The sequence below is a fragment of the Acidimicrobiales bacterium genome, from assembly GCA_033344915.1.
Lineage (GTDB): Bacteria > Actinomycetota > Acidimicrobiia > Acidimicrobiales > Aldehydirespiratoraceae > JAJRXC01.
Map to the genome: position 1 here is coordinate 283,497 of JAWPML010000001.1, position 115,343 is coordinate 398,839.

At 68.7% G+C, this 115,343-nt stretch carries 112 protein-coding genes (2 of these 112 cut by a window edge); 70 read left to right on the top strand and 42 right to left on the bottom strand.

Annotated features, from left to right (window positions below; genetic code table 11):
* The 6 genes in view from menD to R8F63_01320 are tightly spaced (at most 9 nt apart) and all read left to right on the top strand, a layout consistent with a single transcriptional unit that may run on beyond the window.
* Positions 1 to 1,070 carry the 3' portion of a 2-succinyl-5-enolpyruvyl-6-hydroxy-3-cyclohexene-1-carboxylic-acid synthase gene (menD, locus tag R8F63_01295; protein MDW3217220.1) on the top strand. The gene continues 733 nt to the left of window position 1, outside the view, so 1,070 of the gene's 1,803 nt are visible here — the last part of the coding sequence; the start codon falls outside the window, past its left edge; the stop codon is at positions 1,068 to 1,070.
* Positions 1,067 to 2,950 (top strand): 2-succinyl-6-hydroxy-2,4-cyclohexadiene-1-carboxylate synthase, encoded by a 1,884-nt coding sequence (menH, locus tag R8F63_01300; protein MDW3217221.1) that lies wholly within the window; start codon positions 1,067 to 1,069, stop codon positions 2,948 to 2,950. The genes menD and menH overlap by 4 nt, the downstream gene beginning before the upstream one ends.
* A gap of 9 nt (positions 2,951 to 2,959) precedes the next feature.
* Positions 2,960 to 3,565: a histidine phosphatase family protein gene (locus R8F63_01305; protein ID MDW3217222.1), complete on the top strand. Its 606-nt coding sequence runs from the start codon at positions 2,960 to 2,962 to the stop codon at positions 3,563 to 3,565.
* Between the two features lie 4 nt (positions 3,566 to 3,569).
* A complete protein-coding gene (locus R8F63_01310) occupies positions 3,570 to 4,535 on the top strand; it encodes an alcohol dehydrogenase catalytic domain-containing protein (GenBank protein ID MDW3217223.1) in 966 nt (321 codons plus the stop codon).
* A 2-nt stretch (positions 4,536 to 4,537) separates the two neighbouring features.
* Complete coding sequence (locus tag R8F63_01315; GenBank protein MDW3217224.1) at positions 4,538 to 5,212, top strand: pentapeptide repeat-containing protein; 675 nt, start codon at positions 4,538 to 4,540, stop codon at positions 5,210 to 5,212.
* Complete coding sequence (locus R8F63_01320; protein MDW3217225.1) at positions 5,205 to 5,693, top strand: VOC family protein; 489 nt, start codon at positions 5,205 to 5,207, stop codon at positions 5,691 to 5,693. The genes R8F63_01315 and R8F63_01320 overlap by 8 nt, the downstream gene beginning before the upstream one ends.
* 15 nt (positions 5,694 to 5,708) lie before the next feature.
* Here the strand turns inward: R8F63_01320 and R8F63_01325 are convergent, their stop codons facing one another.
* A complete protein-coding gene (locus tag R8F63_01325; GenBank protein MDW3217226.1) occupies positions 5,709 to 6,599 on the bottom strand; it encodes an MBL fold metallo-hydrolase in 891 nt (296 codons plus the stop codon).
* 53 nt (positions 6,600 to 6,652) lie between these two features.
* Between R8F63_01325 and R8F63_01330 the strand changes: the two genes are divergently transcribed.
* Both R8F63_01330 and R8F63_01335 read left to right on the top strand, forming a co-directional pair.
* The gene (locus R8F63_01330; protein ID MDW3217227.1) at positions 6,653 to 7,486 is read left to right on the top strand and encodes an NTP transferase domain-containing protein; all 834 of its coding nucleotides are present in this window, start codon (positions 6,653 to 6,655) and stop codon (positions 7,484 to 7,486) included.
* A gap of 49 nt (positions 7,487 to 7,535) precedes the next feature.
* On the top strand, positions 7,536 to 8,981 hold the full coding sequence (locus tag R8F63_01335) for a VWA domain-containing protein (GenBank protein MDW3217228.1): 1,446 nt from the start codon (positions 7,536 to 7,538) through the stop codon (positions 8,979 to 8,981).
* Between the two features lie 6 nt (positions 8,982 to 8,987).
* On the opposite strand, the gene R8F63_01340 is transcribed toward R8F63_01335, so the two are convergent.
* A complete protein-coding gene (locus tag R8F63_01340) occupies positions 8,988 to 9,626 on the bottom strand; it encodes a DUF427 domain-containing protein (protein MDW3217229.1) in 639 nt (212 codons plus the stop codon).
* A 59-nt stretch (positions 9,627 to 9,685) separates the two neighbouring features.
* Here R8F63_01340 and R8F63_01345 point away from each other — a divergent pair, with 59 nt between their 5' ends.
* Positions 9,686 to 11,248, top strand: coding sequence for a gamma-glutamyltransferase (locus R8F63_01345; protein ID MDW3217230.1), 1,563 nt, complete (start codon positions 9,686 to 9,688; stop codon positions 11,246 to 11,248).
* A 7-nt stretch (positions 11,249 to 11,255) separates the two neighbouring features.
* Here R8F63_01345 and R8F63_01350 read toward each other — a convergent pair whose 3' ends face one another.
* Positions 11,256 to 11,891, bottom strand: a complete 636-nt coding sequence (locus R8F63_01350; GenBank protein ID MDW3217231.1) for a winged helix-turn-helix transcriptional regulator — start codon at positions 11,889 to 11,891, stop codon at positions 11,256 to 11,258.
* Positions 11,892 to 12,002: 111 nt separating this feature from the next.
* Between R8F63_01350 and R8F63_01355 the strand changes: the two genes are divergently transcribed.
* The 3 genes from R8F63_01355 to R8F63_01365 all read left to right on the top strand — a co-directional run bounded on the left by R8F63_01355 (position 12,003) and on the right by R8F63_01365 (position 16,876).
* A complete protein-coding gene (locus tag R8F63_01355; protein MDW3217232.1) occupies positions 12,003 to 13,415 on the top strand; it encodes an OB-fold domain-containing protein in 1,413 nt (470 codons plus the stop codon).
* A gap of 1 nt (position 13,416) precedes the next feature.
* Complete coding sequence (locus tag R8F63_01360) at positions 13,417 to 14,610, top strand: acetyl-CoA acetyltransferase (GenBank protein MDW3217233.1); 1,194 nt, start codon at positions 13,417 to 13,419, stop codon at positions 14,608 to 14,610.
* Positions 14,611 to 14,728: 118 nt separating this feature from the next.
* Positions 14,729 to 16,876 carry a hypothetical protein gene (locus R8F63_01365; GenBank protein ID MDW3217234.1) on the top strand — a complete coding sequence of 716 codons (2,148 nt, stop codon included), beginning with the start codon at positions 14,729 to 14,731 and terminating at the stop codon, positions 16,874 to 16,876.
* 316 nt (positions 16,877 to 17,192) lie between these two features.
* Here R8F63_01365 and R8F63_01370 read toward each other — a convergent pair whose 3' ends face one another.
* Complete coding sequence (locus tag R8F63_01370) at positions 17,193 to 17,693, bottom strand: hypothetical protein (GenBank protein ID MDW3217235.1); 501 nt, start codon at positions 17,691 to 17,693, stop codon at positions 17,193 to 17,195.
* Between the two features lie 170 nt (positions 17,694 to 17,863).
* Here R8F63_01370 and R8F63_01375 point away from each other — a divergent pair, with 170 nt between their 5' ends.
* From R8F63_01375 to R8F63_01400, 6 genes are all read left to right on the top strand, one after another.
* Positions 17,864 to 18,319 carry an amidase family protein gene (locus R8F63_01375; protein MDW3217236.1) on the top strand — a complete coding sequence of 152 codons (456 nt, stop codon included), beginning with the start codon at positions 17,864 to 17,866 and terminating at the stop codon, positions 18,317 to 18,319.
* A gap of 40 nt (positions 18,320 to 18,359) precedes the next feature.
* Positions 18,360 to 19,277 carry an ABC transporter ATP-binding protein gene (locus R8F63_01380; GenBank protein MDW3217237.1) on the top strand — a complete coding sequence of 306 codons (918 nt, stop codon included), beginning with the start codon at positions 18,360 to 18,362 and terminating at the stop codon, positions 19,275 to 19,277.
* 23 nt (positions 19,278 to 19,300) lie between these two features.
* Positions 19,301 to 20,077 (top strand): hypothetical protein, encoded by a 777-nt coding sequence (locus tag R8F63_01385; protein ID MDW3217238.1) that lies wholly within the window; start codon positions 19,301 to 19,303, stop codon positions 20,075 to 20,077.
* 181 nt (positions 20,078 to 20,258) lie between these two features.
* A complete protein-coding gene (locus tag R8F63_01390) occupies positions 20,259 to 22,241 on the top strand; it encodes an S-layer homology domain-containing protein (protein MDW3217239.1) in 1,983 nt (660 codons plus the stop codon).
* Positions 22,242 to 22,334: 93 nt separating this feature from the next.
* On the top strand, positions 22,335 to 24,710 hold the full coding sequence (locus R8F63_01395) for a CoA transferase (GenBank protein MDW3217240.1): 2,376 nt from the start codon (positions 22,335 to 22,337) through the stop codon (positions 24,708 to 24,710).
* A 6-nt stretch (positions 24,711 to 24,716) separates the two neighbouring features.
* On the top strand, positions 24,717 to 25,583 hold the full coding sequence (locus R8F63_01400) for an alpha/beta hydrolase (GenBank protein MDW3217241.1): 867 nt from the start codon (positions 24,717 to 24,719) through the stop codon (positions 25,581 to 25,583).
* Between the two features lie 36 nt (positions 25,584 to 25,619).
* Here R8F63_01400 and R8F63_01405 read toward each other — a convergent pair whose 3' ends face one another.
* Positions 25,620 to 26,924 (bottom strand): inositol-3-phosphate synthase, encoded by a 1,305-nt coding sequence (locus R8F63_01405; protein MDW3217242.1) that lies wholly within the window; start codon positions 26,922 to 26,924, stop codon positions 25,620 to 25,622.
* Between the two features lie 70 nt (positions 26,925 to 26,994).
* Here R8F63_01405 and R8F63_01410 point away from each other — a divergent pair, with 70 nt between their 5' ends.
* The 8 genes from R8F63_01410 (at position 26,995) to R8F63_01445 (ending at position 34,253) form a co-directional block, all read left to right on the top strand.
* Positions 26,995 to 27,876 carry a LysR family transcriptional regulator gene (locus R8F63_01410; protein ID MDW3217243.1) on the top strand — a complete coding sequence of 294 codons (882 nt, stop codon included), beginning with the start codon at positions 26,995 to 26,997 and terminating at the stop codon, positions 27,874 to 27,876.
* A gap of 77 nt (positions 27,877 to 27,953) precedes the next feature.
* Positions 27,954 to 28,424 carry a MaoC family dehydratase gene (locus R8F63_01415; protein ID MDW3217244.1) on the top strand — a complete coding sequence of 157 codons (471 nt, stop codon included), beginning with the start codon at positions 27,954 to 27,956 and terminating at the stop codon, positions 28,422 to 28,424.
* A complete protein-coding gene (locus R8F63_01420) occupies positions 28,421 to 29,236 on the top strand; it encodes a hypothetical protein (protein ID MDW3217245.1) in 816 nt (271 codons plus the stop codon). Before R8F63_01415 ends, R8F63_01420 begins: the two co-directional genes overlap by 4 nt.
* The gene (locus R8F63_01425) at positions 29,233 to 30,759 is read left to right on the top strand and encodes an alpha/beta hydrolase (protein MDW3217246.1); all 1,527 of its coding nucleotides are present in this window, start codon (positions 29,233 to 29,235) and stop codon (positions 30,757 to 30,759) included. The genes R8F63_01420 and R8F63_01425 overlap by 4 nt, the downstream gene beginning before the upstream one ends.
* A 20-nt stretch (positions 30,760 to 30,779) precedes the next feature.
* Positions 30,780 to 31,568, top strand: a complete 789-nt coding sequence (locus tag R8F63_01430) for an SDR family oxidoreductase (GenBank protein MDW3217247.1) — start codon at positions 30,780 to 30,782, stop codon at positions 31,566 to 31,568.
* Between the two features lie 4 nt (positions 31,569 to 31,572).
* Positions 31,573 to 32,178 carry an NUDIX hydrolase gene (locus R8F63_01435; protein ID MDW3217248.1) on the top strand — a complete coding sequence of 202 codons (606 nt, stop codon included), beginning with the start codon at positions 31,573 to 31,575 and terminating at the stop codon, positions 32,176 to 32,178.
* 240 nt (positions 32,179 to 32,418) lie between these two features.
* The gene (locus R8F63_01440) at positions 32,419 to 33,072 is read left to right on the top strand and encodes an MIP/aquaporin family protein (protein ID MDW3217249.1); all 654 of its coding nucleotides are present in this window, start codon (positions 32,419 to 32,421) and stop codon (positions 33,070 to 33,072) included.
* A complete protein-coding gene (locus R8F63_01445; protein MDW3217250.1) occupies positions 33,069 to 34,253 on the top strand; it encodes an amidohydrolase family protein in 1,185 nt (394 codons plus the stop codon). The genes R8F63_01440 and R8F63_01445 overlap by 4 nt, the downstream gene beginning before the upstream one ends.
* On the opposite strand, the gene R8F63_01450 is transcribed toward R8F63_01445, so the two are convergent.
* Entirely contained in the window at positions 34,250 to 35,464 is a 1,215-nt protein-coding gene (locus R8F63_01450; GenBank protein ID MDW3217251.1) for a M20 family metallopeptidase, read from the bottom strand. The genes R8F63_01445 and R8F63_01450 overlap by 4 nt on opposite strands.
* Before the next feature lie 91 nt (positions 35,465 to 35,555).
* Between R8F63_01450 and R8F63_01455 the strand changes: the two genes are divergently transcribed.
* Complete coding sequence (locus R8F63_01455; GenBank protein ID MDW3217252.1) at positions 35,556 to 36,209, top strand: histidine phosphatase family protein; 654 nt, start codon at positions 35,556 to 35,558, stop codon at positions 36,207 to 36,209.
* Between the two features lie 12 nt (positions 36,210 to 36,221).
* On the opposite strand, the gene R8F63_01460 is transcribed toward R8F63_01455, so the two are convergent.
* The gene (locus R8F63_01460; protein ID MDW3217253.1) at positions 36,222 to 37,085 is read right to left on the bottom strand and encodes a hypothetical protein; all 864 of its coding nucleotides are present in this window, start codon (positions 37,083 to 37,085) and stop codon (positions 36,222 to 36,224) included.
* 114 nt (positions 37,086 to 37,199) lie between these two features.
* On the opposite strand from R8F63_01460, the gene R8F63_01465 reads away from it, so the two are divergent.
* Genes R8F63_01465 through R8F63_01495 form a run of 7 tightly spaced genes read left to right on the top strand, consistent with a single transcriptional unit; the run spans position 37,200 to position 42,818 of the window.
* On the top strand, positions 37,200 to 38,378 hold the full coding sequence (locus R8F63_01465; protein ID MDW3217254.1) for an amidohydrolase family protein: 1,179 nt from the start codon (positions 37,200 to 37,202) through the stop codon (positions 38,376 to 38,378).
* A 43-nt stretch (positions 38,379 to 38,421) separates the two neighbouring features.
* On the top strand, positions 38,422 to 39,126 hold the full coding sequence (locus tag R8F63_01470; protein MDW3217255.1) for a gamma-glutamyl-gamma-aminobutyrate hydrolase family protein: 705 nt from the start codon (positions 38,422 to 38,424) through the stop codon (positions 39,124 to 39,126).
* Positions 39,123 to 39,530 carry a hypothetical protein gene (locus R8F63_01475; GenBank protein MDW3217256.1) on the top strand — a complete coding sequence of 136 codons (408 nt, stop codon included), beginning with the start codon at positions 39,123 to 39,125 and terminating at the stop codon, positions 39,528 to 39,530. The genes R8F63_01470 and R8F63_01475 overlap by 4 nt, the downstream gene beginning before the upstream one ends.
* Position 39,531: 1 nt before the next feature.
* On the top strand, positions 39,532 to 40,152 hold the full coding sequence (locus R8F63_01480) for a DNA-3-methyladenine glycosylase I (protein MDW3217257.1): 621 nt from the start codon (positions 39,532 to 39,534) through the stop codon (positions 40,150 to 40,152).
* Positions 40,153 to 40,206: 54 nt separating this feature from the next.
* On the top strand, positions 40,207 to 41,184 hold the full coding sequence (locus tag R8F63_01485; protein ID MDW3217258.1) for a hypothetical protein: 978 nt from the start codon (positions 40,207 to 40,209) through the stop codon (positions 41,182 to 41,184).
* Positions 41,177 to 41,878, top strand: coding sequence for a hypothetical protein (locus R8F63_01490; protein ID MDW3217259.1), 702 nt, complete (start codon positions 41,177 to 41,179; stop codon positions 41,876 to 41,878). The genes R8F63_01485 and R8F63_01490 overlap by 8 nt, the downstream gene beginning before the upstream one ends.
* Positions 41,879 to 41,897: 19 nt before the next feature.
* A complete protein-coding gene (locus tag R8F63_01495) occupies positions 41,898 to 42,818 on the top strand; it encodes a DMT family transporter (GenBank protein MDW3217260.1) in 921 nt (306 codons plus the stop codon).
* Here R8F63_01495 and R8F63_01500 read toward each other — a convergent pair.
* The 4 genes from R8F63_01500 to R8F63_01515 all read right to left on the bottom strand — a co-directional run bounded on the left by R8F63_01500 (position 42,791) and on the right by R8F63_01515 (position 46,396).
* On the bottom strand, positions 42,791 to 43,885 hold the full coding sequence (locus R8F63_01500; protein MDW3217261.1) for a hypothetical protein: 1,095 nt from the start codon (positions 43,883 to 43,885) through the stop codon (positions 42,791 to 42,793). The two genes, R8F63_01495 and R8F63_01500, sit on opposite strands and share 28 nt — an antisense overlap.
* A gap of 182 nt (positions 43,886 to 44,067) precedes the next feature.
* Positions 44,068 to 44,853 carry an SDR family oxidoreductase gene (locus R8F63_01505; protein ID MDW3217262.1) on the bottom strand — a complete coding sequence of 262 codons (786 nt, stop codon included), beginning with the start codon at positions 44,851 to 44,853 and terminating at the stop codon, positions 44,068 to 44,070.
* Positions 44,850 to 45,206, bottom strand: a complete 357-nt coding sequence (locus R8F63_01510; protein MDW3217263.1) for a hypothetical protein — start codon at positions 45,204 to 45,206, stop codon at positions 44,850 to 44,852. Before R8F63_01510 ends, R8F63_01505 begins: the two co-directional genes overlap by 4 nt.
* Positions 45,206 to 46,396, bottom strand: a complete 1,191-nt coding sequence (locus R8F63_01515; protein ID MDW3217264.1) for an AMP-binding protein — start codon at positions 46,394 to 46,396, stop codon at positions 45,206 to 45,208. The genes R8F63_01510 and R8F63_01515 overlap by 1 nt, the downstream gene beginning before the upstream one ends.
* Positions 46,397 to 46,464: 68 nt before the next feature.
* Here R8F63_01515 and R8F63_01520 point away from each other — a divergent pair, with 68 nt between their 5' ends.
* From R8F63_01520 to R8F63_01555, 8 genes are all read left to right on the top strand, one after another.
* The gene (locus tag R8F63_01520) at positions 46,465 to 47,088 is read left to right on the top strand and encodes an HAD family phosphatase (GenBank protein ID MDW3217265.1); all 624 of its coding nucleotides are present in this window, start codon (positions 46,465 to 46,467) and stop codon (positions 47,086 to 47,088) included.
* Between the two features lie 11 nt (positions 47,089 to 47,099).
* Positions 47,100 to 47,873 carry an enoyl-CoA hydratase gene (locus R8F63_01525; GenBank protein ID MDW3217266.1) on the top strand — a complete coding sequence of 258 codons (774 nt, stop codon included), beginning with the start codon at positions 47,100 to 47,102 and terminating at the stop codon, positions 47,871 to 47,873.
* 85 nt (positions 47,874 to 47,958) lie between these two features.
* Positions 47,959 to 48,414: a glycine/sarcosine/betaine reductase selenoprotein B family protein gene (locus tag R8F63_01530; GenBank protein MDW3217267.1), complete on the top strand. Its 456-nt coding sequence runs from the start codon at positions 47,959 to 47,961 to the stop codon at positions 48,412 to 48,414.
* A gap of 24 nt (positions 48,415 to 48,438) precedes the next feature.
* Entirely contained in the window at positions 48,439 to 49,113 is a 675-nt protein-coding gene (locus R8F63_01535; protein MDW3217268.1) for a hypothetical protein, read from the top strand.
* The gene (locus R8F63_01540; GenBank protein ID MDW3217269.1) at positions 49,110 to 49,721 is read left to right on the top strand and encodes a TetR/AcrR family transcriptional regulator; all 612 of its coding nucleotides are present in this window, start codon (positions 49,110 to 49,112) and stop codon (positions 49,719 to 49,721) included. The genes R8F63_01535 and R8F63_01540 overlap by 4 nt, the downstream gene beginning before the upstream one ends.
* The gene (locus R8F63_01545; protein MDW3217270.1) at positions 49,714 to 50,166 is read left to right on the top strand and encodes an SRPBCC family protein; all 453 of its coding nucleotides are present in this window, start codon (positions 49,714 to 49,716) and stop codon (positions 50,164 to 50,166) included. Before R8F63_01540 ends, R8F63_01545 begins: the two co-directional genes overlap by 8 nt.
* On the top strand, positions 50,163 to 52,721 hold the full coding sequence (locus R8F63_01550; GenBank protein MDW3217271.1) for a sulfatase-like hydrolase/transferase: 2,559 nt from the start codon (positions 50,163 to 50,165) through the stop codon (positions 52,719 to 52,721). The genes R8F63_01545 and R8F63_01550 overlap by 4 nt, the downstream gene beginning before the upstream one ends.
* 2 nt (positions 52,722 to 52,723) lie before the next feature.
* A complete protein-coding gene (locus tag R8F63_01555) occupies positions 52,724 to 53,554 on the top strand; it encodes an MBL fold metallo-hydrolase (GenBank protein ID MDW3217272.1) in 831 nt (276 codons plus the stop codon).
* Here the strand turns inward: R8F63_01555 and R8F63_01560 are convergent.
* The gene (locus tag R8F63_01560; protein ID MDW3217273.1) at positions 53,551 to 54,684 is read right to left on the bottom strand and encodes an acyl-CoA dehydrogenase family protein; all 1,134 of its coding nucleotides are present in this window, start codon (positions 54,682 to 54,684) and stop codon (positions 53,551 to 53,553) included. The two genes, R8F63_01555 and R8F63_01560, sit on opposite strands and share 4 nt — an antisense overlap.
* 59 nt (positions 54,685 to 54,743) lie before the next feature.
* Between R8F63_01560 and R8F63_01565 the strand changes: the two genes are divergently transcribed.
* Complete coding sequence (locus R8F63_01565; protein MDW3217274.1) at positions 54,744 to 56,210, top strand: hypothetical protein; 1,467 nt, start codon at positions 54,744 to 54,746, stop codon at positions 56,208 to 56,210.
* A 101-nt stretch (positions 56,211 to 56,311) separates the two neighbouring features.
* On the opposite strand, the gene R8F63_01570 is transcribed toward R8F63_01565, so the two are convergent.
* The 5 genes from R8F63_01570 to R8F63_01590 form a co-directional block, all read right to left on the bottom strand.
* The gene (locus tag R8F63_01570; protein ID MDW3217275.1) at positions 56,312 to 56,941 is read right to left on the bottom strand and encodes an MBL fold metallo-hydrolase; all 630 of its coding nucleotides are present in this window, start codon (positions 56,939 to 56,941) and stop codon (positions 56,312 to 56,314) included.
* A gap of 3 nt (positions 56,942 to 56,944) precedes the next feature.
* Entirely contained in the window at positions 56,945 to 58,030 is a 1,086-nt protein-coding gene (locus tag R8F63_01575) for an S-(hydroxymethyl)mycothiol dehydrogenase (protein MDW3217276.1), read from the bottom strand.
* Positions 58,031 to 58,112: 82 nt separating this feature from the next.
* Positions 58,113 to 58,787: a class I SAM-dependent methyltransferase gene (locus tag R8F63_01580; GenBank protein ID MDW3217277.1), complete on the bottom strand. Its 675-nt coding sequence runs from the start codon at positions 58,785 to 58,787 to the stop codon at positions 58,113 to 58,115.
* A 10-nt stretch (positions 58,788 to 58,797) separates the two neighbouring features.
* On the bottom strand, positions 58,798 to 59,622 hold the full coding sequence (locus R8F63_01585) for a TylF/MycF/NovP-related O-methyltransferase (GenBank protein MDW3217278.1): 825 nt from the start codon (positions 59,620 to 59,622) through the stop codon (positions 58,798 to 58,800).
* A 9-nt stretch (positions 59,623 to 59,631) separates the two neighbouring features.
* Positions 59,632 to 60,162, bottom strand: coding sequence for a GNAT family N-acetyltransferase (locus R8F63_01590; protein ID MDW3217279.1), 531 nt, complete (start codon positions 60,160 to 60,162; stop codon positions 59,632 to 59,634).
* Between the two features lie 39 nt (positions 60,163 to 60,201).
* Here R8F63_01590 and R8F63_01595 point away from each other — a divergent pair, with 39 nt between their 5' ends.
* From R8F63_01595 to R8F63_01610, 4 genes are all read left to right on the top strand, one after another.
* Positions 60,202 to 61,863, top strand: coding sequence for a hypothetical protein (locus R8F63_01595; GenBank protein MDW3217280.1), 1,662 nt, complete (start codon positions 60,202 to 60,204; stop codon positions 61,861 to 61,863).
* An 85-nt stretch (positions 61,864 to 61,948) separates the two neighbouring features.
* Positions 61,949 to 62,089, top strand: coding sequence for a hypothetical protein (locus tag R8F63_01600; GenBank protein ID MDW3217281.1), 141 nt, complete (start codon positions 61,949 to 61,951; stop codon positions 62,087 to 62,089).
* 45 nt (positions 62,090 to 62,134) lie between these two features.
* Positions 62,135 to 62,953 (top strand): thioesterase family protein, encoded by an 819-nt coding sequence (locus R8F63_01605; protein MDW3217282.1) that lies wholly within the window; start codon positions 62,135 to 62,137, stop codon positions 62,951 to 62,953.
* A 44-nt stretch (positions 62,954 to 62,997) separates the two neighbouring features.
* Entirely contained in the window at positions 62,998 to 63,858 is an 861-nt protein-coding gene (locus R8F63_01610; protein MDW3217283.1) for an LLM class F420-dependent oxidoreductase, read from the top strand.
* 33 nt (positions 63,859 to 63,891) lie between these two features.
* Here the strand turns inward: R8F63_01610 and R8F63_01615 are convergent, their stop codons facing one another.
* Genes R8F63_01615 through R8F63_01630 form a run of 4 tightly spaced genes read right to left on the bottom strand, consistent with a single transcriptional unit; the run spans position 63,892 to position 67,732 of the window.
* Positions 63,892 to 64,776 carry an alpha/beta hydrolase gene (locus R8F63_01615; GenBank protein MDW3217284.1) on the bottom strand — a complete coding sequence of 295 codons (885 nt, stop codon included), beginning with the start codon at positions 64,774 to 64,776 and terminating at the stop codon, positions 63,892 to 63,894.
* Positions 64,777 to 64,786: 10 nt separating this feature from the next.
* The gene (locus R8F63_01620) at positions 64,787 to 65,968 is read right to left on the bottom strand and encodes an MFS transporter (GenBank protein ID MDW3217285.1); all 1,182 of its coding nucleotides are present in this window, start codon (positions 65,966 to 65,968) and stop codon (positions 64,787 to 64,789) included.
* A gap of 17 nt (positions 65,969 to 65,985) precedes the next feature.
* Entirely contained in the window at positions 65,986 to 66,903 is a 918-nt protein-coding gene (gene gluQRS, locus R8F63_01625) for a tRNA glutamyl-Q(34) synthetase GluQRS (protein MDW3217286.1), read from the bottom strand.
* A 31-nt stretch (positions 66,904 to 66,934) separates the two neighbouring features.
* Complete coding sequence (locus R8F63_01630) at positions 66,935 to 67,732, bottom strand: Cof-type HAD-IIB family hydrolase (protein MDW3217287.1); 798 nt, start codon at positions 67,730 to 67,732, stop codon at positions 66,935 to 66,937.
* A 118-nt stretch (positions 67,733 to 67,850) separates the two neighbouring features.
* On the opposite strand from R8F63_01630, the gene R8F63_01635 reads away from it, so the two are divergent.
* The 4 genes from R8F63_01635 (at position 67,851) to R8F63_01650 (ending at position 74,367) form a co-directional block, all read left to right on the top strand.
* Entirely contained in the window at positions 67,851 to 70,178 is a 2,328-nt protein-coding gene (locus R8F63_01635; protein MDW3217288.1) for a CoA transferase, read from the top strand.
* A 53-nt stretch (positions 70,179 to 70,231) separates the two neighbouring features.
* Positions 70,232 to 70,957: a VIT1/CCC1 transporter family protein gene (locus R8F63_01640; protein ID MDW3217289.1), complete on the top strand. Its 726-nt coding sequence runs from the start codon at positions 70,232 to 70,234 to the stop codon at positions 70,955 to 70,957.
* Positions 70,958 to 71,137: 180 nt separating this feature from the next.
* The gene (locus R8F63_01645) at positions 71,138 to 72,538 is read left to right on the top strand and encodes a DUF1800 family protein (protein MDW3217290.1); all 1,401 of its coding nucleotides are present in this window, start codon (positions 71,138 to 71,140) and stop codon (positions 72,536 to 72,538) included.
* Positions 72,538 to 74,367 (top strand): S-layer homology domain-containing protein, encoded by a 1,830-nt coding sequence (locus R8F63_01650; protein MDW3217291.1) that lies wholly within the window; start codon positions 72,538 to 72,540, stop codon positions 74,365 to 74,367. The genes R8F63_01645 and R8F63_01650 overlap by 1 nt, the downstream gene beginning before the upstream one ends.
* Here R8F63_01650 and R8F63_01655 read toward each other — a convergent pair.
* Positions 74,364 to 75,161 (bottom strand): hypothetical protein, encoded by a 798-nt coding sequence (locus tag R8F63_01655; GenBank protein ID MDW3217292.1) that lies wholly within the window; start codon positions 75,159 to 75,161, stop codon positions 74,364 to 74,366. The two genes, R8F63_01650 and R8F63_01655, sit on opposite strands and share 4 nt — an antisense overlap.
* Positions 75,162 to 75,266: 105 nt before the next feature.
* On the opposite strand from R8F63_01655, the gene R8F63_01660 reads away from it, so the two are divergent.
* The 3 genes from R8F63_01660 (at position 75,267) to R8F63_01670 (ending at position 77,756) form a co-directional block, all read left to right on the top strand.
* The gene (locus tag R8F63_01660; GenBank protein MDW3217293.1) at positions 75,267 to 75,629 is read left to right on the top strand and encodes an Imm53 family immunity protein; all 363 of its coding nucleotides are present in this window, start codon (positions 75,267 to 75,269) and stop codon (positions 75,627 to 75,629) included.
* 62 nt (positions 75,630 to 75,691) lie between these two features.
* Entirely contained in the window at positions 75,692 to 76,834 is a 1,143-nt protein-coding gene (locus tag R8F63_01665; GenBank protein ID MDW3217294.1) for a CaiB/BaiF CoA-transferase family protein, read from the top strand.
* Between the two features lies 1 nt (position 76,835).
* Entirely contained in the window at positions 76,836 to 77,756 is a 921-nt protein-coding gene (locus R8F63_01670) for a PLP-dependent lyase/thiolase (GenBank protein ID MDW3217295.1), read from the top strand.
* Positions 77,757 to 77,758: 2 nt separating this feature from the next.
* Here R8F63_01670 and hrpB read toward each other — a convergent pair whose 3' ends face one another.
* From hrpB to R8F63_01695, 5 genes are all read right to left on the bottom strand, one after another.
* Positions 77,759 to 80,236 (bottom strand): ATP-dependent helicase HrpB, encoded by a 2,478-nt coding sequence (gene hrpB / locus R8F63_01675; GenBank protein MDW3217296.1) that lies wholly within the window; start codon positions 80,234 to 80,236, stop codon positions 77,759 to 77,761.
* A gap of 7 nt (positions 80,237 to 80,243) precedes the next feature.
* A complete protein-coding gene (locus tag R8F63_01680) occupies positions 80,244 to 80,915 on the bottom strand; it encodes an alpha/beta fold hydrolase (GenBank protein ID MDW3217297.1) in 672 nt (223 codons plus the stop codon).
* 19 nt (positions 80,916 to 80,934) lie between these two features.
* The gene (locus tag R8F63_01685) at positions 80,935 to 81,705 is read right to left on the bottom strand and encodes an enoyl-CoA hydratase-related protein (GenBank protein ID MDW3217298.1); all 771 of its coding nucleotides are present in this window, start codon (positions 81,703 to 81,705) and stop codon (positions 80,935 to 80,937) included.
* A gap of 43 nt (positions 81,706 to 81,748) precedes the next feature.
* Positions 81,749 to 85,144: an EAL domain-containing protein gene (locus R8F63_01690; GenBank protein MDW3217299.1), complete on the bottom strand. Its 3,396-nt coding sequence runs from the start codon at positions 85,142 to 85,144 to the stop codon at positions 81,749 to 81,751.
* Positions 85,145 to 85,231: 87 nt separating this feature from the next.
* On the bottom strand, positions 85,232 to 85,903 hold the full coding sequence (locus tag R8F63_01695) for a hypothetical protein (protein ID MDW3217300.1): 672 nt from the start codon (positions 85,901 to 85,903) through the stop codon (positions 85,232 to 85,234).
* A 160-nt stretch (positions 85,904 to 86,063) separates the two neighbouring features.
* On the opposite strand from R8F63_01695, the gene R8F63_01700 reads away from it, so the two are divergent.
* Entirely contained in the window at positions 86,064 to 86,459 is a 396-nt protein-coding gene (locus R8F63_01700; GenBank protein ID MDW3217301.1) for a hypothetical protein, read from the top strand.
* Here the strand turns inward: R8F63_01700 and R8F63_01705 are convergent.
* The gene (locus R8F63_01705; GenBank protein MDW3217302.1) at positions 86,456 to 87,448 is read right to left on the bottom strand and encodes a fatty acid desaturase; all 993 of its coding nucleotides are present in this window, start codon (positions 87,446 to 87,448) and stop codon (positions 86,456 to 86,458) included. The two genes, R8F63_01700 and R8F63_01705, sit on opposite strands and share 4 nt — an antisense overlap.
* Before the next feature lie 161 nt (positions 87,449 to 87,609).
* On the opposite strand from R8F63_01705, the gene R8F63_01710 reads away from it, so the two are divergent.
* The 4 genes from R8F63_01710 (at position 87,610) to R8F63_01725 (ending at position 90,776) form a co-directional block, all read left to right on the top strand.
* Positions 87,610 to 88,821 carry an FIST N-terminal domain-containing protein gene (locus R8F63_01710; protein ID MDW3217303.1) on the top strand — a complete coding sequence of 404 codons (1,212 nt, stop codon included), beginning with the start codon at positions 87,610 to 87,612 and terminating at the stop codon, positions 88,819 to 88,821.
* Between the two features lie 45 nt (positions 88,822 to 88,866).
* Positions 88,867 to 89,322 (top strand): MaoC family dehydratase, encoded by a 456-nt coding sequence (locus R8F63_01715; GenBank protein MDW3217304.1) that lies wholly within the window; start codon positions 88,867 to 88,869, stop codon positions 89,320 to 89,322.
* Positions 89,323 to 89,338: 16 nt separating this feature from the next.
* Complete coding sequence (gene map / locus R8F63_01720) at positions 89,339 to 90,283, top strand: type I methionyl aminopeptidase (GenBank protein ID MDW3217305.1); 945 nt, start codon at positions 89,339 to 89,341, stop codon at positions 90,281 to 90,283.
* Positions 90,284 to 90,365: 82 nt separating this feature from the next.
* Positions 90,366 to 90,776: a DUF4332 domain-containing protein gene (locus R8F63_01725; GenBank protein MDW3217306.1), complete on the top strand. Its 411-nt coding sequence runs from the start codon at positions 90,366 to 90,368 to the stop codon at positions 90,774 to 90,776.
* Here the strand turns inward: R8F63_01725 and R8F63_01730 are convergent.
* Genes R8F63_01730 through R8F63_01740 form a run of 3 tightly spaced genes read right to left on the bottom strand, consistent with a single transcriptional unit; the run spans position 90,766 to position 94,211 of the window.
* On the bottom strand, positions 90,766 to 92,217 hold the full coding sequence (locus R8F63_01730; GenBank protein ID MDW3217307.1) for an RNB domain-containing ribonuclease: 1,452 nt from the start codon (positions 92,215 to 92,217) through the stop codon (positions 90,766 to 90,768). The genes R8F63_01725 and R8F63_01730 overlap by 11 nt on opposite strands.
* Before the next feature lie 10 nt (positions 92,218 to 92,227).
* On the bottom strand, positions 92,228 to 93,736 hold the full coding sequence (locus R8F63_01735) for a DUF3048 domain-containing protein (protein ID MDW3217308.1): 1,509 nt from the start codon (positions 93,734 to 93,736) through the stop codon (positions 92,228 to 92,230).
* Positions 93,737 to 93,752: 16 nt separating this feature from the next.
* Positions 93,753 to 94,211 carry a cupin domain-containing protein gene (locus tag R8F63_01740; GenBank protein ID MDW3217309.1) on the bottom strand — a complete coding sequence of 153 codons (459 nt, stop codon included), beginning with the start codon at positions 94,209 to 94,211 and terminating at the stop codon, positions 93,753 to 93,755.
* 28 nt (positions 94,212 to 94,239) lie between these two features.
* Between R8F63_01740 and R8F63_01745 the strand changes: the two genes are divergently transcribed.
* Positions 94,240 to 94,734, top strand: coding sequence for a hypothetical protein (locus tag R8F63_01745; protein ID MDW3217310.1), 495 nt, complete (start codon positions 94,240 to 94,242; stop codon positions 94,732 to 94,734).
* 26 nt (positions 94,735 to 94,760) lie between these two features.
* On the opposite strand, the gene R8F63_01750 is transcribed toward R8F63_01745, so the two are convergent.
* From R8F63_01750 to R8F63_01785, 8 genes are all read right to left on the bottom strand, one after another.
* Positions 94,761 to 95,165: a hypothetical protein gene (locus R8F63_01750; GenBank protein ID MDW3217311.1), complete on the bottom strand. Its 405-nt coding sequence runs from the start codon at positions 95,163 to 95,165 to the stop codon at positions 94,761 to 94,763.
* Complete coding sequence (locus R8F63_01755) at positions 95,162 to 95,911, bottom strand: hypothetical protein (GenBank protein MDW3217312.1); 750 nt, start codon at positions 95,909 to 95,911, stop codon at positions 95,162 to 95,164. Before R8F63_01755 ends, R8F63_01750 begins: the two co-directional genes overlap by 4 nt.
* Positions 95,881 to 96,816 carry a nucleoside hydrolase gene (locus tag R8F63_01760; GenBank protein ID MDW3217313.1) on the bottom strand — a complete coding sequence of 312 codons (936 nt, stop codon included), beginning with the start codon at positions 96,814 to 96,816 and terminating at the stop codon, positions 95,881 to 95,883. The genes R8F63_01755 and R8F63_01760 overlap by 31 nt, the downstream gene beginning before the upstream one ends.
* A 38-nt stretch (positions 96,817 to 96,854) precedes the next feature.
* Positions 96,855 to 97,754: a ribokinase gene (locus R8F63_01765; protein MDW3217314.1), complete on the bottom strand. Its 900-nt coding sequence runs from the start codon at positions 97,752 to 97,754 to the stop codon at positions 96,855 to 96,857.
* Between the two features lie 21 nt (positions 97,755 to 97,775).
* Positions 97,776 to 98,825 (bottom strand): phosphotransferase family protein, encoded by a 1,050-nt coding sequence (locus R8F63_01770; GenBank protein MDW3217315.1) that lies wholly within the window; start codon positions 98,823 to 98,825, stop codon positions 97,776 to 97,778.
* 3 nt (positions 98,826 to 98,828) lie between these two features.
* The gene (locus R8F63_01775; protein ID MDW3217316.1) at positions 98,829 to 99,242 is read right to left on the bottom strand and encodes a cyclic nucleotide-binding domain-containing protein; all 414 of its coding nucleotides are present in this window, start codon (positions 99,240 to 99,242) and stop codon (positions 98,829 to 98,831) included.
* A gap of 95 nt (positions 99,243 to 99,337) precedes the next feature.
* Entirely contained in the window at positions 99,338 to 100,297 is a 960-nt protein-coding gene (locus R8F63_01780; GenBank protein ID MDW3217317.1) for a cyclase family protein, read from the bottom strand.
* A 31-nt stretch (positions 100,298 to 100,328) separates the two neighbouring features.
* The gene (locus R8F63_01785; GenBank protein MDW3217318.1) at positions 100,329 to 101,276 is read right to left on the bottom strand and encodes an NAD(P)-dependent oxidoreductase; all 948 of its coding nucleotides are present in this window, start codon (positions 101,274 to 101,276) and stop codon (positions 100,329 to 100,331) included.
* A gap of 59 nt (positions 101,277 to 101,335) precedes the next feature.
* Here R8F63_01785 and R8F63_01790 point away from each other — a divergent pair, with 59 nt between their 5' ends.
* Positions 101,336 to 101,869 (top strand): NfeD family protein, encoded by a 534-nt coding sequence (locus tag R8F63_01790; protein MDW3217319.1) that lies wholly within the window; start codon positions 101,336 to 101,338, stop codon positions 101,867 to 101,869.
* A gap of 64 nt (positions 101,870 to 101,933) precedes the next feature.
* Entirely contained in the window at positions 101,934 to 103,253 is a 1,320-nt protein-coding gene (locus R8F63_01795; protein ID MDW3217320.1) for an SPFH domain-containing protein, read from the top strand.
* 16 nt (positions 103,254 to 103,269) lie between these two features.
* Here the strand turns inward: R8F63_01795 and R8F63_01800 are convergent, their stop codons facing one another.
* Positions 103,270 to 103,917: a Crp/Fnr family transcriptional regulator gene (locus R8F63_01800; GenBank protein MDW3217321.1), complete on the bottom strand. Its 648-nt coding sequence runs from the start codon at positions 103,915 to 103,917 to the stop codon at positions 103,270 to 103,272.
* Between the two features lie 72 nt (positions 103,918 to 103,989).
* On the opposite strand from R8F63_01800, the gene R8F63_01805 reads away from it, so the two are divergent.
* On the top strand, positions 103,990 to 104,577 hold the full coding sequence (locus R8F63_01805; GenBank protein MDW3217322.1) for a TetR family transcriptional regulator: 588 nt from the start codon (positions 103,990 to 103,992) through the stop codon (positions 104,575 to 104,577).
* A 9-nt stretch (positions 104,578 to 104,586) separates the two neighbouring features.
* On the opposite strand, the gene R8F63_01810 is transcribed toward R8F63_01805, so the two are convergent.
* The gene (locus R8F63_01810; protein MDW3217323.1) at positions 104,587 to 106,758 is read right to left on the bottom strand and encodes an EAL domain-containing protein; all 2,172 of its coding nucleotides are present in this window, start codon (positions 106,756 to 106,758) and stop codon (positions 104,587 to 104,589) included.
* Between the two features lie 236 nt (positions 106,759 to 106,994).
* On the opposite strand from R8F63_01810, the gene R8F63_01815 reads away from it, so the two are divergent.
* The 7 genes from R8F63_01815 (at position 106,995) to R8F63_01845 (ending at position 114,813) form a co-directional block, all read left to right on the top strand.
* Positions 106,995 to 107,918, top strand: a complete 924-nt coding sequence (locus tag R8F63_01815; GenBank protein ID MDW3217324.1) for an SDR family NAD(P)-dependent oxidoreductase — start codon at positions 106,995 to 106,997, stop codon at positions 107,916 to 107,918.
* A 2-nt stretch (positions 107,919 to 107,920) separates the two neighbouring features.
* Positions 107,921 to 108,703, top strand: coding sequence for an SDR family oxidoreductase (locus R8F63_01820; protein MDW3217325.1), 783 nt, complete (start codon positions 107,921 to 107,923; stop codon positions 108,701 to 108,703).
* 143 nt (positions 108,704 to 108,846) lie between these two features.
* Positions 108,847 to 110,628: an ABC transporter substrate-binding protein gene (locus R8F63_01825; protein ID MDW3217326.1), complete on the top strand. Its 1,782-nt coding sequence runs from the start codon at positions 108,847 to 108,849 to the stop codon at positions 110,626 to 110,628.
* Positions 110,629 to 110,691: 63 nt separating this feature from the next.
* Entirely contained in the window at positions 110,692 to 111,795 is a 1,104-nt protein-coding gene (locus tag R8F63_01830; protein ID MDW3217327.1) for an ABC transporter permease, read from the top strand.
* Entirely contained in the window at positions 111,795 to 112,715 is a 921-nt protein-coding gene (locus R8F63_01835; protein MDW3217328.1) for an ABC transporter permease, read from the top strand. Before R8F63_01830 ends, R8F63_01835 begins: the two co-directional genes overlap by 1 nt.
* Positions 112,712 to 113,821 carry an ABC transporter ATP-binding protein gene (locus R8F63_01840; GenBank protein MDW3217329.1) on the top strand — a complete coding sequence of 370 codons (1,110 nt, stop codon included), beginning with the start codon at positions 112,712 to 112,714 and terminating at the stop codon, positions 113,819 to 113,821. Before R8F63_01835 ends, R8F63_01840 begins: the two co-directional genes overlap by 4 nt.
* On the top strand, positions 113,821 to 114,813 hold the full coding sequence (locus R8F63_01845; protein ID MDW3217330.1) for an ATP-binding cassette domain-containing protein: 993 nt from the start codon (positions 113,821 to 113,823) through the stop codon (positions 114,811 to 114,813). Before R8F63_01840 ends, R8F63_01845 begins: the two co-directional genes overlap by 1 nt.
* Positions 114,814 to 114,824: 11 nt before the next feature.
* Here R8F63_01845 and R8F63_01850 read toward each other — a convergent pair whose 3' ends face one another.
* Positions 114,825 to 115,343, bottom strand: the 3' portion of a protein-coding gene (locus R8F63_01850) for an MBL fold metallo-hydrolase (protein MDW3217331.1). The gene runs 477 nt beyond the window's last position; only the last 519 of its 996 coding nucleotides appear in the window; its start codon lies off the right edge, out of view; the stop codon is at positions 114,825 to 114,827.

Sequence of the window (115,343 nt, forward strand, 5' to 3'; positions counted from 1 at the left end):
GCACTGGGTTCCCCGTCGTCGGTGAGCCGATCTCCGGGGTGCGCCGCGCCGGCGCCACGGACGGCCTGCCCATCGCGACCGCCGACCATCTCCTGAAGGTCGATTCCATCGCGGCCGAATTGGTGCCCGATGTCGTCGTGCGGGTCGGCGGCTCGCCGACCACCAAACCCGTCCGGCTCTGGATGGAGCGACATCGGCCCCGCACCGTCCTCATCGATCCCGCCCGACGCTGGCACGACGCCTCCTTCACCACCGTCGATCATGTCGCGGCCGATCCGGTCGCCGTCCTCGACGCGTTGGCGTCCACGCCGGAGCCCGGCTGGACCGATCGCTGGCGCGAGTTGGACGCCGCGGCGACCGCCACCGTCCGCCGGGAAACGACCGACGACGAGCACGACGGCGGCCCGCTGCTCAGTGCGTCGATCACGGCGATCCTCGCCGATGCCGTCCCCGACGGCGCGCTCGTCATGACCTCGAACTCGATGCCGGTCCGCGATCTCGACGCCTTCGTGCCGCTCGATGGCCCGACGATCGACTTCGTCGGCAACCGCGGCGCCAGTGGCATCGACGGCATCACCTCCACCGCCCTCGGACTCGCCAGTCGACACGACGGGCCCGTCGTGCTCTACACCGGCGACATCGCGCTGCTCCACGACCTCGGTGCGCTCTACAGCGCCCGACGGGCCGGCCTTCGTCTCACCATCGTCTGTGTCGACAACGACGGCGGCGGGATCTTCGCGATGCTGCCCATTGCCTCGTTGCCCCCGGACCAGGGGACAGGTGTGGACTTCGAGACGCTCTTTCGTACCCGCCACGGGCTCGATCTCGCGGCGCTCGGTGGGCTCGGCGGGGTGCACGTCACCGAGGTCACCGATGGGGCGGCGCTTCGGCGAGCGATCTCGTCGTCAGTTTTGCTTGACGGAGGCGACGATGTGTCAACCAAAACTGACGACGGCATCCACCTCATCCTCGTGCGGATCGACCGTGATGCCGATGTCGCCCAACGCCGCGCCGTGACCGCCGCCGTGGGAGGGGACGTGGGAGGGGACATGGGAGGAGACATCGCGTGAGCGACGTGCTCGTGCACGAGCTCGAGTTGATCGGGGATGTCTCGCTGCGCGTGGAGGAGCGGGGTGACGGATTGCCGATCGTCCTCCTCCACGGCTTCACCGGCGATGCCTCGACGATGGGGATGCTGGCCGAACCGCTGGCGAGCAGTCGGCGGGTGTTGGTGCCGGACCTGATCGGCCACGGCGGCTCGACGAGCCCGCACCCGGAGGCGTACGGCGTCGACGAGATCGTCGGGCAGCTCCTGGAGATGCTCGACGAACTCGGAGTCGACGGCGCCGTGGACCTCGTCGGCTACTCGATGGGCGGCCGGGTCGGGTTGACCTTGGCGTGCCGGCATCCGTTGCGGGTGCGGTCGTTGACGCTCATCGGCGCGTCGGCAGGGCTGGCGACGGAGGAGGAACGGCGCGACCGGCGCGACGCGGACGAGGCCCTCGCCCGTTCGATCGAGGTCGACGGACTCGACGCGTTCGTCGACCGATGGATGGCCAACCCGCTGTTCGCGACCCAGGCGCGGCTCGGGGAGGACCGGCTCGCCGAGTTCCGAGCCCAGAGGCTCCGCAACGACGGCGCGGAGCTGGCTCGGAGTCTGCGGGCCGCGGGAACGGGGTCGATGGAACCGCTGCACGACGCGGTCCCGGCGTGTCCGGTGCCGACCACCCTGGTGGTGGGGGCCGACGACCCGAAGTTCCAGGCGATCGCCGAGGACCTGCGTCGCGTCATGCCGGACGCGACGGTCGCGACCGTCGACAACGCCGGTCATGCCGCCCATGTCGAACAACCCGAGGCCGTGCTGGAGATCGTGGAGGACCGGCTGCGACGAGCGGTGACCGTGCAGATCGCCGATGCGCGGCTCCCGCTCGTCGCCCCGCTGACGACGGCCGCCGGCGTCACCGACGTCCGCCACACGTTGTTGTTCGGGCTGACCGACGACGGCGCCACGGGGTGGGGCGAGGCCGCGCCGCTTCCCGGATGGTCGCCCGAATCGCTCCCGGCGTGCCGGGCCGCGCTGCCGACCGCCATGCCGGCGGTGGAGTTGGATCTGGAGCCGGTCCTGTCGGAGCGAACGTTCCCGGCGCGAGCCGCGGTCATCGGGGCGGCCCTGGATCTGCGGGCCCGCCAGGCCGGCCGGTCGCTTCGCGAGCATCTCGCGGCGACATATCGGCGAGCAGAGGCGGCGGACCGCGTCGCGGTGAACGGCGTGGTGTCCGCGACCGATCCGGAGCAGGTGGCGGTGGAGGTCGCGTCCCTGGCGGAGCGGGGCATCGGCGTCGTGAAGCTCAAGGTCGCGGCGCTGGACGTGAAGGCCGACACGGCCCGCATCGCCGCCGCCCGCGCGGCGGCGCCCGGAATGGTGCTGCGGCTCGACGCGAACGGCGGCTGGTCGACCGAGGAGGCGGTCGACGCCCTCCGGACGTTCGCCCCCCATGACATCGCCCTGTGCGAGGAACCCGTGCGCGGCGTCGACGAGATCGCCGCGGTGGGCGCCGCCGTCGAGATCTCCGTCGCGGTCGACGAATCGGTCCGCGGTCTGCCGGACACGCGGCGGGTCTGGGCGCACGCGGGTGCGATCTCCACCGTCGTCATCAAGCCCCAGGCGATCGGCGGCGATGACTTCGCCATGGTCGCGATCGCCGAGGCTCGACGAGCCGGAGTGGACGTCATCGTGACGACGATGATCGACAGCGCGGTCGGCGTCGCCCATGCCGCGCACGTGGCCGCCGCCGCGGCCCTGCCCGGTGCGCACGGCCTCGACACGTCCCGCCTCCTGGCGGTCGATGTCGCGACACCGCTGCCGATCATCGACGGCGAAATCCGCTTTCCCGACGAGGCGGGCCTCGGCATCGGCGCCGTTTCGCCGGGGGGCGGGCACGGGTCCTAGCCTGCGGTCGTGGATCTCTACATCATCCGGCACGGTCGACCCGAGCGACAGGTCGTCGCGGAGGGCGACGCCGCCGATCCGCCCCTCTCCGAGATCGGCCACCAACAGGCCAAGCGCATCGCCGGGTACCTCGAACACGAGGGGATCCACCACGTCGTCTCGTCGACGATGACCCGGGCCCACCAGACCGCCATCCCCACCGCGGAACTGCTCGGCACCGAGATCGAGCTGCTCGCCGACATCGTGGAGTCCGACAATCGCAGCACCGTCTACGTCCCCGCCGAGGAGATGTCGCCCGACGATCCGGACACGGCCCACTTCTTCGAAGGCAACATCCACGACCATGTGTTCAGCGAGGGCATCGACGTCTTCACCGAACGGGTCACCCGGGGGTTCCAGCACATCATCGACACGAACAAGAGCCGCAAGGTCGCGGTGTTCTGTCACGGCATGGTGACGTCGATCTTCCTACGCTCGATCCTCCAGTTCCCGGACCCGCTGTCCCTCTCGGTCGACTACTGCGGACTGACGCGAGTGCGGGCGGCCTCCAACGGCATCCGCACGGTGCGCTCGATCAACGAGACCCACCATGTCCGCGACCTGATCGAGTGGTGACCGCATGAAGGCAGTCCGCGTCCTCGACGGCACCCCGACGCTGGTCGATGCCGACACCCCGGCACCGGGCCGGACCGGGAACCAGGTCCGGGTGAACGTGGCCGCGGTCGGGATCTGCGGGTCGGACCTCCATCTGCTCGACCTCGGGTTCGCCGAGGGTCGGGTGCTCGGGCACGAGATCAGCGGTCACCTCGACGACGGCACTGCCGTGGCGATCGAGCCGTTCCGCTCCTGTGGAGCGTGCGGGCCGTGCGAGAACGGCGACCGGCATCGCTGCGACGAGACGAAGGACATCATCGGGATCGCGAGCGACGGTGGGATGGCCGAGCACCTGCTCGTCCCCGACGACGCGCTGGTCCCGCTCGCCCCCGGGGTCGACATCGGGGATGCGTCGTTGGTCGAGAACCTCGCGGTCGCCGTCCATGCACTCAACCGGGCTCGGCTCGAGCCGCGCGACCGCGTTGCCGTCGTGGGGGCCGGCCCGATCGGGTTGGCGACCGCCGCGGCGCTCCGCCGGAGCGGCTTCGCCGTGTCGATCGCCGCCCGCCACGACCATCAGCGGGCCGCGGCCGGGCGCATCGGGGCCCACGTCATCGACGACGCCGACGGTCAGGAGGGCGACTTCGACGTCGTCTTCGACGCGGTCGGCAACACCGCCTCGCTGGGGGAGTCCGTGCGCCGCGTCGCCTACCAGGGCCGGATCGTGATGGTCGGGTCGTTCTGGGACCAGGTCGGGATCGACGTCGGCATCCTCATGCAGGAGGCCGAACTCATCCCCGCGATGATGTACGGCCGCACCCCGAACGGCCGCGAGATCGACGGCGCGGCCCGACTGCTGGCCGAACTCCCCGAGCTGGGGTCGACGCTCATCACCCACCGGTTCCCGCTCGATGCCGCGCCCGAGGCGTTTGCCGTCGCCGGCGATCGGGCGGCGGGTGCGATCAAGGTCGTCCTCGAACCCGGTCGCTGACCGTGGACGAGCCCTACGCCGACCCGCCCCGCTCGACCGGACCGCTCACCACGCCCGGCGAGGATGCCGTGGTCGACATCGACGACCGCTGGGGATCGATCGAGGACGCCGACCTCGCCGGACCGCTCGACATCGCCGCGTGTGACCGTCTGGAGATCCGCGGGTCGTCGCTCGCGGGTGTCAGCTTCACCGGCGGTGGCGATGTCGAGATCGAGGCCGTGGACTGTGCCTTCACCGACTGCGATCTCAGCGGTCTGCGGTTCACGCAGCTTCAGACCTCCTCGTTCGTCGGATGCAAGCTGTCCGGCGTCGATCTGACATCGGCGCTGTTGCGAGACGTGCGCATCGAACGGACGGTGCTGCGGCTCACGTCCATCCGCATGGCCGAGATGGAGCGGGTGGCGTTCGTCGACAGCACGCTCGAGGAGATCGACTGCTACGAGACCCGGTTCGCCCACGTGGACGTCACGGGTTCGGCCCTACGCGAGGTGGAACTCGACAAGGCCACGTTCTTCCGCGTCGACCTCCGGGGGGCCCTCGAGCTCGACCTGCGGAAGTGTCGTCGGTTCGACGGCTGCCTCATCACCGACGACCAGGTCCTGGCGCTCGCGTACGTGCTCGCGGGGGCGACGGGAATCTCGATCGACCGTTCCGCGTTGGAGACAGACGATGACTGATGCACCTGACCGCAGCGACGAGTGGGAGCGCCTCCGGACGGCCCACCTCGCGCCCGCCGAGAACCGCCCGCGGTCGTCGGCCAGAGGGGTCCACCATGTCGCCCTGCTGTCCCATGACGTCGAACGGACGATCGCGTTCTACCAGGACCTGCTCGGCTTCCCGTTGACCGAGCTGTTCGAGAACCGTGATTACGAGGGATCGACCCACTTCTTCTTCGACATCGGCAACGGCAACGCGCTCGCGTTCTTCGACTTCCCGGGTCTCGGGCTCGAGGACTACGCCGAGGTGCTCGGCGGGCTCCACCATCTCGCGATCTCGATGCCGCCCGACGAGTGGGCCGACAAGAAGGCCCGGCTCGAGGCCGCCGGCGTCGACCTCCACCAGGTCGAGACCTCGCTCTACTTCCGCGACCCCGACGGCGCCCGCATCGAACTCATCAGCGACCCCCTCGGCGAGATGTACGGCACCCCCATCGGCTGAGTTGAGACGCCGGGGTCAGAGTCCCGTCCCACCTTCGGTCGGCTCGTAGCGCCACCCGGCGCCGTCGGTCAGGACCCGGCCGACCGGATCGACGGGGAAGTGGGTGCCGGCGATGACGGCGCCGGACCGGGCGTGTTCCGCGAAGAAGTCCTTGCGGGTGCGCCGGGCCAGGTCGGCATCGTGGTCACCGACCTCGGCGATGTCGGGCGCGGCGAACTGGAACGGATGGTGGAGCAGATCGCCGGTGATGACGAGGGTGTCGGCGGTGGTCGCGACCTCGATCGACACGTGGCCCGGCGTGTGCCCCGGCGTCGACACCAGCCGGAGACCGTCGCCGAGATCGTGATCGGCGGCCACCTCGTCGGCGAGTCCGGCGCGCAGGATCGGCTCGATCGACTCGGCGAAGGGACCGGCATCGCGGGCCCGCACCTCCTCCGACGACGCCCACTCGAGCTCGTCGCCCACGTAGAGATGCCGCGCATTGGGGAACGTCGGCCGCCACTCGCCGTCGACGCAGTGCGTGTCCCACCCGATGTGGTCCTCGTGGAGATGGGTGTGGACGACGAGATCGACGTCGGGCGGCTCCACACCGCACGCCCGCAGCTCATCGAGCCAGGGCAGGTCCAGTCCGTTCCAGAACGGCATGTTGAGGTGCTTGCCGTTGCCGACGCAGGGGTCGACGAGGATGATGCGCCCCGCATGGCGGAGGACGAACGCCTGCACCCGGAACGTGATCGCGGCGCCACCCTCATCCGCCATGCCGGCGGGTAGCCAGGCGAGCGACGGCTGCACATCCGCCGCCGACGCGTCCGGGTAGAAGGCCTCGACGGGGACGTGGCGGGTTTCGGCCTCGACGAGCGAGGTGATCGTCGTGTCGCCGATGTGCCAGGTCGCGGGGGAGGCCATGGGTCACGGTAGCAATCCTCGGCGTGGCGATGGCCGCCCAATACCCTGACCGGATGTCCGTCACCCTCGTCGTCATGGCCGCCGGTCTCGGCTCGCGCTTCGGGGGCACGAAACAGCTCGAGCAGGTGGGCCCCAACGGCGAGGCGTTCCTCGACTTCTCGATCCTCGACGCCACCGCGGCGGGCGCGGAGAAGGTCGTCCTCATCGTCCGCAGCGAGATCGAGGACGACGTGCGCCGCCATGTCGAGCCCCGCCACCCGGACCTCGACATCGCCTACGTCCTCCAGGACCGCCACGGACCGAAGCGGGACAAGCCGTGGGGCACCGGCCATGCCGTGCTCACCGCGGCGCCGGAAGTGGACGGGTCGTTCATCGTGGTCAACGCGGACGACTACTACGGGCGCAGCACGTACGCATCAGCCGTGCCCCTCGTGGCCGAGCTGCCGCCGAACCGGGCGCTGCTCGCCGGCTTCAAGCTGGCCCACACGCTGCCGGCGGACGGCGAGGTCAGCCGCGGGGTGTGCGAGGTCGACGGCGACCGGCTCACGAGCCTGGTGGAGACGCACGGGATCGGGCGCCGGGCCGACGGCACGGTCACGTCCACCGATCCGGTGGCGACGCTGACCGACGACACCGTGATGTCGATGAACTTCTGGGGGTTTCCCCACCGCGTCTTCGACGAGCTCGAGGCCGGCTTCGCCGCATTCCTGCAGGAGCACGGGCGCGAGGAGAAGGCGGAATACCTGCTGCCGAGCGTCGTGCACGAACTGATGGCGAGCGGCGAGTTGACCGTCGGCGTGGTGCCGACCGACGAGCCGTGGGTCGGCGTCACCAACCCGGCCGACCTCGAGGTGGCCCGCACCACGATTGCCCAGCTCAGGGCCTGAATCGCCGCTCCCCGGGAACCCGGGTGGCGGGAGGGTCGTCCGAAGGGACATGACTCGATCCGTGCACCGCCGAACCCCCCTGTTGGCCCTCGCTCTCGTGCTCGCGCTGTTCGCATCGGCCTGCGGCGACGACGCGGACGTCGCCGACCAGGTGATCGGCGACCCCGATGGGGTCGGTGACGGTGGTGGCGACGACGGTACGGACGGCAGCGGCGGGCGCGGCTGGATCGACGGCGCGCCCGACTCGGGCGAGGGTGGCGATGGGGGCGGCGACGGCGACGCCGCGACCGGCGAACGCAGCGCCGAGCTCGACGCTGCCGTGGCGGACGAAGCCGCGCCGGGCGCCCTCGAGCCGCCGATCGACCCGCTCCCGCCGACCGACGAGCCGCTGCGGGCGGGGTCGATCGACGACGCCGACGACGTGACCGGCTATCTCGACTATCGCGATTCGATCGTGTCCGCCGGCGTGCGGGTGCGTCCGCTCGACGTCACCGACTCGACGGTCTTCACCGTGATCGGCGGCAACGGCCTGCCCGTGCTCGGCGCCGAGATCCTCATCCGGGATGCCGTCTCCAGTGACGCCGACGCCCTGGCGACCCTACGCACCCGGGCCGACGGAACGGTGCGCTTCATGCCCGGCATGCTCGACGCGTCACCCGCCGTGATCTTGGTCGAGGTGGTCGTCGACGGCCAGGTCACCCCGGTCGACAATTTCACGATCGGCACTCCGGCTGTCGCGGTCGAGGTCGACCCCGACGGCGGCTACGACGGGTCCGTCCCGCTCGACATCCTGTTCGTGATCGACGCGACCGGTTCGATGGGCGACGAGATCGACCGGCTCCGCGACAACATGTCGAGCGTTGCCGAACAGATCGATGCGCTCCCGAGCGATCCGGACGTCCGCTTCGGCATGACCGTGTACCGCGACGAGGGTGATGCCTACGTCACCCGCACGTTCGATCTGACCGACTCGCTCGCGGACTTCCTCGACGCGCTGGACGACGTCGTCGCCGAGGGCGGCGGCGACTACCCCGAGGCGATGGACGAGGCGCTCGCCGACGCGATGGAGCTGCCCGATTGGCGTCGGCAGGATGCCGTGCAGCTGATGTTCCTCCTCGCCGACGCCCCGCCCCAGGTCCGCCGCGAGGTGCAGACGCCGTACACGCAGACGGCCACGCAGGCGGCCGAGGCCGGCATGAAGATTTTCCCGATCGCGGCGAGCGGCACCGACGATCAGGCCGAGTACGCGATGCGCGAGCTCGCATTCGTCACGGGTGGCCGGTTCGTGTTCCTGGCGTACGGCGGTGGCGACTCGGCAACCGGCAGCGGCACCGACATCACCACGCAGGACTTCGACGAACTCCCGCTCGACCAGCTGGTCGTACGGTTGGTGCAGGACGAACTGGCTGCCCTCACCGGCACCGAGCCCGGCGACGGCGAGACCACGCCCACCGTCCCGCCGCCGAGCACGACCGTGCCCGCGCCGGACCAGTGAGAACCGTCAGCTGAACTTGCTGGCGACGCGCTCGATCGGTTCGCCGTCGATCTCGAGATCGACCTTCTCGTTGTAGAAGCAGAGCAGCCCCTTCACGGGCGCCGATTCCGGCAACGGGTCGTCGTAGCTCCAGACGAAGTCCTCGTACACGGTGTCGCCGAGGTGGAGATCCCAGTAGCGGGCGTACCCCTTGTACGGACAGCCGGTGGTCGTGTCGCTCTCCCGGAGGAGATCGATGCGGACGTCGTCGACCGGCAGGTAGTAGCGCGGCGGCAGGCCGGTCTCGAACAGGATCGTCGGCCGCGGCGAGTCGGCGACGACCTGGCCGTCGACCCGCACCACCACGTGACGACTGGAGGGGAGGGCGTCAACGCGGCGGTACGGGTCGCGGGGGTGGATGAGCACTTCGACGTCCTCCTCGAACCAGCGTTCGACGGCGGACCACCGGACCTTCACATGGTCCGGGAGTTCGTCGATGGCGGTGGTGGGGAGGGTGTCGTCGTGCACGTCGTCGACCGGCACGTACCACTGCGGGTAGTAGGGGTGCTCCCAGACGAGCTGGGCCCGTTTCGAGTCGACGACCGCGGTCGTGCCGTTGAAGCCGCGGATCCATTTCGGGGCGGGTTCGATGCGCACGATGCTCATGCCATCGACAACCGCGTTGTCCCGCGATTGATTCCCACGGCCGTGCCAGACTCGGCGGCGTGATTCCCGCCTCCGTCACCCGCCACGCGCCGAACGGCATGGTCTCGACCATCGATCATCTGGCGACGTCCGCCGGTGTCGACCTGTTGCGTCGGGGCGGCTCGGCGGTGGACGCCGCGATCGGCGCCAACGCCGTGCTGTCCGTGACGTCCTCGCACATGTGCGGCATGGGCGGCGACCTGTGGGCGCTCGTGCATCACGCGGACGGGGAGGTCCCGGCCACGCTCGACGCGTCGGGCCGGGCCGGCTCGGGTGCCGATCCGGAGCGGGCCCGCGCCGATGGGCTGACCCGCATCCCACTGCGGGGCGACATCCGAGCGGTGACGGTGCCCGGTGCGGTCGACGGGTGGTTGACGCTGCACGAGCGATTCGGCCGCCTCCCACTCGGCGACGTGTTCGCTGCGGCGGTGGAGCTCGCAGAGCACGGCTTCCCGGTGTCGCCGATCCTCTCGGTGCTCGCGCCGGAGATGGCGTCGGTGGTCGGCAACGAGATCCCCGGCGCCCCGTCGACCGGACAGATGGTGACGCGCCCCGGTTCGGCCCGGGCCCTGCGGGCGATCGCGGCCGACGGACGCGCCGGGTTCTACGGCGGCGAGTTCGGCGAGGGACTCCTCGCGGCGGGCCCCGACGAGTTCACCCCGGCCGACCTGGACGACTCGCAGGCGCGTTGGGTCGATCCGCTGTCGATCGACGCGATGGGGCATCGGCTCTGGACGGCCCCTCCAACGAGCCAGGGCTACCTGTCGTTGCTCGGCGCCGTGATCGCGGACGGGCTCGAGCCGGGGCCGGACCCCCGTGGCGTCCACATCCTCATCGAAGCGGCAACGCAGGCGGCCCACGACCGACCGACCCAGCTCCACGAGGGTGCCGATCCCGGCGAGCTCCTCAGTGCCGAACGCATCGCCGATCGGCGCGCCGCGATCGATCCTCAACGGGCCGGCACGGTCGGGGTGCCGGCGTGGCACGGCGACACCACCTATCTCTGTGCGGTGGACCGTGACGGCATGGGTGTGTCGCTCATCAACAGCAACGCCAGCGGCTTCGGCGCCGGGATCATCGCCGGCACGTCGGGCATCTTCCTCCACGACCGGGGTTTGGGCTTCTCACTCGAAGCCGGTCACCCGGCCGAGTACGGGCCGGGGCGGCGCCCGCCCCACACGCTCGCGCCGGCGCTGGTGACGAGGACGGACGGCACGCTCCACACCGTGCTCGGAACGATGGGCGGCGACACCCAGCCCCAGATCGTCCTCCAGCTCCTCGCCGCCACACTGCTCCACGACCGCGATCCGGGCCGGGCGAACGGTCAGGCTCGGTGGCGGATCGCCCCGAGCGACGACGGCGGCGGGTTCGACACCTGGCGCCACGGCCACGGACGCCACGTACGGGTCGAGGCCCACCTGCCCGACCGGATCGTCGACGGCCTGCGGGATCGTGGCCATGAGGTGGTCACGGACGACTCCAGCGGGTTCGGCCACGCCCACCTCATCCAGGTCACCGAGCACGGTTCGCTCGCGGGTGCGTGCGATCCGCGCGCGCTCACCGGCGCAGCCGCCGGCCACTGACCCGGGGTCAGTGCGTCGGCAGGGTGGCGAGCAGGACGCGGGCGGCCTCGACGTCGCCGGTGATCCGAGCATCCCCCGAGGCGATCAGGTCGTCCACCGTGCGGTCGCCGCCGATCACGGCGGCGAGGCACGAACCGACGGTCACGATCGTCGCGTGGGGCTCGTGGTCCTCCACGATGCGCATCAGACCGGGGGACATCTCGACGAGCGCGTGGCCTTCGTCGACCGTCACGCTGATGATCACCCGCTCCTCGACCTCCAGCAGGTCGAGACCGCGACGTCGGGCCGCGTCGGCGATCGCGTAGGCGAGCATCCAGTCGTTCACGACGATGTCCTCCAGCATCGGCATGCCGAAGTTGAACAGGGCGGTGATCACATCCGAGACGCCCTCACCCCGCTCGCTGAGCGCGTAGCGCGCCTTCGGTTCGTCGAGTTGATCGAGGAGGCCGTGACTGACCAGGTGGGTGATGCGCTCGGTGAGGGTGTCTTCGTCGAGGCCGGGATTTCGTTCGAGCAGGCCAGCCCGGCTCTGGGGTCCGGCCCACAGGAGATCGCGCAGCAAGAGCAGCGACCATCGGTCGCCCAATGCCTCGAGCGAGATCGCGACCGGACAGAACTGCTCGAATGACACCGCCGTAGTCATGGGTCCATAAGAGCACATCCCGGGAGGGTCCGGGGCCGGGTTCCGACTGAGGGGTGCCGAACGCGCCGCCGGTAGGGTTTCTGACCGATCGTCAGATTCTCAGGAGCATGCATGCGCGGCATCATCGCCAGCGGGGCGTACATCCCTCATCGTCGTCTCGACCGGGCCGAGATCACCGCCCTGTTCGGCAAGGGTGGCGGTCGCGGCACCCGCAGCGTCGCCGGCTTCGACGAGGACACCACCACCATGGGGGCCGAGGCCGCGCGCAACGCACTGCGCGACGCCGGGGACGTGTCCGTCGACTCGCTCTGGTTCGCCACCTCGACGCCCGCGTATCTCGAGAAGACGAACGCCGCCGCGATCCACGCGGCGTTGCGGCTCGACCCGTCGGTCGGCGCCCTCGACCTCGGCGGCGCCCTTCGCTCGGGCATCGGTACCGTGCGCACCGCCCTCCAGGGAGGCGGCACGACGCTCGTGGTCTGCTCCGACGTCCGCGACGGCATGGCCACGTCGGCCGACGAGGCGAGCGGCGGCGACGGTGCGGCGGCGCTGCTGATCGGCGACGAGTCGGCCGGTCCCGTCATCGCCGAGTACGTCGGTGCCGGCATCGCCACCGACGAGTTCCTCGAGCGCTGGCGGGTGCCGGGCGCGGCGCGCAGCCGGGTCTGGGAGGAGCGGTTCGGTGAGGTCACCTACGCGCCGCTGATGAAGGCAGCGTTCGACGCCGCGCTCGCCGACGCGGGCATCGAGGCCGACGCGATCGACCATCTCGCGGTCGCCGGGCTCCACGCCCGGGCGATCAAGCGCGGCGGCAAGGCCTTCGGGGCCGCCACAGAGCATCTCGTCGACGACTTGTCCGCCACGGTGGGCAACACCGGCACCGCCCATCCGGCGCTTCTCCTGGCGGCCACGCTCGAGCAGGCCGAGCCGGGCCAGACGATCGCTGTCGCGATGCTGGCGGACGGCGTGGAGGTCGTGATCCTGCGGACGACGGATGCCATCGCGAACTACTCGCCGTCCGCTCCCGTCTCGGCGCAGGCTGCCTCCGGCGCTCCCATCGATTACGGGAAGTTCCTCTCGTGGCGCGGCATGGTTGCGGTCGAGCCGCCGAACCGTCCTCCGCCACAGCGGACGTCCGCGAGCGCCGCGTACCGGCGCAACGATTGGAAGTTCGCCTTCGTCGGCACCCGTGATCGCAGCAGCGGCATGCTCCACATGCCCCCGGCCCGCGTCTCGCAGAAGGGTGGCGCGGTGGACGACATGGAGCCGGTGCCGATGGCGGACACCGTCGGCACGATCGCCAGCTTCACCATCGACAAGCTCGTCTACTCACCGAGCCCGCCCGTGGTCTTCGCGGTCGTCGACTTCGACGGCGGCGGTCGCGCGCCGCTCGAACTGACCGACGTCGACCCCGACGAGGTCGAGATCGGCGGACGGGTCGAACCGACGTTCCGTCGCCTCTCGACGAGCGATGAGATCCACAACTACTTCTGGAAAGTCCGTCCCGTACGGGGGGAGAGCTGACATGGGTTCCCACGGCATCAAGGACCAGGTCGCCATCATCGGCATGGGCTGCACGCCCTTCCTCGAACACTGGGACAAGTCGCTCGACGACCTGATCATCGACGCCGCCCAGTCCACCTACGCGTCGGCCGGTGTCGCCCAGGAGGACGTCGACGCGTTCTGGTTCGGCACCTCGCAGTCGGCCGCGTCGGGCCTCGCCATGGGCGGGCCGCTCAAGATCCAGGGCAAGCCCGTCACCCGGGTCGAGAACTATTGCGCCACCGGGTCCGAGGCGATGCGCAACGCGGCCTACGCGGTGGCCTCCGGCGCGTACGACGTGGTCATGGCGCTCGGCGCCGAGAAGGTGAAGGACGGCGGCTACCAGGGGCTCAATGCGTTCCCGATCCCGACCGACGGCACGCAGCGCACCCTCACTGCCGCCGCGATGTTCAGCCTCATCCTCCCGTCCTACTCGCAGAAGTACGGCGTCGACCGTGACGAGCTGCGCTACACGGTGGCGAAGATCGCGGAGAAGAACCACTACAACGGCGCCCGCAACCCGCTCGCCCAGTTCCGCCGGGAGACCAGTGCCGAGCAGATCTGCCAGATGGCGGCCGTGGCCGGCGAGTTGTCGGTGTTCGACTGCGCCGGCGTGGCCGACGGTGCGGCCGCGGTGATCATGTGCCGCGCCGAGGACGCTCACAAGTACTGCCCGAACCCGCTCTACATCAAGGCGCTGTCGTTCGTCGCCGGCACCGGTGCCGGATCGCTTGACCCGGACTACGACTACACGTCGCTGCTCGAGTCCAAGTGGGCGGCGGAGGACGCTTACGCCCAGGCCGGGGTGACGGACCCGAAGTCCGAGATCGCGATGGCCGAGGTGCACGACTGCTTCACGCCGACCGAGCTCGTCCTCATGGAGGACCTCGGCTTCTCGGACCCGGGCGCGGCCTGGCAGGACGTGCTCGACGGCGCGTTCGCGCTCGACGGCCGGCTCCCGGTCAACACCGACGGCGGCCTCAAGTCGTTCGGTCACCCGGTCGGCGCGTCGGGGTTGCGGATGCTCTACGAGGTCTGGCTCCAGCTGCGGGGCGAGGCGCCCGAGGATCGGCGGATCCCCGAGACCGATCGCAACCTCGGGCTCACCCACAACCTCGGCGGCTACCCCGGCGAGATGGTCAGCTTCGTCGGCATCTACGGCCCCGAACTCGGCTAGGCCATACCTTCTGGGGTCAGACCCCAGTACTTTCTCCGCTCAGTCGCCGTGGCGGCGCACGTCTCGTCGGCCGTGATCGCGCGAGATACGTTGTGGTATCGGACGGCGAGGGGGCGACGTGCGACAGGCGGTGGACCCGAGGCGGAGGCGACGTGCGCCGGCGGCGTTCGTCATCGTGATCGTGCTCTCGTCGATCCTCGCAACCGAGTCGCCCGCCGCGGCGCAGGAGGATGGACTTCGGTTGACCGGGCACAGCGTGTACCGCGTGCTCCCCGACGAAGGGGTGATCGACGTGGAGATCACCTTTACGGCGACCAACCAGGTGCCCGACCGTCGCGAGGGATTTCGGATCCTCCAGACGTACTTCTCGGCGATCTACGCCGGGATTCCGAAAGATGCCGTGGATGTCGCCGCCCGCCGGTCGAATGGGGATGCGCTCGCGGTGTCGCTCGCCGCCCTGACCCCTGAGGAAGAGATCGAGTTCGCCGACAGCCCGTTCGCCACCTGGGAGATCGATCTCGGCCCGAACCTCTTCTACGGCCAGACCCGCGAGCTCACGGTGTCGTTCCGCATCCCGGACGGCGGTCACCGAAACGACGAGGCGTGGGCGCGGGTGAACCCGGCCCTCACGAGCTTCCCGGTCGTCGCCCGCGGTGATGACGGCCGGGCCTCGGTGCGGGTCGAGTTCCCGCCCGGCTTCGAGGTGCAGACGTTCGGCAACGACGTCGACCGAACCGAGGCGTTCGGCGCGACCGTGCTCGAGGCCGAGGGGATCACCGATCCGTTCGAGTGGTTCGTCATCGTCGTCGCGAGTTCCGATTTCGGCCTGGCCCGGCGCACCGTGGACGTCGGCGGCATCGACGGTGAGCTCTCGATCGCGTCATGGCCGGGCGACACGGAGTGGGACGCGTTCGTCGAGCGCGGTCTGCGCGAGGGACTTCCGATCCTTCAGGAGGCCGTCGGTACCCCGTGGCCGGTCGGCGACGAACTCGAGATCCGCGAGGCGATCGCCCCTGCGCTGGCGGGATACGGCGGGTGGTACTACGAGCCGATCGAGACCGACGAGGACGATGCCGCGATCGAGGTCGGGGAGTACCTGGAGATGGACCTCCTCGGCCACGAGCTCGCCCACGCCTGGTTCAACAACGATTTCAGTCGAGCGCGCTGGCTCACCGAGGGCCTGGCCGAGTACTTCGGCGTCCGGATGGCCCGGGAGCTCGGCGACGAGGTCGTCGAGTTCGACACGGTGACTCGGAACGGGGCCGGCAGTATCGAGCTCGCCGCGTGGACGACGCCATTCTTCTGGGAGGACTCGGAGGAACAGGCCGAGCGCGAGCAGTGGGGGTATGCGGCCTCGTATCAGGTCATCGACGCGCTCGTCGACGAGATCGGCGAGGAGGCATTGACCGCGGTGCTGACGTCGTTGTTCGAGCAGGAGAATCCGTACGCGCCGGTTTTGTCCGACCCTGGATTGACGGCCGCCGATTGGCGCGACGTGGTGGATGCCTTCGAGGTGGTCGGGGGGAGCGAGCAGGTGGGGGAGCTGCTGGCCGAGTGGGTGCTCCGCCCCAACGAGATCGACCGCTTGGACGAGCGGCCCGCGGCGCAGGATGCCGTCACGGAGATCGCCGAGGCTGAGCCCGGATGGGCCGTGCCCGATGAGCTCTACCAGCTGCTCGCGGACTGGCGCTTCGATCGCGTGATCGAGTTCGCCGAGGCCTTGTCCGCAGCGGCGGCCGAGGCGCAGGCCGTACGAGCCGATTCCTCGACGCTCGGCCTCACCGCTCCGGCCGCGCCCCAGGCCCTCTATGAAGACGCGAGCGCGGTACGAGATGTCGAGGCGGTGCTCGAGGCGCTCGCTGAACAGCAATCCGCGCTTGCGGCGCTGACAGAGGCGTCGGCCCGGGCGGAAGAACCCACGAGCCGACTCGAGGATCTCGGCCTGTGGGGCACCGACGTCGACGCGACCGTGGAGGACGCGCGCGTCGCGTTCGAGTCGGGCGCCTACACCGCCGTGCACCGCGCAGCCGACGACGTGCTCGACACGCTCGATGATGCCGAGTCGGTCGGGCGGACTCGAGCGACCGTGATCGGCAGTGTCGCGCTCGGGCTGTTGGTGCTGTTGGTCCTCGTCCTCGTCCTTCTCCTTCGTCGTCGGCGGCGGCGCCGACGGGCGGAGGATGAAACGGCCGAGGCCGACGCGGCGGTGGAGGACGAGGGTGGCGCCGAGCCGGAACTGTTCAGCGGCTTCGCCCGAGACGACTGATCCGCCCCGTCGGGTACGGTCGGCCCATGGACGCCGAAGACCTCGCTTTCGCAGGGATCGCCGAACAGGCTCGTCTGCTCCGATCCGGTGACATCAGTTCTCGCGAGCTCGTCGACGTGTGCCTCGACCGGCTCGACGATCGGGTCGGCGGGCTGAACTCCTTCCGGGAAGTCTTCGTCGGCGACGCCCGGGCCGCGGCGGCTGCGGCGGACCAGCGGCTGGCCGCGGGCGAGTCGGCACCGCTGCTCGGCGTGCCGGTCGCGTTCAAGGACGAGTTGGACATCGCCGGTCGCGTGGCCCAACACGGCACGAACGCCTACGACACGCCGGCGCCGACCACTGCGGTGCACGTCCAGCGCCTGCTCGACGCCGGCGCGATCACCATCGGGATGACGAACCTCCCCGAACTCGCGATCTGCGGGTTCACCGAGTCGCCCGCCACCGGCGACACCCGCAACCCGTGGAACCTCGGGCGCACGCCGGGCGGCTCGAGCGGTGGTTCCGGGGCCGCCGTCGCCGCCGGACTCGTGGGTGCAGCATCGGCGAGTGATGGTGCCGGATCGATCCGCATCCCGGCCGCCCTCAACGGGCTCTTCGGGCTCAAGCCCCAACGGGGCCGCATCTCGCTCATGCCGGAGGCCGAGCACTGGTACGGCATGTCGAAGACGGGATGCCTGAGCCGGCGGGTGGAGGACACCGCCCTGTGGCTCGACGTCGCCCACGGTCCGGCCGACGGAGATGCCCATCGGGCCGAGCCGCCGACCGACTCCTTCGTTGCCGCGGCGAGCCGTCCGCCGGGATCGCTGCGGATCGCCATCTCGAGCGCGACCGTGCGTGGTGTCCTGCCTCCCCGCATCGAAGCGGCGGCGACGGATGCGCTCGCCGCCGCCGACGCCCTCTTCCGCGAGCTCGGCCACACCACCGAGGAACGTGATCCCGCGTACAAGAACGCCGGCAACGGCATGATCGCCCTTGTACCTGAAGGGTGTGCAGCAGCACCTCGAGACCGTGCCGAACCCGGAGCGACTCGAGGCCCGTACCCGGGGCTTCGCACGACTCGGGCGCATGCTCCCGGACCGGGCCCGCCGCGCCGCCCTGCGCAATCAGCACGCCCACGCCACGCGCATCAACGAGGTGTTCGACCATGTCGACGTGCTCGTGACGCCGGTGGTCGGGACGCCGCCCGTGGCGGTCGGGGAGTGGGCCGGGAAGGGGGCGGTTCGCACGCTGCTCGGCATGAGCCGCGTCTACCCGTTCACCGCCATCTGGAACTACACGGGCCAGCCGGCGGCATCGGTCCCGATGGGATTCGACGCGGACGGTCTGCCGCAGGCGGTGATGCTCGTCGCCCCGCCGAACCGCGAGGACCTCCTCCTCTCGTTGGCCGCGCAGATCGAGGCGACAACCGGCTGGCCCGACGAGCGTCCGCGGCTCGGGACGTAGGTCACTGTCCATCCGGGCTCGGCGGCCGTAGAACGGGGGGATGCAGACGGGTCCAGCGGTCGTCGAGACGCGTCATCTCACCAAGGCGTTTCCCGGCGTGGTCGCCGTCGACGAACTCGACCTCACGATCTGGCCCGGCGAGATCTTCGGATTCCTCGGTCCGAACGGGGCGGGCAAGTCCACCACGATTCGCATGCTGCTCGATCTCGCCCGACCGACGTCCGGCGCTGTGGAGGTCTTCGGGCTCGATCCCCGGGCCCACGCGGCGGCGATCCTGCGGCGCACCGGCTACGTGCCGAGTGAACCCGCGTTCTCGGATCAGCTGACCGGTCGGCGGTTTCTCCGCGAAGCCGACGCCCTTCGCGGCGTCGACGCGTCCGCAGTGCGGGAGGAGATGGCGACACGTCTCGACGCCGAACTCGACCGACGAATCCGGGATCTCTCCACCGGCAACCGACAGAAGATCGCCCTGCTTCACGCGCTCGCGCACGAGCCCGACCTGATCGTGCTCGACGAACCGACCCGCGGGCTCGACCCGCTCGTGCAGCACACCCTCCACGAGATGCTCCGGCAGGCCGCCGATCGGGGCGCAACCGTGTTCCTCTCATCGCACAGCCTGGCCGAGGTCGACCGCGTCGCGGACCGGGTCGGCGTCATCCGCGAAGGACGCCTCGTGGCGGTCGACACCCTCGCGGGCCTCAAGGAACGTGCGACCACGACGCTCGAGCTCGAGCTGGCCGAGCCGCCGGACATCGGCCGCATCCGAGCGGTGGACGGCGTGCGGTCCGCCGAGGCGAACGGCGCTCGCCTGCGGGTGGTCGTGCAGGGATCCGTCGACGCCGTGTTGCGGGCGGCCCTCGTCGATTCGGAGGTGCGGTCGGTGCGCAGTGCAGCCGCTGACCTCGAGGACGTGTTCCTTGACTTCTACCGAGCGGACGACGGGGCGGTGGCGCCGTGATGGTGGTGTTGCACCAGGGTCGGGTGCTCGCCACCCGATTCGCCCGGGAGCGGCGCACCCTCACCGGCGGCGTGGCGCTCGGCGCCATGTTGATGCTGTGGCTCCAGATCGCGGTCTACCCGAGCGTGCGCGACAGCTTCGCGGAGATGTCCGACAATCTCCCGGAGTTCTTCGAACAGCTTGTCGGCAGCACCGAGTTCGCGACTCCGGAGGGGTTCCTCCAGGCGGAGGCGTTCGGTTCGATGGCGCCGATCCTCGTGACCGTCGTGGCGGTGTCGACGGCGGCGTCGGCGCTGGCCGGCTCCGAGCGCAGCGGCCGACTCGACCTGCTCGCGACGATCGGCGTCGAGCGCCGCACGATCGCGCTGTCCGCCGCGGTGTCGATGGTCGCCTCGGTCTCCGTCGTCGTGGCCGGCTACTGGTTCGCGGCAGCCACCGGGTCGTTCGTCGCGGATCTCGGCATCGGGCTCGGGAGGCTGACCGCCGCGTGCCTGCACCTCTGGGCGCTGGGGGTCACGATCGGCGCCACGGGATTCGCCGCGGGGGCGATCACCGGTCGGCGGGGCACCGCGCTCGGCGCCGGCAGCGTGATCGCGGTGTGGAGCTATCTCGCGTACGGCCTCTTCCCGCTGGTCGACTCGATCCGCTTCCTGCGCTATGCGTCGCTCTGGTATCCCTACGCGGACTCGCAGCCGCTCTGGCAGGGAGTCGGGGTCGCGCCCCTTCTCCTCCTGCTCGCGATGGCCTCCGTCCTCGTGGCGGTCGGTGTCACTGCGTTTCAGCATCGCGACATCGGCTGACCACCGAGCGAGGCGGGTTTTCGCCGGTCGGGCGGAATTCCACAGGTTTCCACAGGGACCCATGCATCACTCGGCGTGACGGTGATGTTACGTTTCCATGACGGAAAGGCGCGGGCTGGAGGGCATGGTGTTTCCCAGATTCGCTTCACGTTGGTCGAGTTCGCGCCGATACCTGCATCTGATGCGTCGTTTCGCCCCACTTCTCCTTTCGATCGCCCTGCTGGCGGTCGGTGTCGGCCCGGCCTCGGGCGTGGCGGGTTTCGGGGACGTCGAGAGCGGGACGTACTGGGCCCGACCGGTCCAGTGGATGGTTGACAACGACATCACCACCGGCACCGGCGCCGGTTGCTTCTCGCCCCACGACGCCGTCACCCGCGGCCAGGCAGCGGCGTTCATGTGGCGGATGGAAGGCGAGCCCGCACCCGTCGGCGATCACCCGTTCGCCGACGTCGTGGCCCCATGGCAACAGGATGCCGTGGCCTGGATGGTCGAGCAGGGCATCACCACCGGCACCGCCCCGTGGCGGTACTCGCCGGACGACGGACTGACCCGTGGCCAGCTCGCTGCGCTGTTGCACCGCCTGGCCGGCGAGCCGAGCGCGAACGGCCACCCGTTCCACGACGTCACGAGCGGCTGGCAGCAGGCCCCCGTGGCCTGGATGGTCGCCGAGGACATCACCACCGGCACGAGCGCGACCACGTTCTCCCCGGACGCGATCGTCACCCGTGGCCAGCTCGCTGCGTTCTTCTACCGCTACAAGGGCTCGCCGGCCGTCACGGTCGACACGGCGTCCCCGGCCTGCACCGGCGGCCCTGTCAACCCGCCTGACCCGACGCCGGCGAACAGCGATCCGCCGGTTTCGGGCAGCGACCCCGCCGACTGCCGTGTGAAGGCCGGCGAGCAGTGGTCCGACGTGTGGTTCGACATCCACTACAACCCGGGCTCGCCGTCGTGCGCTCGTCCGGAGTTCGTGGCGACCGGCACGACCTACATCGTGGATCGTGATCATCCGGATGCCTCCGACGCCAACCCGGGCACCGCGGCCGCCCCGTGGCGCACGATCGTCCACGCGGCCGAGACCGCCGCCACGGGCGATGTCGTGCTCGTGAAGGCCGGTGTCTACGACGACGGGCGGATCGAACCGCGCACCAGTGGTGTCGTCCTCTCCGCCTATCCCGGCGATGAACACGACGCGATCATCGAGGGCTGGGGGATACGCGCCATCGGCACGTCCGATCTCATCGTCCACGGCTTCCTCCTGCGCGACATCGCGAACAACGGGCTGCAGGTCATCGGCCCGGACGTGGACAATGTCGTGTTCGCCAACAACCAGACGCTGCGCACCGAACACTCCGGCATCAGTGTCCGTGGCGTCCTGCCGAGTGCGGATCCGGGCGACTTCGACGGTGTGCGCGACATCCTCATCATCGGCAACGAGATCCGTTTCGCGACGCTCACGACCAGCGAGGTCCTTTCCGTCGGCAGTGGCGTGGTCAACGCCCACATCGTCGCCAACGAGCTCGCCGACGGCGACCCGTCCGGCACCGGCGGCGACGAGGGCATCGCCCTCAAGGAAGGCGTGCGGGACTCCAAGATCTACGGCAACTACGTCCACAACATGGCGGACCGCGGCATCCACATCGACGGTGGCTCGGCGGATTGGGACGCGCTGATCACCGACATCGAGATCTTCGGCAACCTGCTCGCGTCCAACGCCAATCAGGGCCTGTGGGTCACGACCGAGGGACAGGGCGACGTCGACGGGATCCACATCCACGACAACATCGCCGTCGGCAACGATGGCGACGGCTTCCTCGTCTACGACCATCCTCATGGGAACGAGGCGGGCGGCACGGTGAAGAACGTCGTCTTCGAACACAACATCGCCTACGCCAACGGATTGCACAGTGGCTACGGCGGGTTCCGGGTGAACCACCCGACGGCGACGGGGATCGTGTTCCGCGACAACATCGGCTGGGCGAACGAGGGCCAGGATCTGCGCGGCGATCCCGGCACCGTCTTCGACAACAACCTGTGTGACAGCTCGGTTTGTGAATACCGTGCCGACCCCATGTTCGTGGCGGCACCGCTCGACTTCTCGTTGGCGCCCGGCTCACCGGCGATCGGTGCGGCGACCGACGGCAGCGACCTCGGATTGAACTGACGCGACAGCGGGCGCCGCGCCCGGTGTGCCGGTTGGAGCGGCGCGATCTACGATCGCCGCGGTCCAACCCGGACAGGCAACCAGGGAGAGCTCGTGCCGCGTCGTCCATTGAACGGAATCCGTGTCGTCGACATGACGATCGGTCGCGGCGAGTTGTGTGGCCGCCTTCTGAGCGACCTCGGCGCCGACGTGGTCAAGGTCGAACCCGCCGGCGGGTCGCCCAGCCGGACGATGGCGCCGATCGACGGGGACCATTCGCTCTACTGGACGTTCCGCAACTGCGGGAAGCTCGGCGTGGAGCTCGACCTCGCCGACGGTGATGGCCGTGAACAGCTCCACCGGCTCCTCGCCCATGCGGACGTCGTGATCGTCTCCGACGAACCCGCGACGGTGGAGGGGACAGGCCTCGATGCCGACGAACTCGGCGGGCGACATCCGCACCTGATCGTCGCGAGCATCACGGCGTACGGGCGCACCGGTCCCTATGCCGGTCGCGACGTGCCGGACGCGGTCATCGAGGCGACGGGCGGCATGGCGTTCAAGGCCGGGACCCACGAGGGCGGGCCGATCCTTCCCCCCGGGCTGATCGGCGACGACACCGCCAGTGTCGTGGGCGCGTGGGCGGTGCTCTGCGCGCTCTGGCAACACGAGGACACCGGCGCCGGGCAGGTCATCGACGTCTCGGTCAACGAGTCCTTGGCACAGATCACCGACTGGTCGCTGTCCAACTGGAGCCGGTCGTTCGACGCCGGGCAGCCGGGGTTGGAGATGCGGGCGGGGCCGGGCCCCGTCTACACGATCATCCCGTGCGCCGACGGCTTCGTGCGTCTCGTCGTGCTGAGCCCGCGGCAATGGCACGCGATCCGAGCGTGGCTCGGGGAGCCGGACTACCTCCAGGATCCGGATCTCGACGGTTTCGTCGGTCGCCTGATGATCGCCGACGCCGTCCTGAACCCGCTCTACGCCGAGCTCTGGAAGGACATGAAGATGCTCGACGTGTGCGAGGAGGCGCAGCGTCGCGGCATCGTGTGCACACCGATCCTGAAGCCGGACGAGGTGCTCGCCAACCCCCATCTCGAGAGCCGCGGCACCTTCGACGACGTCACGATCGACGACGGTCGCGTCATGAAGCTGCCGTCCGGCTGGTTCGAGATCGACGGCGAGCGGGTGGGGCCGGTTTCGCCTCCCCCGGCGGTCGGGCAACACACCGACGAGGTCTTCGCGGATCTCGGCGAGGCGCGGCCCGCGCCCACCGCCCCGCTCGACCCGGCGAAGCCGCTCGCCGGCGTGCGGGTCATGGACTTCGGCCACGGTGGGGTCGGCGTGGAGACCGGTCGGATGTTCGGCGAGTACGGCGCCGACGTCGTGAAGATCGAGAGTCGTACGTACCCCGACTTCATCCGCGTGGTGCTCGGCGGCGAGATGTCGCCCTCCTTCGCGTCGTCGAGCCGCAGCAAGCGCTCCCTGGGGATCAACGCCAAGACCGAGAAGGGCATCGAGCTGCTGAAGACGATGGCGGAGACCTCCCATGTCGTCATCGAGAACAACTCGACCGGCACGATGGACAACATGGGGCTCGGCTATCCGGCGATGCGGGAGGTCAACCCCGACATCGTGATGATGTCGAGCCAACTCATGGGGTCACGCGGCCGCTGGGCGGACTGGCTCGGCTACGGCCCCAACACCCAGGTCACGGGGGGCATGACGCACCTCTGGAACTACGAGAACGACCCGGTGCCCGCCGGAAGTCAGGCGATCTTCCCCGACCACTTCGCCGGCCGGGTCGGCGCGGTCGGCGCTCTCGCCGGGGTGCTCGGCAACCGCCGCAACGGCGACGGTGGAGCCCATGTCGAGGTGTGTCAGGTGGAACAGGTCGTCGGCGTGATGGGCGATCTCCTGGCGAAGGAGTCGCTCGTGCCCGGCTCGGTCGTGCCGCGGGGCAACCACTCCGACCACGGATCGCCGTGGGGCCTCTACCCGACCGCCGGCGAGGACACCTGGGTCGCGATCTGCTGTCGAACCGACGCCGAGTGGGAGGCGCTGGCCGGATTGGTCGGCGGCCTCGATGCGTCGCTCGACGAGTCCGGACGGCGTGCTGCAGAAGCCGACATCGACGCCGCCATCGCGACATGGACCGGCGCGCGCACGAACGACGAGGCGACCGCGGCGTGCCTTGCAGCCGGTGTTCCCGCCGGCCCGATGCTGACGGGCGCGACCCAGTCGACCGACCCGCACCTCGAGGCGCGGGGCTACCTCCAGTGGCTGGAGCAGCCACCGATCGGCCGGATGATCTTCGAGGGTGGTGCGTTCCACGCCTCCGGCATGATCGGGCCGGACATCTTCCCGGCGCCCGGACTCGGTGAGCACACCCGGGAGATCGCCGGGGACTGGTTAGGCGTCCCCGCCGACGAGATCGACGGCCTCGTCGCCTCCGGCGTGTTGGAGACCGACCCGCCCCACGAGGGTTGAGATTGCGTGCGTCGCATCGTTGCCGTGGTGGTCGGTGCGGCACTGCTCGCGGCCGGCTGCGGGGACGGGGACGCCCCGGTGAGTGACCCCGAGCCGCGATCCGGCTCCGGTCCGACGCAGCTGGGCTACGGCGAGGACTATCCGCAGCAGTACGGATTCCTGACCCTGCCGCCGGGAAACGGGCCGCATCCCGTGATCGTGTTCATCCACGGTGGCTTCTGGCGGAATGCGTTCGACACGACGCTGGCCGAGCCGCAGGCCGCGGACGCCGTCGCCAACGGCTACGCGGCGTGGAACATCGAGTACCGCCGCGTCGGTGACCCCGACGGCGGCTACCCCGGCACACTCGTCGACGTCGCCGCCGCAGTCGATCACCTCGCCACGCTGGCCGAGACCGAGCCGCTCGACCTGGACCGGGTCGCGGTGGTCGGCCACTCAGCCGGAGGGCACCTCGCGTTGTGGATCGGTCAGCGCGCCAACATCTCCGCAGGCGCGCCGGGTTCGGACCCTGCGGTCACGCCGCGACTCGTCGTCGGCCAGGCACCGGTTGCCGACCTGCAGGCCAACATCGACCTGGGGCAGGGCGCCGTCCTCGGCCTGATGGGTGCACAGCCGAGCGACGCGCCGGAGGCGTACGCCATCGCCGATCCGGCCGCACTCCTGCCGATCGTCGTGCCCCAGTTGGTCATCCAGGGAGCGGAGGACGCCATCGTCCCTCCGGATCGGGTCGTCGCGTACGAAGCGAAGGTCGCCGATCCGGCGCAGCTGACGGTCGAAGTCTTCGACGGGGCCGATCACTTCGACGTGATCGACCCCGCCCACGAGAGTTGGACGCTGACCCTCGACCGGATCAGCGCGGCGCTGGCGAGCTGACTCAGCCAGCCTCGCTACTTGTTGGGTCGGCTGGACTCAGCCAGCCTCGCTGTGCGTGACGGCGGGCTCGCCCATCCACTCGCGCAGCGTGTTCTTCAGCTTCGTCTGCTGGATGAACAGGTCCTGCTCGGCGGGCACGCCGTCGACCGCCGACTGCGGCGCCTTCAGGTAGAACGACAGCCACTCCTGCACGCCGGACTCCCCGGCGCGGTGGGCCAGGTCCATGAACAGGGCGAGATCGAGCACGATGGGCGCGGCGAGGATCGAGTCACGACACAGGAAGTCGATCTTGATCTGCATCGGGTAGCCCATCCATCCGAAGATGTCGATGGCGTCCCAGCCTTCCTTGTTGTCGCCGCGGGGCGGGTAGTAGTTGATCCGCACGACATGGTCGATGTTGCCGTAGAGGTCGGGGTAGACCTCGGGCTCGAGGATCTTGTGGAGGACGCCGAGCTTCGACTCCTCCTTCGTCTTGAAGTTCTCCGGCGCGTCGAGCACCTCGCCGTCGCGGTTGCCCAGGATGTTGGTCGAGTACCAGCCACGGAGGCCGAGCATGCGGGCCTTCAGGCCCGGGGCGATGAGCGTCTTCATGAGCGTCTGGCCGGTCTTGAAGTCCTTGCCCGCGATCGGCACGCCGTTGCGCTCGGAGAGCTGCTTCATGCAGGGGAGATCGGTCGACAGGTTCGGGGCGCCGTTGGCGAAGGGCACGCCACTCTGGAGCGCGGCGTAGACGTAGATCTGCGAGGGCGAGATGTTCTCGTCGTTCGCCTTGAGGCCGGCCTCGAACGCTTCGATGGTCGCGTGGACGTCGGAGGGCTGCTGAAACGCCTCCGTCGAGCCGCACCACACCATCACGAGGCGGTCGCACTCGTTCTCCGTGCGGAAGTTCTCGATGTCGGCCATGAGGGCCATGGCCTGGTCCCACATGTTGGTCTCGGACTTGACCCGGGTGCCCTCGAGGCGGCTGACCCACTTCTGGTCGAAGACCGCATCCATCGCCACGATGCCCTCCATCTCCGAGGAGATCGGGGCGAGATCCTTCTCCTCGAGCACGCCACAGGTGCGGGCGGCTTCGAGCGCGTTTGCGGAGATCGGATCCCAGCCACCGAAGACGATGTCGTCCAGCGAGGCGAGGGGAGCGAAGTCCTTGATCAGGGGGTTTCGGCTCTCGTCGCGGGTGCCCAAGCGGATGTGCGCCATCTGGCTCACGGAGCCCAGGGGAGCGGCGCCTTGTTGGCGGGCGGCGAGGACGCCGGCGATGAAGGTGGACGCCACGGCACCCATGCCGGGCGTGAGCACACCGAGCTTGCCGGTGGCGGGAGCGATATCTCGTGCAGTCATGGGGATGACGATAAGGAGTTCTTGCAACCTTGGATCGTTGATGAAGTAAGTCTAAACTATCGTGCACGGGGTGCGCACCGCCCTGCCCGACCTGTCGATTCGGCAACTCGAGTATCTGGTCGCCGTTGCCGACCACCCGACATGGGCGGCGGCCGCGGCCTCGGTCGGCGTGAGTGCGTCGGCGCTGTCGCAGGGGCTGGCCGAGCTGGAGCGTCGGGTCGGCGTGCCGTTGTTCGACCGGGATGGGAGGCGTCGGGTGCTGCGGCCGGCGGCCGGGGAAGTGCTGGCGCACGCCCGACAGGTCGTCGCGCTGACGAGAGACCTTGCGACGTGGGCCGACCGAGCCCGCACCGGCGCATCCGGTCGTGTCCGCATCGGGATGATCGACGCCGCGGCCGTCGGGCACTTCTCGGATCACCTCCGTTCCTTCCGCGCCGCCCATCCGGAGCTGGAGGTACTGCTCACGGTCGGGCCGTCTGGGGAGATGCTGGACCACCTCGAAGCGGGTCGAGTCGACCTCGCGGTGTGCGTCGATCCGCGGGGGTCTCGTCGGGGCGTCGACGTACGGCCCCTGCTGACCGAAGACATCGCCGTGTACTCCCCGGACGGGCGCCGACCTCGCCGACCCGACACGTGGGGTCCGTGGGTCCTCTTCCCCGAGGGATCACACACCCGGGCGCTCATCAGCGACGCGCTCGAGGAGCTGGGAGCTCCGATGGATGTCGTCGCCGAGTCGCATCAGCCGGAGGTGCTGCGTTCGATGGTGGCGCTCGGACTGGGGTGGACGGTCCTTCCGGTGGTGCAGGCGGAGACGGGAACGGACGCGCTGGCGAATGGACGTGTCATCGCGTCGCGGGACCTCGTGGCCGCCACCCGCACCGGAGCCGCGACGGATCCCGCGGTCGCCCTGCTCCTGGATCGCCTCGCTGGCGAAGGTGGGACGGGACTCTGACCCCGACGTCCCAACTGTCGGAGCGGGGCGCAGGGACGTAGAGTCCTCGGCGTTCGACGAGCATCCGGAGATCGGTGATGAGCAACGCAGCGAAGGCGTTCGAGGCCATGCAGGCCAGCGAGGGCAGGGACGAGGGCCACGGCGACTGGTTCGAGATCACGCAGGAGCAGATCGACCAGTTCGCCGATGTCACCCTCGACCATCAGTTCATCCACATCGACCCCGAGCGGGCGACGCCACTGTTCGGCGGCACGATCGCCCACGGGTTCCTGACCCTGTCGATGCTCGTCCACCTGACCGAGTCGATCGAGCAGGAACTCCCGCCCCTCGAGGGCGTGATGATGGGCATCAACTACGGCTTCGACAAGGTCCGCTTCCTCAACCCGGTCAACTCCGGCAAGCGGGTGCGGGCCCACAGCGTCATCAGCAAGGTGGAACTCAAGGGCGCGGCGATCAACAGCACGCGCACCATCACGGTCGAGATCGAGGGCGTCGAGAAGCCGGCCCTGATGGCCGAGTGGATCGGCCGGATCGTCTTCGACTCATGAACGACTATCCGATCAAGGTCGGTTCGATGCTCTTCACGATGGTCGACCCTGAGGTCGGCCACGAGGTGGAGTACAACCGCTGGTACGAGCGCGATCACTTCTACGCCGGCTGCATGGTCGGCCCCTGGCTCTTCGCGGGCAAGCGTTGGGTCGCCACCAAGGAACTCAAGGACCTCCGCTTCCCGCGCGGCGACACCCCGGTCGCGAGTCCGGTCGAGGCCGGGTCCTACCTCGCCATCTACTGGGTGCTCGAGGGCAAGCACGAGGAGCACTTCAGCTGGGCCGGCGAGCAGGTGGTGTGGCTCTACACCAACGATCGCGGCTTCATGCAGCGCAAACACGCCCATACCGTGCTGCTCAAGCAACCGACCTCGTTCGCCCGGGAGGACCACACCGTCCCGATCGAGCTGGCCCTCGATCACCCGTACAAGGGTCTCGCGGTCGTCGCGGTCGATCCGGCCGACGGCGTCGACGAAGCGGACCTCGTGGCCCATCTCGAATCGACCTCGCTGCCCGCCCTCATGGGTGATGCCGACAGTGGTTCGGGCGTGGCCAACATGGTGACGTGGCACTACCAGGCGCCCGGCGCCGGAGACACCGATCAGGCGCCGATGGACCTGGGGATGCCTCCCGGTCCGACCTCGCGGCAGGTGCAGCTGTTCTTCCTCGACGACGAGCCGACGGCCGTGTGGGATCGCTTCCACGCCTACGCCGACGAGATCGCCGCGAGCGGCAAGGGCGAGGTCGTCTTCGCGGCGCCGTTCCTGCCGACCATCGTGGGCACGGACACCTACACCGACCAACTCTGGTGATCGGACGGGTCGCCGCCACGGCGTTGGCGGTGGCCCTCCTCACCTCGGCCTGCGGCACCGACGAGGCGTCGGAACCGCCGCCGCTCGTCACCTCGTCGACCGCGACCGGTTCGGCGACGGCACCGCGCGCGTCCACCTCGATCGCCCAGGTCGACTGCCCCGACGATCTGCGCCGCTCGGACGGGCTGGCGCTCGCGTGCGGGCTGGTCACGGTTCCGATCGACCGGGACGACGGCGAGGACGGTTCGACCCGGATCACCGTCGCGACACTCGCCGGCTACGACACCGGGTTCGAGACGCCGCTCGCCGTCCTGCAGGGCGGACCGGGCGGGGCGAGCTCGGACTTCGGCGCGTGGTTCCCCCAGCAGCCCTTCACCCAGGTGTTCATCGACCAACGCGGCGTCGGGTTCGCCGGGCCCGACTTCGACTGTCCGGAAATCGTCGACGCCCTGCCGCGGATCCTCTCCAGCTCCTACGACGCCGCGGCCGTGCTGTCCGAGGAGGCCTACGACGACTGCGCCCGCCGCCTCGACCAGGATCTCGTGCTGCAGCACACCGAGTCCGAGACCCACGCCGGCGATGTGGTCGACACGATGACGGCGTTGGGATACGACCGCTGGGTCGTCTACGGCGTCAGCTATGGCTCCACGATCGGCCTCGAGCTGCTTCGGGACGAACCGGAGGGCATGGCCGGGGTGATCCTCGACGGGGTGTATCCACCCCAGCTCGACACCGATGCCGCCATCGTCGCGTCCGCCACTCGTGCGCTCGACGTGCTCGACGAGGCGTGCGCGGCCGAGACGGTGTGCCGGCAGTACCTCGCCGACGGGTCCGTGCGGAGCACGCTCGAGCGGGTCATGGTGGAGTTGGACGAGCGTCCGATGACCGTGTCGCTCGGCGGCAACCGGGTGGGGCTCGCCCAGGACGTCGAGCTCGTGCTCGACGGCGGGCGGGCGGCCGAGCTGATCTTCCCGCTCATGTACCAGGAGGCCTGGCTGCGCTACATCCCGGCGATCGTCGGCGGGTTGGATGATCGTGACGAGTCCTCGGCCCGGTGGCTCGGCGAGACCGGCGTGCGCGTCTTTCTCAGCTCCGCCCTCGCCAACGACGAGGGCACCTACTTCGCGGTGCAGTGCCACGACCGCCTGCCGTTCACGGACGGGCCGGGACAGGTCGACGACCCGTTCGCGGCGGCCGTCGCCGCGGCCCCGCTCGCGGACATGTGTCGGGAGTGGGAGCGCGACGAGGCTCCGCCGTTGGCCCACGCGCCGGTCGTGTCCGACATCTCGACGCTCCTGTTGAGCGGCACCTTCGACCCGATCACGCCGCCGGACCACGCCGCGATGGCGGCCGAGACGCTCACCAACGCGACGACCGTCGTCCAGGACGGGCGCGGCCACGGCATCTGGGCCGGCGACTCCTGCATCGCCCAGATCGTCCAGCAGTTCGTCGCCGATCCGGCTCGGACGCTCGATACGTCGTGCGCGGAATCGGGAGTCGACGTCGAATGGGCACGCCCCTGATGGCGTGGCAGGATCCCGGCATGATTCTCGAAGGAAAGACCGTGATGGTCATCGGTGTCGGCCCCGGCCTGGGCATGTCCTGCGCGGCAGCCGCGCACCGCGACGGCGCTCAGGTCGTGGTCGTCGCCCGGAACGAGGAACGACTCGCCGCGATCGCCGCCGAACTCGACCCGAGCGGGGAGCGTGTCGTACCCGCCGCGGCGGACATCATGGATCCGGCGAGTCTCGAGGCGGCGGTGGCCACCGCCACCGAGCGCTTCGGCGGGCTCGACGCGGTGATCAATGTGGCTGCGCTCGACACCGCCCACGCTCCGTTCGAGGCGCTGGACGACGCCACCCTGCTCAAGAACCTCGAGGTCAACGTCCTGGGTGCGGTCCATGTCGTGCGAGCCGTGACCCCGGCATTCGAGGCGCGTGGAGGTGGATCGGTCGTGCTGATCGGATCGCAGGCGTCGCTGAAGCCGGTGCCCGCGATTCCCCAGTCCGCCTACGCGGCCGCCAAGTCGGCCCTGCTCGCGATGGCCCGCGACATGGCCAGCGAGTTGGGCCCGAAGGGCATCCGGGTCAACACCGTGGTGCCGACGTGGATGTGGGGCCCGAACGTGCAGATGTACTGCGAGTGGCAGGCGGGTGAGCGGGGCATCACCGCCGAGGAGGTGCGCGACGAGATCGCGCAGACCATGGCGCTGCGGGCCATGCCGACCGATGCCGACGTCGCCGAGTCGGCCGTGTTCTTCGCGAGCGACCGGGCCGCGATGATCACCGGTCAACGGCTCCTCGTGAACGCCGGTGAGTTCTACGACACGTGAGCACGTGACGGATTCGGTGCCGGTCGTGCCGGCGGCGTCGGTGTTGATCGTCGACGATCGCCCGGATCTGCACGTCGTGATCGGCAAGCGTCGGCCCGGGTCGGTCTTCGTGGGCGGGCTGATCGTGTTCCCCGGCGGCGGCGTGGATCCCGCCGACGGCGAGGCGCCGGCCCTTCACCGGGTGCCCGGCGCGTCCGTCCCCGACATGGACCCGCGCGCCGGCGCGGCCTTTCTCCATGCGGCGATACGCGAGACGGAGGAGGAGGTCGGCCTCGACATCGCCGGCGCGGGCCCGGTCGATCACGGCGACTTCCCCCATGTCGGGCACTGGATCACGCCTCCCGGCTCGCCCCGGCGGTACGACACGCACTTCTTCCTCGCCCGCTACATGGGCGGTGCCGTGGTCCCCGACGGCATCGAACTGACCGACGCGTGGTGGGAACGGCCCGGCGATGCGCTGCGACGGATCGAAGCGGGTGACCTCGAGGCCATCGCCCCGACGATCGCGTTTCTCGAGGCATTGTCCGAATATCGCAACGTGGCCGACGCATTTTCGCGTCGCGGTCGTGGAAAACGTCGCGGCAATAGCAACGGTTGGACGCATCTGTGAACCCATTGTCCCCAGAAGTTTGCTGTTCGGTTGCAGTTTGTTTGCTTCTCGGCGGGAAAGTTGTGGATCCTTCGACTAAGGTCGTCCGTGGGTTGGATGTCGCACGGAAGCAGGGCCGAGCGGCGTCGATCCGGGAACGCAAGTTCCCGTCCCCCTCCAGGGAAACTGGGGCCCGGTCGACGGCATCCGCCGGCCGGGCCCGAGCCTTTTTCGTGACGCTTCTCGACCTCAGGACGAGCCATGACTGATCTCCCGCGGCGCCTCCTGGCCGAGTTCGTCGGCACCGCCTTCCTGCTCGCCGGGGTGATCGGTTCGGGCATCATGGCGACGAACCTGACGGACGACGTCGGGCTCCAGTTGCTCGCCAACGCGGCCGCGACCGCCGGCGTGCTCTACATGCTCATCCTCGCCTTCGGTCCGGTGAGCGGCGCTCATGTCAACCCGGCGGTCACGATCGCTGACGCATGGCTCGGCAATCGCCCGTGGTCCGACGTCGGGCCGTACATCGTCACGCAGATCGCGGGCGGGGCGGTCGGCGTGATCCTCGCGAATCTGATGTTCGAGCTCGATGCGATCTCGATCAGTGAGAAGACCCGCGACGGCTACGGGCAGTACATCGGCGAGGTCGTGGCGACCTTCGGGCTCGTCCTGCTCATCTTCGCCCTGGTGCGCAGCGGCCGTGACCATCTCGCGGCCGGTGCCGTCGCCGCCTACATCGGGGGCGCCTACTGGTTCACCTCGTCGACCTCGTTCGCGAACCCCGCGGTCTCGGTCACCCGCACGCTGTCGGACACCTTCGCCGGCATCGAACCGGCGTCGGCGCCGATGTTCGTCGTCCTCCAGCTGGCCGGAATGGCCTTGGCCGTGGCGGTGGCGCGAGTCTTGTACCCGTGACTGCCACCGATTCCGCGCCCGACCTCTTCGACCGCTTCGAGGTCATCGACGTCGACACCCATGTCACCGAGCCCCCGGACGTCTGGACGGCCCGCACGCCGAGCTCCATGCACGACCGTGTGCCCCACATCGAACGAATCGACGGGCAGGACGTCTGGATGTGCGACGGCGATCGGCTCGGCCAGCCCGGGTACTACTCGATGGCGGGCTACGACGGCCTCATGCCGCTGAACGTGCCGGACACCTTCGACGACATCCACCCGGCCATGTACGACAGTCACGAGCGGCTGAAGTTCATGGACGCACAGGGCATCCGAGCCCAGGTCCTCTATCCCAATGTCGGCGGGTTCGGGAACGCCTACTTCATGCAAATGGGCGACCGCGATGTGGTCGAGACCTGCGTGCGGGCGTTCAACGACTGGATCACGGACTGGACCTCGGCGGACCCGAACCGACTGATCGGCGTGACGGCGGTGCCGTTCTGGGATCTCGAGTTCGCGGTCGCCGAGATCGAGCGCGGCGTGGAGGCCGGCCACAAGGCGATCAATTTCTGCAACCAGCCCCAGGACCACGGGATGCCGGCGCTCGCCCACACCCATTGGGATCCGATCTGGGCCGCCGCCCAGGACGCCGGCGTCTCGGTCAGCTTCCACGTCGGCGGTGGCTCCATGGGCACCCAGTTCCAGGACACCGCCGAGATGGGGTGGATGACCAACTTCGCCAAGGTCTCGTCGCTGATCTTCCTCGACAACATGCGCTGCGTCGCTGACCTGATCTTCGGTGGCGTCTGCCACCGGTTCCCGGACCTGAAGCTCGTCTCGGTCGAGTCCGGTGCGGGCTGGATCCCCGGGGCGATGGAGTCGTTCGACTGGCAGTGGCAGAACGGCGGCGTGCGCATCGAGCACCCCGACTACGAGCTCCTGCCGTCGGAGTACTTCGCTCGGCAGATCTACGGATGCTTCTGGTTCGAGCAGGCGGCGGCGCGGTTCGCGATCGACCGCTTCCCCGACAACATCCTCTACGAGACCGACTATCCGCACCCGACGTGTCAGCACCCGGGCCCGGCGACGCCCGCCCAGTACCCGCGGGACTACGCGACCGGCGCGCTGTCGTCACTCGACGACGCCACGCTCCAGAAGGTCCTGCACGACACCGCCGCGTCGATCTACGGACTCGACTAGCGCAACTCGTCCAGGGCCGCGATCGCAGTGGCGGCGTGGACGGCCATGCCGTTCGCCATCGCCGGCTCGTGGAGCATCATCTTGTTGCTGTGACAGGCCGGCGCCTCCAGTGAGTTCTCGATGTGTTCGGGGCAGACACCAAGCAGGCTCATGCAGCCGGGCACCTTCTCGAGGATGTAGCTGAAGTCTTCGGCGCCCATCACCGGGAACGGCAACTCGAGGAACTTGCGCTCACCGAGCACGGCCTCGGTCACGTTCTTCACGAGTTCGACCGGGCCGGGATGGTTCACGGTGACGGGGTAGCCCTTGTCGATGGTGACCTCCGCGGTCGCGTCGAAGGTCGCGGCGACGGCGTGGGCGACCCGCTCGATCCCGAGATGAGCCTGGTCGCGGGTGTGGGGGGCCATGGTTCGGATCGTGCCTGCGATCGTCGCCGTCTCCGGGATGACGTTCGTGGTCGTGCCGGCCTGGAGTTGGGTGACCGTGATGATGGCCGGTTCGAAGACGTGGATCTCGCGGGTGACCATCGTCTGGATCGCGGTGACGAGGTGCGCGGCGATGGTGACCGGGTCCGTGGTGAAGTGCGGCGTCGAGGCGTGGCCGCCGGCCCCCCGCACGGTGATGTGGAACACGTCGGCGGCCGCCATGATCGCCCCGGCGCGGCCGGCGACCCATCCGGACGGACAGTTCGGAGTGATGTGGAGGGCGTAGGCGGCGTCGACCCCGTCGAGCACGCCCTCGTCGATCATCAGGGCCGCGCCACCCATGCCCTCCTCGCCGGGCTGGAACATGAAGCGCACCGTGCCGTGGATCTCATCGCGGCGGCCGGCGAGCATCCGGGCCGCACCGACCAGCATTGCGGTGTGGGCGTCATGGCCGCAGGCGTGGGCTCGGCCGTCGATCGCACTCCTGAACTCGAGGTCGGTGTCCTCGGTCATGGGGAGGGCGTCGGTGTCCGCTCGCAGCAACACCATCGGACCGTCCGTCTCGCCCTTCAGGTCGGCCCACAGCGAGGTGATGTCGCCTTCGCCCCGGTGCACGTCGAGCGGCAGATCGGCCAGGGCATCGCCGACGCGACCGATGGTGATCGGATTGGCGATTCCGAGCTCCGGCTCGCGGTGGATGGCGCGGCGCAGCTCGATGACCGGCTCGAGCCCGGCCTCCGCTTCCTCTCGGATCCCCGCGCCCCGCAGATCATCGATCATCGTCATGCGACGACCCTAGTGGCCGCTCCGGTTCGCTCGCCGGTGCTCGCCGGCCGCGCCGGCGGCGGCTGCGCGCCGGCACGGTACGGTGCCCGGCGTGGAGATCATCATCGTGCGCCATGCCCGACCCGAGATCGTCGTCGGCGCCGACGGGATCGCCGACCCCGGCCTCGACGAGATCGGGCAGTGGCAGGCGGAGCAGGTTTCCGCCTGGCTCGCCCACGAGTCCATCGATGCGGTGGTGACGAGTCCGAAGGCCCGGGCGATCGAGACGGTGGGGCCCTTGCTCGGGACGCTGGACGTCGCCCACGAGATCGTGCACGACCTGGATGAGGTCGACCGCTTCTCGTCGACCTACTTCCCGACGGAGCTGGTGCACACCCACGGCGGGGACTACTGGGACCGGATCGTCGCCCAGGACTGGGACGGGCTCGGTTGGGACGACCCCGCCACCTTCCGGACCCGCGTCGAGGCCGCCTGGAGCGAGCTCGTCGTCAATCCGCGGGGCGAGCGGGTCGTCGTGGCCTGCCACGGCGGCGTGATCCGCATCATCCTCGGCGCGGTGGCGGGCCCGCACGTCGGCTTCTTCCCGCTGAACGTCGACTACGCCTCGGTGTCGCGTATCGAGGTCGACGAGAACGGCAGGCAGCGGTTCCTGTCCCTCAACGAGACCGGTCATTTCGACGCCGAGCGCATCGGGGTGCGGGGCGTCATGAACGACGGCGAGCGAGTGCGCGACGCGTTCCACTGAACCGGCGGTGGATCAGCGAATCGTGACCGAGCCGTCGCTGTCGCGATCGGTTCGCCAGCCGCCGGTCAGGGCGGCCGACGCACCGTCCACGAGCGTGTTGTTGCGCCACAGGATGCTGGCCTCGTCGTCACCGGGTTTCGCGATGACGGCGTGGAAGCTCTCGAACCGTTCGCTCAGCGTGTTGCCCTCGATCGTGAACAGACCGTGGACGTGTTTCGCCTGGATCCCGGCCGATGACGCGCCCTCGATCGTGGAGTTCCGCACCGTCGGATTCCACACCTCACCGCCGAGGATGCCGGTGAACTGGATCGCGTCGTTGTGGGCGGGCGAACCGTCGGGTCGGCGCTTTCCGAAGACGGTGACGTTGTCGATCAGTGGGTCGATGATGTCGCCCTCGTAGGCGAAGATCTGGATGATGTCGCCGTTGCCGACGTGGGGCTGGGGATTCACGTCGAGTCCATCGATGAAATAGGGGCGGGTGACGGTGCCGCCGCCGGAGTTCTGGACGTGGGCGAACGTGAACTCGAAGTCGCGGAAGCCCGAGTCCGCGATGCTGCGCCCGTCGCGCACGCCGATCCGCCGGGCCCCGGGACCGCGGATGTTGCGGGCCTCGACATTGCTGGCCTCGATCACCACCTCGCCCGGTGAGCCGTAGTCGAAGTCGTAGATCGTGTTCGGCTGGTCGAGCACCGTCGTGGCGTCGGCCAGAACCACGGGCCGGTCGTCGACCGCGGGGCGGGGCGCGGCGTTGATCGCCTGGAACGCCGATGTCCCGTCGTCGGGCGGGGCCGGCGGGGCGACCGGGGCCGCGCCGGCGGGCGCGACGACGCCGACGACGAGGGCGAAGACCGCGGTTCCCAGGTGGCGTGTGCGCATGGGGGTGCCCTTTCGCTGGTTCGGGCGCGCCCCTCGGTTCTACCGCACAGAGCGGTCGGAGAACACTCGGGGTGGGCATGTGCGCCTCGCCGTCGCCCTGATTAGCGTGAGGGCATGGCTGCTCTCGACTATCAGGCGTTCGACGCCGACAACCACTACTACGAGGCGGAGGATGCCTTCATCCGCCACGTCGACCCCAAGTGGCACAAGCGGTGCATGCAATGGGCGGAGGTGAACGGGCGCAAGCGCCTGCTCGTCGGCGGCAAGGTGAACCGCTTCATCCCGAACCCCACGTTCGATCCCGTGGCCCGGCCCGGCTGCCTGGACGACTACTTCCGCGGGAAGGTCGCGAAGGACAACATCGTCGAGGCGTTCGGTGAGCTCGTCCCGATCCCCGACGAGTACCGCGATCGCGATGCCCGGCTCGCCGTGATGGACCGCCAGAACCTCGAAGCCTGCTTCATGTTCCCGACCCTGGGCGTCGGCATGGAGAGCAGCCTCGAGCACGATCCGGCGGCGATGCTCGTCGCCTTCGACGGCTTCAACAAGTGGGTCGAGGAGGACTGGGGTCTCAACTACGAGGACCGCATCTTCACGGCGGGCTACATCACGCTCGCGGACGTGGACTGGGCCCTCGACCAGCTCGACTGGATGATCGAGCACGACGTGCGGGTCGTCAACATGCGCCCCGCCTCGGTGCCGGACGGCAACGGCGGCCGCCGCAGCCTCGGCCATCCGGCGCACGACCCGTTCTGGAAGAAGATGAACCAACACGGCATCACGCTGGCGATGCACTCCGGCGATTCCGGCTACGAGTTCATGTCCGACTTCTGGGGCATGACCGACGATTTCGAGGCCTTCCGGCAGAACGCGCTGAAGTCGTTGCTCACCTATTCACCGATCAGCGATGCCCTGGCGTCGCTCATCGCCGAAGGCGTGCTGAGCGAGCACACGAACATCCGCGTCTGCACCATCGAGACCGGGTCGGAGTGGGTCCAGCCGCTGTTCAAGAAGTTCGACAAGACCTACCGCCAGCAGAAGCACTCGTTCGCGGAGGACCCGATCGAGGTCTTCCGGCGCCAGGTCTGGGTGTCGCCCTACTACGAGGACGATCTCGTCGACCTCCGGGACAAGGTCGGTGCCGAGCACATGCTGTTCGGCTCCGACTGGCCACACGCCGAGGGACTGCCCGAACCCACCGATTTCATCCACGACCTCCACGAGTTCGACAGCGCCGAGATCGAGATGATCATGCGCACGAACGGCCTCGCCCTCACGCAACGGGCGGTCTGAGTTGGCTCGCCCGAGGGTTCTCGTCACGCCGTGGCGGCGGGTGTTGAAGACGGCGCTTGATCCGGAGTGTGACCTCTTCACGATCGCCCCCGACTACACGGAGTCCGTTCGCCGAGCGGGCGGCCTGCCCCTCCTCGCGGTGCACGTCGAGGGAGACGAGATCGACGAGCTGCTCGACACGGCCGACGCCCTCCTGATCTCCGGCGGACAGGACATGGATCCCGCCACCTACGGCCAGGACAACACGTCGAGTTGGAAGGTGCGCCGCGAGTCCGACGACTTCGATCTCGAGATCACCCGTCGCGCCGTCGAGCGGGACATCCCGGTGCTCGGCATCTGCCGTGGTGCACAGGTGGTGAACGTGGCTCTCGGCGGCGACCTCGCCCAGGAGGTGCAGGAGGAGGGGTCGGCCGCCCATCCCACGTATCGGGAGATGGCGCCCACGCCGCGGCTGCACCGCCACGACGTGGACGTCGTGGAAGGTTCCCGACTCGCCGCCCTCTACGGCGACGGGCCGCTCGCCGTGAACTCGCTGCACCATCAGGCCATCGGTGCGGTGGCGGACCGCTTGGTCGTGACTGCCCGTAGCGACGACGGCGTCGTGGAGGCGGTGGAAGGCGCTCCGGGAAGCGGGCTCGACCTGCTGGCGGTCCAGTGGCACCCGGAGATGCTCGCCGGGGAACGGGGCGGCGAGCTGTTCGCCGATCTGGTCGAGCGGGCCCGGGCTCGTGTCACGATGACGACGTGAACGATTTCGATCTCGACACCCTTCGTATCTCGCTGCACATTCTCGCCGCGTCGGTGTGGATCGGCGGCCAGATCGTCCTTGCCGCGCTGGTTCCGGTTCTCCGGGAGATCGGCGGCGACGCGCCGAGGCAGGCGGCGAACCGGTTCGGCCGGGTCGCCTGGCCGTTCTTCGCACTCGCGGTGATCACGGGCATCTGGAACCTGCTCGAGATCGACGTGGGTGATCGGTCGACCGCCTACCACGTCACGCTGGCGGTGAAGCTGCTCGTCGTGGCCGCGGCAGGTACGGCCGCGGCCGTGCATTCGCTGACGCCGTCGCCCGCCATCCGCGGCATCACCGGCGCGGTCGGCCTCGTCGGCTCGCTCGCCGCGCTGGTCTTCGGCGTGATGCTGGTGTGGGGCTGACATGGCCGAGTGGACGCAACTCGGCGACGACGGTGTCACCCGCTGCTGGTGGCCCGGCACCGCCGAGGACTATGTGGCGTACCACGACGACGAATGGGGTCGTCCGGTCACCGACGACGTGCGGCTCTTCGAGAAGATCTGTCTGGAGGGATTCCAGTCCGGACTGTCGTGGATCACGATCCTGCGCAAGCGCGAGAACTTCCGGCGTGCCTTCGCCGGCTTCGACCCGGCGAAGGTCGCGACGTTCGGCGAGGCCGACGTGCTGCGCATGCTCGACGATGCCGGCATCGTGCGGCACCAGGGCAAGATCCGTTCGTCGATCAACAATGCGGCGCGAGCGCTCGAGCTGATCGAGGAGCGGGGCACGCTGGCCGCCTACTTCTGGTCGTGGGAGCCGACGGAGATCGAAGGAGATCGGTCGGGGGAGTGGCCCGTCCCCTCGACCACGCCGACGTCGATCGCCATCGCCAAGGACCTGAAGAAGCGGGGCTGGAGCTTCGTCGGCCCGACGACGGTCTACGCGTTCATGCAGGCGATGGGTCTCGTCAACGACCATCTGTCGGGGTGCGCGGCGGGCGTGCAGTGCGAGGCCGAACGGACCGCGCTCGTACGGCCGACCTGAACACGGGTCTCCCGGCCCTTGTCAGCCCCACCGCCGTTGGTACCCTCGGTCCCCGTGCGCGAATCGGATCTCGTCTGGAATGTCGTCTGGACCGGCGGGGTCTACCCGCACCTCCGACACTTCGTCTTCAGCCTCTTCGACCGGACGGAGGCGTCGTTCCGCTTCGTCGCCAACAATTGCACGCCGTCGTCGGTCGAACAGATGACGGCGCTCGGCGAGGCGACGGACCGCGTGGTCGAGACGCTCGTACTGGACGTCGATCGCATGGTTCCGCACGGCGCCGCGCTCGACCTGGTGCTCGACGCCCGCGACGACGGGCCGGTCTTCGCGTTCATCGACGTCGACATCAAGGCGCTCGCGCCGTACACGGCGGACTTCCTGCACCGACTCGAGGACCACGACGTCGTCACCTCCGGGGTCGAGGTCTGGACCGAAGAGAACACCCTCGCCGAAGGCGAGATGGGTGTCGGCGGGCGGCACTTCTACGACCACGACGGCTTCGTCTTCGGCAGCCCGCACGTGGCGCTCTACGACCGTGAGGCGCTGCTGGACACGAGCGCCCGATGGGAGGTCGGGCTGCACTGCGGCAACCGCAGTGAGATGCCCGACCGGACCTGGGCGCGGATCGAGGAGATGGGGCGGGCCAAGATGGCCTACGACACGGCCAAGGTCGTCAACATCATGATGCAGGCCGACGGCCGGTCGCTCGTCCACGAAGAGCACGAGGCGTTGCTCCACATCGGTGGTGTGTCGCACTATCTCGCACCCCCGGAGCACGATTTCGCCACGGACAAGACCTCAGGCGAGTTCGAGGGCGAACCGAAGTGGACCCGGTTCCAGGGGATCGAGCTGCGCCACGAGATCGCCCGATTCACGTCCAACACCCTGAAGGCCCTGTCGTCGGGGACCGTCCCGCCGGCCATCGGCGACGGTCTCGACGCGCCGACCGAGGCGAAGCTCCGCATGGTGCGCGACGAGCTCGAGTCGATGGTCGCGGCCTCTCGACCCTGGCTCGAGTTGACCGGTGAGTGACCACCTGACGACCGACCGGCCGTTCTTCTTCGTGCACATCATGAAGACGGCCGGCATGACCTTCAACGCGCACATCGCGAACAACTTCCCCCGCCACACCGTCTACCCGGGCGAGGACGACACCACCGGCGTCGACTACTGGGTCGTGAACCGGCTTCGGGCGGCGACGTCCGAGCCCCGGCCCGGCATTCGCCTCTGGCACGGCCACTTCCCGTTCTTCGTCACCGAGTTCGTGCCGGACGCGATCACCCTTGCGGTGATGCGCGAGCCCGTCGCCCGCACGATCTCGTTGCTCAACCAGCAGCGGGTGCTCAACCATCCCGACGCCACGATCGAGGAGCTGTACGACGACCCGCTGATCAACCAACGGATGGTGCACGAACACCAGACCAAGATGTTCGCGATGTCCGACGCCGACGGCATCAACGCCTGGACGCAACCCTTCGACGTCGACGACGCGGCGTTCGAGCTGGCGAAGCAGCGCGTTGCATCGGTCGATCTGCTCGGTTTCCAGGAGGACTTCGACGGCTTTCTCGCGGCCCTGCACGACCGTTGGAACTGGCGGATCGACGAGCTCGACGACCGCAACACCGCGCCCGAGGCGATCGAGGTCGACGACACGTTCCGGGCGCGGATCGTCGCGGACAATCCCTACGACGTCGCCCTGTACGAATTCGCGCGGCGCCTCAGCTGACCCTCGGTAGGTTGCGGCGATGACCGTGACCGATCAGCCGACGCAGGAACAGTCGTTCGCGCCGCTCGACTGGGGGCTGCTCGCCGGCCCCGCGTTGATCTGGGGCGGATCATTCCTCTTCATGGCGATCGGCCTCGACGCGTTCGAGCCCGGCGTCGTCACCCTCCTGCGGGTCCTGTTCGGCCTCCTCGCGCTGGTCTTCCTCCCGGCGGCGCGGGCGCGGATCGACCGGGCGGATCGGCCGAAGATCATCCTCCTCGGCTTCACGTGGATGGCCTTCCCGCTGACGCTGTTCCCCATCGCTCAGCAGTGGATCGACTCCTCGCTCGCCGGCATGCTCAATGCGGCGATGCCGCTGCTCACGGCGCTGATCTCCTGGCTCGTGTTCCGCACGCCGACCGGTCCCCGCCGGTTGATCGGAGTCACCATCGGCATGAGTGGCATCCTGCTCATCGGGATCCCGGAGGCGACGACCGCAGGTACGACGGCGGTGGGCGTCGGCCTCGTCGTGCTCGCCGTTGCGTCCTACGGCGTCGCGGTGAACCTGACGGGCCCGCTCCAGCAGAAGTACGGATCGGTTCCCGTCATCACCCGGGCCCTCGCCGCCGCCCTCGTCTTCACCGCGCCGTACGGCGTGTGGGGCATCCCGGATTCCAGCTGGGCGTGGGACTCGATGATCGCCTGCGTGGCCGTCGGCGCAGGCGGCACCGGCCTCGCGTTCGTGATGGCCGCCACGCTGACCGGGCGGGTCGGGCCGGTCCGCGCGTCGCTCATCACCTACGTCGTGCCGATCATCTCGATCGTGCTCGGCGTGATCTTCCGCGACGAGACGGTGACCGCGCTCGCGATCGTCGGCACCGGCGTCGTGTTGTTCGGTGCGTGGTGGTCGAGTCGTGCGGAGCCGGTCGCCGGTCAGATTCGAGTGTCGGGCCGCTCGTAGGTGGTGCCGGGGCCGGCGTAGGACAAGCCGTAGCCGGGCATCGTCTCCCAGTCGAGGTCCGGCGGCGCCGCCGTGGCCTGCTTCCACCAGGCGATCAGTCGGTCCTCGTTCGCATAGTCGAACGGATCCTCCATGATCCGCTCCACGATGTCGCCGGGCGGATGCGGGTTCTCGGCCAGCCACCGCGCCGTGCGGGCGACGGCCTCGCGGGCGGGCACGACGTCGCGATACCCGAGTGTGTGGCGCAGGGCGCTGACGTCGAAGGCTCGATGGTGAGTGGAAGGCTGCATCATCAACGGCCGCGCCGGCACCGCGAGCTCGGGTGGCATCGAGATGATCTCCCACTCGTGGCCGAGCTCGGCGGCACAGATCTCGACGACCTGGCGGACGGTGAGCAACTCCTCGTCGGCCGCGTGGAAGATCCGACCGGCGGCGGCTTCGGGTTGATCGACGGCGAGGTGGATCGCGTGGGCGAGGTTCTCGGTGTAGCCGAAGCTGTGGGCGGACTGCCCGCCGTCGGCCAGGACGATGTGGGGGCGTTCGTCGAGGATGCGCTTGACGACACACCATTCGCGCGGCGCCAGCTGGCGGGGCCCGTAGACGTACGGGTAGCGGAAGTGCGTCGCCGTCGGATGGTGTTCGAACACGTACGCCTCGGTGCGGGCGATGCGATACGACTTCCCGTCGTCCTCCTCGGTCGAGGTCGGTGCGGTCTCCGGGGTGGGCAGCGGCATGCCGGGCGGGGAGTGGGCCCACGGGTCGAAGTAGCCCCGCAGGGCCGGCCCGCCGCCGATCGAGACGAAGTGGCCGACCCGGCCGACGAGTACCTCGGCGATCGTGCGGAGCCGGCCGTAGGTCACGACCGCGACGTCCCACTCCTCGGCGCCGATCGTCGACCGGAGCTCGTCCTCGTCACGCACGTCGCAGTGGATGTGGCGCAGGTGCATGACCTCGTCCACCTCGTGACTGCCCGTGTGGCAGATCGTCACCTCGTGGCCCCGCGCCTCCAGGCCCGCCACGATCGGCGGCCCCGTCGGCCCCGTTCCCCCGACCACCAGCGTCTTCATCGCACCATCTCCATCCCCACACCCATCCCCGAACTCCGCCCCCCACCCCGGAAACTACGCCCCACACCCCGGAATCTCTGCACCCGGAATCTCTGGTCACCAAAGGGTCGTTCGAACCGCCAGATACGCCCGGATTTCGACCCTTTGGTGACCAGAGATTCCATGGGGGTGGGCGGATTTCGCTAGGTGGGCATCACGTTGCCGCCGTCGACGCAGAGCACTTGGCCGTTGACCATGGCGCTCTCGTCGCTGGCCAGGAACACGGCAGGGCCGCACATGTCGTCGGCCTGGCTGTTGCGCTTCGCCGCGGACATGTCGGCGAAGACCTGGTCGAACCCACCGGGGACCTGCTTGTCCGTGGCAGGTGTCATGACGAGACCGGGGGCGAGCGTGTTGGCGGTGACCCCGTACTTGCCGAGCTCGCCGGCGAGCTGTCGAGTGAGGCCGAGCACGGCGAACTTGGTCTGCTGGTACGAGTAGTTGCCGAGCGACCATGTGTCGGGATCGCCGGGTCCGGCGAGGGCACCGAGCGGGAGATAGCCGGCGATCGAGCCGATGTTGATGATCCGGCCCCGACCCTTCCGCACCATGGTGGGCGCGAACGCGCGGCACATCAGCCACTGCCCGATGACGTTGACGTCGAACACCTTCCGCAGATAGTCGACGGATTGGTCGCCGAGGTCGAGCTCGCCGTAGATCGCGGCGTTGTTCACGAGGCAGTCGACGGTGCCGAAGGTGTCGAGCACCGCATCGCGGCAGGCGTCCACCGACGCCTCGTCGCTGATGTCGCAGTGCACGAACGCGGCGTCGTCACCGAGCGCATCGGCGACGGCGTTGCCCTGCTCGCGGCCGATGTCGACCACCGCGACCCGCGCGCCCTCGGCGACGAAGCGCCGGCAGTAGGCCTCGCCGATGCCGCCACCACCGCCGGTGATCACGGCGACCTGGCCGTCCAGGCGACCGCTCACTGGGTCGTGGTGCCGTCGTACTGCTCGCGGAGCACGCGCTTGAGGATCTTGCCGGTCGGGTTGCGGGGAATGGCGTCGGTGAACTCGACGTGCTTCGGCATCTTGAACTTGGCGAGCTTGCCGTCGCAGTACTCGAGGACGTCCTTCTCCGTCAGCGCCTCATCGGACCTCACGACGACGGCCATCGGCGACTCGCCCCACTTCTCGGACGGGATCCCGATCACGCCGACCTCGGTGACGCCCGGCATCCCGGAGATCACGTTCTCGATCTCGGCCGGGTACACGTTCTCGCCGCCGGAGATGATCATGTCCTTGATGCGGTCCTGGATGTAGACGAAGCCGTCCGCGTCCATCACCGCGACGTCGCCGGTGTGGAGCCAGCCGTCGACGATCGTCTCCGCGTGGCCTCCGGACGGTTCCAGTAGCCCTGCATGATGTGCGCCCCGCGGACGATGATCTCGCCGGCCACGTCGGCGCCGGCATCGTTGCCGTCGTCGTCGATCACCCGCACGTCGGTGTGGAAGAAGGCCTTGCCGGTCGATCCGGCGCGGGCGATCGCGTCCTCCGGTGAGATGAGGCAGGCCGGACCGCACGTCTCGGTCAGGCCGTAGACCTGATGGATCTCGATGCCCATGCCCGCATAGGTCTCGATGAGCGACTCCGGCACGGGCGCGGCACCGGACATGCACCAGCGCAGCGACGAATGATCGTGGTTGTCCTTGTCGTAGGTCAGCAGCATGAACTGCAACATCGCGGGAACGGCGAGGGTCACGGTGATCTGTTCTTCGGCGAATACCTCCCAGATCTTGGTGGGATCGAACTCGGCCATGATCACGGCGGTGCCACCCTTGGCGAAGATGCTCAACAGCGGGTTGAGCGCACCCACGTGGAACAGCGGGAGACAGATGAGGTACACGTCGCCGTAACGGGTGTCCGCCGTCGCGTTGGCGGTGATGACGGACCAGGTGGCCGTGTTGTGCGAGTGCATCACCCCCTTGGGCAGCCCGGTCGTGCCGGAGGTGTACATGATGAAGAGGAGATCGTCGTCCTGTGCGCCGATCTCCGGCTCGTCGGTGGACGCCCCGGCGAGCACGTCCTCGTAGCCGGTGGCGAAGTCGGGCCGGTCGGCCGCGTCGCCGACATGGATCCAGTTCGTCACCTGCGTGCCGTCGGAACCACGAGCCTCGAGGTCCGTGACGACCTCGTTGAACGCGGTGCCGAACACGAGGGTGGTGGCGCCCGAGTCCGTCAGGATGAACGACAGCTCGTCGGCCACGAGCCGCCAGTTCAGCGCGACGATCACGCCACCGACCTTCGCCGCACCGAAGAACGTCTCGACGAACTCCGGCCCGTTCATCAGCAGGGTCGCGACGCGATCGCCAGCGGCGAGTCCGCGGTCGGTCAGACCGTTGGCGACCCGATTGCAGCGTTCGTTCAGCTCGGTGTACGTCAGGCGCGTCCCGCTCGAGATGTCGACGACCGCCTCGGTCGTCGGGTTCAGCAGCGCTCGCTTCGTGACGTAGAGGCCGAGGTTGTTCTGCATGGTCGCTCCTGTTGGGATCGGTGGATCGCGTGGCGAGTTCGGTGATCGTACGCCCTAGGGTGCCCTTCGTGCCGATCGAGGTTGTCGTCTTCGACCTGGGGAACGTTCTGGTTGAGTGGGACCGGCGCTTCCTCTTCGAGCAGCTCATCGACGACCCGGATGAACTCGATCGCTTTCTCGACGAGGTGCTGACGTTGGAGGTGAACGCCGACCTCGATCGGGGTGCGCCGCTGGCGGAGGTCACTGGGGCACTCGCGGCGCGGTTTCCCGAACACGCGGAGCTGATCGATGCGTTCCGGGCCCGCTGGGTCGAGACGCTCGGGGAGATCCTGGCGGGCTCGGTCCGGATCGTCGAGGAGCTCGCGGCGACGGACGTGCGCCTGCTGGCGCTGAGCAACTGGGGCCGTGACACCTTCGCGGCGGCCGAGCCGCTGCTGCCATTCCTGCGGCACTTCGACGGTCTCGTGATCAGTGGGCGCGAGGGCATGGTGAAGCCCGACCCGGCGATCTTCGAGCTGCTGTGTGCTCGCCACCGAGTCGACCCGTCATCAGCGGTGTTCGTCGACGACAGTGCAGCCAACGTCGCGACCGCGGACGCGCTGGGCTTCCGGACGGTCCACTTCTCGGATCCCCAGCAGTGTCGGCGGGAGTTGGTGGCGCTCGGTCTCGACCTCGCGCCGGTCGCCTCGTAGATTCGGCGGACATGGACGACGTGCTGCACTCCGAGGTTGCTGACGAGGTCGCGCTGGTGGTGATGAACCGACCCGAGAGTCGCAACGCGCTCAACTCCCTGTTGCTGGGCGGCCTGCGGGCGACCCTCTCGTCGCTCGACGCCCGTGCGGACGTGCGCGCCATCGTTCTCACCGGCGCCGACCCGGCGTTCTGCGCCGGCCTGGACCTCAAGCAACTCGAGGCGGGCGGCTCGATCAGCGCCGGCGTCGACGACGGTCAGCCGTTCCCGCCCGACATGTCGACGCCCGTGATCGGCGCCATCAACGGGCCGGCGGTGACCGGCGGCCTCGAGATCGCGCTCGCGTGCGACCTGCTCATCGCGTCGGAGCGGGCGTCGTTCGCCGACACCCACGCCCGGGTCGGGATCCTTCCCGGCTGGGGACTGTCGGTCGAGCTGCCGCGCGCCGTCGGCGTCCGGCGGGCCCGGCAGATGAGCTTCACGGGCAACTACGTCCACGCAGAGCAGGCGCTTCAGTGGGGGCTGGTGAACGAGGTGGTGCCGCACGAGCAGCTCCTCGAACGGGCGATGGAGCTCGGGCGCGACATGGCGACGGTCCCGGCCAAGGCGGCAGCGGCCATGAAGCGCCTGTACTGGGCGACCCACGCCGTCACCGCCGGCGACGCGCTGATCGTCGAGAAGGAGGTCAACCGGAGTTGGGCAGCGTCGGGCGGCTTCGACCCGGACGCGCTGGCGGCGAGTCGCGCGGCGATCCAGGCCCGGGGATCGGCCCAGCAGGGCGACTGAGAGGGGGCGACGAGCCCACCTCAACTTGTGGCAGTCCTTATGACAGATGTATGGTCGGGGGACGTCAACCGTCCCAGGAGGATCCATGTCCGGCGACGCCCCGATGCGGAACTATGCCGCCACGCTTCCCGCTCCGGAGTTCTCCGAGCCCGCCTTCACGACGCCCGTGGCGCTGCAGGACGCGACGGTCGCGATCGTCACCTCGGCTGCGCTGCACCGTCCGGACGACGAGTCCTTCCACCAGACGGAGACCGACTATCGGGTCCTGCCCCGCGAGGAGCGCGGCTATGTGCTCGGTCACTGGAGTCCGAACTTCGACCGGGCCGGCTTCACGGCCGACCTGAATGTGGTGTTCCCGATCGACCGGCTCGAAGAGCTCGCGGCGGACGGCACGATCGGCGCCGTGAGCGACATCCATCTGTCGTTCGCGGGGAATCAGGAGGAGGACGGGCTCGCGACGATCATCCACGACTCCGGGCCCCGGGCCGCCGCGGAACTCAAGGCGGCCGGCGTCGATGTCGTGCTGCTCACCCCCGTTTGACCGCTCTGCACGCGCACCGTGTGTGTGCTCGCCCATGTCCTCGAAGCCGGCGGTCTCGCCACGGTCGCGCTCGCGTCGATGCGCCCGGTCGCCGAGAAGGTCGCCCCACCACGCGTCCTGCACGGCGAGTTCCCGCTCGGTCGTCCGCTCGGCAAGCCGGGTGACGCCGAGTTCCAACACGACGTGATCGCCCGCGCGTTCGCGCTCCTCGACGCCCCTGAGCCGGTGATCGAGAGCCACCCCGTCACCATCGAGGACACCACCGAGGCGGTTGCGTGCGCGTTGCCCCCGGCGTTCGACGGTGATGCCTCGCCCGCGGTGCTGGAAGCCAAGGGGATCCGCAAGGCCTACGACCGGATCGTGGAGCGGCGCGGTGTCACGAGTGTCGGACGGGTCATGACCGCCGACGAGGTTCCCGCCGCGCTCGAGGTCCTCGAGGCGATCGCGGCCGGCACGAGCTTCAAGGAGGCCGGCCTGCCGGGCAAGAACTCCATCGCGACGTGTCATGACATCCGCACGTACTACGAGGAGGCGGCCGTCGAGCTGGTGGACGGACCCGTGGCCGACGGACGGGCGATCGAGTCGTGGTTCTTCGACCAGACCGAAGCCGGCAAGGTCGTGCTCGCCGCTCGCCAGGCGATGTCCGACCAGGGGGCACCGATGCCGTTCTGGTTCTACATGGCGCCGGGACACCGGTGACCGCCGACTCCCTCCCGACCGTCGACGGTCGTCGCGCTCGCCGCGACCAGAACCGCGACCGCGTCGTCGATGCGCTTCTGGATCTCTACCGCGAGGGCGACCTCGAACCGTCGGTGAACGCCGTCGCCGAGCGCTCCGGCGTCAGCCATCGTTCCGTGTTCCGCTACTTCGACGACCTCGACGAGCTGTACCGGGTGGCCATCGAACGTCAGTACCAGACGCTGCGCGTTCACCTCCTCATCAGCGAGATCGGTCGGGGCACCCTGCTGGAGCGAATCGACCGGATCGTCGCCAATCGGCTCGACCTGTACGAGGTCGCCGCACCGGTCGCCCGCGTCGGACACATGAAGGCACCGCTCGAGCCGATCCTCCTCGACCATCTCCGCGACAACGCCCAGGAATCGATCATTCAGGTCCGGCGACACTTCGCGGACGAGCTCGCGGCGATGACCGCCGAGCGGTCGGCGGTTGCAGCCGAGGCGATCACCCTCGTCCTGTCGATGGAGTCGATGGAGACCATGCTGTTCATCCGCGGGCTCTCCCGCGACCAGGCCGCGGCCTGCATGCGGATGACGCTGACCGGAATCCTGGGGGCGGCGGATGGCTGATCGGCGCGTCGAGCAGACGACGGTGGTGCCGCCGGCTGCGGTGTGGAAGAAGCTCGCGGCGTTCGACCGGATCGCGGAGTGGTCCGCGGAGGTCGACCATTCGTCGTTCATGACGAGCCGGGAGGAGGGCATCGGGGCCGTTCGGCGAGTACAGGTCGGGCCGCTGACCCTTCGCGAGGAGATCATCGAATGGGAGCCCGAGCAGACGCTCGCCTACGAGCTCCAGGGTCTGCCCGCCATCGTGTCGCGGGTCGTGAACTCGTGGGAGATCGCCGCCGATGGCGCCGGGAGTCGGGTCAGCCTCACGCTCGACGTCACCCCCGGCCCCAAGCCACCCATGCGTCTCGCCGCGCGAGTGCTCGCCCGCCGGATCGGTTCGACGAACGAGAAGCTCCTGGCCGGTCTCGTGGCCGCGGTCGAGCGGGACGAAAAGGGAGCGGGATGACGTCGCCAGCCCAGCCGGACATCATCGTGATCCTCACCGACGAGGAACGAGCCGCGCCGTCCTACGAGACGGATGACGTCCGTCGTTGGCGCGCCGAGGCGCTACCGGCCCGCCGGTGGTTCGACGAGAACGCCGTGTCGTTCGACCGTCATTACGTGGCCTCGACGGCGTGTGTGCCGAGCCGGCCGTGTCTGCTCACCGGGCAGTATCCGGACGTCCACGGTGTCACCCAGACCAACGGCCTCGCGAAGCGTGACGACGACAGCCGGATGCGCTGGCTCCGCCCGGACGAGGTGCCGACGCTCGGCGACTGGATGCGGGCGGCGGGCTACGACACGCACTATGTCGGGAAGTGGCACGTGAGCCACGCCGACCTGATGGTCGACGGCCGGCCGCTCGACACCAACACCGACGACGGCGACCTGATCTCCTCGGCCGTCGATGCCTATCTCGAGGCTGATCCACTGGACGAATTCGGTTTCAGCGGATGGGTCGGACCGGAGCCGCACAGCGGGCGGAAGTCCGACATGGGCATCGTCCGTGACCCGATCTACGCCGAGCGCGCCGTTGCGTTCCTGGAGGATCGCTACGCGCGGCGCGTCGCCGGCGATGCCGATGCTGCTCGGCCGTTCCTCCTGGTCTGCTCGTTCGTCAACCCCCACGACATCGTTCTCTGGCCGATCCTCGCCCGTCGTCCGCTGCCCGAGGCGGCTGTGGCGTTGCCCGAGGTGCCGCCGTCGCCGACCGACGACGAGGACCTGTCGACCAAGCCGGCGCTGCACAGTGCGTACCGCGACGCCTACTACTCCGGGTACGGGCCGGCGCCGCTGGTCCGTCGCGCCTATGAGGCGAACGCCGAGCGGTACCGCCGGACCTACTACCGGCTGCACCACGACGTGGACGGGCCGATCGACCGGGTGCGCCGCACCGTCACGGGGGCCGGCCACGAATCGGTCGTGGTGTTCTCCTCGGACCACGGCGACATGCTCGGCAGCCATGGTGGGCTCCACCAGAAGTGGTACCAGCTCTACGACGAGGCGACCCGGGTGCCGTTCCAGATGGCCCGCGTCGGCGCCGAGCCGTCCGCGCCCGGATCGGTACCGGTTCCCACGAGCCACATCGATCTGGTGCCCACATTGCTCGGCGTGGCCGGCGCGTCCGAGGCCGAGCTGGCATCGAAGCTCGCGGAGACCCACTCGGAGGTCCATCCGCTGCCCGGTCGTGACCTGAGCGGCGTCCTGGCCGGCGGATCCGTCGCGAACGCGCCGGTCTACATGATCACGCGGGACAATGTTCTCGAGGGCGACGGCAACGCCTCGGCGATCGCCCAGCAGCGGGGGCGCCGCGAGGCGCCGTACCCCTTGCAGATCAGGATCCCGGCCCACGCAGCAACCAATGTCGAAGCCGTCGTCGACCGCGTCGACGGTCGGATGTGGAAGCTCGTGCGTACCTTCGACGACCCCGCCGGCTGGACGGATCCCTTCGTGCGGAACCTCTCCGTCCGGGGGCCGAGCGGGCCGGCGTTCCGCACGGAGCCGATTCCCGACCAGTGGGAGCTCTACGACCTCGATGCCGATCCGGCCGAGGCCGTCAATCGAGCCGACGATCCGGCCGCGGCCGATGCGCGACACCATCTGGAGACGACGATGACCAACGCCCGAGACGCTGTCCCCGAACGCAATCGCCCGTGGCCGACCGCGGTCCGCCCGGACGACGGACCCGTGGCGAAGACGCCGCCCAAGCCGGCCCTCGCCGCTCGTCGACTCCTCCAGCGGATCGGCATGCACCCGGACGACCCGGATGCCGTGCAGCTCGACCTCACCGGGCACCGGGCGCTCGTCGTGGCGACCAACCACGGCACGCTCGGAGTCAACAAGCCGACCGGCGTCTTCGGCTCCGAGCTGACGGTGCCGTACTACGAGTTCCTCGACGCCGGGATGGAGGTCGATGTCGCGTCACCGCGGGGCGGCGACATCCCGTTCGATCCGGCGTCGTTCAAGCCGGCGGTGCGGTCCCATCACGACGACCGCTACATGGTCGACGACGAACTCCAGCAGAAGTGCATGGACTCGATCCCGATCGACGCCGTCGACATCGAGTCCTACGACATCGTGTTCTTCGCCGGCGGCTGGGGGGCCGCGTGGGATCTCGGCACCTCCGACGAGATCGGCGAGCAGGTGACGAAGGCGGCAGCCAACGGCGCTGTGCTCGGCGGGATCTGCCACGGGCCGCTCGGCCTCCTCAAGGCGAAGGGTCCCGGCGGGGAGCCGCTCGTCAAGGGCCGTCGGATCACGGCGGTGACCGACAAGCAGGTCACCGAGCTCGGGATCTCCCACACGCCGCAGCATCCCGAGACCGAGCTGCGCAACGCCGGGGCGAACTTCGAGTCGTCCACCCACCGGCTTCGTGACATGTTCGCCAACCATGTCGTGGTCGACGGTGACCTCATCACCGGTCAGAACCAGAACTCGGGCCTGATGGTGTCCCGCGAGATGATGCAGCGCGTGCTCGAGAAGGCCGCGGCGAGCGCCGCCGAACAGCCCCAGGAGGCATAGCGATGGAGGTCATCCTGCTCGGAACCGGGAGTCCGCTGCCCGACCCGAACCGGGCCGGTCCCTGCACGCTCGTCAAGGCCGGCGAGGGCAACGGGGAGCACGTCCTCTTCGACACCGGGCGGGGTTGTGTGATGCGGATGCCGCTCGCCCAGACGGCACCCGGCTTCCTCGCCGGCGTGGTGATCACCCACCTCCACAGCGACCACCTCACCGCGTTCAACGACATCATCACGACGCACTGGATCACGGCGCCGGAGGGCACGCCGCTGCGGGTGTGGGGCCCGGTCGGGATCAAGCACTATGTCGGCCACATGCTCCTCGCCCTCGGCCCGGACATGACGTACCGCATGGACCACCACGACGACCTCAACTGGGAGCCCGACGTCCAGGTGACCGAGGTGGTGCCGGGTGACTCGTTCACGATCGGGTCGATGTCGATCTCGTGCTTCGAGACGTGTCATGCGCCGGTCGAGCCGACCGTCGGGTATCGCGTCGAGAGCGAGGGCAAGGTCGTCGCCATCGCGGGGGACACGATCCCGTGCGACGGCCTCGACGCGCTCACGAAGGACGCCGACGTCTACGTGCAGACCGTGATCCGCGACGACATCGTCAAGACCATTCCGGTCCCGCGGCTGCAGGACATCCTCGACTACCACTCATCGGTCGAACAGGCCGGCCAGGTCGCGGCGAGGAACGGCGTGAAGACACTCATGCTCACGCACTATGTGCCCGCGCCCCAGCCGGAGCAGTACGACGAGTGGATCGCCATCGCGGCCAAGGAGTTCGACGGTGAGATCGTCATGGGCGACGACCTCACCTCCGTGACGATCTAGTCCCAGTCCACGGCGGCGTCGGGCGCGGCGGCGATCTTCGCTTCGGCGAACGCGAACGTGTGGGCCGGGCTCACCATCGCGTGCTGGCTGCCGGCGTGGATGTCGCGGAAGGCTCGTTGGAACGGACCGTCCCGCAGCGCCGTCGTGCCGATGTGGCGGTACAGCTTCTGGAGGGCCTCGGTCGACTGCTGGGTGAACCACGCGGTGGCCTGGAGCGCCTCGCCGACCAGCGACTGGTCGGGATTGTCGTTCAGGGCCGACTGCTCGGCCTTGGCGAAAGCGGTCCGAATCCACAGGTCTCCGGCCCGGAACAGGCTCTCGGCTTCGCCGAGGTCGTACTGGAAACGGGGGTCGTCGGCGAGCGTCGACTTGCCGGTCATGCGTTGCTTCGTGCGGGCGATCACCGCCGCCTCGTCGATGGCCCGTCGCATCACGCCGAGCGCCCAGCCGGCATGGCCGATCTCGGTGAGGTGGAGGATGCCGAGGTCGAACTGTTTGCCCCCGCGGTGGCGGGTGAAGCCGAACATCGAGAACGTCCGGTCCGCCGGCACGACGCTGTCGATCCGATAGTCGTACGACGCCGTCGAGCGCAGGCCCATGACGTCCCAGTTGCCGATGATGTCGGCCTCGGCCTTCGGGACGACGGCGAAGATGTAGTCCGGGTCGCCCTCGTCCGGTGTGGTCATCGAGCCGCTGCCGGCCCAGTCCGCGTGTTCCAGTCCCGAGCCGAACGAGTAGTTCCCGGTGATGTGGAAGGCATCGCCCTGGGGCGCGGCGGTGCCGTTCGGCGCGAACTGGCCGGCGACGAGCGGGACGCCGTCGGCGAACATGACATCGGTGAACGAATCGGGGCAGTACGAGCTGAAGTAGGCGGTCGCGGTGCTGCCGGCCATCACGACCCAGCCGATCGAACCGTCGGCTCGAGCGAGTTCGGTGAAGACGTCGAGGCTGTCCGCCGCGTCGAGCTCCGCCCCGCCGACCTCCTTGGCGACGAGCGCGCCGTAGAGGCCCGCGTCCTTGCACATCGCGACCGCGGCGTCGGTCATCGGGGTGCCGGCCGCTTCGGCCTTGGCGCCTTCGGCGTCGAGGGCCGACCGAAGGTCGCGAGCGGCGTCGTGCAGGGAAGTCATGGGGGCCTCGAGGGGTCGGGTTCGTCGGTCGGGCGTTGCCACAGTAGGGTCCGCCGACGATGCCGAGCGAACCCAGCGAAGTCGTACTCATCGGGGCCGGGGCCGCCCACCAGCGCCTCACCGAACCGGGCGCCGGGCATGACACGACCGGGTTGATCACCGAGGCTGTCGCCGCGGCGTTGGCAGACACCGGCTCGGCGCGTACGGCCGGTCGGGTCGACTGGATCGGGGCCACCCGCGGGCTCTCGTGGCTCCCGGACGCCGCTCGCCGGGTCGCCGAAACGCTGGGCGTCGAGGCGCACACGGTCGCCGCCGACGTCGGCATCCCGCAGCAGACGCTCGTCAACCGGGCGCTCGCGGCGGTCCAGTCCGGCGCGGTCGACGTGGCGATCGTGTGCGGCGGTGAGACCAAGCATCGTGACGATGTCGCCAAACGCGCCGGCGTCGAGCTCGCGGGTCACGGGCAGGACGGACTCGAGCCGGACACCCACATGGCGCCGGAAGGTGAGATCGTCGCCCGGCCCGAGATCGAGATCGGCATGGTGGCCCCGGTCCAGCAGTACGCCATGATCGACAGCGCTCGACGGGCGGCGGAAGGATGGACGCTCGACGAGCACCGTGACGACATCGCCGCGCTCTGGTCGCGCTTCAACCGTGTGGCGCAGGGCAATCCCCGGGCGGACTTCGGGGCGCCCATGACGGCGGCGGAGATCCGCGATCCGGGACCCGGCAACCGGCCGATCGCCTTCCCGTACAACAAGTGGCACAACAGCCAGTGGGGTGTGGACCAGGCGTCGGCTCTGGTCTTCTGTTCGGAGGCGGCGGCGGACGAACTCGGCGTCGATCGGGGCAAGTGGGTCTACCCCCACGTCGGCCTGGAGTCCTCGCTGTCGCTCTCGCTGAGCCGGCGCGGCGACCTGCACCGGTGGCCGGCGATGCGGATCCTCGGCGAGCGGGCGGCGGCCCACGTCGGTCGCGCGGTCGCGGACATGGATCATGTGGAGCTCTACAGCTGCTTCCCCGTCGCCGTTCGGATCCAGCAGAAGGAGCTGGGGCTGGACCCGGCCGGTACACCCACGCTCACCGGTGGCATGGCCTTCGCCGGCGGGCCGTTCAACAACTTCGTGTACCAGGCGACGGTGGACATGGTCGAGGCGGTGCGGTCCGAGCCCGGTTCCTATGGCGCGGTCACCGCGGTCAGTGGCCTCCTGACGAAGCCGGCGCTCGCCGTGTGGTCGACGGAGCGGCCCGCGAACGGGGTCCTCCTCGACGATCTCGTCGACGACGCCCGCGCGGCCACGGCGGTGGCGCCCCTCGACGAGGAGCCGGACGGTCCGGGCACGATCACGACGTACACCGTCGTCTACGGCCCGGACGGCCCGGCATCCGTCGCCGCGATCGTCGACCTCGACTCCGGCGAACGCGCCGTCGCCAAGCTCGATGACCCCGTCGCCGCCGAAACCGCCACCACGACCGACCTCATCGGCACCCGCGTCGCCGTCACCGGCCGCACGTTCTCCGGCTGACCTTCCCCGACCCCCGAAACCCCGCGTTCTGGGTGAACGGAGGGCTGGAATCCAGCCCTCCGTTCACCCAGAACGAAAAGGGGGAGGGGCGAAGGGAGGGGTCAGGTGAGGCCGAGTTCGGCGATGCGGTCGAGGACGCGAGGGCGTTCGTCGTCGATGACGGTGGTGTCACCGTGGCCGGTGTGGACGATCGTGTCGCCCGGCAACGTGAGTAGGCGGTCACGGATCGAGCGGAGAATCGTCGGCTCGTCGCTGTAGCTGCGTCCGGTCGCGCCGGGGCCGCCACAGAAGAGCGTGTCGCCCGAGATCACCCGGCCGGCATCGACCTCGTGGAAGCAGCAACAACCGGGCGAGTGGCCCGGCGTGTGGATGATGCCCACTTCGTGACCACCAGCGGACAGTGTCGTGCCCGGGACCACCTCGCCGTCGGGATCGGCGTTCGGGTAGACGACGTCCCACAGCATCCGGTCATCGGGGTGCAGCAGGATCGGCGCGTCGACCGCGTCGCGCAGGGCCGTGGCCGCGTTGATGTGGTCGTTGTGGCCGTGGGTCAGCACGATGGCGGTCACGCGCCGCCCGTTGACGGCGTCGACGATCGGCTGATGGTCGTGGGCCGCGTCGAAGACCATCACCTCGCGGTCGTCGCCGACGATCCAGATGTTGTTGGTGACGTCCCATTCGCCCCCGTCGAGGGCGAAGATGCCGTCGGTTGTGACCAGCTCGATCGCCATTCGTCAGATCTCGACGACGGAGCGGAGCACTTCGCCGCGTTCCATCTTGTGAAAGGCCTCCTCGACGTCCTCCAGGGAGATCGTCTCGGACACGAAGCCGTCGAGATCGAGCCGTCCCTGCAGGTAGAGGTCGATGAGCATGGGGAAATCGCGTGACGGCAGGCAGTCGCCGTACCAGCTCGATTTCAGGGCGCCACCGCGCCCGAACACCTCCTGGAACGGCAGCGTGATCTCCATCTCCGGTGTCGGCACGCCCACGAGCACGACGGTGCCGGCGAGATCGCGGGCCTCGAAACACTGCCGGTAGACCTGGGGGAGTCCGATGGCGTCGATGCAGACGTCGGCGCCGAAGCCGTTCGTGTACTCCTGGATCTTCTCGACGGCGTCCTCGTTGCCCGAGTTCACCGTGTGGGTCGCGCCGAAGCCCTTCGCCCATTCGAGCTTCTGATCGTCGATGTCGACGGCGACGATCGTCGAGGCGCCGGCGAGCTTCGCTCCGGCGATCGCGGCGTCGCCCACCCCGCCGCAGCCGAAGACGGCGACCGTGTCACCCCGGCTCACGCCGCCGGTGTTGATCGCCGCGCCGATGCCGGCCATGACGCCGCAGCCGAGCAGGCCGGCTGCCGCGGGCGACGCACTCGGGTCTACCTTCGTGCACTGACCCGCGGCGACGAGCGTTTTCTCGGCGAAGGCGCCGATGCCGAGGGCGGGGGACAGTTCGGTGCCGTCCTCCAACGTCATCTTCTGCTCGGCGTTGAACGTGTTGAAGCAGAGGTGGGGCGTGCCCTTGTTGCACGCGCGACAGTTGCCGCACACGGCCCGCCAGTTCAGGATGACGAAGTCGCCGGGCTCGACCTCGGTGACGCCGTCGCCGACGGACTCCACGATGCCGCTCGCCTCGTGGCCCAGCAGGAACGGGAACTCGTCGTTGATGCCACCCTCGCGATAGTGCAGATCGGTGTGGCACACGCCGCAGGCCTGGATCGCGACGACGGCCTCGCCCGGGCCGGGGTCCGGGATCACGATGTTCTCGATCGTGACCGGCTCACCAACCGCCTTGGCCACCACACCCTTCACCGTCTGCGCCATGTCGTCTGCCCCCTGAGGCTCTCGTCGGACGCGAAACCGTAGCAGTCGTCTTCGGCCCCCCGGCTTTGGCCCGACGCCGGACTCAGCCGGCGAGAAGCAGCGGCTCGACGTGATCCCAGGTGCCGGGGACGACACCGAGCATCTCTTCGCGGCCGACGGCTTCGAGGTCGTCGAACTCCAGGCCGGCGAGTTCGTCGACGATCGCGTCGTAGTCGTCGTGCAGGACGCGGTTCGTGGGGTCCAGCCCGCTGACGATCGCGAGTCCTGTCGGCTCGACGTCGACGGTCGTGACGGTGAGGTCCGGCCGGTGGCGACGCAGGGCGACCACGACCTTCCAGACGTCGCCGGACCAGACGACCGTCGAACGGTCGCGCGACGCGGTCTTCGCGTCGATGGGGAGACAGTCGTGGATCATGATGATGCCGTCGGCGTGGGAGTGCGCCTCGACGTTGGCGACGTCGCGCAGCGTCTGCTCGTGGAGGTGCAGGCCGTCCACGAACGCGAGGTCGATCGGGCCGCCCAGCAGACCGACGAGCTCGGGGTCGGCGAAGAAGGCATCGGATGTTGCCGGCACGATGACGGTGTTCTCCGGCGGGTTCTCGACCTTCGGCTCGGGGTCCACGCCGACGGTGCGGGTGCCGGGTCGGACGAAGGACAGCGAGTGACCCTCGTGCACGCCGATCTCGAGATAGCGCTCGGGCTGCACGATCTCGTGCGCCCGGCGGAGGAGCCCGTAGTAGGTGGAGATGTCGGTCATCGGTCGCGTCCTAGGTCGTTCGGCGCCAGTGGACGCCAGTCCAGTCGACGGGCACGATCTCGTCGGTGATGCCATGCCGGTCGCGATAGTCGGTGCACGCCTGGCGACACGGTTCCCAGGCGCCGTAGTCGTCGACGATGACGTAGCCGCCGACGGAGAGCTTCGGGTAGAGCGCCTCGAGGGCATCCATCGTGGACTCGTACATGTCGCCGTCGAGCCGCAGGATCGCAAGCTGGTCGATCGGCGCGGCGGGAAGGGTGTCGCGGAACCAGCCCTCGAGGAACTGCACCTGGTCGTCCAGCAGGCCGTAGCGGGCGAAGTTGGCCCGTACCTGGTCAGCGGACACGGCGAGCGTGGGGACATCGCTCATGTCGTGGCCGACGTCCTGCGGGAACGCCGTGGCATCGGGCGCAGGCAGACCCTGGAAGCTGTCGGCGACCCACACCCGCCGGTCCGCGTCACCCCACGCGTCGAGCATTCCCCGCATCAGGATCGTCACGCCGCCCCGCCAGACGCCCGTCTCGATGAAGTCGCCGGGGACGCCGTCCGCCAGCACCGAGTCGACGCAGCGACGAACGTCGGCGAGCCGTTGGCGCCCGACCATGGTTTCGGCCGCGGGCGGCCAGTCGTTGCCGTCGTCGCGCGTTGCGGGGTCCCCACCGCGGCGGGTGAGCCGCCAGCCGTGCGAGCGCAGGGTCGACCGCAGCTCCTCGCTGTCGCCGGGCCACTCGGCGAGGTCGACGTCGTGGGCCTCCTCGTCGAGGAAGAGCTCGCGCGTGAGGCATCCCATGAGGAGGTCGACATAGCGGTCGCGAAGCACGGTGGCGGTGACCATCGCCGCAGCCTATTGAGGTCGTGGAAGAACCCAGATGCCGTGGGGCGCACTCGGGAAGAAGGCCAACGTGCGCTCCTCCTGCAGCGTGAAGCCGAGGCGTTTCGCCACGTTCTGCGACGACGTGTTGGACGGCAGGATGACGCTGAACAGGCGATCGTCGTCGTGGTTCGCCCACGCCCACTCGACGGTTGCCCGCCCCGCCTCGGTCGCGTAGCCGTGTCCCCAGTGGGCCGGATCGAACGTCCAGCCGCATTCGAGCCCGGGCCAATCCGCCCGCTCCGGCCGGTGGGTGCCGGCCCGACCGATCAGCTCGCCGGTCGCTCGCAGCTCGACCGCCCACTGGCCGGAGTTCCGCAGCGCCCACTGCCCGAGGTGGTGCGCCATCTGACGCCACGCGGCCTCTCGATCGAACGCTTCGGGGATGTGGAGTGACGCCCGTACCTCTGGGGAGGTGTGGATCGCGAGATACCGGTCGATGTGGTCCTCCCGGAACGGTCGGAGCAGAAGTCGATCGGTCTCGACGGTGGGGCACGATGACACGGCTTCAAAGTATCCGGCGACGGACGATACGGTCGCGGCGTGCTCCACTTCGCAATCCTCAGGACTGCGGGCGAAGTCGACGCTGCCGTGCGGGAGGTCCTCGACGCGCCTCGTCCGCCGACGCGGCGCGTCGGTGGCGAGCACCTCTTTCGGCTGGTGGGTGAAGGGACAGCCATTGCGCTGTGGTCGGACTACGGGCGGCCGTGGGCGAGTGACGATGAGGGCGTGACCGCGATGGTTGGGTCGCCGCGCCTGATCGGTACGGGCGCCGAAGATCTTCTCGATCGCCTGGCTGTCGACGGACCGGGCGGGGCGAGACGCTTCGACGGCAGGTTCACCGTCCTCCGCCTCGAGAGCGACGGAGGCGGATGGCTCCGATCGGATCGATTCGGATTGTCGCCTGTCTATCGAGGCATGGCGGGGGAGACCGAGGTTCTTTCGAACCGGCCGGCGATCGTCGCTCGGCTCATCGAGGCCGCAGCCGGTCGGCGGGTCGCTCGGGATCGGGCGACGGCGATGAGCGTGGCGGTGCTCGGTACTGCGTTGGGTGACGAGTCCGGCTTTGAGGGCATATGCCGGGTGCCGGATCGCCACGATGTCGACCTGCCGACGCGTGGTCCCTCAGCCGATGTCGAGACGTGGCCCCACATGTGGGCTGATGATGGCGCGGCGATCGACGGTTCGCCTGTAGAGATCGTCACCGCAGTCACGGATCGACTCGTGGCATCCGCGCGACAGCTTGCCCTGGACCACGGCGGTGTCATCGACGCAGAGCTGACGGGCGGGCGTGACTCGCGCCTCATGCTCGCGCTCTTTCGTCTCGCCGGGGTCGAGGATCGGGTTCGTTTTCACACGTTCGGGGACCCCGGAGCATCTGATGCTCGGGTGGCCAGGTACCTGGCGGAGTCGTTCGACTTGGACTGGGAGATGCGGCGGGCGCGTCAGCATGAGTTGTCGGTCGAGGGATTCGTCCGTCGAGTGAGCAACCTGTCCGGCGAGTTCGGCGCGGGCGGCATCATTCCCCCCGAGGCCGGCACGATCCTCTGTTCGGGGATGTTGGGCGAAGCGCTCTCCGCAAAGTACCGCAACTCGAAGCCGGCGACCGTCGGCCGTGCGACGGCCCGACTCAAGGAAATTCTCGTCAGGTCGCAACCGTTCACGAAGCGGTCCACGGTCCGCGCGGTCATGAGCCGAGTGACCGAGGGGGTGGTGGAGTCGGCCGACGCCGGCTGTCCGCCGCGTGCCCTGCTCGATGCGTTCTATCTCCGCGAGCGGGAGCGTCGCTGGATCGGCTCTCGCCCGGATCGGTGGGACCGCAACGTCTTTCCGCTCTACTCACCCGACGCCATCATCGCCAACATGCGCCTCCCGGTCGACGATCGGCACGGGGAGCGCATTCACAGCGCCATCATTGCTGCGGCAGGTCTCCCGAACGGCAACCCGGATGAGGAACTGCCGAGAGCGCCGGACGCTCCTCCGCTGGCTGATCTCGGTGGACTGCGTTGGGCGGATGTTCTCGTCGAGATGGCACATGAGACACGTGCGAGTCCGATGTCGGAGTGCATCGACACACGCGCGGTCGTCCGTGCGGCCGAGAACCTGGCCGGACTCGGACGTGTCGAGCGCCAGCAACTGTTGGACGCCCTGACCGCGCTTGCGTGGATGACGCCGGGGTTGATCCCAGCGTACTTCGACAACTGAACAGAGCAGGAGCTCGTCGGACCACCGGTACTCTCGGCTCCGTGGGCACTGGCTGATCGTCGCCGCGATTCGGCGACGATTCGCCATGTCGCCGTCGACGCACGAGGTCGAGGTGTGGTCGCGGCCGTGGGACCTCCCCCGGGTGCCCCGCCAGAAGGTGACCGACGCCCTGACGGCGCTCGTGTGGGCAGATCCCGCGCTCTGCCCCGCGACGGTCGACGGCTGACCGGTTCGCCCGCCGGGAACGCCGTGCCGTACGGTCCGCACCCGTATGTCGTGGCTGCTCGATGAACGGACGGAACTCGAGTCGCTCGGCGACGGGCGCTACCGGCGCCTGATCGACGACGGGGAGTTCTGGGGCACGGGGAGCCCCTTCGGCGGCTATCTCATGGCGCTCGGGTTCGCCGCCATGCGCCACGAGGTCACCGACGACGCCCGCCTGCCGCGCGTCTACACGCACCAGTTCCTTCGGCGGGTGCCGGTCGGTCCGCTGGGGATCGAGGTCACCACCGAGCGAGTCGGTGCCCTCGTGCACTCCGTCACAGCCCGGTTCGTGGTGGGGGACGACACGGTCGGTGTTGCGACGGGGATGTTCACCGGCGACCGCGAGGGTCCGCACTATCTCGACGAGCCGATGCCCGCGGTGGCACCGCCCACCGAGCCCGACCCGGCGCCGGTCCCGGGCTGGGCGACCAACGTGCACGGTCGTTTCGTGCCGTACCGCCGATTCGGTGAGGACGGCGCGGTGGTGCCGAACGAGGACGGCGGCTGGCTCCGGATGGTCGAGCCGGGGGACTGGGATCACCGACTGGCACTGATGTGCAGCGACGTGTGGCCGCCGCCTGTCGTTCGGCATCCCGACCGGATGTGTGCCACGCCGAGCCTGCACCATGTCGTGCACTTCGGGTCCGACGTCGGCGGCAGCGGAGACCAGGCGCTGTTGGTTCGCCACCGCGCAACCCGTGGCCACGGCGGCCTGACCGACGAGGACATCACGCTGTGGGCCGACGACGGCCGGTTCCTGCTGAAGGCCCGCCAGCTCCGCACGGTGATCGACCTCTCCCGGATCGACACTTCGTCCTTCACCTGAGGATGGGGCAGGATGGCGGCTCACCCGTCGTGCAGGAGTCAGCAATGAAGTTCGGAATCGGATTCGCCAACACCGTCACCTTCGTCAGCGGCGAGGGAGCGGCCGAGCTGGGCAAGGCCGCCGAGGACACCGGCTTCGAGTCGTTGTGGACCGTCGAACACATCCTCTATCCCGAGGGATACGAGTCGACCTATCCCTATGCACCCGACGGCAAGATGCCCGGCTCGGGCGACAGCCCGATTCCCGATCCGCTCATCTGGCTCGCCTACGTCGCCGCGAACACGACGTCGCTCAACCTCGCCACCGGCATCTCACTGCTGCCCGAACGCCACCCCGTGACCTACGCGAAGGAGGTTGCGACCCTCGACATGATGTCCGAGGGACGGGTCATCCTCGGTATCGGCATCGGCTGGCTGAAGGAGGAATTCGAGGCGCTCGACATTCCGTGGGAGGGCCGCACCCGGCGTACCGAGGAGTACGCCGACGTCATGCGTGAGCTCTGGAAGAAGGATGACGTGTCGTACGCCGGCGAGTTCATCAACTTCGACAACATCTCCTCGAACCCGAAGCCCCACGACGGTGCGGTGCCGATCCACATCGGCGGCCACAGCCGGGCGGCGGCCGAGCGGGCCGGGCGGATGGGCGACGGCTTCTTCCCGGCCAAGGGCGAGGTGGCCGAGCTCTTCGAGATCGCCCGTCAGACCGCGGCCGACAACGGTCGCGATCCCGATGCCATCGAGATGACCAGCTCGCATCCGGGGATCTTCGGTGACGATCCGCAGGCCGCGGTCGAGGAGGCTGCGAGCTGGGGCATGCACCGGATGATCGTGCCCGGCTTCATGTTCATCGGGAGCCCCGCCGACAAGATGGCGCCCTGGGCCGAACTCATCGCCGCCAACTCGTGAGAATGGACAGTGGGGTCAGACCCCTGTCCATTCTCAGCTCCGGCGCAACGGGCGGCTGTGGTCCCAATCGGCGATGAGGCTGCGGATCGCGGTGATCAGGATCAGCGGCACGTCCAACATCGGATGGTGTCCGGCGGTCGGGAGTTCGATCACCGGGGCGACGCGGCCGAGCTGCTCGTACATGTACTCGCCGATGTCGCGGGTGACGAGTCCGTGCTCGCACCGAAGCAGGGCCACCCGGCAGGTGACGTGGGGGAGGAGTTCGGCCGCGTCCTTGCGGGCCGGCATGAAGATCGACGAGTCGAACTTCCAACGCCACTTGCCATCGGGGTCCTGGCGGAGAGAGCGCTCGGCGATGTGCTGCTTCACGTACGGCAGGTAGACGTCCTGGCCCGGCACGGCGCGGAACCGAGCGATCGGTCCGTCGGGCTCGTCGTACTCCCGCTCCTTGTTGAAGGTCTCGGACGCCCGCGCCTGGCGGACCTCCGGGTCGATCTCGATGACCGGCGAGTCGATGATCACGGCGCCGGCGAGAAGCGATGCGTGGCGCGCCGCGGTGGCCACCGTGACGAACCCGCCCATCGAATGTCCGACGAGCAGCGGTGGCCCGTCGAAGGCGGCGTCGCGGATGACCGCAGCGACTTCGTCGCACCATTGGTCGAGCGAGTATTGATCCCGCCGGTCGCTGTCGCCGTGTCCGGACAGATCGACGGCGGCCACGGAGTGACTCGCGAGGAAGGCGGGGGCGATGTGGCTCCACCAGTGGGCATGGGCCGCGCCGCCGTGGACGAAGACGATGCCGGGCCGCCCGGGGTCGCCCCACGACAGATAGTGGATCTCCGCCCCATCGACCTCGACGCGGCGATCCTCGGGAATCACCGAGACCGCGTCGGTGAACCAGGTCGGTGTGTCGGTCATGGATCCGACGCTACCGGCGACTGCGGGGCCCGATGTCGTCCATGGTCGTCGCGATCAACGCCTCGCCGAGGAGGTGGCGAGCCGAGGCGAGGGCGATCGCGGCGATCCCGGCGCAGACGAGGAATCCGACGCCGAGGTTCGACACGCCGCTGATCACGCCGATGAGCGGCGCGCCGAGCCCGAAGGCCAGATCGAAGAACATCGAGAAGCTGCCGATCGCCTGGCTGCGCTCCTCGTCGGGGGCGCGGTCGACCACCAGCGCGAAGAGGGCCGGGAACAGGAATGTCTGTGCGACCGCGAGCACCGCGGCGGCGAGATAGGCGCCCGCCGGTTCCTGCCACACGAAGAGCAACAGGAGGCCGACCACGCCGAACGAGAGCGAGATGCGGGTCGTGGGCAGCGGGCCGAGCCGGTCGGGGAGTCGGGCCGCGCCGATGCGGAGGGTGATGACGACAGCGCCGAACACGACGAACAGGCGCTCAGGACTCTCCATCCCCATGCGTTCTCCGTGCACGACCGCGAACGCGAGGAATCCGGTGTAGCCGAGCAGGCCCGCGAAGAGCATCACTCCCGGTCTGATCGCGGCCGGGTGGATGAGGCGGCGCAGCGCGGGGAAGGGTGGACGGATCGCCGGCGGGCCGGGTGCCGTCGTGCCGACGAACGCCGCGCTGACCGCGAGCGCACCGGCGATGAGCCATACCCAGTCGGTGCCGTGCGTGTCCCGCAACCAGCCGCCGAGCAGCGGCCCGACCAGCAGGGAGCCGTAGATCGTCAACGAGAAGTACGACGCCGCCTCCGCCCGCCGGTCGTCGCCGGTCAGGTCCTGGATCGAGCTGGCGATCCCCACGAAGACCGCAGCTTCACCGATCCCGGTGACAGCACGGATCGCGATGACGGCGGGAATCGACGCCGCCAGCGCGGTGGTCGCCGTGGCGGTGCCGGCCACGACGCAGCCGACCAGGACGAGCGTTCGCCGTCCGAGGCGATCGCCCAAGGGTCCGATGAACGGGCGGATGACCGCGGCGGCGATTCCGAAGGAACTGACGGCGAGACCGACCTGGAAGTCGATACCGCCGAGTTCCTCCTCCACGAAGAGCGGGAGGACCGGCAGCGTCATGTTCAGACCGAGGAAATAGAGCGATGACGCCGCACACAGCGCGAGGAAACGCGGTGTGATCAGACGGGTCGACATCGTCGGAGCCTGGCGGGTCAGTCGGTGAACGCCAACTCGGGCCGCTGCGGGTCGTATGCAACGGGTCGAGGGGACACCGCGTTCGGGTCGAACCCCGCCGTCAATTCGTCGATGTCGGCTTCGGTCCCGGCGGCGATGGCGAGCGATCGTCCGATCCCCGCCAGGAGTGAGCCAACCGTGCCGCCGCGGTCGCGCCAATCCTGCAGTCCGGCCGACCCGTCGCGCTTGGCGAGCCGCTCGCCCGCCGCGTCCACCACGAGTGAAACGTGGACCCACTCGGGCTCCTGCGTCCCGAGGACGCGATGCAGATGCGCGTGCCGAGGCGTCGATGGCAGGAGGTCGTCACCTCGGACCACCTGGTCGACACCCTGGAACGCGTCGTCGACCACGACGACCAGGTTGTAGGCCGGCGTGCCGTCGAACCGTTGGAGCACGAAGTCGTCGACGACTTGCCGGTGCGCCCCGTGAAGCCGGTCGTGGATCGTGACATCGGCGCCCTCGGCTCGGAGTCGGATCGCCGGTGGTCGTCCGCGGGAGCTGCGTTCGGCGAGCTCTGCCCGGCTCAGGTCCCGGCAGGTCCCGGGGTAGGAACCGGGGGGACCGTGGGGAGCCGTCGGGGCCTCGCGGATGTCCTTGCGGGAGCACCAGCACGGGTAGGTGAGACCGGCCGCCCGCAGGTCCGCGAGGGCATCGCCGTACGCATCGAGGCGGTCGCTCTGGCGGAGTTCGGTGCCGTCGAACTCCAGGCCCAGGTCGCCGAAGTCGCGCCGCTGGCTCGCCTCGTGCTCCGCCGTGGCGGTCGTGTCGAGGTCCTCCCACCGCAGCAGGAATCGTCCGTCGTCGACCCGGGCGAACAGCGCCGCAGCCACCGCGGTTCGCAGGTTTCCCACGTGGAACGTGCCCGTCGGGCTCGGGGCATAGCGACCGGTCGGCACGACGGAATCGTGCCACGCCGGCGGCGTCGGATCAGGCCAGCAGTTGCTCGATCACGAGGGCGACCCCGTGCTCGACGTTCGTGGTCGTCTCCTCGTCCGCAACGGCCTTGACCATGTCGAGCGCGTTGCCCATGGCGACGCCGCGGCCGGCCCAGCGCAGCAGTGACAGGTCGTTCTGGTTGTCGCCGAAGGCCAAGACCTCGTCTGCCGTGAAGCCGAGTGAGGTCGCCAACCGTTCGACGGCGGAGCCCTTGTCGGCCCCGGGCGGCGTCACCTCGATGAACTCCACTCCCGAGGTCGTGATGTTCACCTCGTCGGGCATGAAGGGTTCCACCGCCTCGACGAGATCCACACGACCGATGTCGGGGTGGGCGATGAACATCTTGCCGATCTCGTCGCGCCGGTGCTCCGGCGTGGGCTTCACCGACCGGGGGCGGCCGTCCAGATTGACCGGAGAGAGCTCGACGAACCGCTCGTCCCACACCATCTCGTCCGCGAGCTCGAAGCCGAAGCCGACGTCGCCGAGCCCGCGGCGGGCCGCCGCGACCATCGCCTCGATGGTGTCGGGCGCGAAGACGATCCGCTCTTCGACCGATCGCGACACCGCGTCGACGCGATGCCCACCGTTGGATCCGATGAAGTGATGGAGACGGGCGCCGGTCGAGGTCGCCATGTCGAGCCCGTAGAACCAGCTTCGTCCGGTGGCGGCACACACATGGATACCCGCGTCCGACGCCGCGTTGATCGCGGCGACCGACCGGGCCGCCGGGCGATGATCCGAACCGAACAGCGTGCCGTCGAGGTCGGTCGCGATCAGTCGTATGGACATCGACCCGGGTCTAGCAGAGCATCGCGCTCGGGCCGCCGAGGTTTCGGCTGGAAGGCGGACGCCGAGCGGTGACGCCCGGCAGTTGGCGGCGCGGCGCCATGCCTGGTGAAGTGGCGCCGTGACCCTCTCGGACCTCCGCGTGATCGACCTCTCCGACGGCATCGCCGGCGCCTACCTCGGACGCCTGTTCACCGACGCCGGCGCACAGGTCGTGCGGGTCGAGCCCGCCGACGGCGCCACCCTGCGCCGACGGTCCGCTACGCCGCTGCGCGACGGCGCATCCGGACCGCTGTTCGCGTTCCTGGCCGCGGGGACCCGGTCGGTCGTCGGCGCGCTCGGCGACGACGCGACCGAAGCCCTCCTCGCGTCGGCTGCCGCCGTGGTCGTCGACGGCTCCACGGCGGCGGCGGACGTGCTCGCGATCGCCCAACGGCATCCGCACATCGTGGTGGCCTCCATCCGGGCGTACGGCCTCACCGGGCCGTGGGCGGATCGGAAAGCCAACGAGTTCCTCCTCCAGGCGGATGCCGGATCGGTGCTGTGCCGGGGCCACGTGAGCCAGGTGCCGTTCGCCGCCGGGGGCGACATCTTCGAATGGACGGCAGCCTCGTACGCGGCGCCGCCCACGCTGGCTGCCATCGATCGTGCCAATCGCTGCGGGGTCGGCGACGTGATCGACGTGTCGATCGCAGAGGCCTGTTCGATCTCGGCATCGACGTTCGCCGATCTCTCGGTGCAGATGAGCGGCCGTGAGGAGCTCCCACTGCGGAGCATCGAGGCGCCGTCGATCGAGCCCGCCGCCGACGGATGGGTGGGGTTCAACACCAACACGAGGCAGCAGTTCCAGAGCTTCTGTCTGATGATGGATCGTCCCGACCTGATGGAGTCGGAGTGGGCGGACCTGCGGCAGCGGACGGCCCGGCTCGAGGAATGGAACGCCATCGTCCGAGCGTGGACGACGCAGCACACGGTGGACGAGATTGTCGAGTGGGCCAGCGACCTGCGTGTGCCCGTCGCCCGGGTCAACGACGGCGCGGGGGTGCTCGAGGAGCCCCATCTGGTGGCGCGCGAGTTCTTCGTGGATCATCCCGGCGGATTCCTCGCGCCGCGATCACCACGGCTCATGAGCGGCGAACGGCCCCCGTTGCCCGGCCCGGCACCGGCGATCGGCGAGGCCGATCCCGCCGATCTCGACCCGGTGGCGCCGTCGCGGTCGGCAACCGGATCCGCGGATCCCGAGCGTCGACCGCTGGAAGGCATCCGGGTTCTGGACCTGACCAGCTGGTGGGCGGGACCCTCGTCCACGCAAGCCCTCGCCGCGCTCGGCGCCGACGTGATCCACATCGAGTCGACCTCGCGTCCCGACGGCATGCGCCTCACGGGCATCATGTTCGGCGCCGACGACTGGTGGGAGTGGGGCCACATGTTCGTCGCCGCCAACGCCGACAAACGCGACCTGACACTCGACCTCACCTCGGCGCGAGGACGCGACCTCCTGCTCCGTCTGGTCGACACGGCCGATCTCGTCGTCGAGAACTTCAGCCCGCGTGTCATCGAGCAGTTCGACCTCGACTGGGACGTGATCCACGAGCGCAACCCGGCGACCGTCATGGTGCGGATGCCGGCCTTCGGCCTCTCCGGGCCGTGGCGCGACCGGGTCGGGTTCGCCCAGACGATGGAGCAGATGTCGGGCATGGCCTGGCTCACCGGCCATCCGGACGACCAGCCGCGGATCATGCGCGGTCCGTGCGATCCCATCGCGGGGATGCACGGGGCGTTCGCCGCGCTCCTCGGGCTACGCGAGCGCGACGCGACCGGTGAGGGCGTGCTGATCGAGTCCCCGATGGTCGAAGCCGCGATCAGCTGCTCGGCGGAGATGATCGTCGAGTGGACGGCAGCCGGGGCGAAGCTCGAGCGGCTCGGGAACCGCGGCAGGTTCGCTGCTCCGCAGGGTGTCTACCCGGCGAGCGGAGAGGAGGAGTGGGTCGCGGTGTCCGTGGAGCACGACGACGAATGGGCGGCCCTCGCCCCCTTGCTCGGCCTCGATCCCGCGAGTGCACCGTCGCCGGACCAGCGGCAGGCCCAGCACGACGAGATCGACGTCGCGCTCGCCGCGTGGATCGCGGCGCGATCCGCTTCGTCGGCGGTCGCGACACTGGAGGACGCCGGCATTCCTGCCGTCGAGTGCCGCAACCACGGCGTGCTCCGGTTCCATCCGCAGTTCGCGGCGCGCGGCTTCTACGAGGAGGTCGCGCACCCGGCGGTAGGCACGCACCTGATGCCCGGCCAGCCGTATCGGATGCGGGGCGTCGACCGGTGGGTCCGGACCCCGAGCCCGACGCTCGGCCAGCACAACCGCGATATTGTCGCATCGCTCGGCCTGAGCGACGACGAGATCGCCGCGCTCGAGTCGGCCGGCGAGGTGGGGACGACGCCCGTCTTCTAGGCCCCACCTGTCGCGACACAGCACAACGGTCGCCGATTTGCGACACTGCATCGATGAGCGACGAGCCCGATCATGGCCACGGACACATGGTGCATCGGCACCGTGATGTGCAAGGCGGAGAGGCGCGAGCTGCCGTCTTCGGTGTGAGCGACGGCCTGGTTTCGAACGTCGCGCTCATCCTGGGCATCGCCGGAGCCAGTACCGATGGTTCGCTCGTGCGCCTCGCCGGCATCAGCGGACTGCTCGCCGGCGCCGTGTCGATGGCCGCCGGTGAATGGGTCTCGGTGCGCGCCCAGAACGAGCTCGTCGAGCGTGAGATCGAGATCGAGCGTCGGTCGCTCGAGGAGAACCCGGCCGCCGAGACGCGTGAGCTCGCCGCCATCTACCGGCAACGCGGCCTGAAGCCCGAGCGGGCCGAGGAGCTGGCCGAGGAGATCATGGCCGACCCGGAGATCGCGCTCGACGTGCACGCCCGCGAAGAGCTCGGGGTGGATCCCGAGGGCGCGGGACGCCCGTTCGCGGTCGCGGTGGCGTCGTTCTGCGCCTTTGCCGTCGGCGCGATCCTCCCGCTGGTGCCGTGGTTCGTCACCGACGGAACCGGGGCCGTCATCGCGTCCGTCGTTCTCGGCCTCGGCGGCGCGGCCATCGTCGGTGGCGCGATCGCCGTGTTCACCGAACGCTCGAAGATCCGGACCGCGGTACGTCAGGTGGTCGTCGCCGGAGGCGCGTGCGCCGCCACGTATCTGATCGGCTCGCTGCTCGGCGTCTCCGTCGCCTGACCGACCGCCCACCCCAAAAACCAGCGTTCTGGGTGAACATAGGCCTGAAATCCAGCCCTCCGTTCACCCAGAACGGAACGCGGGCCCGGGGAGGTTTCCCTTTCAAGTGCGGGCTTCTTTGGGCCGAAGGAACCAACACGGCACATGCCGAAGGGTTCATGCGGGTCGAGAGAGGTGGTCATGCCAGCGTCGGACACGTTGTCTCGACAGGACGCGGCGCACTTGTTGCGGCGTACCGGGTACGGGGGATCGAACAGTGAGCTGACCGCGTTCACCGGCATGACCCGCCAGGCCGCGGTCGAAGCCGTGATGGGCTTCACGGCGGCCGACACAACCCCGGAGGGGCCGGATGTCGGCGTGCTGGGCTTCGTCACCAACGAGTCCCAGTGGGAAGCACAGAGCGACGGCATCGAGTGGTGGATCCAGCGCATGGCCGACCTCGCGAACCCGACGTCGGTTCCCGGGACGGTGCCGGCGGTCAGCGCATCGATCCCGATCTGGGAGAAGCTGACGGTCTTCTGGCACGAGCACTTCTCGTGTGCGCAGGACAAGGTCGCCGACTTCCCCGAGCTCTGGGACCAGATCCGCATGTTCCGCCGCATGGCGATGGGCGACTTCGAGGACCTGGTCCGATCGACGTCGCTGCACCCGGCCATGCTCGTTTTCCTCGACAATCAGTCGAACGTCGCGAGTGGCATCCAGGAGAACTTCGCCCGCGAACTGATGGAGCTCTACACCTGCGGCGTCGGCCACTACACCGAAGAGGACGTGGTCGCGATGGCCCGCGCGTGGACGGGTCACAACACCGTCGGCTGGACGGGAAGCCGCTGGGATGCGACCTACGTCTATCGGCCCGAACACCACGACGGCGGACAGAAGACGCTGTTCGGCATCAGTGCCAACTGGAACGGCGTCCAGGTCGAGGGCGGTGAGCGAGACACCATCACCGAACTCGTCCGTGGGGTTCGCCAGCAGGAGACGTCCCGGTTCGTCGCGGGCAAGCTCTTCCGCTACTTCGCCCACCTGGACCCGGCCCAGTCGACGATCAACGAGCTCGGTGATGCGTTCGTCGCCGCCGACATGGAGATCGCGTCGCTGGTGCGAGCCATCCTTCTCCACGACGACTTCTGGGGGGCCGAGGCTCGCTACGGCCTGATCAAGTCACCGGTCGAGTTCGTCGCCACGATGATCCGACGCTCCGGGCTCCCGGCGAGCGACATGGGACTCCACTGGAGCATGGCGCCCATGGGCATGACGCTCTTCGACCCACCGAGCGTGAAGGGATGGGGGCAGGGCGAGTACTGGCTCGGCACCGTCTCGGCCTGGGCCCGTGGCGGGTTCGCCCGTGGTCAACGATGGCGAGCCGACCAAGCCGGCCTGTTGGCTGATCTCGAAACGAACCCGGACGACGAGGCTGCAGCCGACGCGATCTTCGACCTGTTCGGGCTCGAGGAGGTCTCGTCCACCACCCGCGACGCCGTGGAGCGATGGCATCGCCGTACCTACCAGAACAACCGCTGGGCTGCGGCCCCGCAGGGCTTCCTCGTCGGCGCCCTCTGTCCCGAGTTCCAGGTCTACTGATGCGATCACTGATTCGTCCCCGCCGCCAACTGCTCCGTCCGAGTGAGGCGGACATCGCCCTTGCCCGCCTCTCGTCCGACCCGGGCCAGTCGGGGTTCGCGCGACGTCGCTTCCTGCAAGGCGCGCTCGCCGGTGGTGGCGCGCTCACCGTGATGCCGAGCGTCTTCGACTCGATCGCCGCGGCAGCGACACCGTTGGGGCCGAGCGATCGCGTCCTCGTGACCGTGTTCCTCAACGGCGGCAACGATCATCTCAACACGTTGGTGCCAGCCGAGGACGGCGCGTACCAGGCGGCCCGGGGGAGCCTCGCCGTCTCTGTGGGAAGCGGTGACTCGGTGGGCAACGGCCTCTACCTCCACCCGAACCTCGCCCGGTTGAAGACGCGGTTCGATGCGGGTCAGGTGGCACTGATCGAAGGTGTCGGTGAAGAAGGGGACGAACACAGCCACTTCGAGTCCACGGCGCAGTACTTCGCCGGCAGCCTGGACCTCGGACCCGATCCGACCGGCTGGCTCGGCCGCTATGCACAGGGGGCCGATCTCGGCGAGCTCGGCGTGGTCCACATCGGTTGGGGTGGCATCCCGATGCTGCTGAAGGCGGGGCAGACCGGCGCAATCGGACTGCCGCCGAACGGATCGTTGTTCGGCGCCGACCGCTCGGAGAGCTGGGAGCGCTACGCGATCGAGGCAGTCGCCGACTTCGGTGACGGCGGCATCAGCGGCGCATGGGGCGACAGTGTTGCCCAGTCCTTCCGAGACGCCGTCGACACGGCCGAGGAGATCTCCCCGGCCTACGTCGAAGGGCTCGAGGAGGACGGACTCGCTCGCGAGCTCGGTCTCGCCGCCGAGGTGGTCAACCTCAACCTCGGCACCCGGATCGTCAGTGTCAGCCTTGGCGGATTCGATCACCACGATGGCCAGCGGCCGTCCCACGACGACCTACTCGCGGAGCTCGACGCGGGCATCGATGCGTTCTTCACCCGCCTGTCTCCCGCCTTCGCGGGCCGCACCGGCATGCTGGTGTTCTCCGAGTTCGGCCGCCGCGTCGAGGCGAACTACTCGGCCGGCACCGACCATGGGACGGCCGGCATGATGATGTTCGTGAGCCCGCAGGCCGAGGGTGGACACCACGGCCAGCAGCCGTCGTTGACGAACCTCGACTGGCGCGGGGACCTCCACCACCATGTCGACTTCCGGCAGGTCTATGCAACACTGCTCGAACAGTGGCTGGACGCCGACGCCGCGGAGGTTCTCGGCGCGAACTTCTCGCAGCTCAACTTCATCGGGGATGGGTCGGGAAGCCAGTTCTGGGATGTGCCCAGCGGCCAGTACTACAGCGCTGCCGTCGGCTGGCTGGCCGCGTCAGAGATCACCACGGGCACGGGCCCCGGTCAGTTCTCCCCGAGCGACCACGTCACCCGGGGGCAGATGGCGACCTTCCTGCACCGTTACCGCGGCGAGCCGGGTGGGTCCCCGGCGGCCGGATTCTCGGATGTTCCGAACGGCCGCTTCTACACGAAGGCGGTCGACTGGTTGAAGGCCGAGGGGATCACGACCGGCGTGGGCGGGAATCGGTTCGCCCCCGACGACCAGGTGACCCGTGGGCAGATGGCCACGTTCCTCTGGCGACTCGAAGACGAACCGGGTGGCTCGCCCGCGGCCGGCTTCAATGACGTGAAGGCGGGGGCCTTCTACGAGAAGGCCGTCGACTGGCTGCTCCACCGCGGCATCACCACGGGCGTCGGTGGTAATCGATTCGCGCCGGATGACCCCGTCACGCGAGCGCAGATGGCCACGTTCCTCTGGCGGCTCGCCGGTAGCCCCGTCTAGTCCGGCTCCACCAGATCCGGATGCGCCTCAGGATCAATCTCGAGGAATGAGTTGAGCAGGGCCCAGTAGCCAGCGGCGAAAACGGACCACTCCTGCTGCTCGCCACCGAGAGCAGTTGCCAGTTGTACCGTCGGCAGTTCCGCTGGATCGAATCGGGTGCGCAGCGTGCTTCCTTCGGACAGTGCGATGCCCAGATTGGCAATAAGAGTGAAACCTTCAGCGGCTTCGTCGAATAGATCCGTTCTCGGACGAAGGCCGAGTAGGTCGGCAAGCCCTCGCAGAAGCTCACTCCCGGAGGCTTCAAAGTCGGCGTAGCTCGACGAGGTGGCGATTTGCAGCTGCTCTGCGCGCTCTGGGGTCAGGCCGGCGTCCGCAGCGAGACTCATCGTCATACCGACCCATGAGAAGAATCTCGGGTCGCCCTGTGCGACAGCAAGGTTTACGTCTGCCGCAACCCGCGTCATCTCGCGCATTCGGTCGAGTGGGTGGAGCTCAGCGGTCGATTCGAATACTTCGATCGCGGAACTGTAGGTCTGCTGTATTCCGGAATCGGTACCGCTAAGGAGTTCGAGTACTTCGAACTGGAAGTCTTCCTGGCTCGTCCAGATTCGTTCGTGGACAGAAGCGCGGGTGACGCGCACGCCGGTCGTCGCTTCGAGATGGTCGAACACCTTCTGATACGTGACGGTCGTCGGCTCGGCGCCGAGGCCCTCGATTCTCACCAGATCAACAGCCGCGTCCAGGACGAGTTGCTTGGTCTCTTCGCGTGTGCGGCGGGATGGGCGTTTGGCCATCAGTGAGGATCTCCGGATCGGCGCTCTTGTTTCACACTATCGGCCTTGCTACGGTGCAACTCAAGGTTGCTACCCATAGTAGCGACGCTGAGTTGCGGAGGAATCGTGGACAACACCGGCGCACAAGCACACCTGGCAGCTCCTGGTGACGTACTCGCGTTTCTCTGCGACTGGTATCGCGCCCAGTGCGTCCCTGAGCTCCATGACGGTGATGGGATCACGATCGAGGCTGTCGATGGACCCGGCTGGTGGTTGACGGTCGATCTCCGGGGCACGGCCCTCGAGGGCGAACGAGCCGAGCCCTTCGTCGAAGACCTCGGCGAGGGCGAGTGGGTCCAGGGTTGGAGCGACGGTACGGAGTTCGTGGCCGCCGCGTCTGCGTCGAGCTTGCCGCTGGCCCTGCGGGCGTTTCGCGACTTCGTCCGCGACAGTGAGGCCCCGCAGTGGGAGCGGCTCCTGGCCGGCTGAGGGAACCCCGGCCGCCCCCGCCGCTCCGACTAACTTCATGCTCGGGCGACGGAGGTATGGACATGGCCGGACCGCTGGCTGGCGTGAGGGTGATCGAACTCGCCGGGCTCGGCGCGTTGCCCTTCGGCACTCTGAAGTTGGCGGACATGGGTGCCGAAGTCGTTCGGGTCGATCGGCTCGCCGAGGTGCCGGCGGAGAAGGTTCCCGGCCCGTACTCGTCGTGGGACCGCGGTCGCCGGTCGATCGCCGTTGATCTCAAACAGCCGTCGGGGGTCGAGACGGTGCTCCGGCTTGCGGAGGACGCCGATGTCTTCCTCGAGGCCTTTCGCCCTGGTGTCACCGAGCGGCTCGGAGTCGGGCCGGACGAGGTGATGGCCCGCAATCCAGCGATCGTGTACGGACGCCTCACCGGATGGGGCCAGACCGGAGTGTTGGCCCCGAGCGCCGGTCACTCGCTGAACTATGAAGCGATCACCGGCGTCATCGGTAGCGTCGGCCCGGCCGGCGGGCCACCCGTACCGGTCATGCAGCTCCTCGGCGACTTCGCCGGGGGCGGGTTGACCATGGCCTTCGGTGTCATGTGCGCTCTGTGGGAAGCCAAGCAGTCAGGGCGCGGGCAGGTGGTCGACGCCGCGATGACCGATGGCGTGGCGTCGCTCGCCAGCGTGTTCTACGGCATGCAGGCGAGTGGTATGCACACCACCGATCTCGGCACGAACCTCTTCGACGGCGGCTCACCCTTTTACACCGTGTACGAATGTGCCGATGGGGGGTACATGTCGATCGCGCCGATCGAGCCCCACTTCTATGCGCTGATGCTCGAGACCATCGGCATCGATCAACGCGATCTGCCACCGCAGTACGACCGGGAGACGTGGCCCGAAGTCAAGGCCGTGATCCAAGCCAAGTTCCTGGAGCGGACGCGCGATGAGTGGTGCGAGCTCCTGGAGGGCACCGATTGCTGTGCGGCGCCCGTGCTCAGTTTCGACGAAGCGCGCGAGTACGCCCATCATCGGGATCGGGGCACCTTCGTCGGAGAGAGTCACACGGAGGTCGTGCCGGTCCCGATTCTGTCGCGCACGCCAGGTGAGATCCGCCCGTCGCCGGCTTGGGTCGGTGCCGACACGGATGACGTGCTCACGGACTGGGGCTTCTCCGAATCGGAGATCTCGTCCCTGCGGTCCACTGGTGCGGTCGGTGGTTGACGTGACGATCGACCTGGACCGAGTCACCCAGGCGGCCGGCGCGATACCGCGTCCGTTCGTGGGATCGCCGCAGTATCGAAGCGAGCCGCTGAGTCGTCTGCTCGGGGTCGAGTTGATCCTGAAGGTCGAAACCATCAATCCGACCGGCACGGTCGCGAGTCGCGGTGCCGAATGGTGGTTCGAGTGCCATCGGGACGTTCATCGGGTCGTCTGTGCCAGCGCCGATGACTTCGGTGTCGCAATGGCCAACGCAGGCCGGAACCGAGGGATCGATGTCGAACTCTTCGGCCCGCTCGACGCTGATCCCAGCAAGGTCGAGAGCCTTCGCCACGCGGGCACCATCGTGCGGCTCGACGGCACGACTGCCGACGAGACCAGGGCGGAGGCGCAGCGCTACTCCCGCATGGTGGATGCGTTGTTCATCGATGACGGCGATCACATCGAGCTCGCCGAGGGCGCGGCCACGATGGCCGCGGAGCTCGACAGCGACAACGGCGACATCGACGCGATCTTCGTTCCGATCGGGCGGGGGACCCTCGCCCACGGCACCGGTGCCTGGTGCCACGACCGCATGCCGCGGACGCGTGTCGTCGGCGTCGGGGCGGAACGGGCGCCCGGCACGGTACACAGCGTGCGGGAGGGTCGGCTCGTACGGACGCCGGTAACCCCCGGGGCCGGCGCGCCGGAGATGTCGGTCTCGGCACCATCAGAATTGATCGTGGTGCCCTTGTCCGACGCACTCGACGACACCGCGCTGGTCAACGACCGCCATCTCGAGCAGGCCGCGGTCGCACTCCTGGCTCACGAGGGCATCCGAGCGTCGCTCGATGGCAGCGCCGCCCTCGCGGCGGCGGCACTCGCCGCTCCGGACATGCGTGGGGCCAGGATCGTCGTGCCGGTCACCGGACGGGCCGCGGGCTGAGCTCAGCGCCGCCGTTTCGCCCGGCTCGTCGGAGCTGCAGATGCGGGATCCTCCGGCCACTCGTGCTTCGGATAGCGACCGCGGAGTTCGCTGCGTACCGCCTGGTAGCTGTCTGACCAGAACGACGCGAGATCGCTCGTGACCTGGACCGGCCGATGCGCCGGGGAGAGCAGATGGAGGACGAGCGTGACGGCACCGTTTGCGATCGTCGGGGTCGTGTCCAACCCGAACATCTCCTGCAATCGCACAGCCAGCACCGGGCCCTCCGGCGCCGAATAGTCGACGGGGATGCGGGAACCCGACGGCACGGTGATGTGCGTGGGCGCGAGCCGGTCGACATCGCGGACCTGACGCCAGTCGAGTCGGTTGTTCAGCGCTGACTTCAGATCGATCATCTCGAGGTCGGCCCGCCGCCGAGCACCGGCCAGCGCAGGCGCAAGCCACGTTTCGAGTTCCTCCGCGAGCGCGTCGTCGCCGACATCGGGCCAGTTCTCCCCGTCGACATGATGGAGAAACGCCAATCGCTCCCGCCAGCGCCTGTCCGCTTCACGCCACCCGAGGAGACCGAGCCCCTCGCGCCGGACACCGGCGAGCAGCGCCTCGCGGACGGCATCCGGATCGGGGTCGTCGTCGGGGCTGCGGCGCAGTACGAGCGCACCGAGCCGTTCCTGGCGTTCGAAGGCGACGTCGCGGGACCGACGATCCCATTCGCCTCGTACGAGTTCTTCGATCCGGTCGGCGTGAAGCGTCTCGAGGTCGTCCCGATCGATCGGAGCCGCCGTGACGATCCGGGCGTCGGCCCCCATCCCGTCGGTCTCGGCGACCGCCAGGTACGGCTCCCGGGCGAGGGCGTCGTCGGCCGGCGTTGCAACGCCGGCACCCGATGCCAGCAGAAAGCTTCCGGCGTCGGCTCGGCGTTGCGCGAGCCGATCGGGGTAGGCGAGCGACACGAGCGACCCGACCATCTCGACATCCGGCGGTTCTTTCGCATCCAGACGCCGGCGCCAGCGCCGGGCGAGTTCCTGTGCCCGTCGCCGCCGACCCTCGTCGATGCCGCGCCCGCCCTGTTCCAACGCCTCGACCCGAAGCCGGAGATCAGTCGGCCGGTCACGACCGGTGAGCAGGTCCCGGTCGGCCAGTACGGCGGCCAGATCGCATGCCGTGCCGCCGAGTCCGAGCTGATCGCCACGGATCATCATGTGGGCGAGGCGCGGTTCCGCCCCGAGCGCGATGATCTCGCGTCCATGGGCCGTGATGCGGCGATCGTCGTCGAGCGCGCCCAACGTCGTGAGGACGCCACGCGCGGCCGCAAGCGCGGCCGCGGGCGGGGGGTCGACGAACGGAATCTCGTGCGCGTCGACCGCGCCCCACGCCGCGATCTGGAGCGCGAGCGACGTCAGATCCGCGGTGAGGATCTCGGGCGGCTCGTCGGCCCGCCGTCGGCCCTGTTCGACCTCGGCCCACAGGCGAACACAGACACCCGGCCCCTGCCGTCCGGCGCGCCCGCGGCGTTGGTCCGTTGCCGCTTGGCTCGCATTGACGGTGCGAAGTCGGCTCATCCCGCGTCCGATGTCGGTTTCGGGACGGCGTCGCCGACCGGTGTCGATGACGATCCGCACGCCCTCGATGGTCACGCTCGTCTCCGCGATGGGGGTGGACAACACCACCTTGCGGACCCCTCGGGATGCCGGCCGCAGCGCTCGGTCCTGTTCAGCGGGGGGCAGCGAACCGTGGAGCGGCATGATCGTGCACCCGGGTGGAAGCCGCCCGCCGAGCGCCCGGGCGGTGCGGTTGATGTCGCCCACCCCCGCGAGGAAGACCAACACATCTCCCGAGTGGGCTGCCACAGCCTCGACGATGGCGTCGGCCGTGTCCTCGGCGGGGGCCCGACCGGGCGACGGCACCCGATACGTCGTCTCGACCGGGTGGAGCGGCGAGTCCACGTGCACGATCTCGGCGCCTTCGAGCTGCTGCGCAATCGTCTCGCCGTCGATGGTGGCCGACATCAAGACCAGCCGGAGGTCCGGGCGCAGGGCGCTGCGCGTCTCGCGGGTGAACGCGAGCGCCGTGTCCGCGTGGAGGCTTCGTTCGTGGAACTCGTCGAAGATCACCGCGCCGACGCCTTCCAGCGCCGGGTCATCGATCAGCATTCGGCTCAAGACGCCCTCCGTGACCACCTCGAGTCGCGTTCCCGCACCGATCCGCGTATCGAAGCGGGTGCGCACACCAACGAGGTCGCCCACCTCGCTGCCGAGCTCGTCGGCGATCCGTTCGGCCGCGGCGCGAGCGGCCACTCGGCGCGGCTCCAGCATCAACAGTCGTTGGCCGGTCAGCCAGTCGGCACCGATGAGAGCGGGAGGTACGCGGGTGGTCTTACCGGTGCCGGGTGGAGCTTCGAGGACGACGGCCCGATTCGCCGACAGGTGTTCCTCGATGCGCGGGAGTGCGGCGTCGACCGGAAGGTCGGTGGGCTCGCCCACTCCGGACTCAGCCCCTGCCTGCCGCGGCACTCATCGAACGCACGGCGGCGGCGACAGCTTCGGGATGTGAGCGCATCACGTAGTGCCGCGCACCCTCGACCGTTGTGCGTTCCGCGTGCGGGAGCTTCTTCTCCATGTAGTCGTTCGCGCCGAGATAGGCCTTGTCGCCGTCACCGATGACGAGGGCGAGCGGCAAGGTCAGCTCGGTCATGCGATCGATCACCATGGAGTCCACATGGAACGCGACAGCGGCCGCCACCTCCGGGATGTCGTAGTCCTTGGCGTTCTCGCGGACGCGTCGGTTCCAGCTCTCGCGCGCCTCCGGATCGCGGAATCCCGGCCCCGTCGATACGAGGACCATCGCGCCGATCGCGCCGGGACGGGTCAGCGCGTACGCCATGCCGAGGTAACCCCCCAGGGAATGCCCGACGAGCACCACCGGCGCGTCGAGCGTCGAGAGGACTCGATCGAGGTCCTCCAGGAGCGCTTCGCGCTCGTAGTCGGCCGGGTCCTCGCTGACCGGTGATCCTCCATGACCCGGGAGATCCACGGCGACGCAGGTGTGGTCGTCCAGGAGGTCGATCGCCGGCGTCCAGACGTCCGCGTCCGAGTCGAGACCGTGGACGAAGAGCACGGTCGGGCCCGAGCCGCGGGTCACGACATTGAGGTCAGTGGTCATGAGTCAGTTCTCCGAGCAGTCAGCGGCCATGGAAGGTGGCGTGGCGTTTGTCGAGGAAGGCCTGGACGCCTTCGCGGAAGTCCTCGCTGTCGTAGCAGGCGCGTCGCGCTTCGGACGCCACATCATCGAGGTGGCCGCGGCCGAACGAGTCGACGCTCAGTTTCGTGGCGCGATGGGTCAACGGAGCGAGACGAGCGATCTTCGCCGCGAGCGCGCTCACGTGGTCCTCCAGGTCGGCCTTGGTGACGACCTCCTGCAGGAGCCCGATTGCTTCCGCGTGTGCTGCGTCGAAGACCTTCGCGGTGTACAGCAGCAGCTTCGCCTGAGCGGGCCCGATGAGCTCGACGAGTCGATGGAGCGCGTCTCGCGGGTACGCGAGGCCGAGACGAGCGGGCGGCACGGCGAAGGTTGCGTCATCGGCCGCGATCCGGATGTCGCAATGGAGTGCCATCGCTATGCCACCGCCCATGCACGGACCGTGGATCGCCGCGATGACCGGCACCGGGATGGCGGCGAGCGCCTCCCACGCCGCGTGTTCCGCGTCGTCGTAGGACTGGGCCTGCTCGCCGAGCCGGCGGGTCGGGAACTCGCTGATGTCGGACCCCGCCCCGAAAGCCTCCTGCCCGGCACCGCGCAGCACGATGACCCGTACGTCCGGGTCGGCGAGCAGCTCGCGGGTCGCCCCCGGCACCGCGGCGTACATGTCCGCGGACATGGCGTTGCGGCGCGTCGGGTTGTCGATGATCAGCGTTCCGACCGCGCCATCGCGCTGTATTCCGATCCCCGGCACCCCCGCAGCCTGCCAGACGGCGCGAGTCGAGGTGGTGTCGGCGTCAGTGGGAGTGGCCCGCGAGTGCTTCGCCGTCGAGCTCGCGTGAGAGGAGCCCACCGATCGTGGACGCGTCGGCCGGTCGTGCGAAGTAGTAGCCCTGCCCGAGGCGACAGCCCAGCGCCAAGAGTCGCTTGTGCTGGTCGGGAACCTCGATGCCCTCGGCTACCGTCTCCGCCCCCATGCCGGCGGCGATGTTGAGCACGGTGGAGACGATCGTGGAGTCGTCCTGGGTCTCGAGCCGGGCGACGAACGACTGATCGATCTTGAGGATGTCCGCCGAGAACTCATCGGCGTACTTCAGCGTGGCGTAGCCGGTTCCGAAGTCATCGATCGCCACACGGAGGCCAGCGGCGCGGAGTGCATCGATTCGTTGTACGACGAGCTCGAAGTCGTTGATGAGTGCGGACTCGGTCAACTCGAGCACGACGGCCGAACGTTCGATGCCCGAGCTGTCGACCAGCTCGAGCACCTCGGCCACGATCCCGTCGCGCTGGAGCTGAACCGGGGAGATGTTCACGCTGGCATAGATGTCATGCCCGCGACGGCGCCACAGAGCGACCTGGGCGAGGGCGGTTTCGAGCACCTTGCGCCCGAGGGGCACGATGAGGCCGTTGCGCTCTGCGAGCGGGATGAAGGACGCCGGGCTGACCATCCCGCGTTCGGGGTGGTTCCAGCGCACGAGCGCCTCGACTCCTGCCGTCTTGCCGGAGAACAGGTCAAGGATCGGCTGGTAGTGCACTGTCAGCTCGTCGCCCTCGATCGCGGCGGCGAGCGAGTTCGAGATCTCGAACCGCTCGAAGGTCTGCTCGGCCATTCCGGACTCGAAGAGCGCCCAGCGGCCCTTGCCCTTGGCCTTCGCTTCGTACATGGCGACATCGGCGGCCCGAAGGAGATCCTCGGGCGTCTGGCTACCGTCCTCGTCCATGGCGATGCCGACACTGACCCCCAAACGCACCTCGTGGCCCATGAGGTCCACCGGGCGGCTCAGTTCCTCGACGATCCGGTCGGCGACCAGCGTGACATCGGAATCCGTGTAGACGTCGGTCAGAAGCACGGCGAACTCGTCACCACCGAACCGGGCGGCCCGGTCGTGGAGGCGCAGGCGCCCGAGAAGCCGTGACGAGATCTCGACCAGGACCTGGTCGCCGGCCGCGTGCCCCAGCGAATCGTTGATGTTCTTGAAGTCGTCGAGATCGATGAAGAGCGCTGCCACCCGGCTCCCCGCACGGCGGTCTGTCCGCAGCGCCGCTTCGAGCTGCTTCGTGAACTGCACCCGGCTGCCGAGCCCGGTGAGGTCATCGTGCAGGACCTGATGGCGGAGGTCGTCCTCGAGCTGCTTGCGGACGGTGATGTCACGGATGTTGAGGACCAGTCCGCGCACGGAGTGGTCTTTCCGAAGGTCAGTGATGGTCACGTCGACGGTGCGTTCGTCGCCGTCGGCTCGCAGCAACGCGAGTTCGATCGTATGACTTCCTTCCATCGAGTCGAGCATCAGCGCCCGGATCTCACCGACGTTCCCGCTCTGGTTCGGCGCGATCAAGTCGAAGAAGCTCTGGCCGCGAAGGCTGCTGGGACGATGCGCGAGCAGCTCGTTCGCGGAGGGCGAGATGTACGTGAAGGTGCCACCGTCGTCGATCACGGCGATGACGTCCGAACTGTTCTGCACAAGGCCGCGGAACCACTGTTCGCTGCGCTGCAGGCCGAGCTTGGCAGCTCGTGTCTCATCGACGTCTCGTGCCGTGAGGACGACGCCGGCGACTTCCGGGTTGTCCGAGAAGTCACGAGTCGTGACATCGAACCAGCGATATGTCCCGCCGTGGGTTCGAAGCCGAAACTCTGCAGCAACGGCGACCTCATCGGAGGTTGACGGTGCATCGATGAGTGCGCGCAGGGCGTCGGACTCGTCTGGGTGGCACAGCACTAGCGGGTCCATCCCAATCATCTCGCTGTTGCCGATGCTGAGCACACGCTCCGAGTTCGGTGAAGCGAACTGAACCAGACCATCGGCCCCGATTACGACCACAAGGTCCGACGACTGTTCGACGAGGGCGGACAGCCGTTGTTCAGCGCGGCGCTCAAAGCGCGCCTCCGTGAGCCGCAGCGACACGAGAGCCTGTGTAATCTGCGCGGACATAGTCTGAAGCGCGAGTCCATAGGCGGTATCGAGATTCCCGGCCACCTCCACGAGGATCCGCCCAAAGCGACCGCGGTCGCCTAGTTCCAGTTCGACGAAGTTCGAGGCCCCTGAGTCAACCGCGATCAGATCGCGTAGGTCTGGCGAAGCGGACTCCGCTTCGAGCGTGAGAATCTGCGCCGCCTCTGCTCCTTCGAGACGAATGACAAGGTGTCGGGTTGCTTCGCGTGTTCCGATGATCGCGGCGTACCGCGATGCTTCGCCGACGACAAGTCGAATTGTCTTCGATGCAGCAACTGCGATCTCGCTACCGGAGGATGCGTCGAGGAGACCTCGCCCCGACTCAGACAGCGCTGCGTCGAGGCCAGCGACTCGCTCCTTTGCTCGGAAGAGCAGCGAGATTCGGACGAGGCTGACCACCGCGAGAGCGGCGGAGCCGGTCACCAGCACAGGTAGGTCCGGCTCGGTATCTCGGACGAGGGCCGCGAGCAGCGCCATCGGAAGTGTCAGCAGTGCCGCCGCGAGCATCGCAGTCCGCACGGCAGTCAAGCGAGGCTCACGGTACTCCGGAGTCTCGACGAGAGATGGCGCAAGCGGGTGAAGAAATGCGGCGGCGCCCAAGACGAGCGCCAATGATGTAACGACTGTGGCCGCCTCCAGGGCCCAACTGCTGCCTGTGCTGTCAAGGAGAAGGAGGATGTCGTTGGTCAGCAGCAAGCTCGAGGCAACGGCGAGCAATCGCCAACTACCGTTCCGCGTCCCAGGCCCAACGGCAAGGCGAGCGATGTGTCCGAGCAGAGTCAGCGTGAGGATCGAGTACAGGACATTACCGGCGCGAGTCCATCCGTCGATCGTGCTGTCTCGGAGATAGTCGGAGAGAATCGCGCTGAAGACCACCACTGCGGTCGCGGCTGTAAGGAGGAGTCCGTCCAGTGCCGCTTCGAGATCACGACGAGTCGAGCGCAGTCGCCAGAAACTCTGGCATGCAGCGATCAAACAGATGTAGCCGAGAATCGCCGGGATTTCGGCGTAGCTGGGGAACGGGTTCTCGACTCCGATGGATGCGCCGTGCACTAGGCGGATCACCGCAGCGACGAGAACCAAGGAAGTGCCGGCTGCAATGTACTGCCAGGGGCGATCCCGTTCGCTCCGGCTCGCTCGGTTTCGCCGCAGAATTACGGCGATCAAGAAGACCGCGGCTACAGCCTTGGCGACCGCCTGAGCGGTCTCTCCGGCGAATGTCGCGAGCGCGACAAGGCACACTCCAACAGCGATAGTCCGGAAAGAGTCCCTCCCCATACAGCCTGGGTCGGCACTCCTGAGCCTGAAATGAGGGCCTTAGCCCAGGATCTAGGCTCGTCGCGCTGTCAGGTCGCGGACCTTGGGCTGAATCTCCGGCACTGTGCTGCGGAGGTCGATTACTACCTCGTCCAGCTCACTGAACGGAATGTCGCCCGAGAAGAAGCGGAGATTGTCGGGCGCCATCGACTCTGCAGCACGTGGCACGTAGATCGCAGTCGGTGTGGTCCGCGCTCCCATGAACTCACGGGACTCCCCGATCTGAACCATCGGGATCTCGAGAAATCGGCGAGCGAATGTGAGCATACGATCGTCGACGATAGCGAGGAGGTACGCGCGGCGGGTTTCGATCGCGCGCCGCCACACCGCTCCGTACAGTGCGCCAGAGATCGCCATGTGCTGCATGCCGTTGCGGAGAGTTGCCAACGCGGAGATCTCGGCGCATCGATTCGTATCGAGCTCCGCGAAGATCTCCATGGCGTCAGCACGCACATCAAAGTGTTGGAAGGCCGGGAAGCCCCGGACACTCGGCCGGATGAGGCGACAGGTGCCTACGATCTGGTCAGCCTCTTCGTCCACAGCGATGAAGTAGTCGCTAAACGGTACCCAGTCGTCATGAATCAGTCCGTCGGACCCAAGCTCGTCTCGGCTGATGAAACCCTCATCCACAAAGCACTGGGAGTGCAGCCGCCTGGCAGCAAGCAGTTCCTGGGAGTTTTCCACAGGGCGAATCGAGAGACCGGGCACGGTCGGAACTAGGGCCATAAGGCCCACGACGCTATGGACAGTTTGGGGTGAAAGTCAACCCGGGCACGCGCGAGGGAGGGTCAGGGGCGCGCGGACGGTGGTGGAAACTAGGGCCATCCGGCCCTAGTCTCGAGCAGTGGACGGCACCGCTCGAGTTGGCTGGATAGGCAAGGCATGGATTGCTTCCATCTTTGGCTACTCGGTTCTCCGAGCTCTTATCGTCTGGCCCACTCTTGGTGACTACGGCGTAAGCCCGTGGGCCTTTCTGGTGATCGACGTTGGCACCGCCTGGCCCTACGCGTACGGCCAGGTGCGCGTAGTCAACGCTGCTCGTGCGCAGGACTGGGGCTCAACCCAGCGTTGGGCGCTGATCACCCTGCTGGCCTTCATCGCTCCCTATGCGTACATCGCCGGAGCTGGATCAGGTGAGATGCCTGTCTTCGCCTGGATCGTGGTTGGGCTGCTGATGATCTTCTTCGGCGTGGCGTCTGTCGTTAGGATCCGACGCCAAATCAACCCGAGAGCAGCCTAGGAGTCCGCGAGTCTCCACGAGGTTCCGTGGGCTTCGTTGCGAATAAACCAGCCGTACAGGAGCTTCGCGAACGAGCGATGCTGGCGCACCCCCGCGTCGATCAACACTGGCTCGATCAGCCTGACCGCCCGACGCATTCGATAGAACGGGATCGCCGGGTAGAGGTGGTGCACAAGATGGCAGTCGCCCGCTCCCCAGAGAAACAGTGGCCCAGAAATAGGGCCAGTTCGATAGAACGTCGAGCTGGCGAGTGGCGTCCTCACATCCACATCGGCGTGCTCAAGAATCACACGCAAGCTCGATGCGATCGGAGCGACCACTAGGAGAGGGAGGAAGTACCCGCGCAGCACGATCCCGGGGCTCAGGAAGGCGAGGCCGACAAGGCCTGCAAACACCGCGATCAGAGCTCGCGTTTCCTGCTTCACCATTCGCGCCTCCTCAACGGTGTAGTCGGGCTCCCACCGCTTGCGGTCGCCGCGACGGAACACGCCGAACCATGACAGCTGAGTGCCGACGGGAGTCAGCAACGCCCACTTGACCCATCGTCGGTCGAAGTCACGCTTGTACTCCTCACTATCGCCGGGGCCGTTCACATGGCGATGGTGGGCGAAATGTAGGTGTCGGTACTCGCTAAAGACCACTGTCGCTGGCGTTGCGAACACCGAGCCCGCCATGCGGGCGAACCTTCGTCCGCCGACGGCGCGATGAACGAACACGTCGTGGGCGAAGAAGGCCAGGATCTGCAGAAGAAAGCCTTGTGCGATCAGCATTCCAAACCAAAGAAGACCGATCGGGACGGTGCCGAGCCCCACGGCTAGTGCGACGACCAGCGCCAGCAGGCCAACGCCAACTCCCGCATCAATGAAAACGTTCTGCTTGTGAAGGCTCCGCACGACGGCGGGACCTAGAACTTGGTTGATTTGACGCGTGCTCGACGCTCGGGTTGCGTCGGTTTCTGGGGTCCGTTCCTGGACTTCCTCGCCGGCCATGCGGTTAGTCTCGCAGCGCCACGGCGGCCAAAGCAACATGCCTACGGCAGTGATCACCCTGCAGAAGCGATTCGAGGAGTTGTGGCCTAGGGGATTGTCTCGGCGCCTCGCCGACACCGTGTAGTCCTCACGACCGCCTCGACGGTGCCGACGCGGAAGAGGTGACTGAGACACAGCTCCAATCCACGGGTGCCTCGACTCGCTCCGACGCCCGCTGGGCTGGCGTCGGCACGAGCACCCTCGACAACTCGTACGAGGCCGGTGTTCGCGCCGCCTCTGACGCCGATGCGGGCGGCGATGCCGCGTTGTTCGTGGTCTTCGCAGGACATCGACACGACCACGAGGCGCTCCTTGCCGGAGTCGCATCGGTCGCCTCCAACGATGCGTCCGTCGTCGGCTGCTCGACCGGCGGCGAGATCGGCGTCGCTGGTCCGACGGACGACGGTGTCGTCGTCATGGCGCTCGGGGGCGATGGCATCTCGTTCGCCTCCCGCTGCGCCGACGTGGTCGGCGGTGATCTCCGTACGGCCGGCGAGCTCGCGGCGGACGCCGTGTGGGACGTCGAAGACCGTGGTCACACCGTGCTCCTCATGCTTTCCGACGGGCTTGCCGGCGACCAGCAGGAGGTCGTGCGCGGCGCCTACGCCACGACCGGCGCCACCATCCCGCTCGTGGGTGGCTGCGCCGGCGACGGGATGGAGATGGCCCAGGCGACCCTCTTCCATGCGAACAAGAACGGCAGCCGAATCGGCGGCAACCAGGTGATCGGCGTCGCGATTTCCTCGGTCGCTCCCATCGGTATCGGCGTTTCCCACGGATGGGAGGCGGTCGGAGAGTCGGTGCTGATCACCAAATCTGTCGGCAACGTCGTCCACGAAATCGACGGGGAACCGGCGCTCGATCGATATCTCCGCCTCCACGGTGCGCCGGCCGACCTGGCGAGCGACCCGAACGCCTTCACACAGTTCGCGTCGACCCATCCGATCGGCCTTGCCCACCGCGGCCGCGACGAGGTTCGCTTCATCTCCTCCGCCGATCCCGAGGCGCGCACCATCACCTCGATCGCCGGTGTGCCCCAGGGCGTGGTCGCCCATGCGATGGCGGGCACGGTGGAGTCGGTCCTCGATGCGACCGATAGTGCGTGTGATGCGGCGCTCGCGCAGATCGGCAGCCAACCCGTCGCCGTCCTCGCGTTCGACTGCGTCGCCCGCCGCGGCGTCATGGGAGAAGACGGCCCGGCCGTCGAGATCGATCGGATCCAGCGCCGGGTCGGTGCGCCGATCGCGGGCTTCTACACCTACGGCGAGTTCGCTCGGGTCACCGGCGCTTCCGGCTTCCACAACCAGACGCTCGTCACGCTCGCGATCGGCTGAGCGCCCGAGAAGTCGACCCGGTCGACGGGGGATAGCCTTGTCGAGATGACGACAGTCTTCGCTTCCCCTGACGAACTCCTCGAGGCCGTCGGCCGTGATCTCGGTCACAGCGACTGGATCGCCATCGAGCAGGAGCGCATCGATACGTTCGCCGAGGCGACCGGCGACCATCAGTGGATCCACGTCGACCCCGAGGCCGCCGCGGATGGTCCGTTCGGGGCGACGATCGCCCACGGTTATCTCACGCTCGCCCTGACGAATCAGCTCCTACCCGAGATCATGCGCGTCGACGGTGCGTCGATGGGCGTGAACTACGGCACCAACAAGGTGCGGTTCCCGCAGCCGGTCACCGTCGGAAGTCGCATTCGGGCCGGAGCAACCATCACGCACGCCGAAGAGATCAAGGGCGGCGTGCAGGTGGTCGTCACGATTACGGTGGAGATCGACGGGCAGGCCAAACCGGCCTGCGTCGTCGAGTCGGTCAGCCGGTTCCTCCGGTGAGCAACAGGAGGCTGTGATGGCAAAACGCAAGCGTCGCAACGGACCGGCCGGTAAGGCCGCCCCTTCGCTGCCGCCCGTCGCTCCCGGGCTCCTGAGCCCCCCTCGTCGCGTTCCACCGGAGATCGAGCGTCCTCCCTACGCCGTCAGCGGCGAGCCGGGACCGTCGGTCAGCTCCGTCACCCGCACGCCCGACGAGATCGCGGCCATGCGGCGCACGGGCTCGGCGGCTGCCGAGATCCTGCTGCGGGCCGGCGAAATCGTCCGGCCGGGGATCGCCACGGACGACATCGATCGTCTCGTCCACGACCTCAGCATCGAGGCCGGTGGCTACCCGAGCCCGCTCAACTATCGCGGCTTCAAGAAGTCCGTCTGTACCTCGGTCAACGAGGTGATCTGTCACGGCATCCCGGATTCACGGCCGCTCGCCGACGGCGACATCGTCAACATCGACGTCACCCTCTTCCGCGAAGGCGTCCACGGCGACACCTCCGCGATGTTCTTCGTCGGCGATGTCGATGCGGAATCCCGTCGCCTCGTCGAAGTCACCCTCGAGTCGTTGATGCTCGCCATCGACGCGGTCTCGCCCGGCGGCCCGGTGAGCGACATCGGCAAGGCGATCGAACGACACGCGGTGAAGCATCGGCTCGGGGTCGTGCGGGAGTTCATCGGCCACGGCGTCGGCACGGAGTTCCACACGAATCTCCAGATTCCCCACTACTACGACCGGCGGCTCACGACTCCGCTCGAGGTCGGCACCTCGTTCACGATCGAACCGATGCTGACGCTCGGTGCTCCGGAAGCGGCGATCTGGGACGACGGGTGGACTGCCGTCACGATCGACGGCACCCGTACCGCCCAGTTCGAGCACACGCTGATCATGACGGAGAGCGGCGCCGAGCGCATGACCGTGACTCCGGCCGGCGAGTGCGCGCACGATCGTCTGCCCGTCGCCCTCGTCTGATCCGAGCGCACGCGCGACTTTCTCGACTGCTCTAGCGTCGGAACGCGCGGGACATCCCCCACCTGACCCAGGAGAACCGGCAATGGCGAAGATCGAAACCATCGAGGGCATCGGGCCCAAGTTCCGCAAGGCGCTCGACAAGGCCGGTGTACGCACCACCCAGGGCCTGCTCGCGGCCGGGGGTGACAAGAAGGGCCGCAAGGCGCTGGCGAAGGCGTCCGGGTGCTCCGAGCACCAGATCCTGGAGTGGGTGAACCGAGCGGACCTCATGCGGGTCAAGGGCGTCGGTGAGGAATACAGCGATCTGCTGGAGAACGCCGGCGTCGACACGGTGAAGGAGCTGCGCACCCGCAAGCCCGCCAACCTCCACAGCAAGATGCTCGAGGTGAACACGGCCAAGAAGCGTCGTCTCGTGCGGCGTCCGCCCTCCCTGTCGGAGGTCGAGCGCTGGGTGGCTCACGCCAAGAAGCTGAAGCCCGCCGTCAGCCACTGACCACGGAGAAGCGCACCAGGCGCTGATCCGGATCGGCTTCGTCGAGCCGCACCCGCACCTCGGAACCCAACGCCAGGCCGTCGCCCGCGACGCGAGCGACCACGGCGGGATCCCGGAGCTGCACGCGGCCGCGCCCACGATCGTCGACGTCCGTCACGACGGCTTCGAACGTGTCGCCGACCCGCTGGGTGAGCACCATGGCTTCGACATAGTCGACGACCGCGCGTTCGAGGGTTCGGTCGCGTTGGCTCGCGCTCCCCATGAGCTTCGGCAGTTCGTCGAGCGCCTCGACCGACCAGGCAGGAGGGGCAACGTCGGCGCAGACGGCCACGATGATCTCGTTCGCGAAACGATCGCAGAGCCGTCGGAGCGGTGCAGTGACGTGTGCGTAGGTCGACGCGATCGCAGAGTGCTCGGGATCTGCCGGCAGCTCGTGGCCGCGGAAGGCGACATAGCCGGCACCCCGTAGGCCCCGCGCGGCCTGGCTCAGGAGCGCCGCGGTTCTCGGCGTGTCCGGGCGGAGTTCGCGGACCCGTTCGGCGTAGCCGACGTCGTTCGGCCAGTCGACGCCGAGGGCTCGGGCCGTGCGCCGGATTCGCCCGACGGTCCGCTCATCGGGCTCCGGGAGCGTGCGGAGGAGACCGACCCCCGCGTCGATCATGATGCGGCTCGCCGCGATGCCGGTGAGCAGCGAGATCTGTGCGTTCCACTCCTCGACGGCGAGGCTCTCGTCGTACTCGAGCTCGAACGTGCCGTCCTCGGTCGTGACGACCTCCTGCGCGGGCAGGGCGAGGCTCACGGCGCCGCGCTCGCGCTCGAGCGCCTTGCGCCGGCGGCCGATCGTGCGAAGGAGCGCCAGCGAAGGGTCGGCGCCACCGGACGTGATCTGTTCCTGCGCCTCTCGATAGGTCAGCTGGGCCCGATTGCGGACCATCGCCCGCTCGAGCGAGGCGTCGACGATCTCGCCGGTGTCGTCGAGGTCGATGGTCCAGAGCAGTGCCTGGCGTTCCTGGCCGGCGAGCAGGCTCCCGATGTCTTCGTTGATGCGTTCGGGATGCAGCGAGGTCCGCCGGTCCGGTGAGTAGAGCGTCACGCCGCGTCGTCGCGCCTCGATGTCGATCGGCCCGCCCGGCGGGACCAGCGAAGCAACATCGGCGATCGCGTAGAACACCCGGTGGCCGGACGCCCGTTCTTCGGCGGCGAACGCCTGGTCGAGATCCTGCGATCCCGGAGGGTCGATGGCGACGAACGGGATGTCGAGTGCGTCGCGAACGCTGGTGGGCGCGCCGTCCGGTATCCGCGGGCCGGCTGCCACCACGGCGTCGACCGCAGCCTCGACCTCGGCGGGAAACGCGACCGGCACGTCGAGCTGTTCGCGGATGCGGGCGAATCCGGCCAGCATCGTCGGATCCGGCGGACAGCGGACCTGTTGGCGGGGCACGGCGCGGAACCTAGTTGCGGGTCGCGTTGCCCGGTCGGGGGAGCTCGATCCAGGTCCTACCGGGGAGGATCGGAATCTCGGTGCCGACCTCCGGCACCCGGTACACCGTCTGATCGCCGATCTCCGCGCGGCTCCAGTCGGCGCCCACGTTCACACCGTCGGTCAGGATCCACGCCCGTCCCTCGCCGACGGTCTGCGCTTCCGGCGAACGGGCATCGGCTCGCGACGGCTTGTAGTCCACGAACTGCACGACGACGGTCGTGGGGGAGACCCGGACGCCATCGGCGTCGACGGTCGGCTCGCCGTCCTGGCTGCGATCCCACGAGCTGCCGTTCCACTCGTAGTCCACGGTCGTCGAGCCGTAGTTGATGTGGACACTGTCGGTGCGGAACGTCTCCCCCGGAATCGGGTCGCCCGCGGTGCGGTAGACGAACATCGGCGACGGCGTGCCGGTGCCCTCCAGGTCCCGACCGATCGACCAGAGGTTGAACGTGTTGCTGAAGAGGTTGTGCGGCGCACTGCGGCCGGTGTCGCGGTAGTAGAGCTCGTTGAAGGCGGAGACACCCACATCCACGAGCGTCGATGTCGCCAACTCGGCGCGGGTCCCGCGGTTGCCGCCCGAGTTCGCGAACAAGGGGCCGTTGAGCTGGGCGAGCAGATCGAGATCGCCGGTACGCATCGAGCGGATCGGGCCGACCACCTCCGCGCCCTGGGAGTGGAAGACGGCGGCGAGACGGGTGAGACCGCCCTCCACCTCCTCCACGAACACGATGTCGGCCTGGTTGATACCGGCCTGGGGGCGAGCGCCGGAGACATTGTCGATCTTGATCGCGAGCGCCGGGCGGGTCGGGTCGTCGAACGTGCTGAGGCCGGTGAGCACCGCCCGCGCCTCAAGGGCCCGGAGTCGCTCGATGCGTTGGAGCGTGTCGCTCAGCTCGGCCGCCAGGTCGCTGCGGAGGGAACCGGCGTCGACGCGGGCCTGCTCGGCCTCCTCGAGCTCGGCCTGCTTCTCCGCGAGGCTCGAGCGGGCGATATCGAGATCGTCGGTGAGTTCGACGAGGCGCTCGTCGATCACCTCGAGTCGGTCGACCGTGTCATCGATCACCGACTCGTAGAGCGCCCGCCGGCGACTCGGCTCGTCGTCGCCTTCGAGCGTGCGGACCTCGTTGAGCAGCTCGTTCTGCCGGGGGTCACCACGGGTGAACCCGATGATGGCGATCTCCACACGCGTCGCCGCCGGTTCCTGGCGGGTGAAGACCGTCCACTCGATCTCGTCGGCCACGAGCTCGATGAGCACCTCGTTCACGTCGAGGTCGTCCTCGAGCGCCTCGATCTGTTCGGCGAGGTCTTCGAGGAGGGCATCCACATTGCCGATCTCGATGGTGAGCTCGTCACGCTTCTGCTCGAGCGAGGCGAGTTCGCCCGGGTCGTTCTGCGCGTTCGCCGGCGTCGTGGCCACGAGCGCGGCAACGACGCAGAGCGCGGTTGCGGTCAGGAGTGTTCGGTGGTGTCGGCGCATGCGTCCCTGCGGTGACTCAACCGCCCCGCGGCTCCACCGTACCGGGCGGATTCCAGTCCGTGGGCGCGAGCTCGAAGCCGTCGAAGTCGAACCCCGGGGAGACGGTGCAGCCGACCAGGGTCCAGGCGCCGAGCGACGCCGCGGCCTGCCATTGGTGCGGCTCGACGATCAGCTGCGGCCGGGCGCCGGAGGCGATGTCCGGCCCCAGGATCCGCTCCTCGATCGACTCGCCGGCGACCGTGCGGAGACGGAGCGGAGCGCCCGCGTAGTGATGCCAGATCTCGGTGGCGTCGACCCGATGCCAGTGGCTCTCCTCGCCGGCGCGCAGCAGGAAGTAGATCGCGGTGCCGGTGGCACGGCGCCCGTCGTCGGCCGTCGCTCGCCAGGTCTCGACGAAGCGTCCACCTTCCGGATGGGGCCGGAGGTCGAGGATGTCCGCGATGTGGTCGGCGTCGAGGTCGGGAGGGTCAGCCACAGGCAGATGCTGACAGCTACCGTCGGGCATGGCCATGACCGTCGACGTCGTCGAGTTCACGCGATCGAACCCGGCACCACTCATGAACCACATGGACGAGCTCGCGGCTCGCGGTGACGGCGAAGGGTGGATCAACTTCGGACCCGCGCTGTCGGCCGAGGAGTTCTCGGCTGTGCCCCACAAGTCCGGCTTGGGCAAGTGGTTCTCCGGCCGGGGCCCGGCCGTGCCCATGGCGACGTGGACGCCGCCGCGCTACGGGGATCGCCCGCAGCCGGCCCAGGTCGGCATCCAGCACGGCACGGGGCCGAACGCGCTGGACCGACTCGCTGATGCCGGCCGGACGCTGCCCGGTGGATGGCTCCGCAAGCAGGACCACGCGAAGCACGGCATCGTCGCGGAGGTGCCCGGCGACGTGGATGGGGCGGCGATGATCGAGTGGTTGATCGCCGCCATGGAGGCGTTGTCGCTCGTCATTGCGACCGGCGACCGCTGGCTGGCCGAGGTGCATCGTCCCCCCGGCTGATTCGCCCGCGGGTGTGGCTCCCGCCCCTACTCGTCGGCCGATTCGGGCTGCGTCCAGGCCCGATCGAACGCCACCCGCACGCCGAGGTCGACACCACGATCGCCATGCCCGTCGTGGCACGCGAGTCCGAGATCTTCGCCGTCGTCGTCCACGTCGATGTGGGACTCGCCCTGCCAAGCCTGCACGAGGTCGTTTTCGCGCCATACGTTCCAGAACCGCACGGCCCCGGGCTCGGACGTGCGGATCTCCACGACCTCGGGCGCGCGGTCGGACCAGAGGACGACGCGTTTTGCGGTGATGCCGTGCACGTCGAGGTCGTGGTCGGCATCGACCACCAGGCCCTGTGGGCGGGCATCGGTGGATGCGGTTCGGGTCACCGTCATCGTGCAGTCCGACGCCGTGCCCACCTCGATGTGGCGGACCGCGCTCACGGGCTCTCCGCGAACGGGTCGATCGGTTCGTCGCCCCACGACGCGATGCCGGTCTCGACATCGACCCTGGCCCGTTCGACCTTGCCCGTGACCGGATTGGTTCGAGACGGTGGACGGCCGGCCCGGAGTCGTTCGGCGTTCTCCGGGTCCCACCCGCCGGCCGCGGCGAGGTTCTTCCACACGCGGCTGCGGATGGTCGACGGCGAGGGCTCGGTTCCCTTGTTGGTGAGCGCGAGTGGGTCGACGCCGACCTTCCAACCGATAGGTCGTTCGACGGGCTCGTCTCCGTCTTCCTCGCCGATGGTGTCGGCGAGCGGTTCCTCGTCCGGGTTCGGCAGGGGGTCGCCGTCGACCGACGTGTAGTCGATGGTCGCGACCTCCCGCGACCCGACGTCCACGACGTCGATGCGCTCCTCGAGGTCGTGCACCACGAGCGCGTCGTCGAGCACCCGGGCGTCGCTCTCCTGCTCGCCGCTCCAGGACAGGCGCATGCTCGACGCGCCGTACGCGTCGCGCAACGTGGCCCGGACGGCGGCGTCGGCTTCGAGCCGACGGCGGGCCCGGTCGGCCTTGCGCATCGAGCGGTCCCGCAGCGGCCGGTCGCCCTTCGGGCGGAAGCTGCCCCGGTTCGGGTTGCCGAGCCAGTCGAGGGCGATCAACACCGCGGTCAGGACGATCCAGCCGAGCACCATCGAATACACGATGCGGTCGGCGCTCATCGCGCGGGTGGCCCCACGCTGGTGCATGCCTCGACGATGAGGGCGATCACCGCCTCGGCGTCGACCGTCCGCAGGACGCGCACCGGTGTGTCGCCGTCCGGCGCGTGGCGGCTGTCGACCACGGTCATGCCGCGGGTGTGGGTGCCCGTCAGCTCGACGGCCACCGGGTGGTCGGATCCGCCGAAGAGTTCGGGATGGGTCACGGCGAGCACGGCGCAGGCATCGTGGATCGGCGCGCCGGCCGTGCCCCGCAACTCTCCGGCCCGGTCGACGGCGTAGTCGAGGAGATCGGCGGCGAGTCGTGCAGCCGGCGTATCGGCCGCACGCATCGCGTCCCGCTCCTCCGGGCCGAGCAGGACCTGATGGGTGACATCCAGCCCGACCATCGTCAGTGGCGCCATGGTGCGGAACACCACGTCGGCGGCCTCGGGGTCGGCCCAGATGTTGAACTCCGCGGTGGCGGTGACGTTCCCTCCGACGGCGGCGCCGCCCATGATCGTGAATCCCCCGAGACGGCTTCGCAGCTCGGGATCGGCGGTGACCGCCGCCGCGATGTTCGTCAACGGGCCGACGGCGACCAACTCCAGGTCGTCGATGTCGCGGGCGGAGTCGAGGATGAACGACACTGCATCCTCGGACGCGACGGTGCGGGTGACGTCGGGGATCGACACCGATCCGAGGCCGGAGGGTCCGTGCACGTATGCCGCATCCGCGGGAGCGTTCACGAGCGGCTCGGCCGCGCCGCGGTGGACGGGCACGTCGAGCGCCGCGACCTCGGCAACGGCGAGTGCGTTGTGGGTCGTGTGTTCGATGCCGACGTTGCCGTTGACGGTCGTGATGCCGACCAGTTCGGCGACGTGCGCCGCGGTGAGCAGGGCGATCGCGTCGTCGAGACCGGGATCGCAGTCGATCAACATCCGCACCGGAGCCATGGGCGAAAGGGTACGCCGGGCGGGCGCGGAGTGAACCGTCAGGCCAGCAGCTGCCGGACCTCCGTCGGCGTTGGTAGGGACGGCTGGGCGCCTTGGCGCAAGGTGGTCACGGCGCCCACCTGCACGGCCCAGGCGGTCGCATCGACGAGTGAGAGACTCCGGACGAGACCGTCGGCGAGTGCGGCGCAGAACGCGTCACCCGCGCCCGTGGTGTCGACCGGGGTCACCTGCGGTGCGGGCACGTGGACCGCGTCGTCGGGCGTGACGACCATTGCGCCCTCGGCGCCGAGGGTGACCACGACCTCCTCCATCGGCAGGCGCCGGGCGAGCTCCGTGGCGATGGAGGCGTCCACCGGGCCATCGTGGCCGGACAGGATCGCCAGCTCGGTCTGGTTGGGGACCAGAACGTTGACGTGCTCGAGCAATGAGGCCGGGAGTTCGACGGCCGGCGCCGGGTTCAGGATCACCCGGCCGGATGCCGCTCGCGCTGCCGCTTCGACCGCGGGGAGAGGGATCTCGAGCTGCAACAGCACCACGCTGGCGTCTCGGACGAGGGCGCCGGCGGTTTCGACGTCCGCCGCCGTGACCCGCCCGTTCGCGCCGGGGCTCACGACGATGCTGTTGTCCCCATCGGCGGCCACCGCGATCATCGCAACGCCGTTGGGCGTGTCACGGGTGGTGAGCAGCGAGGTCGTGTCGATGTCGTGGGCCTCGAGGGCGGCGCGCAGCATGTTCCCGGCCGAGTCCGCGCCGAGGCGCCCGACCATCGCGACCCGGCGGCCGAGGCGGGCCGCGGCCACGGCCTGGTTGGCACCCTTGCCGCCCGGGATACGGGCCAGGTCGCCACCGAGCACGGTCTCACCGACCTGGGGGACGTATTCCACCTCGACGACGAGGTCGAGATTGGCGCTGCCGACGACGGTGATCTCCGGGGTCATGGGGAGATCGTAGGCGCCTCGTCAATCGATAGCGGCGAAGAGCGCGTGGGCGTGGTCCAGCATGGCGTCGACCCGCTCGGCGATTTCCGAGACCGGGCCGGTTTGGGCCATGCCGCCCTGGCTGCCCCGGAGGCGACGCGCGTAGGCGCCCTCGACGATGCACGCCTGCTTCCACCAGGAGAAGGCCTCGTAGAACGGATAGTCCGACAGGTCGAAGCCGGTCGCCACTTCGTAGTCCCGGATGACGTCCGCGCGACGGGGGAACGCCGGCGCCGTGGTCGGCGCGTCCGGAAGCCACGTGAGTTCCTCGTCGGGGTCCGCCCAGTACTGAACGGACCACGCGAAGTCGGCGATCGGGTCGCCGGTCGTGCAGAGCTCCCAGTCGAGGATCGCCGCCATCGAGAAGTCGTCGGCCAGCACGACGTTGTCGAAGCGATAGTCGCCGTGCGCGAGCGCCGGCCGGGCCCGTTCGGGCGGGATCCGCTCGGCGAGCCGGGCGTGGAGTTCGTGGACCAGCGGCACGGGGCGCGCGTCCGCCCGTTCCACCTGACCCTTCCAGCGTTTCAACTGGCGGGCCACGTAGCCGTCGTGGCGACCGAGATCGGCGAGGCCCACGGCGTCCAGGTCCAACGTGTGGAAGGCGACCTGGGCGCTGAGCAGTGCACCCGTCGCTCGGCGCGCGTCATCGGCCGAGAGTGCATCCGCGTCCGCTCGCCGTCGGATGATCAGGCCGTCGACGAAGCTCATGACGTAGAACGGCGCCCCGGTGACGGCCGCGTCGTCGCAGCGGGACAGGCAGGCGGGCACCGCGGCGGCGCCCGACGCGCCGAGCGCGGACATGATCCGCCATTCGCGATCGACGTCGTGGGCGGTGGCGAGTGCGTGTCCCTCAGGAGGACGGCGGAGCGCGACGGTGGTGCCCACCGCGTCGGAGACGCGATAGGTCAGGTTCGAACCGCCGGCGGCGATGAGTTCGAAACGGAACGGTGGGGCCAGATCCGGAAGGCTGTCGGCGAGCCAACCGCTCACCCGGCTGAGGTCGAGACCTCTGACCGGCGGGTGATCGACCACGACCTACCGGACGATGCCCTCTTCGATCTCGTGGAGCCGTTTGACGGCGCCGACGAGGATCTTCTTGGCGAGCTTCGGGCTCTCGTCGAGCATCGAGCTGAACTCGCGCCGGTTCAGCGCCTCGACGACCATGTCGGTGTCGGCGGTGACCGTGGCGGTGCGGGGGACCCCGGCGATGACGGCGAGCTCGCCGAAGAAGTCGCCCGGCTGATAGCGAGCGAGCACACGCCCGTTACGGCGGACTGTTGCCTCGCCCTCGGCGATGATCATGAACTCGCGTCCCGGTTGGCCCTGGATGGTGAGATCCCGGCCTGCCTTGACGGTGATCGGGGTCATGAAGGACGCGACCTTCCTGAGCTCCTTCTTCGACAGCTCGGAGAAGAGTTCGATGTCCGCAAGTTGCTCGACCAACGCCATGGCTACCTCCCGACAGGCCCGTGCCTGCGTTCTGGGGGACTTCATAGCACGAGGGGGCTGGTCCGGTCAGGCCCGACCGCGCCGGAGGAGGTGGGTCAGAAGAGGGCGATCGGGTTGACCGGTGCGCCCGTGGCGCCGACGAACGGCTCCGGTGTCGCCTCCAGCAGGAAGTGGTGTCGGCCGTAGTCCTTGCAGATCTCGGCGAGCTCCTCGAGGTGCCAGTTCTGTCCCTGGGTGAACCCCATGTCGACGACGTCGAGGCAGTGGACCCCGAGTACGTTGTCCCACTCCTGTGCGGGGAACACCTCGAACATGTAGGTGTCGGTCGCCGCGGCGGCGATGTCGTGGCGATGGAACCAGCGCACCGCATCGATGCCGGGGCCGGGGCTGCTGGCGTCGCCACCCTCGCCCATCGTGTATTGGGTCGCGCCCTGCTCGAGGTACAGACGCATGCGGCCGGTCCGGATGAGGACGATGTCGCCGGCCCTGACCTCGACCCCCGCCCACTCGGCCGCCTCGTCCAAGTCGGCTCCGGTCACCTCGTGATTGTCCGCGAGACGGTCGAGCCCCTTCGATCCGGCGATGTCGAGCAGGACGCCCCGCCCGACGAGGGAACGAACGTGCTCGATACCGAGCTCCGTGGAGCCGTCGCGGGCGGTGATGGAGGAGGCCGGGATGCCGTTGTAGAGCGTGTGGTTGTAGCTGACGTGGGAGAGGCCGTCCCAGTGGGTGCCGGCCTGGAGGCCCATCGTCACCATGTCGTCGGAGAAGTGGGGAACCATGCCATCGCCGTCGGGGTCGCCGAGGTCGGCGTGGTCGATGGTGCCCATGACGTGGATCGGATTGATGCGGGTCGGGATCTGGCCGATCTGGACGCCGTCGTGTTTGAGGTCGATGGCCAGCGAGACGGCGCGTCCGTGCTCGACCGATGCCGCGGCTTCGACCCGCGCCGCGTCGGTGATGTGGTTGAGCGTGCCGATGCGGTCGTCGTCGCCCCACCGGCCCCAGTTGCGGACCTCGGCGGCGACCTCGTGGAAGAAAGCGTTGAACGACATGGCCGCCGAGCGTAGGACAGCCGCGCCGCGGCTAGTAGCCGAGCTGGAGGTCCACGACGCCCGCGAGCGGCTCGCCCGCCCGGAAGCGGTGGTAGTTGTCGACGAACGCGTCGAACATCGCGGTCCGCGCGCCCGGGCCGACCCACGAGACGTGCGGGGAGAGACGAACCCCGGGGTGGGTGAAGAGCCAATGACCGGCGGGCAGGGGTTCGGGGTCCACGGTGTCGAGCGATGCACAGGCGACCGTGCCGTGGTCGAGGGCGGCGCGCAGCGCGTCCTGGTCGATGAGGGAGCCACGGGCCACGTTCACGATGTGGAGCCCCGGGGTCGCCGCGGCCAGCAGCTCGGCGTTCACCATGTGGTGGCTGTCGTCCGTGGCGGGCGCGGCGATGACCAGATGGTCCGCCTCGCCGATGACCGCGGCGAGGTCGGTGGCGACCTCCATGCCGTCGACCGGCGACGGCAGGTCACGACGACGGACACCGATGACCCGCATGCCGAAGGCGAGCGCAAGCCGGGCGACGTGGCTGCCGATGCCGCCCACACCGAGGATCACGACCGTCTTCCCGTAGAGCCCCGAGATGCGCTGGTCGCTGAACCATCCGGTCTCCGGCACGTCGTCGATCCAGACCTGGGGCATGGCCTTGGCGTGGCTGATCATCGCCGCGATCGCGAACTCGCCGATCGGGATCGCGGTGGCCCCACGAGCACACGCGAGCGTCTGGTCCTCGCCGAGGATGTCGAGCGGGAAACGGTCCACGCCGACGCCCATGACCTGCACCCAACGCACACCCCTCGTGAGCAGTTCGGGCACGTTCCCCCCGCCCCACGTGTGGGTGTAGAGCGCCTCGGCCCGAAGCTCGTCGGGCACCGGCTCGTCCGGGCCGAGCGTCGTGATCCGGATGCCCGGCAGCTCGGTGATCGACTCCGGGAGATCCATCCCGAGATTGTTGACGACGTGGGTTTCTGGCTCGTTCACGGCCGGAGCGTAGCCGCGGCTCCGACCTGTCGAATTCGTACTACGTTCGTGGGAAGGAAATGACCGGGCTCTATCTCTTCTGTTTGATCGTCGGACTCCCGCTACTGCTGTGGATGGCCATCGGCGGCGACGCGGACGGTGGCGACGGTCTCAGCATCGACCTGGACGGCGATGGTCCGTTCGTCGCGATCCCGCTGAGCGCGATCGCGTTCTTCCTCGCAGGGTTCGGCGCGATCGGGCTCGTCGGCGAGTGGACGGACACGCCCTTTCTCGTCACGCTGCTCGCGGCGGGGGCGATCGGGATCGGCGCAGGCTGGGGTAGCAAGGCACTGCTGACGTGGGCGGGAGCGGACGACGCTTCGAGCACCGTCGCGGACCACGAGCTCGAAGGCTCGATCGCCCAGGTGGCGCTGCCGGTGAGCAGTGACCACCGGGGAAAGATCATTCTCGACATCGCGGGGGCACGCGAGCAGATGACCGCCTCGCCGGCCGATGGGTCGACCATCGATGCCGGCGAACGGGTGGTCGTCGTGCGGATCGAGGGAGGGGTGGCGCTCGTCGCGCCGCTCGGTCCCGCGATGGAGCTCGAGTGATCAACGCGAGGCCGGCCATCTCGGTCGGCGACGTAGCGCGCAGAAGCGCAGGAGGTATGGAGTAGTGGAGTTCATCATTGCCGCAGCGGTGATCATCGTCATCGGCGTACTGCTGGCGATCGCGATCGTCAGTTCGCTGATCGTCATCTGCCCGCCGAACCGGGTCGCGGTCATCACCGGCAAGAAGCGGACGCTGTCCGACGGTCGCACCGTCGGCTACCGGATCCTCAGGGGTGGTCGCACCATCCGCTGGCCGATCGTCGAGAAGGTCGCGTGGATGGACCTCAACACGATTCCGCTCGAGGTGTCCGTCACCAACGCCTACTCCAAGGGCACGATTCCGCTCAACGTGCAAGGCATCGCCAACGTGAAGGTGTCGTCGAAGGAAGGCCTTCTGGAGAACGCGGCCGAGCGCTTCCTGCATGTTCCGCACGCCAACATCGGCCAGATCGCGAAGGAGACCCTGGAGGCCAACCTCCGTGGCGTGCTCGCGACTCTCTCGCCCGAAGAGGTCAACGAGGACCGGCTGAAGTTCTCCCAGCAGCTGATCGACGAGGCCGACGACGACATCAAGACGCTGGGGCTCGAGCTGGACGTGATGAAGATCCAGAACGTCACCGACGACAACCAGTACCTCGAGTCCGTCGGCCGTCGTCTCACCGCTGAGGTCGTCAAGGAGGCCCGCGTGGCCGAGGCCAACCGCATGGCCGAGTCGGAGCAGGCCGAGGCAGGAGCTCGCGAGCGCGCCCAGATCGCGGCCGTGCAGGCGGACAAGAACATCGTCGAGGAGCAGAACCAGCTCCGCGTGCGTACCGCTGAACTCGACGCAGTCGCGCGGGCCAAGGAGGAGGAGGCGTCCGTCGCCGGCGACATCGCCCGAGCCACCGCGGAGCAGGAGCTCGAGCAGCAGCGCATCGAGCTGGAGCGTCGTCGACTCGAGGCCAATGTGGTCACCCCGGCCAAGGCCAACCTCGAAGCGAAGCAGCTGGAGGCACAAGCCGAGGCAGCCAAGATCATCGAGGACGGCAAGGCGCAGGTCGATGTCTTCCGTCGTCTTACCGAGCAGTATCAGGCTGCGGGCGACGACGGTCAGCGCATCTTCGTCCTGAACATGCTCCCGGACCTGGTCGAGAAGATCACCTCCACGGTGCGCAACATCGACATCGAGCGCGTCGCCGTGGTCGACAACGGTGGGAGCGGCGGTGCCGGTGGGATCCCCGGCCTCGTTGCGCAGCTTCCCGGCGCGGTCGTGAGCCTCAGCGAACAGATCGAGGCGGCGACCGGCGTCGACATCCTGAAGAGCATGCGTCCCGATGACGAGCCGGGTGACGGCGCGGCGTCCGAACTGCCGCCGCCCCCGCCGGCGCCGGCCGGCGACGCCTGATCCGAGGCGGCTCGCGCTAGCGCGCGAGCCCTTCCAGAAGGTCGCGGTCGAGGATCTCGACCCGGCCCCGGCCCACCACGATCGCCCCCTCGGCCTCCGCGGCCTTGAGGGGGCGATTCGCCGTCTGGCGGCGAGTGCCGGCCATCGCCGCGATGTCCTCCTGGCGGACGCGCACGACGACCGGTCGTGCGCCGGTGTCGAAGGCATCGGCGAGACGGAGCAGCACCCGCAACACGCGCGTCTCCACCGGCGTGAACAGCACCTCCATCAGCTGCGCCATGGTCTCCTCGAGCTTGTCCGTGACGATCTCGAGCAGGCGACGATCGACGCTCGGGTCGGCGTGCCGCAGCTCGTCGAGTGACGCCTGGGTGAGGGCGAGCGTCTCGGTCGGTTCGAGCGCCGTGACCTTCGCGGTGCGGCGTCCCTGGCCGAGGATGGCCATCTCGCCGAGGATCTCGCCGGGCCCACGGACGGCGAGCGCCGCCACGTCGCCCCGAGCCGTGGAGACCTCCACGAGGACGCGGCCTTTGTCGATGACGTGGAAGGTGTCGCCCATCTCGCCCTCGTGGAAGATCGGTTCGTCCTTGCCGTACCGCCGACGAATCATCTTCTGGCGCCACACGGGCGTTGCCGGGCCGAGAATGTCGAGGAAGCCGCCGTCCATGGTCGCAGCGTAGTGGCGCGGCCCGGCCGGACGATTTCGTCTCCGGCGGATGCATCCACCACAATGCCCGCCATGGCCGCAACCGCTCCGTCTCCATCCCCGTCCAAAGGGGCAGAGCGCAAGGCGGCGCGCCGGATCCGCATCGTCGAGGCCGCGATGAAGATGGCGGCCGAGGGTGGCTACGAGGCGGTGCAGATGCGCGCCGTTGCCGAACGGGCCGATGTTTCGCTCGGCACGATCTACCGCTACTTCAAGAGCAAGGACGATCTGCTCCTCGCCGGTTTGAGCGGCTGGGTGCACCTCCTGAGACGGCAGCTCCAGAGCGAGCCGGCCGAGGGCGACAGTCCCGGGGATCGTTTGGCCGGCGTGCTCGGCCGTGCGGCTCGTGCCGCCGAAGGAGCCCCCGTGCTCATGAGCGCGCTGGTCACGGCACTGAGCACCACCGATCCGGGTGCGTCCAGCTACAAGGTCCAGGTGGACTCCGAGGTGCGGGCGATGATGGTCACCGCGCTCGGGGACGCCGATGTGGACGCCGAGGGCGTCGCTCGTGTCGTCGGCCACGTCTGGCTCTCGGCTATCTCGCGGTGGGTCGGCGGCCTCGCCCCGGCCGGCAGCGTCGAAGCCGAGCTCCGCCACGCCGTGTCGATGCTCGTCGACTGACGGGCGCGCTCAGTTCTCGGTGAGGGCGGAGTCGAACGCCGCTGGTTCGCGGGGCTCGGAGAAGAGGAACCCGAGGGCCTGGTCGCAGTCGAGTTCGCGCAGGACCTCGAGCTGGTCCTCGGACTCGACGCCCTCGGCGATGACGATCAGTCCGAGCGCGTGAGCGAGGTCGATGATCGCGGCGACGATCGTGGCCGCCGCATGGTCGGACGCCAGGCCCGAGACGAACGAGCGGTCGATCTTGAGTACGTCGAGGGGGAGCCGCTGGAGGTACGCGAACTGTGACCAGCCGGTACCGAAGTCGTCGATCCCGAGACTGATGCCGATGCGACGCAGCTGGTCGAGCTGTTCGGTGGCGGCCTGCGCGTCGTCCATCAGCGCTGACTCCGTGATCTCGAGGCAGATCTCGTCGGTGGAAATCCCTGCGGCCTCGACCGTGCGCTCGACATAGGGCACGAGATCGGGGTCGCCGAGCTGGCGGGCCGAGAGGTTGACCCAGATACGCACGGGTTCCTGCTCCGGGGTGCGGTGCACCCGCCACAGGCTCGCCTGCCGGCAGGCCTCGGCGATGACCCACCGACCGAGGTCGACGATGATGCCGCTCTCCTCGGCGAGCGGGATGAACTCGCCGGGCGGGACGAGGCGACCGTCCGGCCGCTGCCAGCGCACGAGGGCCTCGAAGCCGACGATCCGGCCCGACTCGAGGTCGAGTTCCGGTTGGTAGTGGAGTCGCAGTTCGTTGTTGGTGACGGCTCGACGGAGGGCCTCTTCGGTGTCGATGCGTTCGAGCGCCAACGACTGATCGACCTCGTCGTGGATCGCAAAGCGGCCCCGTCCCTCGTGTTTGGCCTCGTACATCGCGGTGTCGGCGTTCTCGATGATCTGGGCAGGGTCCTCCGCTCCGAGCGAGGTGGCGATGCCGATCGACGCGCCGATGGCGATCTCGCGTCCTTCGAGGACGAAGGGCTGGGCGAAGGCGTCGAGGATGCGGCGGGCGACCGCCGTTGCGCCGCGGGCGCCGTCCGTGCCCGCGCACAGCATGAGGAACTCGTCGCCGCCGATGCGGGCGAGCGTGTCGCCGGGGCGGACGATCGCCGTCAGACGCTCGGCGACCTTGGTGAGCGCGGTGTCGCCGACGGGATGGCCGAGCGTGTCGTTGATCGTCTTGAAGCCGTCGAGATCGATGAAGAGCACGCCGATCGGCTGGCCGGTGCGGGCGCTGGCGGCGAGGGCGTGGGTCATCCGGTCGATGAGGAGCGCCTTGTTCGGCAGCCCGGTGAGCTCGTCGTGGAACGCCTGCTTGATCAGGCTCTGCTCCGTCTCGCGCTGTTCGGTGATGTCGCGACTGGACGATTGGAGCTGGCGCACCGTGCCGTCGGGGGCGAGGATCGGCGTGATCGCCGTCTCGAACCAGCGGAACGAACCGTTGCGGTGACGCAGACGATGACGGAAGCGCGTGGGTTCGGAGCCGCGGCGGCCGGCGTCCTGAACCGCGTGGACGAGCGCGTCGCGCGTGTCGGCGTGGGCGATGTCGACGGGATGGGTGCCGGCGAGCGCGGCCGGGTCGAGGTCCAGGAGTCGCCGCACGGACGGGGACACGTAGGTGAAGGTGCCCGTGGGGTCGTGGAGACACACGAGGTCCGAGGTGTGCTCGGCCACGGCGCGGAAGATGTCCTCCGCGGCGGCGAGGGCCTGCGTCGTGGCGGCGATCAACGCATCGGTCTCGCGGGTGTCGGCGAGGCCGCGGAGCTCGACGAGCAGGACGGCCACGCCGCGTTTGTCGTCGAAGACCGGTGTGAGGGAGACCCGCCCGGGTCGGGGTGCGGCACCGCCGATGTCGACCGTGCGTTGGCCGGCGCGGCCCTCGGCGCCGGCGTCGACGAGCGGTGACAGGGTGGCGGAGGGATCCTCGCCCTCCCACATCGGGGCGGACCACAGGGCCCGGCCGCGGGCCGCTTCCCGGTCGACGCCCAGCGCCCCGACCTGCTCGTTGCAGTCGAGGATGGTGCCGTCGAGATCCACGATCAGCGCCGGGCCGGCGAGCTGTTCGAGTGCCATGTGGGCGTCGAGTGACCGGGTCAGGTCATCGATGTCGGGGTCTGCGAGCCGGGCCAGACGTGCGAGCACGTCGGCGCGGGTTCGGTCGTCGGTCACGGTCGCGTGTTCGCGCTCGTGTGTCACGCCTTGCTCCTGCGTCGGTGGGGACTCCGGCCCGCCGCCAACGTACGCGGCGCTGTCTGCCCAACCGCGGATGGTGGTGACGCGCGGTGCTGATTCTGGTCACGCGCGGTGGCCAGGTGAAGCGGGGGTCAGACCCCAGTTGTTGCGGCTGGGCTGGGGTGGGAACGGGCGGGGTCGGTAGGGTCGGGCCGTCGTTTCCCGACGGCACCCATTCTCGACACAGGAGCGTGCGGCACGTGGCCGGATTCCTCGAAGGCAAGAACATCGCGATCACCGGCGCCGGAGCCGGTATCGGCAAGGCCATCGCCCTCGCGGCGGCCGCCGAAGGCGCCAACATCGTCGTCGCCGACTACGGCGTGTCGATGGACGGCAGTGATCCGTCGAGCGAGGTGGCTGACGCCGCCGTCGCCGAGATCCATGCCGCCGGTGGCCAGGCCGTCGCGGTGGCCGGCGACATCAGTGAGTTCGACGTCGGCGAGGCCGTCGTGGCCGCCGCCTGCGACAACTGGGGGACGATCGACGGCGTCGTGTGTCCGGCCGGTGTCCTGCGCGAGCGGATGCTCTTCAACATGAGCGAGGACGAGTGGGACCACGTCATCGCGGTCCACCTCAAAGGTCACTTCAACGTCTACCGAGCGGCCTTCGCCCGGATGCGCAAGCAGGAGACCGGTGGGTCGCTCGTGGGCTTCACCTCCGGCGCGTTCACCGCGTCGACCGCGCAGGCGAACTACTCCGCGGCCAAGGGCGGCATCGTCAGCCTCACCCGCAGCGCCGCGATGATCGCGGCGAGTCTCAAGCTCCGTGGCGGCCCGGCCATCAACGCGAACTGCATCGCCCCGGTCGCCAAGACCCGCATGAGTGAGAACGTGCCGTTCGAGATCGAGACCGGTGAACCGGAGGACATCGCACCGATGGCGATCTATCTGATGTCCGACGCCGGCCGCGACGTGAACGCCCAGATCTACACGGTCGTCGGCCGCCGCATCTCCGTGTGGAACCAGCCCCAGGAACTCCGCACCATGTGGGCCGGCGGCGATCAGTGGTCACCCCAGGAGATCGCCGACATGCTCCCCGGCACCGTCGGCCAGGAGCCCAACCCGTTCATCACGGACCTCGAGCGCCGCATGGCGGACATGGCCAAGCAGGAAGAGCAGGGCTGATCGTGCCGACGATCCCCCAGGAGCCCGTCGGGCGCGATCTGCTCGCGGGAAAGCGGGTCGTCGTCACCGCCGCGGCCGGGACCGGCATCGGCTCGGCGGTCGCCAAGCGGTCGCTGCTCGAGGGTGCCTCCGTCCTCATCTCCGACATCCACGAGCGTCGGCTCGGCGAGACCGCCGACCGCCTCGCAGAGGAGACCGAGTCGCGGCCGCTCACCCAGATCTGCAACGTGACGGTGGAGGACGACGTGCAGGCGCTCGTCGCCGCGGCGGTCGAGGGTCTCGGCGGGATCGACGTGATGATGAACAACGCCGGGCTCGGTGGGGCGGTGCGCCTGGTCGACATGACCGACGATCAGTGGAGCTCGGTCCTCGGGGTCACGCTCGACGGCACGATGCGGTGCACCCGGGCCGTGCTGCGTCACATGATCGACGCCGGCATCGAGGGCTCGATCGTCAACAATGCGTCCGTCGTCGGTTGGCGGGCCCAGGACGAGCAGTGTCACTACGCGGCGGCGAAGGCCGGCGTGATGGCGCTGACCCGTTGCTCGGCGATCGAATCCGCCGAATTCGGCATCCGCGTGAACGCGGTGGCGCCGAGCATCGCGATGCATCCGTTCCTCGAGAAGGTGAGCGATGCCCAGCTCCTCGACCAGCTCTCCGAGCGTGAGGCCTTCGGCCGCGCGGCGGAGCCCTGGGAGGTCGCCAACGTGATGGTTTTCCTGGCCAGCGACCTCGCGAGCTACATGACCGGCGAGGTCGTCGCCGTCAGCAACCAGCACCCATAGCGGTCGGACCGTCACGGTTCCGAAATCCGTTTGAAGTTCTGGTTTCGAATACTTGCGCCATCTGCATTACGTGGACCACAGTGCTAAACCTTGTGGCGCGAGTCACACGACTCGCCGTCGGTAACCCCCTGGAGGAGTTCCCCATGACCACCCGATCCAATATCGGATTGCTGGCCAAAGTTCTGGCCGCACTACTTGCGTTCTCGCTGATCGCCGCGGCCTGTGGTGACGACAGTGGCGGCGACGACGGTGCCACGAGCACCGACGGCACCTCCGGCGACGATGGCGGCGACGACGGGTCCGATGACGGGTCCGACGACGGCACGACCGATGGCACCGACGGCACCGACACGCCGGAGTGCGACGAGAACCAGGTGTGCGAGGACGGCGGCGACGACGGCGGCGACGACGGTTCCGCCGATCCCGATCCCGTATACGGCGGCACGGTGACGATCGCACTCGAGGCCGAGACCAACTCCGGCTGGCTGCCCGCCACCGAGCAGTGCGCCATCTCCTGTCACTGGATCCAGCGGGCAATCATGGAGCCTCTCTTCCTCGAGGACGCCGACGGCAACGCTGCTCCGTTCCTTGCGTCCGGGTTCGAGTTCAACGACGACTTCACCGAGGTCGACATCTTCCTGCGTGAGGGGATCTCGTTCACCAACGGCGAGGCGTTCGACGCCGATGCCGTGGTCGCGAACTTCGTGCGCAGCAAGGCCGGCACGATTCTCGGCCAGGTCCTCGTCGACATGATCTCGGCCGAGAAGGTCGACGAGTACACCGTCAAACTGACCTTCCAGAAGCCGCAGTCGCAGATCATCGAGGGGCTCACCGGCCAGCTCGGATACATGGGTGCGCCGGCGATGATGGCGGCGGACGCCGACCCGACGGTCATGATCGGCACCGGTCCGTTCATGCAGGTCGAGTGGAACCCGGACGTGGAGTTCGTTGCCGAGCGCAACCCGAACTACTGGCGCTCGGACGAAGCAGGGAACCAGCTTCCGTTCCTCGACGGCATCGTGTTCCGTCCGATCCCCGACAAGGACGCCCGCCTCAACGCGGTCCAGTCGGGTGACGTCGACATCAATATGAGCTCCTTCTCGGAGGATCAGGAGTTCTGGCTGGCGAACTACCGGACGGTCCCCGAGACCAAGTTCCGGGAGACCACCTACCTCCTGATCAACAACGCCCAGGCGCCGATGGACGACGAGCGGGTGCGACGGGCCCTGGCCCTCTGCATGGACCGCTCCGTCTACCAGCAGCTGCGTGCGCCTGCGTCGGAGATCGCCAACGGGCCGTTCGCGCCGGGCGTTGCCGGCTACCTCGCCGACACCGGCTTCCCGGAGTTCGATCCCGAAGCGGGTCGTGCGCTGCTCGCCGAGATCGGTGACATCCCGACCATCGAGTACGGCACCACGCCGGTTCCGGCCAACGTCATCACCGCGGATCTGATCACCGGCATGTGGTCCGACAACTGTGGGATCGACACCGAGGTCGTCACCATCGAGCAGGGCAACTTCATCACGCAGGCGCTCCTGGGCAACTTCCAGGTGTTCCTGTGGCGCAACCACGGCGCCATCTCGCCCGGCTCCGAAGACGTGTGGTGGCACTCGGACCACGGTGGTCCGACCGGTGCCCTCGCCATCGCGAACTTCGGTCGTATCGACAACCCGGACATCGACGCCGCGCTGGATGCAACCAACGCGACCCGTGATCCGGCCGAGTTGACGAGCATCGCGGAGGACATCAACCGCGAGTTCGCCGAGAACGTGCACAACATCTGGTTGAACTGGACCGAATGGACCCAGATCATGAACGACAACGTGTACGGCCTCGGGTCGACCACGCTGCCTGACGGCGGTCGTTCGATGTCGGTGATCGCAGGACGCGTGTCGTTCGACGAAGTGTTCATCGCTCAGGGCTGAGCGCAATCCGTTGAGGGGGACGGCGATGGGGATGATTGCGATCGCGAAAACTGAGGGAGTCGGGTGAAGTACGCACTCACCCGACTCGCTCAGGCGGTCGTTATCCTCATCGTCGTCACCTTCCTCACGTTCTGGATGCAGACCCTGCTTCCGGGCAACCCCTGCATCGTGGCGACGGGCGGGCTCACGTCCGACGAACTCGTCGCCCAGTGTGAGGTCGACCTGAAGGTCGGCGAGAACGTCTTCGTCCGCTATGTGGACTGGGGCACCAACTTCGTCAGCGGCGACCTCGGCGAGAGCTATGTGAACGGACGCACGGTCTGGGACGACCTGAAACAGCGCTTCCCGCCGACCGGCTTCCTCTTCCTCTACAGCCAGGTGGTCGCCCTCGGAGTGGCGGTGCCGGGCGGGATCTGGGCGGCCTACATGGCCGGCCGAAAAGCCAAGCGCAACATCCCCACATGGCTGCCCTTCGCGATCGTGGGCGGCATCGTGGCCGTGAGCATCGCGTTGGGGACGTCGGTCTTCACGCTGATCCTGCTCGCCATCTTCGCGACCGTGGTCGTCCAGACGCTGCGGGGAGGGGCCGCGCAGGACCAACTCGTCAGCGCGTCCGCGTTCTTCCTGCTGTCGGTGCCGGTCGTCGTGCTCGCCATCGTCGGCCAGTGGCTGTTCGCCATCCGCTGGAACCTCTACGACCTCAGCGGCTACACCTCACCCAGCGAGGGCCTCTTCGACCACGTGAAGTCGCTCTGGCTGCCGTCGGTCGTCATCGGTCTGTCACTGTCGCCGGTGTATCTGCGGCTGCTGCGCGCCGACATGATCCAGAACCTCCAGCAGGACTTCGTCAATGTCGCGAAGGCCAAGGGCATGCCGCCGAGCACGATCCTGCTGCGCCACGTCCTGCGACCGTCCACGCTGACCCTGCTCACGGTCGCCGGCCTCAACGTCGCCCAGCTCGTGAACGGTGCCGTCATCGTCGAGGTGCTGTACGACGTCGACGGCATGGGCTCCTATCTCGTGTCCAAGTTCTTCGGCCGCGAGTTCATCGTCGTGCAGACGCTCGTCGCGCTGATCGCGACGATCTTCGTCCTCGCGAATCTCGCGGTGGACCTCTTCTATGGCGTCGTGGACCCACGCGTCCGAGTCGAACGGAGTAAGGGCTGATGACCGCGATCAGTCGGAGTGACGGAACCACCGGAGCCGGCGATCATCTCGTCGTGCCCCTGGGCGAGCCGGTTCTGGGCCCGAAACGGCGCAAGGGTGATCTCGGCTACCGGCTCGCCGTCGGCTGGCTCGTGCTCGTCGTCTTCGTGTGCTTCTTCGGTGACTGGCTCTGGTTCGTCAAGGATCCGGGGGCCTTGAACGCCAGCTCGGGCATCAAGTCCGGTCCGTCAGGCGACAACTGGATGGGCACCGACTCCCTGACCAGGGACATGTTCGCCCGGGTCGTCAGCGGTGGTCGGGAGTCGCTGATGATCGGTGGCATCGCCACCGCCATCGGCATGGTCGTCGGTGGACTCCTCGGCCTCGTCGCCGGCTACTTCCGGGGCTGGGTCGATTCGTTGATCAGTGCTGCCACCACGATCATCTTCGCGGTCCCGGCGCTGGTGCTCGTCCTCTTCGTCGCCGCGTTGCGGGCGAACTCCGGTGGTCAGAGCCGCACCAGCCTGATCGCTGCGCTGTCGGTGCTCGCGATTCCGCCGATCACCCGCATCGTGCGGGCCAGTTCGCTCCAATGGAGTGAACGCGAGTTCGTCCAGGCGGCCCGGGTGATCGGGGCCAAGAACGGGCGCATCCTCTTCCGCACCGTCCTTCCCAATGTCGTGCCCGCCCTCGTGTCGTTCGCCTTCCTGGCCCTCGGCATCACGATCGTCGTCGAGGCGGGGCTGGCGGCGATCGGTGGATCGATCGCCGAGGACACATGGGGGAAGATCATCAACGAGGGCAGAGGCACGCTCGACCTCCAGAACGCACCGCACATCGCGATGGCGCCGTCGTTGGTCCTCTTCCTCACGGTGCTCGCGTTGAACTGGGTGGGCGACTCGCTCGTTCGCAAGCTCGACATTCGGGAGGCCCTCCTGTGACCGACGCGCCACCGCTCACGGAATCCGCGGACGACGCGCCGTCCGACCAGCCGCTCCTGCGGGTGGAGGACCTCCGGGTCACGTTCGACAGTCCGCGCGGCAAGGTCCGGGCGATCAACGGGGTCGACTTCACCCTCGAACAGGGCAAGACCCTGGCCATCGTCGGCGAGTCCGGCTCCGGCAAGTCGGTCACCGCGCGCACGATCATGAACCTCCTGCCGTCGACCGCGACCATCGAGGGCAGCATCGGGTTCGACGATCTCGACCTGCGCAACGTGTCGAAGGCGCGGGCCAAGCACCTCATGGGCGTCGACATCGCGATGGTCTTCCAGGATCCGATGACCTCGCTCAACCCGGTGAAGCGCATCGGTGCCCAGCTCACCGAGTCGATGCGGTACCACCTCGGCATGAGCCGGGGGGACGCGACGGCGCGTGCCATCGAACTGCTCGGCAAGGTCGGCATCCCGTCGCCGGCCCAGCGCATCCGTCAGTACCCCCACGAGCTCTCGGGCGGCATGCGTCAGCGCGTCGTGATCGCGATCGCGCTCGCCTGCGAGCCCCGGCTCCTCATCGCCGACGAGCCCACGACGGCGCTCGACGTGACGGTGCAGAAGCACATCCTCGACCTGCTCGGTGACCTCCAGGCCGAGGAGGGGATGAGCATGATCCTCATCACCCACGACCTCGGCGTCGCCGCCGGACGGGCCGACGAGATCGCCGTGATGTACGCCGGCCGCATCGTCGAACGCACCTCGGCCACGCAGCTGTTCGCCGAGTCTCGCCACCCCTACACGGACGCGCTCCTGCGCTCGATCCCGCAGGTGTCGCAGCCGAGCCACACCCGACTCACGCCGATTCCCGGCCGCCCGCCGGACCTCGTCAGCCTCCCCGACGCCTGCGCCTACGCGCCCCGGTGCCGGTTCGCGCAGGCCGAGTGTCTCGAGAGCGTTCCTCCGGTGCAGGGGGTCGCCGGGATGCACGAGTTCGCCTGCTTCTTCCCGGCCAACACCGACCGGGGCCGCGAGGCATTGGCCTCCAACGTCGCCGCGGGTACCACGGCGGCCGGCCTCGAGATCGAGGGCTACGTCTCCGGAGGAGTCAGCTGATGGCCGGAAGTGGAACCGCGCATCTGCGTGACGATCCCAATGTGATCCTGCGGGTCGAGAACCTCGTCGTGGAATTCCCCGCGGGCCGTGGGCGAACCGTCCACGCCGTGTCGGACGTGAGCTTCGACGTCGCCGAGGGTGAGACGCTCGGCCTCGTGGGCGAGTCGGGTTGCGGCAAGTCGACCACCGCGAAGGCGGTCATCCAGATGCCCCGCCCGACATCGGGCGTGGTGGAGTTCCAGGGGCAGAACCTCGCTGAGCTCCGGGGCGAGGCGATGCGCCAGGTGCGACCGAACATCCAGATGATCTTCCAGGACCCGATCGCGTCGCTGAACCCGCGCCAGAAAGTGCGTGACGTCGTCGCCGAGGGGCTCGAGGTCTGGGGCTCGCGTGGCGCCTTCAGCGAGAGCCGTGTCGACGAGATGCTCGAAGCCGTCGGGCTGGATCCCCGCGTCGCCGGCGAACGCCAGCCCCACGAGTTCAGCGGCGGCCAGTGCCAGCGGATCTCGGTGGCGCGAGCGCTGGTGCTCGACCCGAAGGTGATCATCTGCGACGAGCCGGTGAGTGCCCTCGACGTGTCCGTCCAGGCGCAGATCCTCAACATGCTCGAGGACATGAAGGAGCGCTACGGCGTCACCCTCCTGTTCATCAGCCACGACCTGTCGGTCGTCAAGAACATCTCCGATCGTGTCATGGTGATGTATCTGGGCAAGGTCTGTGAGGTCGCCCCGTCGGACGATCTCTACGAGGCACCCGCTCACCCCTACACGCGGGCGCTGCTCGGCGCGATCCCGGGAGCGGACAACCCCATGGCTGTCCACGCCGAGACACTCGACGACGAGCTCCCGTCGCCGATCAACCCGCCGAGCGGGTGCCGGTTCCACACGCGGTGCCCCCGGGCCACCGACGAGTGCAAGACCATCGAGCCGGTCATGGAGAAGGTGGACGAGGGCCACTACGTCGCCTGCCACCACCCCTTCATCGACGACTGAGCCCGTTCGGGTCAGGAGCGGACCCAGGTGGTCGCGGTGGCGAGGACGGGCGCGTCGGTGATGGCGGTTTCGGCGCGGCCCGCGTCCCGCAGGGCGATCAGGTGGCTGATGACCGAGCGAGCGGCAGGACGCCAGAGCTCGCGGGCGACCTCGGCGTAGAGTACCTCGACGATCTCCCGGACGGACTGCGGGCCCGCCTCGAGTCGGCGGACGATCTGCTCCTCCCGGATGCGTCGGTGGTCGAGGAGCGCCTTGACGAAGGGCTTGGGCTTCGTGATCGCGCCGCCGTGGGTCGGATACAGCGTTGCGTCGTCGCGGTCGAGGAGGAGCTCGAGCGATCGCAGGTAGGCGCGCAGATCGCCATCCGGCGGCGGAATGATCGTCGTGGACCAACCCATGACGTGGTCGCCGGACAGCACCGCCTGCGCCTCGGCGAGGGCGAAGCAGAGATGGTTCGAGATGTGGCCCGGCGTGTGAAGGGCCTCCACGGTCCAGCCCGGACCCTCGACCACGTCGCCGTGGGCGAGGCG

Coding starts and splice junctions, on each gene's coding strand:
- R8F63_01825 (MDW3217326.1), top strand. CDS start 108,847: ATGACCACCCGATCCAATATCGGATTGCTGGCCAAAGTTCTGGCCGCA.
- R8F63_01805 (MDW3217322.1), top strand. CDS start 103,990: ATGGCCGCAACCGCTCCGTCTCCATCCCCGTCCAAAGGGGCAGAGCGC.
- R8F63_01415 (MDW3217244.1), top strand. CDS start 27,954: ATGAGCAACGCAGCGAAGGCGTTCGAGGCCATGCAGGCCAGCGAGGGC.
- R8F63_01585 (MDW3217278.1), bottom strand. CDS start 59,622: ATGGTCACCGCCACCGTGCTTCGCGACCGCTATGTCGACCTCCTCATG.
- R8F63_01665 (MDW3217294.1), top strand. CDS start 75,692: ATGGCCGGACCGCTGGCTGGCGTGAGGGTGATCGAACTCGCCGGGCTC.
- R8F63_01650 (MDW3217291.1), top strand. CDS start 72,538: ATGCGATCACTGATTCGTCCCCGCCGCCAACTGCTCCGTCCGAGTGAG.
- R8F63_01610 (MDW3217283.1), top strand. CDS start 62,998: ATGAAGTTCGGAATCGGATTCGCCAACACCGTCACCTTCGTCAGCGGC.
- R8F63_01615 (MDW3217284.1), bottom strand. CDS start 64,776: ATGACCGACACACCGACCTGGTTCACCGACGCGGTCTCGGTGATTCCC.
- R8F63_01480 (MDW3217257.1), top strand. CDS start 39,532: ATGGCCGAGTGGACGCAACTCGGCGACGACGGTGTCACCCGCTGCTGG.
- R8F63_01705 (MDW3217302.1), bottom strand. CDS start 87,448: ATGGCCGGCGAGGAAGTCCAGGAACGGACCCCAGAAACCGACGCAACC.
- R8F63_01465 (MDW3217254.1), top strand. CDS start 37,200: ATGGCTGCTCTCGACTATCAGGCGTTCGACGCCGACAACCACTACTAC.
- R8F63_01500 (MDW3217261.1), bottom strand. CDS start 43,885: ATGAAGACGCTGGTGGTCGGGGGAACGGGGCCGACGGGGCCGCCGATC.
- R8F63_01560 (MDW3217273.1), bottom strand. CDS start 54,684: ATGACTTCCCTGCACGACGCCGCTCGCGACCTTCGGTCGGCCCTCGAC.
- R8F63_01680 (MDW3217297.1), bottom strand. CDS start 80,915: ATGACCACTGACCTCAATGTCGTGACCCGCGGCTCGGGCCCGACCGTG.
- R8F63_01510 (MDW3217263.1), bottom strand. CDS start 45,206: ATGGACGCGGACGGCTTCGTCTACATCCAGGACCGCATCAAGGACATG.
- R8F63_01600 (MDW3217281.1), top strand. CDS start 61,949: ATGTCGCCGTCGACGCACGAGGTCGAGGTGTGGTCGCGGCCGTGGGAC.
- R8F63_01350 (MDW3217231.1), bottom strand. CDS start 11,891: ATGACTACGGCGGTGTCATTCGAGCAGTTCTGTCCGGTCGCGATCTCG.
- R8F63_01450 (MDW3217251.1), bottom strand. CDS start 35,464: ATGACGATGATCGATGATCTGCGGGGCGCGGGGATCCGAGAGGAAGCG.
- R8F63_01525 (MDW3217266.1), top strand. CDS start 47,100: ATGGACGACGTGCTGCACTCCGAGGTTGCTGACGAGGTCGCGCTGGTG.
- R8F63_01440 (MDW3217249.1), top strand. CDS start 32,419: ATGACTGATCTCCCGCGGCGCCTCCTGGCCGAGTTCGTCGGCACCGCC.
- R8F63_01715 (MDW3217304.1), top strand. CDS start 88,867: ATGACGACAGTCTTCGCTTCCCCTGACGAACTCCTCGAGGCCGTCGGC.
- R8F63_01620 (MDW3217285.1), bottom strand. CDS start 65,968: ATGTCGACCCGTCTGATCACACCGCGTTTCCTCGCGCTGTGTGCGGCG.
- R8F63_01780 (MDW3217317.1), bottom strand. CDS start 100,297: ATGTCGTTCAACGCTTTCTTCCACGAGGTCGCCGCCGAGGTCCGCAAC.
- R8F63_01655 (MDW3217292.1), bottom strand. CDS start 75,161: ATGGCCAAACGCCCATCCCGCCGCACACGCGAAGAGACCAAGCAACTC.
- R8F63_01370 (MDW3217235.1), bottom strand. CDS start 17,693: ATGGCGATCCGCAGCGATCCCGGCGGACGGCTCGCCGCGGCAACGAAG.
- R8F63_01835 (MDW3217328.1), top strand. CDS start 111,795: ATGACCGCGATCAGTCGGAGTGACGGAACCACCGGAGCCGGCGATCAT.
- R8F63_01405 (MDW3217242.1), bottom strand. CDS start 26,924: ATGACTGCACGAGATATCGCTCCCGCCACCGGCAAGCTCGGTGTGCTC.
- R8F63_01515 (MDW3217264.1), bottom strand. CDS start 46,396: ATGCAGAACAACCTCGGCCTCTACGTCACGAAGCGAGCGCTGCTGAAC.
- R8F63_01725 (MDW3217306.1), top strand. CDS start 90,366: ATGGCGAAGATCGAAACCATCGAGGGCATCGGGCCCAAGTTCCGCAAG.
- R8F63_01430 (MDW3217247.1), top strand. CDS start 30,780: ATGATTCTCGAAGGAAAGACCGTGATGGTCATCGGTGTCGGCCCCGGC.
- R8F63_01545 (MDW3217270.1), top strand. CDS start 49,714: ATGGCTGATCGGCGCGTCGAGCAGACGACGGTGGTGCCGCCGGCTGCG.
- R8F63_01640 (MDW3217289.1), top strand. CDS start 70,232: ATGAGCGACGAGCCCGATCATGGCCACGGACACATGGTGCATCGGCAC.
- R8F63_01310 (MDW3217223.1), top strand. CDS start 3,570: ATGAAGGCAGTCCGCGTCCTCGACGGCACCCCGACGCTGGTCGATGCC.
- R8F63_01330 (MDW3217227.1), top strand. CDS start 6,653: ATGTCCGTCACCCTCGTCGTCATGGCCGCCGGTCTCGGCTCGCGCTTC.
- R8F63_01735 (MDW3217308.1), bottom strand. CDS start 93,736: ATGCGCCGACACCACCGAACACTCCTGACCGCAACCGCGCTCTGCGTC.
- R8F63_01760 (MDW3217313.1), bottom strand. CDS start 96,816: ATGGCTCCGGTGCGGATGTTGATCGACTGCGATCCCGGTCTCGACGAC.
- R8F63_01460 (MDW3217253.1), bottom strand. CDS start 37,085: ATGCGCACACGCCACCTGGGAACCGCGGTCTTCGCCCTCGTCGTCGGC.
- R8F63_01530 (MDW3217267.1), top strand. CDS start 47,959: ATGTCCGGCGACGCCCCGATGCGGAACTATGCCGCCACGCTTCCCGCT.
- R8F63_01775 (MDW3217316.1), bottom strand. CDS start 99,242: ATGGCGTTGGTCGAGCAACTTGCGGACATCGAACTCTTCTCCGAGCTG.
- R8F63_01790 (MDW3217319.1), top strand. CDS start 101,336: ATGACCGGGCTCTATCTCTTCTGTTTGATCGTCGGACTCCCGCTACTG.
- R8F63_01335 (MDW3217228.1), top strand. CDS start 7,536: ATGACTCGATCCGTGCACCGCCGAACCCCCCTGTTGGCCCTCGCTCTC.
- R8F63_01555 (MDW3217272.1), top strand. CDS start 52,724: ATGGAGGTCATCCTGCTCGGAACCGGGAGTCCGCTGCCCGACCCGAAC.
- R8F63_01320 (MDW3217225.1), top strand. CDS start 5,205: ATGACTGATGCACCTGACCGCAGCGACGAGTGGGAGCGCCTCCGGACG.
- R8F63_01755 (MDW3217312.1), bottom strand. CDS start 95,911: ATGCACCAGCGTGGGGCCACCCGCGCGATGAGCGCCGACCGCATCGTG.
- R8F63_01360 (MDW3217233.1), top strand. CDS start 13,417: ATGGGTTCCCACGGCATCAAGGACCAGGTCGCCATCATCGGCATGGGC.
- R8F63_01580 (MDW3217277.1), bottom strand. CDS start 58,787: ATGACCGACATCTCCACCTACTACGGGCTCCTCCGCCGGGCGCACGAG.
- R8F63_01575 (MDW3217276.1), bottom strand. CDS start 58,030: ATGGCGCAGACGGTGAAGGGTGTGGTGGCCAAGGCGGTTGGTGAGCCG.
- R8F63_01800 (MDW3217321.1), bottom strand. CDS start 103,917: ATGGACGGCGGCTTCCTCGACATTCTCGGCCCGGCAACGCCCGTGTGG.
- R8F63_01340 (MDW3217229.1), bottom strand. CDS start 9,626: ATGAGCATCGTGCGCATCGAACCCGCCCCGAAATGGATCCGCGGCTTC.
- R8F63_01355 (MDW3217232.1), top strand. CDS start 12,003: ATGCGCGGCATCATCGCCAGCGGGGCGTACATCCCTCATCGTCGTCTC.
- map (MDW3217305.1), top strand. CDS start 89,339: ATGGCAAAACGCAAGCGTCGCAACGGACCGGCCGGTAAGGCCGCCCCT.
- R8F63_01565 (MDW3217274.1), top strand. CDS start 54,744: ATGCCGAGCGAACCCAGCGAAGTCGTACTCATCGGGGCCGGGGCCGCC.
- R8F63_01420 (MDW3217245.1), top strand. CDS start 28,421: ATGAACGACTATCCGATCAAGGTCGGTTCGATGCTCTTCACGATGGTC.
- R8F63_01390 (MDW3217239.1), top strand. CDS start 20,259: ATGCGTCGTTTCGCCCCACTTCTCCTTTCGATCGCCCTGCTGGCGGTC.
- R8F63_01605 (MDW3217282.1), top strand. CDS start 62,135: ATGTCGTGGCTGCTCGATGAACGGACGGAACTCGAGTCGCTCGGCGAC.
- R8F63_01645 (MDW3217290.1), top strand. CDS start 71,138: ATGCCAGCGTCGGACACGTTGTCTCGACAGGACGCGGCGCACTTGTTG.
- R8F63_01495 (MDW3217260.1), top strand. CDS start 41,898: ATGACCGTGACCGATCAGCCGACGCAGGAACAGTCGTTCGCGCCGCTC.
- R8F63_01845 (MDW3217330.1), top strand. CDS start 113,821: ATGGCCGGAAGTGGAACCGCGCATCTGCGTGACGATCCCAATGTGATC.
- R8F63_01570 (MDW3217275.1), bottom strand. CDS start 56,941: ATGGCGATCGAGCTGGTCACAACCGACGGCATCTTCGCCCTCGACGGG.
- R8F63_01325 (MDW3217226.1), bottom strand. CDS start 6,599: ATGGCCTCCCCCGCGACCTGGCACATCGGCGACACGACGATCACCTCG.
- R8F63_01630 (MDW3217287.1), bottom strand. CDS start 67,732: ATGTCCATACGACTGATCGCGACCGACCTCGACGGCACGCTGTTCGGT.
- R8F63_01380 (MDW3217237.1), top strand. CDS start 18,360: ATGCAGACGGGTCCAGCGGTCGTCGAGACGCGTCATCTCACCAAGGCG.
- R8F63_01745 (MDW3217310.1), top strand. CDS start 94,240: ATGGCCATGACCGTCGACGTCGTCGAGTTCACGCGATCGAACCCGGCA.
- R8F63_01550 (MDW3217271.1), top strand. CDS start 50,163: ATGACGTCGCCAGCCCAGCCGGACATCATCGTGATCCTCACCGACGAG.
- R8F63_01765 (MDW3217314.1), bottom strand. CDS start 97,754: ATGACCCCGGAGATCACCGTCGTCGGCAGCGCCAATCTCGACCTCGTC.